General features: G+C 64.8%; 93 protein-coding genes and 2 tRNA genes (2 of these 95 cut by a window edge). 58 read left to right on the top strand and 37 right to left on the bottom strand.

Features of this window, described 5'->3' with window-relative positions; genetic code table 11:
* The 5 genes from HBF24_RS04535 to HBF24_RS04555 all read left to right on the top strand — a co-directional run.
* Positions 1 to 674: the end of an NAD+ synthase gene (locus HBF24_RS04535; protein WP_167169609.1), read on the top strand. Its footprint begins 988 nt before the window's first position; only the last 674 of its 1,662 coding nucleotides appear in the window; its start codon lies off the left edge, out of view; its stop codon occupies positions 672 to 674.
* 165 nt (positions 675 to 839) lie between these two features.
* On the top strand, positions 840 to 2,249 hold the full coding sequence (ppnN, locus tag HBF24_RS04540; protein WP_167169612.1) for a nucleotide 5'-monophosphate nucleosidase PpnN: 1,410 nt from the start codon (positions 840 to 842) through the stop codon (positions 2,247 to 2,249).
* Between the two features lie 61 nt (positions 2,250 to 2,310).
* Positions 2,311 to 2,387: transfer RNA gene (locus tag HBF24_RS04545), tRNA-Asn, on the top strand.
* Positions 2,388 to 2,711: 324 nt separating this feature from the next.
* Entirely contained in the window at positions 2,712 to 2,933 is a 222-nt protein-coding gene (locus HBF24_RS04550) for a hypothetical protein (RefSeq protein ID WP_167169615.1), read from the top strand.
* 141 nt (positions 2,934 to 3,074) lie between these two features.
* Positions 3,075 to 3,410: a hypothetical protein gene (locus HBF24_RS04555; RefSeq protein ID WP_167169617.1), complete on the top strand. Its 336-nt coding sequence runs from the start codon at positions 3,075 to 3,077 to the stop codon at positions 3,408 to 3,410.
* A gap of 105 nt (positions 3,411 to 3,515) precedes the next feature.
* Here the strand turns inward: HBF24_RS04555 and HBF24_RS04560 are convergent, their stop codons facing one another.
* On the bottom strand, positions 3,516 to 4,331 hold the full coding sequence (locus tag HBF24_RS04560) for an outer membrane protein assembly factor BamD (protein WP_167169620.1): 816 nt from the start codon (positions 4,329 to 4,331) through the stop codon (positions 3,516 to 3,518).
* A gap of 69 nt (positions 4,332 to 4,400) precedes the next feature.
* On the opposite strand from HBF24_RS04560, the gene rluD reads away from it, so the two are divergent.
* The 3 genes from rluD to HBF24_RS04575 all read left to right on the top strand — a co-directional run bounded on the left by rluD (position 4,401) and on the right by HBF24_RS04575 (position 7,404).
* A complete protein-coding gene (gene rluD / locus HBF24_RS04565; RefSeq protein ID WP_167169623.1) occupies positions 4,401 to 5,363 on the top strand; it encodes a 23S rRNA pseudouridine(1911/1915/1917) synthase RluD in 963 nt (320 codons plus the stop codon).
* A complete protein-coding gene (pgeF, locus tag HBF24_RS04570; RefSeq protein WP_167169626.1) occupies positions 5,360 to 6,115 on the top strand; it encodes a peptidoglycan editing factor PgeF in 756 nt (251 codons plus the stop codon). The genes rluD and pgeF overlap by 4 nt, the downstream gene beginning before the upstream one ends.
* Positions 6,116 to 6,204: 89 nt before the next feature.
* Positions 6,205 to 7,404: an MFS transporter gene (locus HBF24_RS04575; protein WP_167169629.1), complete on the top strand. Its 1,200-nt coding sequence runs from the start codon at positions 6,205 to 6,207 to the stop codon at positions 7,402 to 7,404.
* Between the two features lie 11 nt (positions 7,405 to 7,415).
* Here the strand turns inward: HBF24_RS04575 and HBF24_RS04580 are convergent, their stop codons facing one another.
* Positions 7,416 to 8,705, bottom strand: a complete 1,290-nt coding sequence (locus tag HBF24_RS04580) for a phospholipase D-like domain-containing protein (protein WP_167169632.1) — start codon at positions 8,703 to 8,705, stop codon at positions 7,416 to 7,418.
* 242 nt (positions 8,706 to 8,947) lie between these two features.
* Here HBF24_RS04580 and clpB point away from each other — a divergent pair, with 242 nt between their 5' ends.
* Positions 8,948 to 11,533, top strand: coding sequence for an ATP-dependent chaperone ClpB (gene clpB, locus HBF24_RS04585; RefSeq protein WP_167169635.1), 2,586 nt, complete (start codon positions 8,948 to 8,950; stop codon positions 11,531 to 11,533).
* A 59-nt stretch (positions 11,534 to 11,592) separates the two neighbouring features.
* On the opposite strand, the gene HBF24_RS04590 is transcribed toward clpB, so the two are convergent.
* The 4 genes from HBF24_RS04590 to HBF24_RS04605 all read right to left on the bottom strand — a co-directional run bounded on the left by HBF24_RS04590 (position 11,593) and on the right by HBF24_RS04605 (position 19,372).
* Complete coding sequence (locus tag HBF24_RS04590) at positions 11,593 to 12,693, bottom strand: NADH:flavin oxidoreductase/NADH oxidase (RefSeq protein ID WP_167169638.1); 1,101 nt, start codon at positions 12,691 to 12,693, stop codon at positions 11,593 to 11,595.
* Positions 12,694 to 12,799: 106 nt separating this feature from the next.
* A complete protein-coding gene (locus tag HBF24_RS04595) occupies positions 12,800 to 14,164 on the bottom strand; it encodes an MFS transporter (protein WP_167170073.1) in 1,365 nt (454 codons plus the stop codon).
* Positions 14,165 to 14,287: 123 nt separating this feature from the next.
* Positions 14,288 to 16,612 (bottom strand): glucosylglycerol-phosphate synthase, encoded by a 2,325-nt coding sequence (gene ggpS / locus HBF24_RS04600; protein ID WP_240922191.1) that lies wholly within the window; start codon positions 16,610 to 16,612, stop codon positions 14,288 to 14,290.
* A 369-nt stretch (positions 16,613 to 16,981) separates the two neighbouring features.
* Entirely contained in the window at positions 16,982 to 19,372 is a 2,391-nt protein-coding gene (locus tag HBF24_RS04605) for a TonB-dependent receptor (protein ID WP_167169643.1), read from the bottom strand.
* Between the two features lie 241 nt (positions 19,373 to 19,613).
* On the opposite strand from HBF24_RS04605, the gene HBF24_RS04610 reads away from it, so the two are divergent.
* The gene (locus tag HBF24_RS04610) at positions 19,614 to 19,916 is read left to right on the top strand and encodes a zinc ribbon domain-containing protein (protein ID WP_167169646.1); all 303 of its coding nucleotides are present in this window, start codon (positions 19,614 to 19,616) and stop codon (positions 19,914 to 19,916) included.
* 111 nt (positions 19,917 to 20,027) lie between these two features.
* Entirely contained in the window at positions 20,028 to 20,594 is a 567-nt protein-coding gene (locus HBF24_RS04615; RefSeq protein ID WP_240922193.1) for a DUF3011 domain-containing protein, read from the top strand.
* A gap of 22 nt (positions 20,595 to 20,616) precedes the next feature.
* Here HBF24_RS04615 and HBF24_RS04620 read toward each other — a convergent pair whose 3' ends face one another.
* Positions 20,617 to 22,176: a sodium/solute symporter gene (locus HBF24_RS04620; RefSeq protein ID WP_167169649.1), complete on the bottom strand. Its 1,560-nt coding sequence runs from the start codon at positions 22,174 to 22,176 to the stop codon at positions 20,617 to 20,619.
* 169 nt (positions 22,177 to 22,345) lie between these two features.
* Here HBF24_RS04620 and aspS point away from each other — a divergent pair, with 169 nt between their 5' ends.
* The 19 genes from aspS (at position 22,346) to HBF24_RS04715 (ending at position 38,708) form a co-directional block, all read left to right on the top strand.
* Entirely contained in the window at positions 22,346 to 24,115 is a 1,770-nt protein-coding gene (aspS, locus tag HBF24_RS04625; protein WP_167169652.1) for an aspartate--tRNA ligase, read from the top strand.
* Positions 24,116 to 24,237: 122 nt separating this feature from the next.
* Positions 24,238 to 24,912 carry an alpha/beta hydrolase gene (locus tag HBF24_RS04630; RefSeq protein ID WP_167169654.1) on the top strand — a complete coding sequence of 225 codons (675 nt, stop codon included), beginning with the start codon at positions 24,238 to 24,240 and terminating at the stop codon, positions 24,910 to 24,912.
* Positions 24,913 to 24,965: 53 nt separating this feature from the next.
* Positions 24,966 to 25,706, top strand: a complete 741-nt coding sequence (locus tag HBF24_RS04635; RefSeq protein ID WP_167169657.1) for a YebC/PmpR family DNA-binding transcriptional regulator — start codon at positions 24,966 to 24,968, stop codon at positions 25,704 to 25,706.
* A gap of 61 nt (positions 25,707 to 25,767) precedes the next feature.
* A complete protein-coding gene (gene ruvC / locus HBF24_RS04640; RefSeq protein ID WP_206064179.1) occupies positions 25,768 to 26,328 on the top strand; it encodes a crossover junction endodeoxyribonuclease RuvC in 561 nt (186 codons plus the stop codon).
* A gap of 55 nt (positions 26,329 to 26,383) precedes the next feature.
* Positions 26,384 to 26,986 (top strand): Holliday junction branch migration protein RuvA, encoded by a 603-nt coding sequence (gene ruvA, locus HBF24_RS04645; protein WP_167169660.1) that lies wholly within the window; start codon positions 26,384 to 26,386, stop codon positions 26,984 to 26,986.
* 78 nt (positions 26,987 to 27,064) lie between these two features.
* Positions 27,065 to 28,918 (top strand): potassium transporter Kup, encoded by a 1,854-nt coding sequence (locus tag HBF24_RS04650; protein ID WP_240922243.1) that lies wholly within the window; start codon positions 27,065 to 27,067, stop codon positions 28,916 to 28,918.
* 121 nt (positions 28,919 to 29,039) lie between these two features.
* The gene (ruvB, locus tag HBF24_RS04655; protein ID WP_167169664.1) at positions 29,040 to 30,083 is read left to right on the top strand and encodes a Holliday junction branch migration DNA helicase RuvB; all 1,044 of its coding nucleotides are present in this window, start codon (positions 29,040 to 29,042) and stop codon (positions 30,081 to 30,083) included.
* Between the two features lie 89 nt (positions 30,084 to 30,172).
* The gene (ybgC, locus tag HBF24_RS04660) at positions 30,173 to 30,595 is read left to right on the top strand and encodes a tol-pal system-associated acyl-CoA thioesterase (protein WP_167169667.1); all 423 of its coding nucleotides are present in this window, start codon (positions 30,173 to 30,175) and stop codon (positions 30,593 to 30,595) included.
* Between the two features lie 7 nt (positions 30,596 to 30,602).
* Entirely contained in the window at positions 30,603 to 31,289 is a 687-nt protein-coding gene (gene tolQ / locus HBF24_RS04665) for a protein TolQ (protein ID WP_167169670.1), read from the top strand.
* Positions 31,290 to 31,305: 16 nt separating this feature from the next.
* Positions 31,306 to 31,773, top strand: a complete 468-nt coding sequence (gene tolR, locus HBF24_RS04670) for a protein TolR (RefSeq protein ID WP_167169672.1) — start codon at positions 31,306 to 31,308, stop codon at positions 31,771 to 31,773.
* Entirely contained in the window at positions 31,760 to 32,713 is a 954-nt protein-coding gene (locus tag HBF24_RS04675) for a cell envelope integrity protein TolA (protein ID WP_167169674.1), read from the top strand. The genes tolR and HBF24_RS04675 overlap by 14 nt, the downstream gene beginning before the upstream one ends.
* A 20-nt stretch (positions 32,714 to 32,733) precedes the next feature.
* Positions 32,734 to 34,035 carry a Tol-Pal system beta propeller repeat protein TolB gene (gene tolB, locus HBF24_RS04680; protein WP_240922244.1) on the top strand — a complete coding sequence of 434 codons (1,302 nt, stop codon included), beginning with the start codon at positions 32,734 to 32,736 and terminating at the stop codon, positions 34,033 to 34,035.
* An 84-nt stretch (positions 34,036 to 34,119) separates the two neighbouring features.
* Entirely contained in the window at positions 34,120 to 34,638 is a 519-nt protein-coding gene (gene pal, locus HBF24_RS04685; RefSeq protein WP_167169678.1) for a peptidoglycan-associated lipoprotein Pal, read from the top strand.
* A 5-nt stretch (positions 34,639 to 34,643) separates the two neighbouring features.
* Positions 34,644 to 35,543, top strand: a complete 900-nt coding sequence (gene ybgF, locus HBF24_RS04690; RefSeq protein ID WP_343162713.1) for a tol-pal system protein YbgF — start codon at positions 34,644 to 34,646, stop codon at positions 35,541 to 35,543.
* On the top strand, positions 35,543 to 36,232 hold the full coding sequence (queE, locus tag HBF24_RS04695; protein ID WP_167169682.1) for a 7-carboxy-7-deazaguanine synthase QueE: 690 nt from the start codon (positions 35,543 to 35,545) through the stop codon (positions 36,230 to 36,232). Before ybgF ends, queE begins: the two co-directional genes overlap by 1 nt.
* Before the next feature lie 45 nt (positions 36,233 to 36,277).
* Positions 36,278 to 36,958, top strand: a complete 681-nt coding sequence (gene queC / locus HBF24_RS04700; RefSeq protein WP_167169685.1) for a 7-cyano-7-deazaguanine synthase QueC — start codon at positions 36,278 to 36,280, stop codon at positions 36,956 to 36,958.
* Between the two features lie 102 nt (positions 36,959 to 37,060).
* A tRNA-Lys gene (locus tag HBF24_RS04705) sits at positions 37,061 to 37,136 on the top strand.
* A gap of 338 nt (positions 37,137 to 37,474) precedes the next feature.
* Complete coding sequence (locus tag HBF24_RS04710) at positions 37,475 to 38,377, top strand: sensor histidine kinase (RefSeq protein WP_167169688.1); 903 nt, start codon at positions 37,475 to 37,477, stop codon at positions 38,375 to 38,377.
* Complete coding sequence (locus tag HBF24_RS04715) at positions 38,361 to 38,708, top strand: STAS-like domain-containing protein (RefSeq protein WP_167169690.1); 348 nt, start codon at positions 38,361 to 38,363, stop codon at positions 38,706 to 38,708. Before HBF24_RS04710 ends, HBF24_RS04715 begins: the two co-directional genes overlap by 17 nt.
* A gap of 876 nt (positions 38,709 to 39,584) precedes the next feature.
* Here HBF24_RS04715 and HBF24_RS04720 read toward each other — a convergent pair.
* The 4 genes from HBF24_RS04720 to HBF24_RS04735 form a co-directional block, all read right to left on the bottom strand.
* Positions 39,585 to 39,764, bottom strand: a complete 180-nt coding sequence (locus tag HBF24_RS04720) for a hypothetical protein (protein ID WP_167169693.1) — start codon at positions 39,762 to 39,764, stop codon at positions 39,585 to 39,587.
* Between the two features lie 112 nt (positions 39,765 to 39,876).
* Positions 39,877 to 40,587: a VTT domain-containing protein gene (locus HBF24_RS04725; protein ID WP_167169696.1), complete on the bottom strand. Its 711-nt coding sequence runs from the start codon at positions 40,585 to 40,587 to the stop codon at positions 39,877 to 39,879.
* A 37-nt stretch (positions 40,588 to 40,624) separates the two neighbouring features.
* On the bottom strand, positions 40,625 to 41,686 hold the full coding sequence (gene rlmM, locus HBF24_RS04730) for a 23S rRNA (cytidine(2498)-2'-O)-methyltransferase RlmM (RefSeq protein ID WP_167170082.1): 1,062 nt from the start codon (positions 41,684 to 41,686) through the stop codon (positions 40,625 to 40,627).
* 78 nt (positions 41,687 to 41,764) lie between these two features.
* Complete coding sequence (locus HBF24_RS04735) at positions 41,765 to 43,492, bottom strand: glutamine--tRNA ligase/YqeY domain fusion protein (protein ID WP_167169699.1); 1,728 nt, start codon at positions 43,490 to 43,492, stop codon at positions 41,765 to 41,767.
* Between the two features lie 118 nt (positions 43,493 to 43,610).
* On the opposite strand from HBF24_RS04735, the gene HBF24_RS04740 reads away from it, so the two are divergent.
* The 3 genes from HBF24_RS04740 (at position 43,611) to msrA (ending at position 45,244) form a co-directional block, all read left to right on the top strand.
* A complete protein-coding gene (locus HBF24_RS04740; protein WP_167169701.1) occupies positions 43,611 to 43,901 on the top strand; it encodes a DUF2007 domain-containing protein in 291 nt (96 codons plus the stop codon).
* 73 nt (positions 43,902 to 43,974) lie between these two features.
* The gene (locus HBF24_RS04745; protein ID WP_167169703.1) at positions 43,975 to 44,496 is read left to right on the top strand and encodes an adenine phosphoribosyltransferase; all 522 of its coding nucleotides are present in this window, start codon (positions 43,975 to 43,977) and stop codon (positions 44,494 to 44,496) included.
* Between the two features lie 91 nt (positions 44,497 to 44,587).
* Positions 44,588 to 45,244 carry a peptide-methionine (S)-S-oxide reductase MsrA gene (gene msrA, locus HBF24_RS04750; protein WP_167169706.1) on the top strand — a complete coding sequence of 219 codons (657 nt, stop codon included), beginning with the start codon at positions 44,588 to 44,590 and terminating at the stop codon, positions 45,242 to 45,244.
* On the opposite strand, the gene HBF24_RS04755 is transcribed toward msrA, so the two are convergent.
* Positions 45,245 to 45,835, bottom strand: a complete 591-nt coding sequence (locus HBF24_RS04755; protein WP_167169709.1) for a hypothetical protein — start codon at positions 45,833 to 45,835, stop codon at positions 45,245 to 45,247. It abuts the gene before it with no gap.
* A 10-nt stretch (positions 45,836 to 45,845) separates the two neighbouring features.
* The gene (oxyR, locus tag HBF24_RS04760; RefSeq protein WP_167169712.1) at positions 45,846 to 46,823 is read right to left on the bottom strand and encodes a DNA-binding transcriptional regulator OxyR; all 978 of its coding nucleotides are present in this window, start codon (positions 46,821 to 46,823) and stop codon (positions 45,846 to 45,848) included.
* A 163-nt stretch (positions 46,824 to 46,986) separates the two neighbouring features.
* Between oxyR and HBF24_RS04765 the strand changes: the two genes are divergently transcribed.
* Together HBF24_RS04765 and HBF24_RS04770 are read left to right on the top strand one after the other, a co-directional pair.
* On the top strand, positions 46,987 to 49,665 hold the full coding sequence (locus tag HBF24_RS04765; protein ID WP_167169715.1) for a M1 family metallopeptidase: 2,679 nt from the start codon (positions 46,987 to 46,989) through the stop codon (positions 49,663 to 49,665).
* Between the two features lie 651 nt (positions 49,666 to 50,316).
* Complete coding sequence (locus HBF24_RS04770) at positions 50,317 to 50,997, top strand: hypothetical protein (protein ID WP_167169717.1); 681 nt, start codon at positions 50,317 to 50,319, stop codon at positions 50,995 to 50,997.
* Between the two features lie 18 nt (positions 50,998 to 51,015).
* Here HBF24_RS04770 and HBF24_RS04775 read toward each other — a convergent pair whose 3' ends face one another.
* Positions 51,016 to 51,945, bottom strand: a complete 930-nt coding sequence (locus HBF24_RS04775) for an alpha/beta hydrolase (RefSeq protein WP_167169720.1) — start codon at positions 51,943 to 51,945, stop codon at positions 51,016 to 51,018.
* An 86-nt stretch (positions 51,946 to 52,031) separates the two neighbouring features.
* Here HBF24_RS04775 and prmC point away from each other — a divergent pair, with 86 nt between their 5' ends.
* On the top strand, positions 52,032 to 52,862 hold the full coding sequence (gene prmC / locus HBF24_RS04780) for a peptide chain release factor N(5)-glutamine methyltransferase (RefSeq protein ID WP_167169723.1): 831 nt from the start codon (positions 52,032 to 52,034) through the stop codon (positions 52,860 to 52,862).
* 10 nt (positions 52,863 to 52,872) lie between these two features.
* Here the strand turns inward: prmC and HBF24_RS04785 are convergent, their stop codons facing one another.
* From HBF24_RS04785 to HBF24_RS04795, 3 genes are all read right to left on the bottom strand, one after another.
* Positions 52,873 to 53,892, bottom strand: a complete 1,020-nt coding sequence (locus HBF24_RS04785) for a glycoside hydrolase family 43 protein (protein WP_167169726.1) — start codon at positions 53,890 to 53,892, stop codon at positions 52,873 to 52,875.
* A 151-nt stretch (positions 53,893 to 54,043) separates the two neighbouring features.
* Entirely contained in the window at positions 54,044 to 55,927 is a 1,884-nt protein-coding gene (gene dxs / locus HBF24_RS04790) for a 1-deoxy-D-xylulose-5-phosphate synthase (protein WP_167169729.1), read from the bottom strand.
* A 137-nt stretch (positions 55,928 to 56,064) separates the two neighbouring features.
* Entirely contained in the window at positions 56,065 to 56,661 is a 597-nt protein-coding gene (locus tag HBF24_RS04795) for an HNH endonuclease (protein ID WP_167169732.1), read from the bottom strand.
* Positions 56,662 to 56,911: 250 nt separating this feature from the next.
* On the opposite strand from HBF24_RS04795, the gene HBF24_RS04800 reads away from it, so the two are divergent.
* Entirely contained in the window at positions 56,912 to 57,697 is a 786-nt protein-coding gene (locus HBF24_RS04800; protein WP_167169735.1) for a SapC family protein, read from the top strand.
* Positions 57,698 to 57,785: 88 nt separating this feature from the next.
* Here the strand turns inward: HBF24_RS04800 and HBF24_RS04805 are convergent, their stop codons facing one another.
* From HBF24_RS04805 to HBF24_RS04815, 3 genes are all read right to left on the bottom strand, one after another.
* Entirely contained in the window at positions 57,786 to 58,265 is a 480-nt protein-coding gene (locus HBF24_RS04805) for a GNAT family N-acetyltransferase (RefSeq protein WP_167169737.1), read from the bottom strand.
* Positions 58,266 to 58,361: 96 nt separating this feature from the next.
* The gene (locus HBF24_RS04810) at positions 58,362 to 60,137 is read right to left on the bottom strand and encodes an acyl-CoA dehydrogenase C-terminal domain-containing protein (protein ID WP_167169740.1); all 1,776 of its coding nucleotides are present in this window, start codon (positions 60,135 to 60,137) and stop codon (positions 58,362 to 58,364) included.
* Between the two features lie 49 nt (positions 60,138 to 60,186).
* Positions 60,187 to 60,669: an LEA type 2 family protein gene (locus tag HBF24_RS04815; protein ID WP_167169742.1), complete on the bottom strand. Its 483-nt coding sequence runs from the start codon at positions 60,667 to 60,669 to the stop codon at positions 60,187 to 60,189.
* Positions 60,670 to 60,814: 145 nt separating this feature from the next.
* On the opposite strand from HBF24_RS04815, the gene HBF24_RS04820 reads away from it, so the two are divergent.
* Positions 60,815 to 61,282, top strand: coding sequence for an SET domain-containing protein-lysine N-methyltransferase (locus HBF24_RS04820; protein WP_167169745.1), 468 nt, complete (start codon positions 60,815 to 60,817; stop codon positions 61,280 to 61,282).
* A gap of 4 nt (positions 61,283 to 61,286) precedes the next feature.
* Here HBF24_RS04820 and HBF24_RS04825 read toward each other — a convergent pair whose 3' ends face one another.
* Together HBF24_RS04825 and HBF24_RS04830 are read right to left on the bottom strand one after the other, a co-directional pair.
* Complete coding sequence (locus HBF24_RS04825) at positions 61,287 to 61,865, bottom strand: NAD(P)H-dependent oxidoreductase (RefSeq protein ID WP_167169748.1); 579 nt, start codon at positions 61,863 to 61,865, stop codon at positions 61,287 to 61,289.
* 168 nt (positions 61,866 to 62,033) lie between these two features.
* Positions 62,034 to 62,339 (bottom strand): hypothetical protein, encoded by a 306-nt coding sequence (locus tag HBF24_RS04830; RefSeq protein ID WP_167169751.1) that lies wholly within the window; start codon positions 62,337 to 62,339, stop codon positions 62,034 to 62,036.
* 199 nt (positions 62,340 to 62,538) lie between these two features.
* Between HBF24_RS04830 and HBF24_RS04835 the strand changes: the two genes are divergently transcribed.
* Entirely contained in the window at positions 62,539 to 63,543 is a 1,005-nt protein-coding gene (locus tag HBF24_RS04835) for a hypothetical protein (protein WP_167169754.1), read from the top strand.
* Between the two features lie 206 nt (positions 63,544 to 63,749).
* Positions 63,750 to 65,465, top strand: coding sequence for a hypothetical protein (locus HBF24_RS04840; protein ID WP_167169757.1), 1,716 nt, complete (start codon positions 63,750 to 63,752; stop codon positions 65,463 to 65,465).
* Between the two features lie 22 nt (positions 65,466 to 65,487).
* On the opposite strand, the gene HBF24_RS04845 is transcribed toward HBF24_RS04840, so the two are convergent.
* The 4 genes from HBF24_RS04845 to HBF24_RS04860 all read right to left on the bottom strand — a co-directional run bounded on the left by HBF24_RS04845 (position 65,488) and on the right by HBF24_RS04860 (position 70,619).
* Positions 65,488 to 67,758 (bottom strand): molybdopterin cofactor-binding domain-containing protein, encoded by a 2,271-nt coding sequence (locus tag HBF24_RS04845; protein ID WP_167169760.1) that lies wholly within the window; start codon positions 67,756 to 67,758, stop codon positions 65,488 to 65,490.
* Positions 67,755 to 68,276, bottom strand: coding sequence for a (2Fe-2S)-binding protein (locus HBF24_RS04850; RefSeq protein ID WP_167169763.1), 522 nt, complete (start codon positions 68,274 to 68,276; stop codon positions 67,755 to 67,757). Before HBF24_RS04850 ends, HBF24_RS04845 begins: the two co-directional genes overlap by 4 nt.
* 66 nt (positions 68,277 to 68,342) lie before the next feature.
* Positions 68,343 to 69,674, bottom strand: a complete 1,332-nt coding sequence (locus HBF24_RS04855; protein WP_167169766.1) for an amino acid permease — start codon at positions 69,672 to 69,674, stop codon at positions 68,343 to 68,345.
* A 78-nt stretch (positions 69,675 to 69,752) separates the two neighbouring features.
* Complete coding sequence (locus HBF24_RS04860; protein WP_167169769.1) at positions 69,753 to 70,619, bottom strand: PhzF family phenazine biosynthesis protein; 867 nt, start codon at positions 70,617 to 70,619, stop codon at positions 69,753 to 69,755.
* Positions 70,620 to 70,867: 248 nt separating this feature from the next.
* Between HBF24_RS04860 and HBF24_RS04865 the strand changes: the two genes are divergently transcribed.
* The 4 genes from HBF24_RS04865 to HBF24_RS04880 all read left to right on the top strand — a co-directional run bounded on the left by HBF24_RS04865 (position 70,868) and on the right by HBF24_RS04880 (position 76,677).
* A complete protein-coding gene (locus tag HBF24_RS04865) occupies positions 70,868 to 73,423 on the top strand; it encodes a bifunctional aspartate kinase/diaminopimelate decarboxylase (RefSeq protein ID WP_167170083.1) in 2,556 nt (851 codons plus the stop codon).
* Positions 73,420 to 74,772: a UDP-N-acetyl-alpha-D-muramoyl-L-alanyl-L-glutamate epimerase gene (gene murL, locus HBF24_RS04870; RefSeq protein WP_167169772.1), complete on the top strand. Its 1,353-nt coding sequence runs from the start codon at positions 73,420 to 73,422 to the stop codon at positions 74,770 to 74,772. The genes HBF24_RS04865 and murL overlap by 4 nt, the downstream gene beginning before the upstream one ends.
* Positions 74,762 to 76,123 carry a UDP-N-acetylmuramoyl-L-alanine--D-glutamate ligase gene (murD, locus tag HBF24_RS04875; RefSeq protein ID WP_343162714.1) on the top strand — a complete coding sequence of 454 codons (1,362 nt, stop codon included), beginning with the start codon at positions 74,762 to 74,764 and terminating at the stop codon, positions 76,121 to 76,123. The genes murL and murD overlap by 11 nt, the downstream gene beginning before the upstream one ends.
* Before the next feature lie 122 nt (positions 76,124 to 76,245).
* Positions 76,246 to 76,677, top strand: a complete 432-nt coding sequence (locus HBF24_RS04880) for a GNAT family N-acetyltransferase (RefSeq protein WP_167169774.1) — start codon at positions 76,246 to 76,248, stop codon at positions 76,675 to 76,677.
* Between the two features lie 187 nt (positions 76,678 to 76,864).
* On the opposite strand, the gene HBF24_RS04885 is transcribed toward HBF24_RS04880, so the two are convergent.
* Positions 76,865 to 78,988, bottom strand: a complete 2,124-nt coding sequence (locus tag HBF24_RS04885) for a M13 family metallopeptidase (protein ID WP_167169777.1) — start codon at positions 78,986 to 78,988, stop codon at positions 76,865 to 76,867.
* Positions 78,989 to 79,131: 143 nt separating this feature from the next.
* Between HBF24_RS04885 and HBF24_RS04890 the strand changes: the two genes are divergently transcribed.
* Entirely contained in the window at positions 79,132 to 79,800 is a 669-nt protein-coding gene (locus HBF24_RS04890) for a cytochrome b/b6 domain-containing protein (RefSeq protein WP_167169781.1), read from the top strand.
* Between the two features lie 14 nt (positions 79,801 to 79,814).
* Here HBF24_RS04890 and HBF24_RS04895 read toward each other — a convergent pair whose 3' ends face one another.
* Complete coding sequence (locus HBF24_RS04895; protein ID WP_167169784.1) at positions 79,815 to 82,490, bottom strand: cation-translocating P-type ATPase; 2,676 nt, start codon at positions 82,488 to 82,490, stop codon at positions 79,815 to 79,817.
* Positions 82,491 to 82,494: 4 nt separating this feature from the next.
* On the bottom strand, positions 82,495 to 83,499 hold the full coding sequence (locus HBF24_RS04900; protein WP_167169785.1) for a sodium:calcium antiporter: 1,005 nt from the start codon (positions 83,497 to 83,499) through the stop codon (positions 82,495 to 82,497).
* A 468-nt stretch (positions 83,500 to 83,967) separates the two neighbouring features.
* Between HBF24_RS04900 and HBF24_RS04905 the strand changes: the two genes are divergently transcribed.
* Positions 83,968 to 84,867 (top strand): TraB/GumN family protein, encoded by a 900-nt coding sequence (locus HBF24_RS04905; RefSeq protein WP_167169788.1) that lies wholly within the window; start codon positions 83,968 to 83,970, stop codon positions 84,865 to 84,867.
* Between the two features lie 116 nt (positions 84,868 to 84,983).
* Here HBF24_RS04905 and HBF24_RS04910 read toward each other — a convergent pair whose 3' ends face one another.
* From HBF24_RS04910 to HBF24_RS04920, 3 genes are all read right to left on the bottom strand, one after another.
* Entirely contained in the window at positions 84,984 to 88,775 is a 3,792-nt protein-coding gene (locus tag HBF24_RS04910; protein WP_343162715.1) for a translocation/assembly module TamB domain-containing protein, read from the bottom strand.
* Positions 88,772 to 90,469: an autotransporter assembly complex family protein gene (locus HBF24_RS04915; protein ID WP_240922194.1), complete on the bottom strand. Its 1,698-nt coding sequence runs from the start codon at positions 90,467 to 90,469 to the stop codon at positions 88,772 to 88,774. The genes HBF24_RS04910 and HBF24_RS04915 overlap by 4 nt, the downstream gene beginning before the upstream one ends.
* A gap of 207 nt (positions 90,470 to 90,676) precedes the next feature.
* Positions 90,677 to 93,280: a glycosyltransferase gene (locus HBF24_RS04920; protein WP_167169794.1), complete on the bottom strand. Its 2,604-nt coding sequence runs from the start codon at positions 93,278 to 93,280 to the stop codon at positions 90,677 to 90,679.
* A gap of 172 nt (positions 93,281 to 93,452) precedes the next feature.
* Between HBF24_RS04920 and HBF24_RS04925 the strand changes: the two genes are divergently transcribed.
* On the top strand, positions 93,453 to 95,177 hold the full coding sequence (locus tag HBF24_RS04925; RefSeq protein ID WP_167169796.1) for a glycosyltransferase family 39 protein: 1,725 nt from the start codon (positions 93,453 to 93,455) through the stop codon (positions 95,175 to 95,177).
* 4 nt (positions 95,178 to 95,181) lie between these two features.
* On the opposite strand, the gene HBF24_RS04930 is transcribed toward HBF24_RS04925, so the two are convergent.
* On the bottom strand, positions 95,182 to 95,832 hold the full coding sequence (locus tag HBF24_RS04930; protein ID WP_167169799.1) for a YrbL family protein: 651 nt from the start codon (positions 95,830 to 95,832) through the stop codon (positions 95,182 to 95,184).
* Between the two features lie 260 nt (positions 95,833 to 96,092).
* Between HBF24_RS04930 and HBF24_RS04935 the strand changes: the two genes are divergently transcribed.
* The 8 genes from HBF24_RS04935 (at position 96,093) to HBF24_RS04970 (ending at position 103,651) form a co-directional block, all read left to right on the top strand.
* Complete coding sequence (locus HBF24_RS04935) at positions 96,093 to 96,491, top strand: hypothetical protein (RefSeq protein WP_167169802.1); 399 nt, start codon at positions 96,093 to 96,095, stop codon at positions 96,489 to 96,491.
* A 39-nt stretch (positions 96,492 to 96,530) separates the two neighbouring features.
* Complete coding sequence (locus tag HBF24_RS04940) at positions 96,531 to 97,037, top strand: shikimate kinase (RefSeq protein WP_167169804.1); 507 nt, start codon at positions 96,531 to 96,533, stop codon at positions 97,035 to 97,037.
* On the top strand, positions 97,034 to 97,501 hold the full coding sequence (locus HBF24_RS04945) for an isoprenylcysteine carboxylmethyltransferase family protein (RefSeq protein WP_240922198.1): 468 nt from the start codon (positions 97,034 to 97,036) through the stop codon (positions 97,499 to 97,501). The genes HBF24_RS04940 and HBF24_RS04945 overlap by 4 nt, the downstream gene beginning before the upstream one ends.
* A 490-nt stretch (positions 97,502 to 97,991) precedes the next feature.
* Entirely contained in the window at positions 97,992 to 99,092 is a 1,101-nt protein-coding gene (locus tag HBF24_RS04950) for a retropepsin-like aspartic protease (RefSeq protein ID WP_167169807.1), read from the top strand.
* A 362-nt stretch (positions 99,093 to 99,454) separates the two neighbouring features.
* Positions 99,455 to 102,121, top strand: a complete 2,667-nt coding sequence (locus tag HBF24_RS04955; protein ID WP_167169810.1) for a pitrilysin family protein — start codon at positions 99,455 to 99,457, stop codon at positions 102,119 to 102,121.
* A gap of 125 nt (positions 102,122 to 102,246) precedes the next feature.
* Positions 102,247 to 102,798: a hypothetical protein gene (locus tag HBF24_RS04960; protein WP_167169812.1), complete on the top strand. Its 552-nt coding sequence runs from the start codon at positions 102,247 to 102,249 to the stop codon at positions 102,796 to 102,798.
* On the top strand, positions 102,795 to 103,235 hold the full coding sequence (locus HBF24_RS04965; protein ID WP_167169815.1) for a hypothetical protein: 441 nt from the start codon (positions 102,795 to 102,797) through the stop codon (positions 103,233 to 103,235). The genes HBF24_RS04960 and HBF24_RS04965 overlap by 4 nt, the downstream gene beginning before the upstream one ends.
* 95 nt (positions 103,236 to 103,330) lie before the next feature.
* A complete protein-coding gene (locus tag HBF24_RS04970) occupies positions 103,331 to 103,651 on the top strand; it encodes a hypothetical protein (protein ID WP_167169818.1) in 321 nt (106 codons plus the stop codon).
* A gap of 145 nt (positions 103,652 to 103,796) precedes the next feature.
* Here HBF24_RS04970 and HBF24_RS04975 read toward each other — a convergent pair whose 3' ends face one another.
* Positions 103,797 to 104,264, bottom strand: coding sequence for a Dps family protein (locus HBF24_RS04975; RefSeq protein WP_167169821.1), 468 nt, complete (start codon positions 104,262 to 104,264; stop codon positions 103,797 to 103,799).
* 116 nt (positions 104,265 to 104,380) lie between these two features.
* Between HBF24_RS04975 and hrpA the strand changes: the two genes are divergently transcribed.
* Positions 104,381 to 108,670, top strand: coding sequence for an ATP-dependent RNA helicase HrpA (gene hrpA / locus HBF24_RS04980; protein WP_167169823.1), 4,290 nt, complete (start codon positions 104,381 to 104,383; stop codon positions 108,668 to 108,670).
* Here the strand turns inward: hrpA and HBF24_RS04985 are convergent.
* Both HBF24_RS04985 and HBF24_RS04990 read right to left on the bottom strand, forming a co-directional pair.
* On the bottom strand, positions 108,667 to 108,918 hold the full coding sequence (locus HBF24_RS04985) for a hypothetical protein (RefSeq protein ID WP_167169824.1): 252 nt from the start codon (positions 108,916 to 108,918) through the stop codon (positions 108,667 to 108,669). The two genes, hrpA and HBF24_RS04985, sit on opposite strands and share 4 nt — an antisense overlap.
* A gap of 71 nt (positions 108,919 to 108,989) precedes the next feature.
* Complete coding sequence (locus HBF24_RS04990) at positions 108,990 to 109,295, bottom strand: hypothetical protein (protein ID WP_167169826.1); 306 nt, start codon at positions 109,293 to 109,295, stop codon at positions 108,990 to 108,992.
* Between the two features lie 271 nt (positions 109,296 to 109,566).
* Here HBF24_RS04990 and HBF24_RS04995 point away from each other — a divergent pair, with 271 nt between their 5' ends.
* Both HBF24_RS04995 and HBF24_RS05000 read left to right on the top strand, forming a co-directional pair.
* The gene (locus HBF24_RS04995; RefSeq protein ID WP_167169828.1) at positions 109,567 to 111,687 is read left to right on the top strand and encodes a bifunctional (p)ppGpp synthetase/guanosine-3',5'-bis(diphosphate) 3'-pyrophosphohydrolase; all 2,121 of its coding nucleotides are present in this window, start codon (positions 109,567 to 109,569) and stop codon (positions 111,685 to 111,687) included.
* Between the two features lie 118 nt (positions 111,688 to 111,805).
* On the top strand, positions 111,806 to 113,599 hold the full coding sequence (locus HBF24_RS05000) for a hypothetical protein (protein WP_167169830.1): 1,794 nt from the start codon (positions 111,806 to 111,808) through the stop codon (positions 113,597 to 113,599).
* An 85-nt stretch (positions 113,600 to 113,684) separates the two neighbouring features.
* Here the strand turns inward: HBF24_RS05000 and HBF24_RS05005 are convergent, their stop codons facing one another.
* Positions 113,685 to 115,343 carry the 3' portion of a glycosyltransferase gene (locus HBF24_RS05005; protein ID WP_167169832.1) on the bottom strand. It continues 471 nt past the right edge of the window, so 1,659 of the gene's 2,130 nt are visible here — the last part of the coding sequence; the start codon falls outside the window, past its right edge; the stop codon is at positions 113,685 to 113,687.

Consider the following 115,343-nt stretch of genomic DNA (forward strand, 5'->3'; position numbering starts at 1 on the left):
TGCCCTCGCGCTACACCTCGCAACTGTCGCTCGATGGCGCACGCCTGCAGGCCGAGGCCGCGGGCGTGGAATATCACGTGCTGTCAATCGAAAGCGGTTTTGCCGCGCTGGCCCAGACCCTGGCACCGGCCTTCGCCGGCAAGGGGCCGGATATCACCGAGGAGAACCTGCAGTCGCGGTTGCGTGGCGCCATGCTGATGGCGTTGTCCAACAAGCACGGACGGCTGCTGCTGGCCACCGGCAACAAGAGCGAGATGGCGGTGGGCTACGCCACGCTCTATGGCGATATGTGTGGCGCCTACGCGCCGCTCAAGGATGTCTACAAAACCCAGGTCTACGCGCTCTCGCGCTGGCGCAATACGCAAGGTCCGGCCATTCCCGAGGCGGTGATCGAGCGCCCGCCCTCGGCCGAGTTGCGCGAGGATCAGACCGATCAGGATTCGCTGCCCGATTACGACCAGCTCGATGCCATCCTGGCACGCTTCATCGAGGGCGAGCAGTCGCAGGCCGATATCGTCGCCGCCGGCTTCGAGGCCGAGACCGTGCGTCGCGTGTTGCGTCTGGTGTTGATCAACGAGTTCAAGCGTCGCCAGTCGGCGCCGGGGCCGCGCGTGACGCGGCGTGCCTTTGGCCGTGAGCGCCGTTACCCGATCACCTCGGGCTGGCGCCCGTAAAGCTTTGGCAACGCGCCGTGCCGATACTGGTCGGTCCATGGTGCACGGGTGGCGGCATGCTTGACCGCCCGTGCGCCTGCCACGATGCTACAAGGTCGCCCGCCGGAGAGGGCTCCGGCATTCGGGTGTGATGCCGCCGCGGGGCGGTCAGGAGAAAAGCTTCAGATGAACGATTCACCCAAGAACAAGAACATCACGCTGCCGCCCACGGTCAGCGCCCGCATCACGCCGGCCGGTGGCCTGGACGTGCTTTCGCGCAACGAAGTGACCCGCTTGCGCGACGCCAGCGGTTCGGGTCTGCACGCCCTGCTGCGCCGCTGCGCGCTGGCGGTGCTGACCTCCGGCCACATGAGCGACGATCCGCGCTCGATTTTCGAGCAGTATCCGGACTTCGACATCCAGGTGTTGCAGCAGGATCGCGGCATCAAGCTGGAACTGACCCACGCGCCGGCGCAGGCCTTTGTCGACGGCCAGATCATCCGCGGCATCAACGAGCTGCTGGTAGCGGTGGTACGCGACATTATCTATGTGGCCACGCAGGCCGAACAGGGCAGCTTCAACCTTGACGACAGCGTTGGCCTGACGCACTCCGTGTTCGAGATCCTGCGCAATGCGCGCATCCTGCGCCCGCAAGTGGATCCGAACCTGGTGGTGTGCTGGGGCGGTCACTCCATCGCCCGCGACGAATACGAATACACCAAGCAGGTCGGCTATCAGCTGGGCCTGCGCAGCATCGACATCTGTACCGGCTGCGGTCCTGGCGCCATGAAGGGCCCGATGAAGGGGGCCACCATCGGGCATGCCAAGCAGCGTCGTCGGCACAACCGCTATATCGGTGTCACCGAGCCGGGCATCATCGCCGCCGAATCGCCGAATCCGATCGTCAATCACCTGGTGATCATGCCCGATATCGAGAAGCGCCTGGAGGCCTTCGTGCGTATCGGTCACGGCATCATCGTGTTTCCGGGTGGGGTCGGCACGGCTGAGGAAATCCTCTACCTGCTGGGCATTCTCACCCATCCAGACAATGCGGGTGTGCCGTTCCCGCTGATTTTCTCCGGTCCGCGCGAGGCGGCGCCTTACTTCGAGCAGATCGACCGTTTCCTGCGTCTGGCACTGGGCGAGTCGGTGGCCGAGCACTACGAGATCATCATTGATGATCCGGCCGCCGTCGCGCGCAGCATGGTGCGTGGCATCGATCGGGTGCGCAATCACCGTCTGGACAACAAGGACGCGTTCTTCTTCAACTGGACGCTCAATATTCCGTACCAGTTCCAGCAGCCGTTCCCGCCCACGCACGAGGCCATGGCGAATCTCCGTATCCGTCATGACGCGCCGCGTCACGAGCTGGCGGCCGATCTGCGCCGCGCGTTCTCCGGCATCGTCGCAGGCAACGTCAAGGAGGAAGGCATCCGCGCCATCGAGACGAGCGGCCCGTTCCTGATCGACGGTGACGCCGATATCATGGAGGCGCTGGATGAGCTGCTGCAGGCCTTCGTGGTTCAGCACCGCATGAAGCTGCCGGGTGGCAGCGACTACGAGCCTTGCTATCGCGTGGTGCGCGAAGGCGCGTAAAAAAGTTGCACGCAGGGGCTTGACGAAAAGTCTCTGCGTGCAGACAATAGAGAACTCGGTTGCCCGAATAGCTCAGCTGGTTAGAGCACTTGACTGTTAATCAGGGGGTCGTAGGTTCGAGTCCTACTTCGGGCGCCACTTCCATCCATAGGCGTTGACGCGTTTATGAAGCAAAAAACCCGCGCTTGTCGCGGGTTTTTTTGTGCCCGACTTTTTATGCCCTCGTCGTGTTGTTTTGCGGACCAGTACGCAGTTCGAAAATGCGCCTGACGTCAATTTGCAACATCGCCAGTGACAGTGCGTGTGTCTGTTTACCTTGACCAGTCGCGTGCCTGTCACGGTTATTTTGGGGAAAGGTGGGGCATGCCGATGGGCCCTGCCCTGATTGCGCGACGCTTCCCGGGAAGCGCATCTGTCGCGTGGCATCTAGATCATGTGTCGATGGCAGACAAGGAGCCAGTCATGATGAGAGCGTTTCGCTTCAATGATCCTAAGGGCAATACAGTGACGGCCAAGTACGAAACCCGCGAGGACATGGGGGTGGTGCTGTGGGACGTGGTGTTCACCGATGACAGTGGTGCCGTGGTGGGAATGGCCAAGTCCAGCTCGCCCGATATGGCGCATCTGGAAGCCGATATCCGGGCAGCCGCGCAACGGCACGGGGTTGGCGTCGGCGCGGCCTGAGATGCCACTGCACGTGCTGCAGTGTGAACCGGATCGCGGTTGCGGGAGCCATCACACCTGTGATGTGCACTAGTACCTTGCTCGGTGGATGGTGCTCGTACCATCATCGATGCAGGTCAGATTTTTTGAGGTTTGTCGCGCATGATTCCGTACCGGCCTGGCGATCAGATTACCCGCAAGAGCCGCCATCGTGGCGTCGAGTTCGTGGTCAAGATGGGCCTGGAGCAGCAGCAATGGCGGGTCCATCGCATCGACATTCCCAGCATTGGTGACATCCAGCCGGACAACATGGTCGCGGGCGACTTGTTTGGCGCCTTCGATGAAGCCGAGCTTTCGGCCTGCATGCGTATTGCCGAGGCCCTGGACGCAAGCGCCCAGCAGGCACCCTTGCCGGATGTGAGCATGGAAGGCGCTGCTGCCTCGTGCGCACGTCCCGGCCTAAGTGCGCCACGCCGCATGCTTACGCCGCGACGCTGAATTGCGGTGCTCCATAGCCTGAGGCCACTCTCCAAGACATAAAAAAGCCGGCCTTCAAGGCCGGCTTTTTTTCTTGGGTGCCCCGTCGCCGGGGCGACCGTAGCCTTAATGATGCCCGGAGAACGGGATCATGCGACGCAAGATGGACGGGTGATGCGGCCAACCCTTGTCCTTCAGATACGGATGCTGCGGGTAGTTGGCTGCCAATACCTTGTCGGTCTGTGCGGCCAGCTTGTCGCGACCCAGCTTGCTGTAGGCATTGGCCAGGATGGCCAGCGCATCGCCGGCCTGAGGCGCCTGCTGATAGTGCTCGATCACGTACTTGGCGCGATGCGCGGCGGCCACGTAGGCCTTGGTGCGCAGGTAGAATTCGGCCACGTTGATCTCGAACTGGGCCAGGCCGTTGCGCAGGAAGATCATGCGCTGACGTGCATCCGGGGCGTACTTGCTGCCCGGGAAGCGACGGGTGAGCTGGCTGAAGTCGTCAAACGCCTTCAGGCGGAAGCCCTGGTCACGTCGCGACTTGTCACGCGAGACGAAGCGCTCGACGAAGCCGGAGGTGCGATCAAAGTTGATCAGACCGCGCAGATAATAGGCATAGTCGATATGCTTGTTGGTCGGATAGGTGCGGATAAAGCGGTCGATGGTCGAGTAGGCGTCGTCCGGCTTGTTGTCCTTGTACTGGGCATAGGCCAGATCAATCTGCGACTGCTCGTTGTACTTGCCTGACGGGAAGCGCGCGATGAGGCGCTGGAACTCCTGTTCGGCCGCACCATAGTTGTGGTTGCGCAATGACTGGGTGCCCTTGGCGTAGAGCTTGGCCACCGGCAGCGTGTCCAGTTGGTTGCGCGAATTGAAGCTGGCGCACGCCGAGAGAACGGCGGCCAGGGCGATGAGAAATAGCAGCTTGGCAACACGCATGTGAGAATTTTAGATGCTTGAGCGAACAGTCATGATAGCCCAAACCGGCATGGTGCCGGGGAGGGAGCGATGAACGAGATACACCACCGGGTCGAAGTACCCCTGGAAGCGGCCGGTCGCAGGTTGGACCAGGCCCTGGCAGCGATGTTCCCCGATTACTCGCGATCGCGCCTGACGGCGTGGATCCGCGACGGCCTTGTGACCCTGGATGAGGCCACGGTCGCGCCCAAACACCTGCTGCATGGCGGCGAGGTGGTGGAGATTCGCGTGCAGCCTGAGCCTGAGGTCGAGATGCTGCCCCAGGCCATCGAGCTGGATGTGCGCTACCGCGACGAACACCTGCTGGTGATCAACAAGCCGGCCGGGCTGGTGGTGCATCCGGGCGCCGGCAATGCCTCGGGTACGCTGCAGAACGCCTTGCTGCATCTGGATCCGGAGCTGGCGCACCTGCCGCGCGCAGGGATCGTGCATCGCCTGGACAAGGATACTTCCGGCCTGATGGTGATCGCCCGCTCGCTGGCCGCACACACCAAGTTGGTGGACATGCTGTCGCGCCACGACGTGCATCGCCAGTACGAGGCGGTGGTGCGTGCGCCGATGGTGGCCGGCGGCACGGTGGATGCACCGTTGGGGCGGCATCCGGTCGATCGCCTTCGTCAGGCCGTGCGTGACGAGCGCAACGGCAAGCGTGCAGTCACGCATTACCGCCTGCGCGAGCGCTTTCGCGCCCACACCGTGGTGCAGTGCCAGCTGGAAACCGGGCGCACGCATCAGATTCGCGTGCACATGGCGCATATCGGCCATCCGCTGGTCGGCGATCCGTTGTACGGCGGCCATTTGCGCCTGCCGCGCTCGGCGACGCCGGCACTGGTCGACACCCTGCAAGGATTCAGGCGTCAGGCGCTGCATGCCGAACAGCTGGCCTTCGAGCATCCGGTCAGTGGCGAGGCGATGCATTTCGAGGTCCAGCGGCCCGATGACATGAGCGCGTTGATCAACGCCCTGCGTGCCGATCACGAGCAGCACGCATGAGCCAGCTCGAGCCGTGGCTGATCCCCGACTGGTCGGCGCCGCGTGGCGTCGGTGCCGCCGTGACCACGCGTCACGGGCCGGGCTCGTCGGCGCCACCGTTCGAGCGCTTCAACCTGGGCACGAGTGCCGGCGATCATGCCGATACCGTGCAGGCCAACCGCGAGGCGCTGGCGCAGGGCTTGGGCCTGCCCTCGGCGCCGCGCTGGTTGCGCCAGGTGCATGGCACCCGGGTGGCCCAGCTGGGCCCGCTGGCGGGCGAGGTGGTGCCCGAAGCCGATGCCGCGGTCAGCCATGTGCCGGGCACCGTGCTGGCCATCCTTACCGCCGATTGCCTGCCGGTGCTGTTGTGCGCCGAAGACGGCTCGGAAATCGGCGCCGCGCACGCCGGCTGGCGCGGGTTGGCCGGCGGCGTGCTGGAAGCGACGCTGGCGGCCATGCATACGCCGGCATCGCGGGTGCGGGCCTGGCTGGGCCCGTGCATCGGGGCGGCCTCGTATGAAATTGGTGCCGAGGTGCGCGAGGCGTTCGTGCGCGATCGGCCCGACGCCGCCTGCGCATTCACGCCAAGCCGCCCCGGACACTGGCTGGCCGACTTGCCGCTGCTGGCTCGCCAGCGCCTGCAAATGGCGGGTGTGACCCACATTTCCGGCGCCCAGATCGACACCTTCATCGACACGCGCTTTTACTCCTACCGGCGCGATGGCACGCGCAGTGGCCGTTTTGCCAGCCTAATCTGGTTGTCTGCGACTTAAGTGGCAGCTACGTCACGGGCCGCCGATGGCATGCGGGGGTGATGCCCCGCATCGTCCGGTGCGGCCGCTTCCGTTCCAAGGTTTATTGCATGAGCGAACATTCGCATTCGGCGCGGCTTTCGCGCTCCATCGTTGCCGTCATGGCCACGGCGACCGGTTTGGCCGTGGCGTCCAACTATTACGCCCAGCCTCTGCTGGATACCATCGCCCGTCAGTTTGACATGTCCAGCACCGCGGCTGGCACGCTGATCACCGCCGGTCAGGCCGGCTACGCCATTGGCCTGATGTTGCTGGTACCGCTGGGCGACCTGTTCGAAAAGCGCCGGTTGATCGTGCTGATGACGGTGCTGTCGGCCATCGGCTTGGTGATCAGTGGCGCGGCACCAACGGTCTGGGTGCTGTTTGCCGGCACCGCGCTGACCGGCCTGTTCGTGGTGGTGGCGCAACTGCTGGTGCCCTTTGCGGCGACGCTGGCCGCCGACCACGAGCGTGGCCGCGTGGTCGGTACGGTCATGAGCGGACTGCTGATCGGCATCCTGTTGGCACGCACCGCCGCCGGCGCGCTGGCGCTGGTGGGCGGCTGGCGCACCATCTACTTTGTCGCCGCCGGCCTGATGCTGATCTGTGCGCTGGTGCTGTGGCGCATGTTGCCGCGCCATCATTCGCATGCCGGTATGCGCTATCCGCGCCTGCTGCTGTCGGTGCTCAAGCTGTTTGTCGAGGAGCCGCTGCTGCGTGCGCGGGCGGCGATCGGCGGCCTGCTGTTCGCCGCTTTCAGTGTGCTTTGGACCTCCCTGGCCTTCCTGCTGGCACGCCCGCCCTACCATTATCACGACAGCGTGATCGGCCTGTTCGGTCTGGTCGGTGCTGCCGGCGCGCTGGCCGCCAGCGCCGCCGGGCGTCTGGCCGATCACGGCCGCACCCGCTGGAGTACGCTGATCGGCTTGGCACTGCTGGCGTTGTCATGGGTGGCCATCGACATGGGCAGTCATAGTCTTGCCGCACTGATCATCGGCATTGTGGTGCTGGACCTGGCCGTGCAGGGCGTGCACGTGACCAATCAGGGCCTGATCTATAGTCTGGACGCGCGGGCACGCAATCGCCTGACCTCGGCCTACATGACCTGCTACTTCCTGGGTGGTGCATTCGGCTCGCTGGTCTCGGGCATGGCCTTCAGCTGGGCGGGCTGGCGGGGCGTGTGCCTGACCGGCGGCGCGATCAGCGTGGCGGCCCTGGTGCTGGGCCTGTTGTTCGGACAGAGCGGCGCGCCAAAGAAGGATGGCCACTGAGCGCTGTCCGGCTACAGCAGCGGGTCGGTCAACGCGGCCAGGCGGTCGTAAAGCTTGGTGTGCCAGGGGCGGGCCTTCCAGTCGGCCAGCGTGTAGCGGCGCGCGTGGGCAATGTCCTGATCGACCACCTGCGTCATGTGCCGGGCGAAGCCGGCGTTGTAGACGTTGAGATTGACCTCGTCGTTGAGCTTGAACGAGCGGTTGTCGAAATTGGCCGAGCCGACGATGGTCAGGTAGTGATCGACGATCATCATCTTGCAGTGAAACTTGGACGGCTGATACCGATACAGCTGAGCGCCGGCCTTCAGCATCGGGCCCCATGAGTGCTTGGAGGCACCCAGCACGAAGCCGGCGTCGTCCTTGCCGGGCAGCACGATGCGCACCTTCACGCCGCGGGCGATGGCCCGCTTGAGCGCGCGAATGGTCAGCCGGTCGGGCACAAAGTAGGCCGCCTCCAGGTCGATCGACTGACGCGCACCGTCAATCGCCATCAGGTACATCAGCTGCATGTTCTCGCTGCCACCTTCAGGCGAGCTGGAGAACACCTGCGCATCCATATCGCCCCGCCGCTTGAGCAGCGGATAGTCGTGTGGGCCCAGCAGTACGTGGCCGGTGGTGGTGATCCAGTTGTCTTCGAACACCGCCTGTAGTTGCGCGGCGGCAGGCCCGGTGACGCGGAACTGCATGTCGCGCCAGTGCCCCTTGCTGCGCGCCTCACCACCCCAAGAGTCGGCGATACCTACCCCGCCGGTGAAGGCCACTTTGCCGTCAACAATCAGCAGGCGCCGGTGTGTACGGTTGTTGAGGCGGTCGATGTCGTACCAGTGCAATGGGTGGAAGTATTCGAATTTGACACCGCCAGCACGCAGTTGGCGAACTACCTTGTCATCCAGGTTGCGCGCGCCGATCCAATCGGCCAGCACATGTACCTTTACGCCAGCGCGGGCGCGCGAGGTCAGTGCATCGACAAACTTGTGCATCACGTGACCGGACCAGAAGATGTAGGCCTCCATGTTGATGCTGTACTGCGCGTGGTCGATGGCATCGAGCATGGCCGGGAAAATGTGCTTGCCATTTTGCAGGTCGGTCACCTGATTGCCCGAGTGCACCGCCTCGCCCAGCACGCTGGCCACCTCGTGGCGAAACTGCGTGCTGTGCACGGCGTCGATGCCTTGCAGGGGGCGCGAAAGCTGTTTTTCCTGGGGCAGCAGGTTCATTACCAGCAGCGTGATCACCAGCGTCAGGATAATGCCGGCCAGCAGGTAGCCTGAGCGGATGAGCAGACGGTGGCGGACACGCATATTCGAAAGCACAAAATATGGCGGGCCTCAAAGAGCCCTCGAGTCCGGCAGCATGCCAGTGTGCGGGTCCATGTCTCGTGATCGGGTGTCTTGCGCTTGTGGACGTGCCGCATACGCCAGGCACTTGCCAAGCGCAGCCATATATGTTTGACCATTGCTTGAATCCGCGTGCCGGGGACCGCACATCGCAGTGCAGCGGCGGCAACTGACCGCCATGTGAATCCAAGTGGGGAATCATCATCATGCGAATGGACAAACTCACTTCGCGCTTCCAGCAGGCGCTGGCCGACGCACAGTCGCTGGCGGTGGGGCGCGACAACAACATGTTGGAACCGGTGCACGTGCTGGTTGCGCTGCTCGATCAGCAGGGTGGCTCGGCCGGCCCCTTGCTGTCGCACGCCGGCGTCAACGTGCCGGCACTGCGCCAGCGCCTGGGCGAAATCCTGGAGCGCCTGCCTACGGTGAAGGGTCAGGAAGGCACCATCAACATGGGCAGCGAGCTGGGCCGCGTGCTCAACCTCACCGACAAACTGGCCCAGCAGCGCGGCGATCAGTTCATCGCCAGCGAGCTGTTCGTGCGTGCCTGTGTCGAGGAAAAGGGCGAGGTCGGCAACGCGCTGGCCAAGGCCGGCGCCACCAAGGCCAATATCGACGCGGCCATCGAAGCCATGCGCGGTGGCGAGTCGGTGCAGAGCGAAGGCGCCGAGGATCAGCGCCAGGCGTTGTCCAAATACACCATCGACCTGACCGAGCGTGCCGAGAGCGGCAAGCTTGATCCGGTGATCGGCCGCGACGAGGAAATTCGCCGCACCATCCAGGTGTTGCAGCGACGTACCAAGAACAACCCGGTGCTGATCGGCGAGCCGGGCGTGGGCAAGACCGCCATTGTCGAAGGCCTGGCCCAGCGCATCATCAACGGCGAAGTGCCCGAGGGTCTGCGCGACCGGCGTGTGCTCAGCCTGGACATGGGCGCATTGATCGCCGGCGCCAAGTTCCGTGGCGAATTCGAAGAGCGCCTCAAAGCCGTGCTCAAGGATCTGTCCAAGCAGGAAGGCCGCGTCATCCTGTTCATCGACGAGCTTCACACCATGGTCGGCGCCGGCAAGGGCGACGGTGCCATGGATGCCGGCAACATGTTGAAGCCGGCGCTGGCGCGCGGCGAACTGCATTGCATCGGCGCCACCACCCTGGACGAATATCGCCAGTATGTGGAAAAGGACGCCGCGCTGGAGCGCCGCTTCCAGAAGGTGTTCGTTGGCGAGCCCAGCGTGGAGGACACCATTGCCATCCTGCGCGGCCTCAAGGAGCGCTACGCCGTGCATCACGGCGTGGAGATCACCGACCCGGCCATCGTCGCCGCGGCCACGCTGTCCAATCGCTACATCACCGACCGCCAGCTGCCGGACAAGGCCATCGACCTGATGGACGAAGCGGCCAGCCGCATCCGCATGGAGATCGACTCCAAGCCGGAAGAGCTCGATCGCCTGGAGCGCCGGCTGATCCAGCAGAAGATCCAGCGCGAGATGCTGAAGAAGGAAAAGGACGATGCCTCGCGGCAGCGTCTGGCCGATCTGGAAGCGGAAATCGCCACGCAGGAGCGTGAGTTCGCCGATCTGAACGAGGTCTGGAAATCAGAGAAGGCCGCGCTGCAAGGGGCGACCAAGATCAAGGAGCAGATCGAACGCGCACGTCTGGAGCTGGAGTCGGCGCAGCGCCATCAGGACTACGGCAAGATGAGCGAGATCCAGTACGGTCGTCTGCCGGAACTGGAAAAGCAGCTGGCCGCCGCGCAGGCCGCCGAACAGCAGGACTTCAAGCTGGTGCAGGACCGCGTCACCGAGGAGGAGATTGCCGAGGTGGTCAGCCGCTGGACCGGCATTCCGGTATCCAAGATGCTCGAAGGCGAGCGCGAGAAACTGCTGCACATGGAGCAGGCGCTGCATGAGCGCGTGGTTGGCCAGGACGAGGCGGTGACCGCCGTGTCCGATGCCATCCGCCGCGCGCGTGCCGGACTTTCCGACCCCAATCGCCCGTACGGTTCGTTCCTGTTCCTGGGGCCTACGGGCGTTGGCAAGACCGAGCTGTGCAAGGCGCTGGCCGGCTTCCTGTTCGATACCGAGGAAGCGATGGTGCGCATCGACATGAGCGAGTTCATGGAGAAGCACTCCGTGGCGCGCCTGATCGGTGCCCCGCCGGGCTATGTCGGCTACGAGGAAGGCGGCTATCTGACCGAGGCGGTGCGTCGGCGCCCCTACAGCGTGATCCTGCTCGATGAGGTCGAGAAGGCGCATCCGGATGTGTTCAACATCCTGCTACAGGTGCTCGACGACGGCCGCCTGACCGACGGCCAGGGCCGTACGGTGGACTTCCGCAATACGGTCATCGTGATGACATCGAACCTGGGCTCGCAGCTTATCCAGGAAATGGACGGTGATGATTCGGAGCAGGCCTACACGCAGATGAAGGCCTCGGTGATGGGTGTGGTGCAAGGGCATTTCCGGCCCGAGTTCATCAACCGCCTGGACGAACTGGTGGTGTTCCGCCCACTGCAGAAGGCCCAGATCCGCGCCATCGCGCGTATCCAGCTGGCCTATCTGGACAAGCGTCTGGCCGAGCGTCAGCTCAAGCTGGAGGTCAGTGATGCGGCGTTGGACATGCTGGCCTCGGTGGGCTTTGATCCGGTCTACGGCGCGCGGCCGTTGAAGCGTGCGATCCAGCAGCAGTTGGAGAATCCGCTGGCCCAGCGCATTCTGGCTGGAACCTTCAGCGCAGGCGAAACCATCGAGGTCGATGCCCATGGCAGCCAGCTGAATTTTCGCAGCGTCTGACCCACCTGGCATTAAAAAAGCCCCGGCGCACGCGTCGGGGCTTTCTTGTGCTGAGGTGGTCAAGGCGCCTGAAACAGGGCCTTGGCGCCATGCGGTGCGCTGCGCAGATACTGAGGCGGTGCCGTCACCGTATCGCCCAGCTCGGCGGCCGCGTGCCAGGGCCAGCGCGGGTTGTAGAGCATGGCGCGGGCCAGGGCAACGGCATCGGCGCAACCCTCGGCCAGAATCTGCTCGGCTTGTGCAGGCTCGGTGATAAGGCCGACGGCGATCACCGGCATCGCCACCTCGGTCTTGATGGCCTGGGCAAACGGCACCTGGTAGTTGGGGCCGGCGGCGATCTGCTGCTGCGGGGTCAGGCCGCCGCTGGAAACATGGATAAAGTGACAACCGCGCGCATCCAGCGCCTTGGCCAGCGCGATGCTCTGTTCCAGATCCCAGCCGCCTTCGGCCCAGTCGGTGGCCGAGATGCGCATGCCGACGCTGACACGCTCGGACACGGCTTCGCGGGTGGCATCGAACACGCGCAGCGCCAGCCGCATGCGATTGGCCAGGCTGCCACCGTAGGCGTCGCGACGCGCGTTGCTCAGCGGTGACAAAAACTGGTGCAGCAGATAGCCGTGGGCGCCGTGGATCTCGATCAGATCCAGGCCCAGGCGATCGGCACGTCGCGCGGCCTGCGCAAAGGCATCGACCACCGCATCGATATCCGCCTCGCTCATGGCCACCGGGGCGGGCGTGCCCGGCTCGAAGGGCTGGTCACTGGCGCTGATGGTCTGCCAGCCATCAGGGTGACTTGATGCGATCACACCGCCGCCATCCCAGGGGCGCTGCGTGGACGCCTTGCGTCCGGCGTGGGCCAGCTGAATGCCCAGCGGGATATCGGCCATGCCGCGCACCGAGGTCAGTACCTTGGCCAGTGCGCGTTCGTTGGCATCGCGGTAAAGGCCAAGGTCGGCGAAGGTGATGCGCCCGCGCGATTCCACCGCGGTCGCCTCCAGTATCAGCAATCCGGCGCCGGAGATGGCCAGCTGCCCCAGATGCATCAGATGCCAGTCGCTGGCGTTGCTGTCGTCGGCCGAATACTGGCACATCGGCGCGACCACGATGCGGTTGCGAAGATCAAGCGGCCCCAGCGACAGGGGCGAGAACAGCTGGCTCACAGGCGAATTTCCTTGGCATCAAAGGGTGACGACAGACCCCTTCAGGTGCGGACACCGCCGCGGCGATGCAAGCACGCCGCGACCTTGGTCGGAGTGCCGCGGGGGGCTAGAGGCGCGTGCCGGTGTGCGGGTGGTGGCCGGCGTGATCGTCTTCATCGCTGTCGTCATCGGCCATGGCAGTGGTCGCTTCCATGTCGTCTTCGGCAAAGGCGCCTTCGCCGCCGTCCCCGGCCCAGGCCGCTTCGGCGCCTTGTTCCTCGTGCTCGCCTTCCAGACCAGGCAGCATTTCGAACGCGGCCGGCGTGGTGCGCATCATCGGCATGAACTGGCTATCCTCGTTGAGCTCGCGGTGACGGACCTGGTAGCGGTAGCCGGCATACAGCGCCAGCAGGCCCTCGGTCACGGCAAACCAGGCGAACAGCGCCCACGGCGCGATCGTCGACATCAGCACGCCGGCGATCAGCGGACCGATCGCCGAGCCCAGCCCGTTGAGCAGCAGCACCGAGCTGGAGGCCGAGACCAGGTCCTCTGGAGGCAGGTGGTCGAGCAGATGTGCGACCACGATGGGATAGATGGCAAAGGACATGCCACCGAAAACGAAAATGGCAAGATAGGGCCCAAACGGCACGTAGGTCAGCAGCGGCGCCATCGCGGCGATGCCCGCCGCCAGCCCACAGGTGACCATCAGTGCCAGGCGCCGGTCGTGGCGGTCGGAAAGACGCCCCAGCGGCCACTGCATCACCGCGCCGCCCAGAATCGCCACACTCATGTAGGTACCGACCTGGTCGGCCGCAAAGCCCTGCCGTGTGACGTAGACCGGCGCCAGGCCCCAGAACGCGCCCATCGTCAGACCGGACAGCAGCGCGCCGGCCCCGGCGCTGGGCGCGGCACGGAACAGTCGGCGCAGTTCCAGGCGTGGCCGTGGTTGCAGCACCGGCTGGATCATGCGCGTCAGCAGCACTGGCATGGTCGCCGCGCAGATCAATAGCGCGACCACGGTAAACAGCACGAACGCCTTGGGGCTATCCAGATGCAGCAACTGCTGCGCGGCGGCCAAGGCGCCCAGATTCACCACCATGTAGGTGGCAAATACGGTGCCGCGCTGCTCCGGTGAGGCGGTGGCATTGAGCCAGCTCTCTATCACCGTATACAGAATCACCAGTGCCATGCCGGCCAACAGCCGCAGCACCACCCACAACCATGGGTTGGCGTCGATGGCGTGCAGCAGCACCACGCAGGCGCAGCAGGCCGCGCAAAAGGCAAAGGCACGGATGTGGCCAATGCGGCGGATCAGCGGCGTGGCGGCATAAGTGCCAAGGAAAAAGCCGATGAAGTAGGCCGACGTCAGCGTGCCGAGCAGGGTATCGGAGAAGCCCAGTGTGCTGCCACGCAGGGGAATCAGCGTGTTGAGCAGGCCGGCGCCCAGCAGAAGCAGGGCGACACCGGCCAGCAGCGAGGCAATGGGTCGGATCGTTCGGACCATGAGCGTCGAAATACGGGCGCGAGCGGCGGGCCGCGCGGGGTGGAGATGAAAAGGGCATGACCAAGCCAGGACAGGGGCGCCGATGCCGGGCGCCCCGATCACACTCTATGCTCAGCCGGCGGTTTCGCCAATGGCGGAAGAATCACCTTCCGTGGCTTCGACGGCATCGAGGAAGTCCTGACCCCAACGAGCCACATCGTAGTGCTGCACGATATCGAACAGCCCGCGCAGACGTCGGCAGGCCTCCTGCTTTTCCAGACTCAGTGCGTGCAGGCACACCTCGACCAGATCCTCGATATCGTGTGGATTGGTCAGCAGCGCGCCCTTCATCTCCGCGGCGGCGCCGGCAAACTCGGACAGCACCAGTACGCCACAGCCACCGGTGCTGCCCTGTACGGCGACAAATTCCTTGGCCACCAGATTCAGGCCATCGCGCAGCGGCGTGATCCACATCACGTCGGTCAGCGCGTAATAGGCCAGCAGCTCCTCGAACGGCAGCGGGCGGAAGAAGAATTGCAGTGGCGTCCAGCCCAGCCGCGAATAGCGGCCGTTGATGCGTCCAACCACTTGTTCGATCTGCGTCTGCAGCTGGCGATAGATGGTCATCTCCTTGGCTGCCGGCACGCAGATGCAGACCAGCGTTATTTCGCCATGCAGCTCCGGGGATCGCTCCAGCAGGCGCTCGAAGGCCTGCAGCTTCTGCAGCGTGCCCTTGGTGTAATCCAGGCGCTCGACCGACAGCAGCAGTTTCTGGCCGTTGAGTTCGTTGCGCAGGCGTTCGATGCGGCGCTTGGATTCATCCGTGTTGACCAGGCGCTCGGCGCGGCCCACATCCAGGCCCACCGGGTGGGCGCCCAGATGCACGCGGCGTCCACCAACATCAATGGCGGTGCTCATCTGGTCCAGGCCCACGGCGCAGCCGTAGCTTAAGAAGCGCGGCGCGCAGCTTTCCGATTCGAGCACTTCCACCGGTGCCACACCGCGTACCACGTCGACGAAGTTCTCCACCTGGCGCGGGATGTGAAAGCCCACATAGTCACATTGCAGCAGACTACCGATGATGGCGCGGCGCCACGGTACTACATTGAATACGTCGGCCGACGGGAAGTGCGTGTGATGGAAGAAGGCGATGCGCACATCCGGGCGCAGCTCGCGCAGGTACGCCGGCACCATCCACAGGTTGTAGTCGTGGATCCATACCGTGGCGCCTTCGGCGGCCTCCGCGGCGGCGCGCTCGGCGAAGGTGCGATTGACCTTGCAGAACACCTGCCAGTGATCCTCGCGGAATCGCGCGCGCTCCCAGAAGGTGTGCAGCAGCGGCCAGAACGCCTCCTTGGAAAAGCTCTTGTAGAAGATATCCACATCCTGCTTGCGCAGCGCCACGCGGGCGGCGGTCAGGTTGGGATATTGCTCGGCGTCGACCACCGTGTGGGTTTCAAAGTCACCCAGCTTGGGATCATGGATCGACCAGGCTACCCACGAACCCTTGCGGCCATCGGCGAAGAATGACAACAGGGTCGGAATGATGCCGTTGGGCGAGCGCGGCCGGCGGCGCTTGATAGTGCCTTTCTCCACCACCTCCTCGTAGGGCAGGCGGTGGTAGACCATGACCAGTTCGGCCTTGCCGGTTTCGTGGGCATCGGCGCTGGTGTCGAGTTGGGCCTCTTCCATCAGATTGAAGTGGCCCAGCGCCTCCAGGATGCCGCCGCAACCATGGCGGCTGGCATGCAGTACATCCTTGAAGTCGCGCGTGTGGTCGAGCAGGCGTTTTTCGGCGCGCCCCACACATACGCCGCGATAGCCTCGTCCGTACAGCGACTGATCGTTCATGGTGTCGCCGGAGACCAGCACCCGTTCATCGGGCAGGCCCAGATGGTTGATCAGCGCCTGCAGTGTGCTGCCCTTGTTGACGCCTTTGGGCAGAATATCCAGGTAGCGGTTGGCCGAATACAGAAGCTCGCAGCCCAGTTCCTCGACGGCCTCTTCCAGCGTCGGCGTGATCGCCTCCTCGTCGCAATAGAACGAGACGCGGCGTTCCTGCGGCACATCCTGCAGCAACAGTCCGTCGGCGTCGCCAATCGCCTGCAACACGGCCTGGTCGCCGGGCCAGCGCTCGACAATCTGGCCCTGCAGAGGTTCGACCGGATGGCAACTGTCGCCATAGACCACCGTCGCACCGACATCGCAGATGATGTAGTCCGGTTGTGGCAGGGTGGGGTCGGCCAGCAGCGGCAGCACCGCTTCCAGACCACGGCCGGTCACGTAGACCAGGGCAATGTCCTTGTTGCGGCTGAGCAGCTGATACAGCCGCATGCGATCTTCCGGCGCACCCGCCAGGAAGGTGCCGTCCAGATCGGTGGCCAACAAAAAGCGCGTATCGTTGGCAGCGCGCGCCTGATCTTTGGTGGTGCCGGCGGTGTCGGTGGTGACAGTCAAGAACAGCTCCTCGGTGCCTGTATGCACATGGGCGCCAGCCTGCCTCGCACGACGTGAGCGCAATGTGGCCGTGACCGGAGTCGGAGGCGACATGCCGAAGCATGTTGCAATGCCACACTACCTCGGTTGCCAAGCATGCCGAGCAGATATGCACGGCGACCGGGCGATGTCCCCAACTCCATTCAACATGGCGGTATGTGCTTGCTCCGACACGCCCCACGCGTGCGATACGGTCCAGCGGCCGTGGCGGAACGTCAGCGACACCCATACGATTATGGAATGGTGCTATGCAAGATAGCATACGGGGCCGAATGGATCGGCCCCGTATCCGTTGGGCGTTTGCCCAGGGTTTAGGTTGTGTGTCAGCGCTTACCAGTGCAGTGCTGCGGTCACGTAGTAATACGCGCCGGAGAAGCCGAACGGCGACGAGCTGGGGTAGGGCAGGATGCCGTGATAGTTGTTGGCGTCGCTGGATTTTTCCGGGTAGGCATTGTTGATGTCGTTGCCGCCCACGGTGAAGGTCCAGTCGTCCATGTGGTAGGCCACCGAGGCATCGAGCAGATAGCGCGCAGCGTAGGTCTGGTCGCTGGCCGAGGTGGAGCCGTAACTGGTCCACTGCCCGTAACGGGTGGCCTGACCATGGATCTGCCAGTTGCCCACGCTCCAGTTGGCCGAGAGGAAGGTCTTGGACTTGGGCGAGCCATCGGTGACGCGGCCCTGCTCGGTGCGGTCGATGATCGGCAGGGTCAGTCCGTTCAGGCCCAGCTGCGGCGGGTTGGCGGCGATCTTCTGGATGCTGGTTGCGTTGTGGTTGAAGCCGCCGGTCAGTTTCAGCGTCGAGCCGGTGAAGTGGATCGGGTAGCTGGCCACCAGGTCGACCCCGTCGGTGCGCGTGTCGATGGCGTTGGTGAAGAAGCGCCCGCCGCTGACAAACGGAATGCCGACCGAGGTCAGGTAGTTCTGCACATCGGTGCCGACCAGGTTGCCGGACAGGATGATGCGGTTGTCGATGTCGATGCGGTAGAAGTCCAGCGTCGCGTACAGCCCGTTGAGCGGCGTGAACACCAGGCCGGCACTGTAGTTGTGGGATTTCTCCGGCTTCAGCGCCTGTGCGCCCAGCGCCTGCGCGGCCGGATCGTCTACCGGGAAGGTGCGCACGGTGTAAGGCACCAGCTGGCCATCGGCGCCGGAGACGAAGTTGATGGCGGTGCTGGAGTAGTACTCCTGCTGCAGCGATGGCGCGCGGAAGCCGGTCGACACCGTGCCACGCAGCGCCAGCGTGTCGTTGAAGGCGTAGCGGCCCGAGGCCTTCCAGGAGGTGGTGTTGCCAAAATCGCTGTAGCGCTCGTGACGCACCGCCAGGCCGGCCGAGAAGTTGTAGGTGACATCGCCTTCCAGATCCACGTACTCGGCGGTGTCGTGGCGGTTGTGCGTGCCGGCATCCTCCGGCGTGTAACCGGGATAGACCTGCGCGCCGGCACCGGCGTACGAGGCCGCATCACCCTGCTTGATGGTGAACGACTGGTGGCGGTATTCCAGCCCCCAGGCCACAGTCACCGGGCTGGACAGGCCCATGTCCACGTTCTTGCTGAAGTCGGCGTTGAGCAGCTTGTCGCGATTGGTCAGCGTGCCGATGTAGAAGCCGGTCGGCGAATCGGGGTCCAGCGAATAGTTGTAGGTGTTGGAGGTATTGAGCTTCCAGTGGTTGCCGCCGGTATTGGCGCTGACATCGTAATGCCAGCCACTGGCCTCGCCACGGATGCCCAGCACTTCCGAATCGTCGCGGATGGAGCTGTTCTCGATCGGCAGGTAGCCGTTCGGATAGGTGGCCGCGGCACCGGGGTAGCTGTCGGCGTAGGTGGACAGCGAGCGGAAGAAGCCACCGGCGTGCACATCACGCTTGTTGAACAGACTGAAGCCGTACAACTGAGCGTGGTCGGTCAGGTCGTACTGGAAGTTGATCGCACCCTGCTTGGCCTTGGTTTCAGGCAGGCCGTAGTGGAAGGTCACCTGACCATAGGTGGGATCGCCCGGATAGCGCGTGTCGGGGCCGGCACGGTTGGTCGGGTCCTGCTTGGTGTAGTTGGCGCTCAAGTGTACCCAGCCCTTGCTGCCCAGGTTGAAGCCGCCGTCGGCGCCGCCCTGCCAGGTATCGCCGTCACCGCCGTCCCACTGGCCGCGGGTGACGTTCACCGAGCCATGCTCGGCGCCGCCCTTGAGGATGATGTTGATGACGCCGGCGATGGCGTCGGAGCCGTATTGCGCGGCCGCGCCATCGCGCAATACCTCAATGTGATCGATAGCATTTATGGGTATGGCATTGATGTCGACCGGCGATGAGCCGCGACCCAGCGAGCCGTTGACGTTGACGATGGAGGTGGTGTGCTGGCGCTTGCCGTTGATCAGCACCAGTGTTTCGTCCGGCGAGAGACCGCGCAGCTGGGCCGGTTGGGTAGCGTCGGTGGCATCGGTCACCGACGGCTGAGGAAAGTTGAACGACGGCAGCAGGGTGCGCAGCGCCGTGGCCAGGTTGGCCGCGCCGGTGTCCTTGAGGTCGGTCGGCGTCAGCACGTCGATCGGCGCCATGGAGTCGGCCTCGGTGCGGTTGAAGGCGCGCGTGCCGGTCACCACCACGGTCTTGATGGCGGTGGCATCCTTGGTGTCCTTGCTGCCGCTGTCCTGACCAAACGCCGGTGCGGCCAGCGCGGCGGTCAAGGCCGCGGCGAGGGCGGTACGGGTGATCCCGTTGTAATGGCTCATTGGTTTGCTCCCCAAAAGGCCGCGCCAGTGCGGCGGAAAAACCGGTGTGGTGACCGGGGTTTAACGAAATCCAAACTAGAGCCGCGCAGCCAGGCAGTCAACGAATGGAAACATGACCATTGGCGATATACTTCTCAGGAATAGTTCACAGCCGCGCTCTTGCTGCTTGACATTCGTGGCCCAGGCGCCATATTTCGCAGCCCGCTGCGCGCCATGGCGGCGCCCTCTGGAGAGAAGACCAATGCCCATCTACGCCTTCCAGTGCGAGGCCTGCGGCCACGCGTTCGATCGACTGCAGAAAATGTCCGATCCGGACCCGGCGGCCTGCCCTGAATGCGGCAAGGCCACGGTGCGCCGGCAGGTCACCGCACCTTCCTTTCGTCTGGCCGGCAGCGGCTGGTACGAGACCGATTTCAAGAAGGATGGCGACAAGAAGCGCAACCTGGCCGACAAGGGCGACGCGCCCAAGAGCGGCGGCAGTGACGCCGGTGCAGGCTCCACCGCCGCGTCAAGCGCGAGCAAGAGCGATTCCAGCGCCGCCTGAGGCGTGTGTGGGTTCGCCGGGCGCAGATTCATCGCCGGTTCGGCTGATGCCGGTTACCAAGGCTTCGCACATGACAAGCGCGGCGCACTGGGGCGCCTGGGGAGCTTTTGCATGAAAACCTCGTTGGCGGTATCAGCGATGCTTGCCTGTATGTTCGGTTTCGCCGTGAGCGTGCCAGTAGCCCATGCCAACCACGACCGGCCCGACGGCGGCGGCGAGCGGGTCGGCGGCACTGTGCGTTGCGGTAGCGTCGATCGCCACTACAACAGTTGCCGCGTGCGCTGGCCCGACGCGCGTCTGGTACGCCAGGAGTCCGATACGCGTTGCGTGCGTGGGCGCAACTGGGGGTTCCGTCGTGGTGAAATCTGGGTCGATCGCGGTTGCCGCGGACTGTTCGCGCCGGTTGCCACAGGTCGCGGCAGTTATGGCCGACCAAGTCACCGCCGCCCTGGGTCGCGATACGATCGTCCCGGCTGGCGCCGTGATATTCATCTAAGCTGTGGCAGCACCGATTATCGCTACGCTTTCTGCCGCGTTGATGTCGGTCGCGGCGATGTGAGGCTGGTGCGGCAGGAGTCCGATACGCGCTGCGTGCGCGGCCGCAACTGGGGTTGGAATCGCGCCGGTGTTTGGACCGACAACGGTTGCCGCGCGCGCTTTGTGATCCATCGCCGTTGAGTGGCGTGGCGTCAGGCGGTGCTCACCAGAAGCCGATGATGATGGCGGCGGTGAGCACCAGCACCACACCGGCCCAGGCCAGCACATCGCGCGGCACGCGCTTCAAACCATCACGCGCCAGCAGCGCAATGCGTGCGTCGTCGGCCGGCGGCTGATCGGACGCGCCCAGCACCTGCATCCAGCCCCAGGTGAAAAGCGCTGTCGCGGCGCAGACAATGCCGGCGATGATGGTGAAGTGGATGGCTATCCAGTTGGCTTCGCGCGCGATGAAGAAAAGCGCGCTGAACACGTGGCCGCAGATCAGCCCGCGCAAAGCGGCGCGGGCGCCCAGGCGGCGTGACCACAGTCCGAACAGGAACGTGGCCACCAGCGGCGAGGCGACGAACGCGAACACTTGCTGCAAGTAAGCCCACAGCCCTTGGAAGTGCTGGATCATCGGCGCCCACAGCGCGGCCAGCACGGTCACGATCATGGTGATGATGCGCCCGGTCCAGGCCAGTTTGGCCGGGCTCATGTCCGGTCGCCTGGGCTGCACGAAGTCGACCGTAATCAGCGTCGCCGCCGAATTGAGCGTGGCCGAACAGGTCGACATCAGCGCGGCGATCAGGCCGGCCAGAATCAGCCCGGTCAGTCCCGCCGGGGTGAACTTGGCGACCATGGTCGGGAATACCTGGTCGGCGTGATCGAGCCCGGGCAGCAGCACGCTGGCCATGGCGCCGGGCAGCGTCATCAAGAACAAGGGCAGCAACTTCAGGCCGGCGGCGATCACCGACGCGCGCCCGGCCGAGTTGATGTCGCGGGCGCCCAGGATGCGCTGCACCACGTACTGGTTCATGGTCCAGTAGTAGAAGCCGACGATTGGCAGCCCGGTCAAAAGCCCCAGCCACGGCACGCCCGGGTCATCGATGGGGCGGATCAGCGAGAGCTTGTCCGGGTGCACCGCGTGCACCACGTTGGCCCAGGAGTAATCGAACTTGCCGAACACGATGAAGGCCAGCGACGCCGAGCCGACCAGCAGCACGATGGCCTGCATCACATCGGTGTAGACCACTGCACGCAGGCCACCGGCAGCGGTGTACAGGCCGGTGAAGATGGCCACGATCAGGGTGGTTTCCCACAGCGTGAGGCCGGGGATGAAGGTGGTGATGATCAGCGCGCCGGCGTACAGGCTGCCGGCGGTGTCCAGCACAATGGAAAGAAACAGCGTCACCGCCGACAGATACTTGCGCAGGCGCGCATCGAAGCGCCGCTCCATCAGCTCGGGCATGGTGGTGACGCGGGCGCGCATCAGCACCGGCAACACGCATACGGCAGCGAAAATCAGCACCACGCCGGCCATCCATTCGTAGTTGGCCGCCGAGATGCCCGAGCGGTACGCCGCGCCGGGCAGGCCAATCAGCGTGTCGGAGGATACATTGGCGGCAAACAGCGAGAAGCCCACGGCCAGCGGGCCCAGCGTGCGCCCGGCCAGAAACAGGTCTTCGGAGGTGGTTTTGCCGCGCGCCACCCACAGACCGATGGCTGCAGTGATGGCGAAATACACGCCAATGGCGAGGTAATCGAACAGCTGCAGATGAACCATGATCCCCGGTCGGCATCGTCCTTGTCCGAGGATCGAGATAAGCATGCCTTGGGGCCGCGGTGCAAACCGGCGTCAGTGCGTCTGCGGCTCGCCCGACGGCCAGTCGTGGTAGCATTTCCGGTCTTTTCCAATGCCTTTCCCGCCCCGTGCGGTCCGGAGTTTCTAGCGCATGCGCACCCATCTTTGCGGCCTTATCGATGAATCCCTGGTCGACCAGACCGTCACCCTGTGCGGCTGGGTCAACACGCTTCGCCTGCAAAGCCACGTCGCCTTCGTGGACCTGCGCGACCACGAGGGCGTGGCGCAGGTGGTGATCGAGCGCGACAACGCCGAGGCGTTCGCGGTGGCCGGCGAGCTGGGCTACGAATACTGCGTGCGCGTCACCGGCCAGGTGCGCAAGCGTCTGTCGGCCAACGACAAGCTCAAGACCGGTACGGTCGAGCTTCTGGCCGAGAAGGTGGAGATTCTCAATGCCGCGAAGGATCTTCCGTTCGCGTTGCACGAGAATCCCAACGAGGAAATGCGCCTGACCTATCGTTATCTGGACCTGCGCCGTCCGCAGATGCAGCACATGATGCGCACGCGTACCAAGCTGGTGCGCGCGCTGCGCCGCTACCTGGACGAGGCGGAGTTTCAGGATATCGAAACGCCGATTCTGACCAAGGCCACGCCGGAAGGCGCGCGCGATTATCTGGTGCCCAGCCGCGTGCACGCTGGCGAGTTCTACGCGCTGCCGCAGTCGCCGCAGCTGTTCAAGCAGATCCTGATGATGGCCGGTTTCGACCGCTACTATCAGATTGCCCGCTGCTTCCGCGACGAAGACCTGCGCGCCGATCGCCAGCCGGAATTCACCCAGCTGGACATGGAGTTCGCCTTCGTCGAAGAGCGCGACGTGCAGGACTTTGTCGAAACCATGATCCGCAAGGTGTTCAAGGATGTGGTCGACGTCGAACTGGCCGAGCCGTTCCCGCGCATGACCTGGGACGAGGCCATGCGCCGCTTTGGTTCGGACAAGCCGGACCTGCGCCTGGATCTGGAGCTGGTCGATGTCGCCGAGGCGCTCAAGCAGGTGGAGTTCAAGGTATTTGCCGAGCCGGCCAACGACCCGCACGGCCGTGTCGCCGCACTGCGGGCGCCGGGCGGGGCGCGCTTCAGCCGCAAGGACATCGACGGACTGACCCAGTTCGTGGCCAAGTACGGTGCCAAGGGTCTGGCCTGGTTGCGTGTGGACGACATCAGCAAGGGCCGCGAGGGCATCAATTCGCCGATCGCCAAGTTCCTGGATGACACCGCGCTCAATGCGGTGCTGGCCGCCACAGGCGCGCAGAGCGGCGACATGGTGTTCATCGGTGCCGGTCGCTGGAACGTGGTCAGCGATTTCATGGGCGCGCTGCGCCTGAAGGTCGGCAAGGATCTGGAGCTGTTCGCCGACGGCTGGAAGCCGCTGTGGGTGACCGATTTCCCGATGTTCGAGTTCGACGAGGACGCGGGCCGCTACGTGGCCCTGCATCATCCGTTCACCGCGCCGAAGGTGGACGATGTGGAGCAGCTGGCAGCCGATCCCGGTCACGCGGTCAGCCGCGGCTACGACATGGTGCTCAATGGCGCCGAGATCGGCGGTGGCTCGATTCGTATCCATCGCCCGGACATGCAGAGCCAGGTGTTCGAGCTGTTGGGCATTGGCGCCGAGGAGGCCGAGGCCAAGTTCGGCTTCCTGCTGAAGGCGCTGAAGCTGGGCGCGCCGCCGCATGGTGGCATCGCCTTTGGTATCGACCGCATCGCCGCGCTGATGGCCGGTACCGAGTCGATCCGCGATGTGATCGCCTTCCCCAAGACCACCAGCGCTCAGGACCTGATGACCGACGCGCCGTCGCCAGTGATCGAGGAAACCCTGGCCGAGCTTCACGTGCGGGTGCGCGAGCAGGATACCCAGGCCTGATCCGGGCCGATGCTGACGGGGCGCCTTGAGCGCCCCGTTTGCGTTGGGCGGCCGGTTCAGCGCGAGTTTGGCAGTATCGATCCCTTGTTGTGCATGCCAAGAGAAACCGCCGGCGCCGACCGATGAGCCGACCGCCCGAATTGCCAGTCCCCGAACATGTGATCCTGCTGCACGGCCTGTGGATGCGCCGCATCGTGCTGGCGCCGCTGCGTGCGCGCTTGCGCGAGGCCGGCTTTGCCGCCAGCAGCTTCGATTACCAGAGCACCAGCCAGACCTCGACCGAGATCATGACCCGTTTGCGCCGGCATATGCAGGCGCTGGCCGGCACCGTGCACGTGGTGGCGCACAGTCTGGGCGGCCTGCTGGCGCTGCAGGCCTGTCGCGACGAGCACGGATTGCCGCCGGGACGGCTGGTGTGTCTGGGCTCGCCGCTATGCGGCAGCGCCGGCGCGCGCGGGCTGTCGCGTTGGGGCGCTTCGTGGTTGCTGGGCGAAAGCCGTGACATGCTCGAAGGCGGCGTGGCGCCGTGGTGCGGGCAGCGCGAGGTGGGCGTGATTGCCGGCACCACGCCAATTGGCCTGGGCGCGTTGTCGGAGGAGCTGGGAGCGCAGCACGACGGCTCGGTGGCGGTGGCCGAAACCCGCCTGGAGGGCATCACCGACCACTGCGTGGTCGAGGCCAATCACACCGGCCTTTTGTTTTCCACGGAGGTCGCCGAGCAGGTGGTCTCGTTCCTGCATGAAGGCCATTTCACCGCGGCACGCGCGGGAGGGGTCCGACGACCGCCGGCTTCTTGATAGAATCGCCCACTTATCTTCACCTCCATGTACTTTAAGAAGCGAAGCAGATCATGGCCGGTCATTCCAAGTGGGCGAACATCCAACACCGCAAAGGCAAGCAGGACGCCGCGCGCGGCAAGGTCTTCACCAAGCTGGTGCGCGAGATCACCGTGGCCGCGCGCATGGGCGGCGGCGATCCGTCGGCCAATCCACGCCTGCGCCTGGCCATGGACAAGGCGGTGGCCGCGTCCATGCCCAAGGACAACATCGAGCGCGCGGTAAAGAAGGCCACCGGTGAGCTGGAAGGCGTCAGCTACGAGGAAGTGCGCTACGAAGGCTACGCGCCGGGCGGCGTGGCAGTGATCGTCGAGTGCATGACCGACAACCGCAACCGCACCGTGGCCGAAGTGCGTCATGCCTTCACCAAGCTGGGTGGCAACATGGGCACCGACGGCTCGGTGGCCTACATGTTCAACCGCGTGGGTGTGCTCTCGTTCGCGCCCGGTGCCGACGAGGAAAAGATCACCGAGGTGGCCATCGAGGCCGGCGCCGAGGACGTGCGCGTGTTCGAGGACGATGGTTCCATCGAAGTGCTGACCGATGCCGATGACTTCCAGGCGGTGAGGGACGCCATGATCGCCGCCGGCGTCACCCCGGACGAGTCGGAGGTGACCATGCGCGCCGACAACGACATTGCCGTCGAGGGCGATACCGCCAAGAGCGTGGCCAAACTGCTGGACTGGCTGGACGAGCTGGATGACACCCAGAACGTCTATTCCAACGCCGACCTGCCGGCCGACGCCTACGAGTAAGCCGCGGATGCGGCGGCCTGCCGGGTCGTCACGCCGTGCCTTGCATCCATCGCCTGCCGCCATGACCGACACCGTCAGCCTTACCAGCGCGCCGGCCGCCGTGCGCATCCTGGGCATTGATCCGGGCAGCCAGCGTACCGGCGTGGGCATCGTCGATGTCGACGCGCGCGGACGCATCACGCATGTGCACCATCAGGCGCTGGCCGTGTCCACGGGCGGCGCCGACTTCCCCGAGCGCCTGAAACGCATCTTCGAGGGCCTGTGTGCGATCATGGACGAATACGCCCCGGCCGAGACCTCGGTCGAGCGCGTGTTCATGGCGCGCAATGCCGACTCGGCACTGAAACTGGGTCAGGCACGTGGCGCGGCCATCTGTGCCGCGGTGGTTCGGGGGATGATCGTGCACGAGTATTCGCCATCGGAGGTCAAGCAGGCCGTGGTCGGCAGCGGCCGCGCCGACAAGACCCAGGTGCAACACATGGTGGCTGCCATGCTGGGCCTGAAGGGCCCGTTGCAGGCCGATGCCGCCGATGCGCTGGCGATGGCCATCACCCACGCCCATACCCGCGCCAGCACGGCGCGCGTGGGTATTCCGCGGGCCGCCTGGAGGCGGCGCCGATGATCGATTTCACCGGGCGCAGCGCGATGCGCCTCACCCTATTGATGGAGCACGCAGCATGATCGGTCGCCTGCGCGGCACGCTCGCCTCCAAGCAGCCCCCGTGGCTGCTGATCGACGTCAACGGCATCGGCTACGAGGTCGAGGCGCCGATGTCGACCATCTACGAACTGCCAGCCACCGGCAAGGACGTCACCCTGCTCACCCATTACGCGGTGAAGGAAGACGCCGTGGCGCTGTACGGGTTCATTCACGAGTCCGAGCGCAGCCTGTTCCGCAGTCTGCTCAAGGTCAGCGGCATCGGCGCCAAGATCGCGCTGGCGGTGCTGTCGGGTGTCTCGACGCAGGAATTTGCGCGCCTGGTGCAGAGCGGTGACATCGCCGCGCTGACCAAGATACCGGGCATCGGCAAGAAAACCGCCGAGCGCATCGTGCTGGAGCTGCGCGATCGCGTCGACGGCCTGGGCACGGCGCTGCCGGGCATGGCCGCTGGTGGCGGCGATGCCATGCCCGCCGACGCGGCCGGCGAAGCCACCGTGGCGCTGCAGCAGCTCGGTTACAAGCCGCCCGAGGCGGCGCGACTGGTCAAGAAAGTGGCCGACGAAGGCGACTCGGCCGAGTCCATCATTCGCAAGGCGCTGCGCGCCGCCCTGGGCGGCTGAGCGCGTCGGAGAACGTTCATGAGCCAAGACAACGCCTCTGCAAACGAGTCATCCCAGGAACACGCGCTGCACGGCAGCATGATGGCGCTGATTCTGGGCGCCATCGGTGTGGTGTTCGGCGATATCGGCACCAGCCCGCTGTACACCATGCAGGAAGTGTTTCTGCCCGAGTACGGCCTGAAACCCATGCACAGCACGGTGCTGGGCGTGCTGTCGCTGATCACCTGGGGTCTTATCACCGTGGTCGCGGTGAAGTACGTCTCGCTGGTGATGCGCGCGGACAACCGCGGCGAGGGCGGCATCATGGCGCTGATGACCATGGCCCAGCGCGCAGTCGGAAGTTCGGTACGCATGCGCCGGCTGGTGATGCTGATGGCGCTGCTGGGCGCGGCGCTGTTCTTTGGCGATGGCGTGATCACGCCATCGATCTCGGTGCTGTCGGCGGTCGAGGGTCTGGAAGTGGTGGCGCCGCATCTGGAGCACTTCGTGGTGCCGATTGCGGTGGTTGTGCTGCTGGGCCTGTTCTGGCTGCAACGCCACGGCACGGCCAAGGTCGGTGCGCTGTTCGGGCCGGTCTGTGTGGTCTGGTTCACCGCGCTGGCGGCGATCGGCGTATGGAACATCATGCAGGCGCCGGAGGTGCTCAAAGCCCTCAACCCGGTCTACGCGGTGCACTTTTTCTTCGTGCACGGACCAATCGCCTTCATCGCGCTGGGCGCGGTAGTGCTGTGCGTGACCGGTGCCGAGGCGCTGTACACCGACATGGGCCACTTCGGTCGTGCGCCGATCCGCAGGGCCTGGTTCTTCTTCGTGATGCCGGCGCTGTTGCTCAATTACTACGGCCAGGGTGGCTTGCTGCTGCATCATCCGGAAGCCATTGCCAATCCGTTCTATCACGCGGTGCCGGATTGGGCGCGTTATCCGATGATCGCGCTGGCCACGGCGGCGGCGGTGATTGCCTCGCAGGCGGTGATTTCCGGCGCCTTCTCGGTGACCCGCCAGGCCATCCAGCTGGGGTTCGTGCCGCGCATGCAGGTGGTGCACACCTCGCGCGAGGCCATCGGCCACATCTTTCTGCCGTGGGTCAATCGCATGCTGATGGTGGCGGTGCTGGCCACGGTCATCAGCTTCGGCTCGTCCAAGGCACTGGGCGGCGCCTACGGCATTGCCGTGACCGGCACCATGGCCATCGACACGCTGCTGGTGATGACCGTCGCCAAGCGGCTGTGGAACTGGCACTGGCTGGTGGTGCTTCCGGCCGGCGCGGTGCTGCTGACGGTGGACCTGGCCTTCTTCGGCGCCAACTCGCTGAAGATTCCCGACGGCGGCTGGTTCCCGCTGGTGCTGGGCCTGTGCCTGTTCACGGTGATGACCACCTGGCGCCGCGGCCGCGAGCTGGTGGTGCGCGAGATCAAGCAGGGCGGCCTGGCGCTGCAGCCGTTCATCGAGAACATTACCGAGCATCCGCCGGTGCGCGTGCCGGGCACGGCGGTGTTCCTTACCGCCAACCAGTCGGCGGTGCCGCACGCCATGCTGCACAACCTCAAGCACAACAAGGTGCTGCACGAGCGCAATGTGCTGCTGACCGCCGAGACGCTGGAAACGCCGGTGGCCGACGACGAGGAGCGCATCGAGATCAACGATCTGGGCGGCGAGTTCTATTCGCTGACCCTGCGCTTTGGTTTTGCCGAAGATCCGAACATCCCGGTGGCGCTGTCGCAGTGCGGCGCGCGCGGTCTGGACTTCGACCTGATGGACACCACGTTCTTCCTCTCGCGCGAGACCATCGTCGCCGACGCGCGCCGCCCCGGCATGCCGCTGTGGCGCGACAAGCTGTTCGCCTTCCTCTCGCGCAACGCACTGCCGGCCACCGCCTTCTTCGAGATTCCCGGCAACCGCCTGATCGAACTCGGCGCGCAGGTGGAAATTTAGGAGTGAGAAGTGAGTGTAGAGGAGTGAGAAGTGAGAGAAAGCCCCGACCAGCGATACGTAACGGTCTTGCCACTCTCACTTCTCACACCACGCTCCTCACTTCTCGCCCCATAATGACGGTATGAACGAATCGCGAGTCATCGGCGGCGACGCCACCATCGAGGACGAGGCGCTGGAAGCCTCGATCCGGCCGCAGCGGCTGGATGAGTACCTGGGCCAGAAGCCGGTCCGCGAGCAGCTGGGCATTTATATCGAGGCGGCCAAGCGTCGTGGCGGGGCACTCGATCATGTGCTGATCTTCGGCCCGCCGGGCCTGGGCAAGACCACGCTCAGCCATGTGATTGCCAACGAGCTGGGCGTGAACCTGCGCACGACCTCGGGGCCGGTGCTCGAGCGCGCCGGTGATCTGGCCGCGCTGCTGACCAACCTCGAAGCCAACGATGTACTGTTCGTCGACGAGATTCATCGCCTGTCGCCGGTGGTCGAGGAAGTGCTGTACCCGGCGATGGAAGACTTCCAGATCGACATCATGATCGGCGAGGGCCCGGCCGCGCGCTCGATCAAGCTGGATCTGCCGCCGTTCACGCTGATCGGCGCCACCACCCGCGCCGGCCTATTGACCGGCCCCTTGCGCGATCGCTTCGGCATTGTGCAGCGCCTGCAGTTCTACGATCACGCCGAGCTGACCGCCATCGTGCGCCGTGCCGCACGCATCCTGGATATCGAGTGCGACAGCGAGGGCGCGGCCGAGATCGCACGTCGCTCGCGCGGTACGCCGCGTATCGCCAATCGCCTGCTGCGGCGCGTGCGCGATTACGCCGAAGTGCGCGCTGACGGCGTGATCACCGCCGATGCCGCGCGTGCGGCCATGGACATGCTGGCCGTCGATGCCGAAGGTTTCGACGATCTGGACCGGCGCCTGCTGCGCACCATTGTCGATCACTTCGACGGTGGTCCGGTCGGTGTGGAGTCGCTGGCCGCCGCCTTGTCGGAAGATCGCGGCACGCTGGAGGATGTGGTCGAGCCGTACCTGATCCAGCAGGGGTTTCTGGTGCGCACCGCGCGCGGTCGCATGGTCACCTCGCGTACCTGGCGCCACCTTGGACTGAAACCGCCGCAACAGCCGCAAGCGGCCGACCTTTTCGGTTCCGACGACTCCCCCTGAACGCTGGCCGCATGGGTGCCACAAGCCCCTTCGCCAGTTTTGTTCAGGTCCGGTAAGCTAGGGGTTTGTTCGCAAGGTTTTTACCTTTCATGTCGCAAGCGGTGGCAACCGGCAAACCGTTCAGTTGGCGGATAAGAGTCTACTGGGAAGATACCGACGCCGGTGGCGTGGTGTATCACGCCGGCTACCTTCGCTTCCTGGAGCGCGCGCGGACCGAGTGGTTGCGTTCGCTGGGCGTGGACCAGGTGGAACTTCGCCAGCGCACCGGTTTGGCCTTCATGGTGCGCGACATGCACATCGACTTTCTGGGTCCAGCGGTGCTGGACGACGAAGTGGACGTGTCTGTCTGTATCCAGTCGCAACGCTCGGCCAGCATGGTCTTCGAACAGATCGTGCGCCGGGTCAGCGATGGCCGCGAACTGATCCGTGCCACCGTGCGCGCTGCCTGCGTCAATCTGCAGGCCATGCGACCGGCGGCCATTCCCGATGACTTGATCGCAAGGATGTCTTAAGAACGCGATGAACGGTGATCTCAATATTCTCGCCCTGGTCCTGCACGCCAGCATTCCCGTCAAGCTGGTCATGCTGCTGCTGCTGGGCTTCTCGTTCTTCTCCTGGGTGATCATCATCCGCAAATACAAGCTGCTCAAGGAGGCCAAGGAAAACGCCGATGCCTTCGAAGAGCGCTTCTGGTCCGGTGCGGACCTGGCTGCCCTGTTTCGCGAGGTCAACGGCCGCGACGAGCAGGTGCATGGCTTGGAGAACGTGTTCGAGGCCGGCTTTCGCGAATTTGCCCGCCAGCGCCAGCGTCGCACCCGCGATGCGCGCAGCGTGATGGAAGGCACCGAGCGCGCCATGCGCGTCTCGGGCACGCGCGAGGTTGAGCATCTGGAGCACAACCTGGAGTTTCTGGCCAACGTCGGCTCGATCAGCCCGTATGTGGGTCTGTTCGGCACGGTGTGGGGCATCATGGCCGCGTTCCAGGGCCTGGGCGACGTGAAGTCGGCCACCATCGCCATGGTCGCGCCGGGTATTTCCGAAGCACTGGTGGCTACGGCCATGGGTCTGTTCGCCGCCATTCCGGCGGTGTGGGCCTACAACCGCTACGCCAACAAGGTCGATCGCATCGCCACGCGCTACGAGACCTTCCAGGAAGAATTCTCCTCGATCCTGCAGCGCCAGCTGCAAAACGACGAGCCGGCCTGACGGAGCAGTTCGCGTTATGGCCATTACTCCGCGTCGACACAAGCGCCGCAAGCTGAAGGCGGAAATCAACGTCGTTCCCTATATCGACGTGATGCTGGTGCTGCTGATCATCTTCATGGTGACGGCGCCCTTGTTGAATCTGGGCGTGGACATCCAGCTGCCGCAGTCGGCGGCCAAGTCCATCGACAACAACCAGGAGCCGGTGCTGGTCAGCGTCGATGACCAGGGCAACCTCTACCTGACCCTGGGCGCGGCCAAGCGTGAGCCGGTCAGCGAGCAGGAACTGCAGACCAAGGTGGCCGCATTCGTGCGCCAGAACCCCAAGGTGTCGGTGCTGATCGGTGGCGACAAGCGCGTCGACTATGGCCGCATCTATCAGGCCATGGTGCTGTTGCAGCAGGCCGGGGTGCCGCACGTGGGCCTGATGAGCCAGCCGACCGACCAGTCGTCCTCGGGCAAGAGCGCCGCCCATGGACGATCGTAAGGCGACCCGTGTCGCCGTCATTCTGGCGGCGCTGTTGCACGTTGGCCTGATCGCCTTCCTCTGGCTGGCCACGCTCTCGTGCACCACCTGGGAAAACCTGTTCGGCGGCTTGAATCTGCCTGACGGCTGGAATCCGGTGCAGTGCTCCAAACCGCTGACCATGTCCGGGCCGGTGATTGAAGCGACGCTGATGGGGCCTGCCGGTGCGCCACCGCCCAAGCCGACCAGGCACACCAGCCCGAAGCCGAAAGTGGCACCGCCGCCGCCGCCCAAGCAGCAGGTGCACGACGAGAAGCCCAAGCCGCAACCTGTGAAGACACTTCCGCCGCCGCCCAAGCAGCCGGACGTGAAAGATCAACAGAAGGTGGTCGAGCAGGCCAAGCAGAAGGCCGAGCAGGCCAAACGCAAGCAGGCCGAGCGCGAAAAGCAGCACATGTCCGAGCTTCAGGCCCAGCAGCAACAGGACGACATCGACAAGATCTTCAAGCAGCTCAATCAGGCCAAGAAAGCCAGCCAGCAGGCCGAGCACCAGAGCAAGCTGGCGCAGCAAAAACTGGCCCAGTTGAAGGATCTCAAGAAGAACGCAGCCAAGGACAGTCCGGCTTCGGAAAACACGCCCGTGGCCAAGAAGGCGCAGACAGGCACGAACGGCCCCGATCAGGGCCTCAAAGCGCAATATCTTGCTGCCATTCAGAGCGCGGTCACGCAGGCATGGTTAAGGCCGGATAACATCCCTCCTCATGTCGTGTGCAAAGTGCACATTACGCAGATTCCGGGGGGACAGGTCATCAATGCCCAGGTCGATAGCAGCTGTCCGTACGATGATATTGCCCGGCGCTCGATCGAAAATGCCGTGATGCGTGCCCAGCCATTGCCGTATCACGGTTTCGAAAAAGTGTTTTCGCGTGATTTGACTCTCAATTTCAAGGTTCAGAACTGATGCGCAAAACGTTACACGCCATGTTCGGGCTGCTGCTGGCGGCCACGCTTTTTGCCATTGCCGGACAGGTTGATGCGCAAGGACTGAATGTCGACATCGTCAACGGTACCAAATCGGCTATTCCCATTACGGTGGTGCCGTTCGCCAGTGACAACAGCGCCAATCCGCCCAGCACCAAGGTCGGCGACGTGATCCGCCTGGATCTGGCGCGCAGTGGAAAATTCCGCACCCTGGACAAGAAAGACATCGTCGAATATCCCAGCCGTGGCGATCAGATCAAGTTCGCCACCTGGCATATGCTCAAGCAGGACTACATTGTCGTCGGCCACGTTGATGATGCCGGCGACGGTGCATACAAGGTCAGTTTCGAGCTGTGGAACGTGAACAAGCAGCAGAGCCTGCTGAACCTTTCCTACAACGCCAAGCCCGGCGACCTGCGCGGCGTGGCGCACCAGATTGCCGACAAGATCTTCGAGACGATCACCGGTATTCCCGGTGCGTTCTGGACGCGCATTGCCTACGTCACCGCCGTGGGTACCGGCAAGAACATCACCTATTCGCTGATCGTCGCCGACTCGGATGGCTACAATCCGCAGGTGGTGGTGCGCTCCAAGGAAGCACTGCTTTCGCCGACATGGTCGCCTGATGGCAGCAAGCTGGCTTATGTGTCGTTCGAGAACGGCAACTCGGCCATCTACATCCAGGATATTGCCACCGGTTCGCGTCAGCTGATCTCCGGACGTGCCAAGGGAATCAATGGCGCGCCGGCATTCTCGCCCGATGGGACCAAGCTGGCGGTGTCGCTTTCGTATGTAGGCAACCCGGAAATCTTCATCATCAACCTGGCCGACCACCACGAAACACGCCTGACCCACAATTTCAGTATCGATACGGAACCGACCTGGACGCCGGACGGCAAAAATATCGTTTTCACGTCCGACCGTTCCGGAAAACCGCAGCTTTATCAAATGCCCGCCACCGGTGGTACGCCCAGCCGAATCACCTTCCAGGGCAACTACAATGCCAATGCCTCAATCGGCCCCGATGGCAAGAAAATCGCCATGGTGCAGGGCAGCGGTAACGTGTATCGTATTGCGATCATGGATCGCAGCCTGGGCGATCAGGAGCATTTTGTCTCGCCGGGCAATTTTGACGATGCGCCCAGTTTTGCCCCGAATGGGTGCATGCTTTTGTACGCCGCTTCGCAAGGTACTCGCGGCGTGTTGTATGAAGTGTCGGAGGACGGAAAGGTCAGGCAGCGCCTCGTGCTATCCAATGGCGATGTGCGCGAACCGGCCTGGGGTCCTTATCGGCACCACTGAATTACAACAAGCCGGACCACCGGCGTTTTTCAACAAAGCTGAAAAAACTACTGTCGGATAACCACCTGTTTGAAGGATAGTCCCATGAACAAGAGCGTTCGCGTCACCCTGGCCGCGCTGGCGTGTGTCGTCGGCCTCGCCGCCTGCTCCAAAAAGCAGGAAGTCAAGCCCACCCCGCCGCCGCAGCAGCCCGAGCAGCAGCAGACCGAGACCGCCCCGGCGCAGTCCAACGGTTACACGCCGGCCGATCTGCAGACCGATCCGTGCCTGCGTCAGCGTGTGGTTTACTTCGATTTCGACAAGAGCGAGATCAAGCCGGAGTTCCAGAAGATCATCGCCTGCCACGCCAAGTACCTGCAGGACCGTCCGTCCGCGCAGATGCGTCTGGAAGGCAACACCGACGAGCGCGGTACGCGTGAGTACAACCTCGGCCTGGGTGAGCGTCGCGGCAATGCTGTCGCTTCGGCCCTGGAAGCCGATGGCGCCTCGGCCAGCCAGATCAACGTGGTCAGCTACGGCGAAGAGCGCCCGACCTGCCGCGAGCACAATGAGTCGTGCTGGTCGAAGAACCGCCGTGTCGAGATCGTCTATACTTCCAAGTAATGACGATGTTCACGGTCAAGCGCAATCTTGCCCGTACGGGCGTGGCGGCTGCATTTGCGGCCGCCACGCTTTTGGGTGCCTGTCTGCCGGCGCATGCGCAGCGCCTTAGCCTGGCCGAGCGTGTCTCGCGGCTGGAACAGCAGATGCAGAACAAGGACCAGGGCGGTTTCAGCCTGTCCAATCAGATTCAGGCGTTGAAGTCGCAGAATCAGCAGCTTCAGGGCCAGGTCGAGGAATTACAGCACCAGCTCAAGCAGTTGCAGCAGAGCGCCAAGGACCAGTACGTGGACCTGGATAGCCGTCTGCGCAAGCTCGAGAGCGGTGGCGCAGGGGCGGGCGGCCAGGGTAATGCACCGGCTGATGCCGCCTCCAGCGCGAGTGCCTCGGACGCGGGTACGCCAGCTGCCGCCGGCAGTGCGCCGTCGGCGCCTTCCGGCCAGCCTTCCTCGGCCGCAAGCAGCGCCGATAGCGCCGCGCCCGCCAGTGCGGCCAGCGCCGGTGCGCCGGCCGACCCGAAGGCGGCCCAGGCCGCTTACGATGCGGCCTTCCAGTCGCTGCGCAACAACGATTTCGTCAAGTCCTCGCGGGCGTTCCGGCAGTTCATCCAGACCTATCCGGACAGCTCGCTGACGCCCAATGCCTATTACTGGCTGGGCGAATCGTACTATGTGACGCAGAACTATCAGGTGGCCTTGAGCACGTTTCAGAAGCTCATCGCCAAGTTCCCGGACAGTGACAAGACCGCCGGCGCCATGCTGAAGGTCGGTTATTGCCAGGATGCGCTCAATCAGAGTGATCAGGCGCAGGCCACCCTCAAGGCGGTGATCGCCAAGTATCCGGACAGCGACGTCGCGCACCTGGCGCAAAGCCGGTTGCATGACATCCAGGTCCAATCGGTGAATTGATGAGCGAGCCGGGCAGCCAGCCGGTGAGCGCACCGGCGGCCTCCCGTCCGCCGCGGTTGCGCATCACCGAAATTTTCCACTCCATCCAGGGCGAAGCCGATGCCGTTGGCTGGCCCACGGTGTTCGTGCGCCTGACCGGTTGTCCGCTGCGCTGCGTGTGGTGCGATACCGAATACGCCTTCCACGGTGGTGACTGGCGTGACATCGACGACATTGTCGATGAGGTCATCGGCTACGGCGCGCACCACGTGTGCGTCAGCGGTGGCGAGCCATTGGCGCAGAAGCGCTGCCTGCTGTTGCTGGAGAAGCTGTGCGACCAGGGGCTGGAGGTGTCGCTGGAAACCTCCGGTGCGCTGGACGTGGCCGAGGTCGACAAGCGCGTGCGCAAGGTGCTGGATTTGAAGGCACCCGATTCGGGTGAGAGCGGGCGCAATCTGTGGTCCAACCTTGAGCACCTGACGGCCCACGACCAGATCAAGATGGTGCTGGCCGGCCGCGAGGATTTTGACTGGGCCTGCCGCATGCTCGCCGAGCACGAGCTGAGCTCGCGCTGCCAGGTGCTGCTGTCGCCCGTGCATGGCAAGCTTGCGCCACGCCAGCTGGCCGAATGGATTCTCGAGCAGCGCCTGCCGGTACGCATGCAGATGCAGCTGCACAAACTTCTCTGGGGCGATGTGCCCGGCCACTGAGCCCGGCTGCTTCGCACCGCTTTCAAGACAAGGTTTCAACAACGCATGTCCAAGCCAACCCAAGCCCGTGCCGTGGTGCTGCTGTCCGGCGGCATGGATTCGGCTGTGACCGTCGCCATGGCGCAAGAGCAGGGCTACGCCGTGCACGCGCTGAGCGTGGCCTATGGCCAGCGCCATAGCGCCGAGCTGGCCGCTTCGAATCGCGTCTGCCAGATGCTGGGCGTGGCCGAGCACAAGACCGTGGATATTGATCTACGCAGCATCGGTGGCTCGGCACTCACCGCCGATATCGACGTGCCGGAAGAGGGCGGCGACGGCATCCCGGTCACCTATGTGCCGGCGCGCAACACCATCATGCTGTCGGTGGCCATGGGCTGGGCCGAGGTGCTGGATGCCGAGGCGATCTACTGCGGCGTCAACGCCGTCGACTACTCCGGTTACCCCGACTGCCGTCCGGCCTTCATCGAGGCCTTCGACCGTCTGGCACAGGTGGCCACCAAGGCGGGTGTGGAAGGCCACGGCCCGCAGGTGCGCGCGCCGCTGATGCACATGAGCAAGGCCGACATCGTGCGTGAAGGCGTGCGTCTGGGCGTGGATTTTGCGCAGACGGTCAGCTGCTACCAGGCCGATGACCACGGCCGCGCGTGCGGCCATTGCGATGCCTGCCGTTTGCGTGCGCAGGGTTTTGCCGAGGCCGGCGTGGACGATCCCACGCGCTACGCCTGAGCCATTCGCCACGCCGCGCCACGCCGCAGGCAGATGTGGTGCAGCAAACCTTGTGCTGGGGCGCCGCGCCCCGTAAACTTCGCGGTTCGCCGTCCACGGCATGGGTCGTTAGCTCAGTTGGTAGAGCACCGGACTTTTAATCCGATGGTCGTGAGTTCGAGTCTCACACGACCCACCATATAAATCAGTTCCTTGCATCGTGTCTCTGCATCTCGTAAGCGGATAACCGTAAAAAGACCCGTAAAATTAAGGTCCATGACTAGGAACGCCTGAGAGCACTCGGAGCGCCGATTGAGGAACCAGCACGACAAGGCTGTCCGGCTGGAGTGGCAACGCCGCAGGTACGAGTTTCGGCGACGATCATTACGTCGCCGTCGGCGTCGCGTTATGCAGATGAGGATCGATGGCATTTCGGCCATCGCTCCCATTGTGCCCAATCCAACCGGGAGAGGCCCGAAGTCGCGTAGGCTGCGCGCGCCCCCCAGGGTCAACCTATCTGAGGACTTTGAGTCCACCATGCAGTTCCTCGAGAACGTGAGGACCTGTGTATCGGTCACTGGCGGTAAGCTATATGTTGACTTCACGACCTTGGAAACGCTCACCCCCGCGGGCGCGCTTCTTTTGGTCGCGGAGTTCGACCGCTGGCGAGAGATCGTTGAGTATCAGCGGTTGCAGCCGATAAAGCTGGATAGATGGGATCCTACGGTGAAGGCTAGGTTGACCGAGATGGGCTTCTTCACACTTCTGAACTCGACTGAGCCGGTGGAGTCCGAGGAACGCTGCGATCCCGAGACCGGGGATAGGTTTGTGCCATTTCTATCGGGTCACCGTTCCGAAGGTGAAAAGGCGAGGGAGCTCCGTCTTTCGATCGAGCGCCTGGGGCACCGTCTTGCTGAACCAAACGCCTTGTTTCAAGGTCTGACGGAAGCCATGACGAACGTACAGCAGCACGCCTATGACGGCTCGGCGGCAGTGAAACGTTGGTGGATGTCTGCTTCCGTTAATAGTTCCGGTCGCAAACTTCGAGTCATGTTCGTTGATCATGGTCTAGGTATCCCCAAGACGCTTCACCCTGACTTAATCGAATCCGTCCGTGCGGCCGCTGCACGAGTGAGCGAAAGTTGGGTGAAGAACGATGCACGCCTTATAGAGGCGGCGGTAAAGCAAGGAAGGTCCAGCACTCGCGATAGTCACCGGGGCAATGGCCTACACCAAGATATTCAAGGCTATATTGAAAATCATGACACATCGGGCACCCTAAGGATTGTCAGTGGGCGCGGCAAATACACGTATAACAAGCAGCATGGTGTACCTGGCAGGGCCTCCACTCACTCCTTGCCCGTCACGTTCAAAGGTACGTTCATCGAGTGGATCATAGAAGACTTCGCTGAAGGTGATCGAAATGACCAGCAAAATTAAGATCGCTGCTGACTTCTCCGACGTGCCAAGTGGGCGTTACCCAAGTGATGGTGATTACAACGGGGAGCGCTTTCGAGATGAAATTCTCGTGCCTAAGTTAAAAGCGGGCGAAGTGATAGATGTTGAATTGGATGGCGTTGAGGGTTACGGGTCTTCGTTTTTGGAGGAGGCGTTTGGAGGGTTGGTGCGGGTGCATAAGTTTGATCCCGAATTTTTGACCAAGCATTTACATTTAATCGCTCATTCTGGAGCCGCCCAAAGGTATAAAGGTCTGGCGGAAAGTTTTATTAGATCTGCCATGGCCGCCAACTTGCGTCGACGATTAAGGTAACGCCATCTGGCCAAGGGGGTGGGATGTCTTGGGGTCAACATCTGATAAATGCGATTATAAGCGCAGGCGTAGCATATACTGTTACTCTTGCTCATCGACGTGGCGATGAAAGTCGTGGAGAGCAACAACTTCGCAGGAGGAGTATATGCACCACAATCCGCGACATTCGAGGCACGTCTTCTATATATTGGCGTTCTGAAGGGCTAAGGCCTGACCTAGAAGAGGATTTAAAGCGAAAAATTGATTCGCTTTACCACGAAATAGATGCTTTTTTTCAGCATTCAGCGGAATGTAAAAAAAATGATTCCGTGGACATGTGGTCTGTTCGACTAGGTGCTGTTTGCACCGGTGGAGAATTTGAGACCGCTGCGAGGTCGTCTGATCAGCGGCGAGCGAGAGTTGTAGCTAAAATTTGTTCTAAATTACATGAGAAAGTTTCTACATTAAACCTTCGAACTAAAGATGCGGTTATTCAAAATTCGGCTCGCTGCGCATGCGCGTATGTGGTGACTGTTTTTGGGGATTTTTTTAACCGCCCCGATTAATCAAATATAGGTACCTTCTTTCGTTACCTCATCCTTCACGAGTCAGCTGGGTCGACTAAAAGTACGCTTAGGTCGTATATATGTTGCGCGCCCGATGCCTCCTTGCTTCGCTGCCGTCATTCTTCTAGGATTTGTCGCGCCACATCGCCTCAAGTCACGCAGGGCGAAGTTTCGCTCAGCGGTAATGTTCTTGGCTCTCATGAGCACTATTTATATTTTGGGCCTTATCCGCCGCCGCGGCTTGCGGGTCGGCCGGCCGAAACTCCTTCCAGACGCCAGACAGCCCATGCGCGCATAGTCCGCACGGGGCACGTGGTCGCGCGCGTGCCGCTCAGGCTGCCTGGTCGCCGGCTGGCGTCTTGCGCAGGCGGGCTTCATAGCGCCGCGCCATGGATTCGGCCTCGTCGGCCATACGCCGGTCACCATGCTCTCGGCATTGCTGTGCCAGCCGGCGCCACATGCGGGCCTGCTGCTGGTCGGTGCTGGGGCTGTCAGATGTGCGGGCGTTCATTGCGTTTTCTCCATGTCACGTCGGGCCCTTCATGGGCGAGCCGCACTGTGCCGATGATCGATGTCAGTCAGGCGAGCGTGCGGTGACGTCGGTGTGACGATAAGGCGCCGATTCAGTGTTTGCGCTGGCGCCGGCGCCGTCGTTCACGGTGCTGGAAGGCCAGCGGCACCAGCGCGAGGATGGCCAGGGCGCCCAGCGGCCACAGCAACCGTGGCTCGATCAGCAGCGACAGGCCAAAGCCGTGATGCAGCGCCACCGCCTTGCCCAGGCCCGCACCAAGCGCGGACTCGAACATCAATATGATACCGCCTCCAAGTGCGGTGGCGCCGATAAACAGCCACAGCGGGCAGCGCAGCCAGGCCAGGGCGACCGTGACCGCGCCGAACGGGAATACCGGCACGAAGCGCAGGAACAGCGTGTAGTTGGCCGGGTGCGCGGCAAAGCCATGGCGCAGGCGTTCGACCAGTCGCGGCGCGGCGCGTCGGCCGGCGCCAAAGGCATAGCGGCTGGCCAGAAACAGCAACAGCGAACCCAGCACCTGTCCGATCGAAGACAAGATCGTGCCCTCGACCACGCCAAACAGGAAGCCGCCGGTCAGGTTGACCAGCACGCTGCCGGGAATGCCGGTGGACACCACCACGGTCAGCAGGCCGATATAGGCCAGCCGGGTCAGCCACGGGTGGGCCAGAACGTCGGCACGCCAGCTGGCCTGCTCGGCCAGCAGGTGCACCGGATGGAAGCGATCCAGTGCACCGGAGGCAAACAGCACCACGCCGGTGATGATCAGCAGCAGCAACGGCAGCATGGCGCGCAGGCGGCTCATCGCGAGCCACCTGTGTGGCGTGACCGGAGCGCCGTGCTCATGCGCGGTCCAGGCGCGCGAACACGGTGATCTCCTCGCGGTCGTGATACAGCTGGTGCGCGCGAAGCTCCAGCGTGCCGCCCTCGGCGGTGGCGATATCGCGGATCTCGGCCAGGCAGCGCATCACTTCGTCGTAGCGCTTTTTCATCGGCAGCTTGAGGTTGAACACGCACTGCCGGCACCAGCCTCGCGCCAGCCATTCGGCCATGCGGGCGGCGACGCGGATCGGCTGCTCGACCATGTCGCAGACCATCCAGTCCACCGGCTTGGCCGGCTGAAAGCGAAAGCCATCCTCACGCCGATGCTCGACCAGACCCGATTCCATCAGTGCGCGATCCATCGGCCCGTTGTCGACGGCGATGACGCGCATCGAGCGGTTGACCAGCTGCCAGGTCCAGCCACCCGGCGCCGCGCCAAGATCCACGCCGCGCATGCCTGGCGCCAGCCACTTTTCGCGTTCCTTGGCGCTGAGCAGGGTGAGAAACGCCTCTTCCAGCTTCAGTGTCGAGCGGCTGGGGGCCTGACGCGGGAAGCGCAGGCGCGGAATACCGCCGGGCCAGGGCGTGGTGCGTCGCGTGTCGGTGACGGCGACCACGGCATGATCGTTGGCCAGCAGGCACACGTGCAGTTGCATGTGCGCCTTGGCATCCAGGCGCCGTTCGCGCTTCAGGCGCGCGACCAGGGCCGAGGTCAGTGCCCGGCACAGCGGCGCCAGGGCGCGACCGTCATCGCTGTCGGGCGCTTCCACGCGCACGTCGCGAAGCCGCGCCGGGGCCGCGTCCACGACGCGGGCCAGCGCGCCCAGGCGATCCTCGCGCGGCAGCGCTTCGACGTGGGCGATCACCGCCAGCAACTGGCGCGCGAAAATCAGCTGCGCTTCGTCGCCGAGCAGTCGCGCCGCCGCCTCAGCATCGAGCGCGACAAATTCCACGAACCCTGTGCCGGGCTTGGCGCGGGCATAGCCACCGCCGCCGTGCGTGGCGTCCAGCGCGCCCAGCTCGGCCGCGCATTCGCCCTCGAAGCCGGGGCGGCAATAGGCCAGCAGGCGCGGGCCGTGCACGCCACCGGGCAAGGGTCCGGGCGGAGGGTCCGGCGTGATGCGCGCGGATGCGGAATCGATCACGATGCGGGTTCCGTGTCAGCCGCCCTTGCGGGCCCACACGTCGCGCAGCGTCACGGTGCGGTTGAACACCGGGCGTTCGGCCTGGTGATCGATGCGGTCGGTGACGAAGTAACCCTGGCGTTCGAACTGGAAGCGCGTTTCCGGCGCAGCTTCGGCCGCGGCCGGTTCCACGTAGCCGGTGACCACGCGCTTGGACTCGGGGTTGATGTGTTCCTGGTAGGTCTTGCCGTCGCTTTCATCATCCGGCGCCGGCACCGCGAACAGGCGGTCGTACAGGCGGATTTCCGCGGGCACGCCGTGCTTGGCGCTGACCCAGTGGATGGTGCCCTTGACCTTGCGATCGGTGGCGTTGCCGCCGGGGCGCGTTTCCGGATCGAGCGTGCAGCGCAGCTCAATCACCTCACCGGCCTCGTTCTTGATCACATCCTCGCACTTGACGATGCCGATGCCGCGCAGGCGCACTTCGCCTTCCGGGCGCAGGCGCTTGAAGCCCTTTGGCGGCACCTCGGCAAAGTCGCCGGCCTCGATCCACACCTGGCTGGCGAACGGCACTTCGCGCTGGCCGAAGCTTTCATCCTTGGGATGGTTCGGCATGGCGACGGTTTCTTCGTGCTCGGCCGGCAGGTTGGTGATGGTCAGCTTCAGCGGTTCGAGCACGGCCAGGCGACGTGGCGCGTGGGCGTCCAGGTCCTCGCGCACGCAACCTTCGAACACGCTGTAGTCGATGATCGAGTTCTGCTTGGACACGCCCACGCGTTCGATCAGCAGGCGGATGCCGGCTGGCGTGAAGCCGCGGCGGCGCAGGCCGCGCAGCGTGTTCATGCGCGGATCGTCCCAACCGTCGACCAGGCCCTCGTTGACCAGCGCGGCGAGCTTGCGCTTGGAGGTGATATTGAACGACAGGTTCAGGCGCGAGAACTCGATCTGGCGCGGCTTGGAGGGCGTCGTCGGCAGACCCGCCTCGACCAGCGGCCGCCACAGCTCGGGATCGTTCTTCAAATCCACCTGATCGACAAACCAGTCGTACAGCGGACGATGGTCCTCGAACTCCAGCGTGCACAGCGAATGGGTGATGCCTTCCAGCGCATCGGACAGGCAGTGCGCGTAGTCGTACATCGGGTAGATCGGCCAGGTGTCGCCGGTGTTCTGGTGCGTCACTTTGCGGATGCGATAGATCGCCGGATCGCGCATGTTCATGTTGCCGGCGGCCATGTCGATCTTGGCGCGCAGGGTCTTTTCGCCATCGCCGAACTCGCCCGCGCGCATGCGCCGGAACAGGTCCAGGTTCTCCTCGATGCTGCGCTCGCGGTGCGGCGAATTGCGGCCCGGTTCGGTCAGCGTGCCGCGGTATTCGCGCATCTGTTCGGCGGAAAGGTCGTCGACATAGGCCACGCCCTTGGCGATCAGCTTCTCGGCGGCGCGATAGAACACCTCGAAGTAGTCCGAAGCGTGGCGCAGCTCAACCCATTCAAAGCCCAGCCAGTGCACGTCATCCTTGATGCCCTGCACGAACTCGGGCAGCTCCTTGCCCGGGTTGGTGTCATCCAGGCGCAGGTTGCACACGCCGCCGTTCTCGGCCGCCATGCCGAAGTTCAGGCAGATCGCCTTGGCGTGGCCAATGTGCAGGTAGCCATTGGGCTCGGGCGGGAAGCGGGTATGGATGGTGCTGTGCTTGCCCGAGGCCAGATCCTCGCTGATGATCTGGCGGATGAAATGCTGCACAACGCTGGGTTCGCTCGCCATGGGCTTGGGACTCGTCAATCTGAAACCGTAAAGCAGGCAAGTTTAACCGCTTCCAGGGCCCGCGCGCAGAGGGGCGGCGCACTTGTCGCCCGCGCGTGGTGCGAGTAGCGTTCGAGCCATGCGCATCGTCTATCTGGCCGAGACCATGATCGACGCCCACCTGGTCAAGAACGCACTTGAACAGGCCGGGCTGCCCGCCTTCGTGCTGGGCGAGTATCTCACCGGCGCCGTCGGCGATCTGCCGGCGCGCGACTACGTGCGTGTGGCCGTGCCCGACTCATGCGAGGAAGCGGCCACGCCGATCGTGCAGGAAGTGGAGCGTTCGCTGGTCGAGGCGCGTGAGGCCGTGCGCGAAGACGACGACCGCGCCGGCGAGGGCTTCGATGGCGCCACGCCGTTTCCGGCGTAAGCGTAAAGGTGGTCCAGAATCGATGGCGCGTTATGCTGCGTGGCCCATTGATAGCGCACGCGCCGGTTGAGCCATGCCTGATTTCGATCATCTGATTCGCGACATTCCCGATTTCCCCAAGCCTGGCATTGTGTTCAAGGACATTTCGCCGTTGTTGGGTGATGCCGAGGGTTTCGCCGCCTGCGTGCGGACGCTGGGCGAGGCCTGGCGCGAGTCGAGGATCAGCCATGTGGCCGGCATTGAATCGCGAGGTTTCATCTTTGGCGCGGCCTTGGCCACCGAGCTGGGCGCCGGCTTCGTGCCGCTGCGCAAGCCCGGCAAGCTGCCGGCCGACACCATTGCGGTCGACTACGCGCTGGAGTACGGCCACGATCGTCTGGAAGCGCATGCCGATGCGTTGCCGCCAGGCGCCCGCGTGTTGCTGATCGACGATGTGCTGGCCACCGGCGGCACCCTGCGCGCGGCGGCCGAACTGATCGGGCAATTGGGGGCGACGCTGGCGGGTGCGGCGGTGGTGGTGGAACTGGTCTTTCTCGGTGGGCGTGAACGCTGGCGCGAGTCGGCGCCGCTGACCGCACTGCTGCGCTACGAATAAAGCGGGCGGTGACATCGCCCAGGCCATATTGAAAGCGGCGCGCGACGCAGCCACTTAAGGTTCATCTTCCCGCTTATGTTGGAGTGGCCACATGCTCGGTATCGGTGCCTACAAGCAACGCATGGTTCGTCCCGAGGACGCGCTGCCCGGTCGCGATACGCCGATGCCGGTGGCGCCGCGCCATCTGGTGCTTGATGCGCCGCTGGCCGGCGACTTGCCCGAAACCGAGGTCATCGTGGTCGGCATGGGCTGCTTCTGGGGCGCCGAGCGCCTGTTCTGGCAGTTGCCGGGCGTGGTCAGCACCGCGGTGGGCTACGCCGGTGGCTATACGCCCAACCCCACCTACAGCGAAGTGTGCTCGGGGCAAACCGGGCATACCGAGGCGGTACGCGTGGTGTTCGACCCGGCCAAGGTGAGTCTGGCCAAGGTGCTGAAAACCTTCTGGGAGGGGCACGATCCGACCCAGGGCATGCGCCAGGGCAACGATCGCGGCACGCAATATCGCTCGGCCATCTACATCACCAATCCGGCGCAGCGCGAAGCGGTCGAGTCCAGCCGTGAGGCCTATCAGCGCGCGCTGGAAGCCGATGGCCACGGCGCCATTACCACCGAGATAGCGCCGGCCGGCCCGTTCTATTACGCCGAGGACGCGCACCAGCAGTATCTGGCCAAGTATCCGGGCGGTTACTGCGGGCTCGGCGGCACCGGCGTCAGCTGCCCGTTGGGGCTGGGTACCAGCGCCGGCTGATCAGCGTTCGATACGCAGGGCGCGCACGTAGATCACTTCACAGGCACCGGCGCCGGTGTCGTTGCGGCTGAGCGAGGTGCGCAGCAGGCCGCCATCGATGCGCGCATCGACCAGCTCGCCTTCGATGTGCACCACTTGCCCCACGCGCACGTCGGCCAGTTCCTTGGCGACGTCCTCACTGGCCGGGATCAGGTGCATGTTGGCGCTATGGGTCTCGATGGCGCGGCGGGAAATGGGAAAGTGCGCCACGCGCCAGTGGTAGAAACGGTGCGATTGCGAAATGTTGATCTGCTTGAGCACCGCCGAATCGGACATCGGCCCCCAGCCCAGCGCCAGGTCGGTAGGCACCAGGCGGGCCAGGCGATCGAAGTGATAATCCTCGCGCGCCAGCACGCGTGCGCTCAGTTCAAATTGGGCGCGTGGCATCAGCATGACCTTGCCGTGTGCAAAGGCCCGCGCGTCGCTCAGAGGGTGCTGCTGCGGGGCGTCGGCCACCAGCACCCCGGGTGGCCAGTGCTCGGCGCGTTCGTGCCACATCGAGACCAGCCCGAAGGCCAGAAGCAGCAGCGCCAGTCCGATCCAGAGGCGCATGTCGACGCGCTTATTCGGCGCTGACCGGTGGGGGCGTGCGCCGGGCCTTGTGGCCCAGTGCGTGCGGCGCCAGCGCGGCCAGTGTGTGCGGGTCCAGTAGCTCAGGTGGCAGCGAGGCGATCACCTCGGCCAGGCGCTTGAAGAAGCCGCCCATGGCCGAGCTTTTGCGCCAGACCATGGCAATGCGGCGGCTGGGCGCCTGGCCGCGGAACTCGATCAGGTGCACGTTTTCCGCTTGCGCCACCGGCGGCTTCACGGCCAGTGTCGGCAGCAGCGTGATGCCGACATCGGCGGCCACCATCTGGCGCAGGGTTTCCAGGCTGGTGGCGCGAAAGCCGGATTTTTCACCGGCCCCGGCCAGCTGACACACTTCCAGCGCCTGGTCGCGCAGACAGTGGCCATCCTCCAGCAGCAGCAGGCTTTGGTCAGCCAACTCGTCCATCTTCAGCCACTCGCGCTTGGCTAATGGATGATGGCGCGGCACGGCCAGCAGGAACGGTTCCTCGAACAGGAACTCGGTATGCAGACTGTCCTCGTGGATGGGCAGGGCCAGAATGCCGGCATCCAGCCGCCCTTCGCGCAGGCGCTGCAGCACTACCTCGGTCTTTTCCTCCACCAGCAGCAGTTCCAGCTTGGGGAACGCCCGGCGGATCAGCGGCACCGCGTGCGGCAGAAGATAAGGCCCCAGTGTGGGAAAAATTCCCAGTCGCACGGTGCCCGATTCGGGGTCGCGCGTGCGCCGCGCGATGGATTTGATCTGGTCCACTTCGTTGATGACGTCACGTGCGCGGTCGGCGATTTCGCGGCCCACTTCCGTCAGCAGCACCTTGCGTGGCGCACGCTCGACCAGGGCCACGCCCAGCTCCTCTTCCAGCTTCTTGATCTGGGTGGACAGGGTCGGCTGGCTGACAAAGCAGGCTTCGGCGGCGCGGCCGAAGTGACGGTGCTCGGCCAACGCCACCAGGTAGTGCAGGTCACGCAGATTCATGGCGGGTGTTCCTATTGGCGCACGCTATGGAAGTCAAATGTAGCATTTGTGCTGTCGATGTAAGTGTCCGTGCCCTGTGGACTGTGCCTTTCGGCACGTGCTGGCATGTTCGCGCGCGTGGAAAGGTGCTTGGCTGGTTATATGTCCCTGGGGAACCCGTTCCATGCATCGCATGATCCGTCCGCTTGTTCTGACCGCGCTGGCTGCCTGTTGCAGCGCCTCGTTTGCCGCCACCGACCACGCGCCACTGGAAAAGCTGCCGCGCTGGGCCGTGCCGGAAGGTTATTCGCTGGCGCTGCGTATCGATCCGACTCGCGCCAGTTACAGCGGCAGTACCGTGATCAAGGTGGATCTCAAGAAGGCCACCGATCACATCTGGCTGCACGGCAAGGAGCTGAAGGTATCCAAGGTCAGCTTCACCACCGCCGACGGCAAGGTGCACGCGGCCAAGTACGTCAACGCCGCGCCGAAGGAAGGCGTGGTGCGCGTGGATCTGGGCCAGACCGTCAAGCCGCAGACGCTGACGCTGACGTTCGCCTTCAGCGCGCCGTTCAACCAGCAGCTGCAGGGCCTGTACAAGGTGACCCACGCCGGGCGTCCGTACACCATGACGCAGATGGAGCCGGTGAGCGCGCGCTACGCCTTCCCCAGTTTCGACGAGCCGGACTTCAAGACGCCTTACTCGATCAGCCTGACCATTCCCGATGATGAAGTGGGCGTGGCCAACACCAAGCAGGTCAGCAAGGTCGAGAATGGCCATGGCTGGAAGACGTTGACCTTCGCTCCCACCAAGCCGCTGCCGACCTACCTGGTCGCCTTTGCCGTGGGGCCGTGGGATGTGGTCGACGGCCCGACCATCCCCGCCGACAAATACCGCAGCGAACCGATCCGCCTGCGCGGCATCGCCGCCAAGGGCGAAGGCCCGCGCATGAAGCGCTCGCTGGCGCAGACGCCGAAGATCATCCAGACGCTGGAAAACTACTACGGCTTCGGCTATCCGTTCGGCAAGCTGGACCTGCTGGCGGCGCCGGATTTCTCTGCCGGCGCGATGGAGAACGCCGGCCTGGTCACCTTCCGAGACTGGTATCTGTTGCTGGACAAGGATTCCTCGCCGCGTTACGTGCAAGGCTCGTTCAATGTGCAGGCGCATGAGCTGGCGCACCAGTGGACCGGCGACACCGTGACCATGGCCTGGTGGAACGATCTGTGGCTGAACGAGTCGTTCGCCACCTGGATGCAGCAGAAGGTGGCCATGAAGCTGCATCCTTCCTACCGCACCGATCTGGATCGCATCACCGGCGCGCAGCACGCCATGAGCAACGACAGCCTGGTCAGCGCGCGCAAGATCCGTCAGCCGATCACCGGCAATGGTGACATCGAAACCGCCTTCGACGGCATCACCTATCAGAAGGGTGCTGCAGTGCTTGGCATGTTCGAAGGCTACGTCGGCGACAAGACCTTCCAGAAGGGCATGCGCGCCTATATCCAGCAGCACAAGTTCGGCAACGCCACCGCCGATGACCTGGTCGATGCCATCGCCGAGGCCGCCGGCAAGGGCAAAACCTTCAAGCATGCCTTCAACAGCTTCCTGGATCAGTCCGGCGTGCCGGTGGTCGAAACCAAGCTCGATTGCAGTGGCCATAAGGCCGTGCTGCACCTGAAGCAGAGCCGCTACCTGCCGCTGGGTTCCAAGGGCAGCCCGGATCGCACCTGGGGCGTGCCGGTATGCGTGCGCACCGGTGCCGGCAAGAATGCGGTCCAGTGTGACCTGCTCAGCGCCGCTACCGGCAGCATGACGCTGGCTACCGGTGGCAGTTGCCCGGCGTTCTATATGCCCAATGCCGAGGCGCGTGGTTATTACCGTTTCGCCATGGATCGCGCCGATCTGGCCAAGCTGACGGCGCACGTGAAGCAGCTCGATGACCGCGAGCAGCTGGCCTATGCCGATGCCATCGATGCCGGTTTCCACCGCGGTGACCTCAACGCGGCTGACGCCCTGGCGGCGATGAAGCAGCTGGCGTCCTCCAGCCAGCGCAAGGTGGCACTGGCGCCGCTGGATACGGTGGGCTGGATCTGGCGCCACGAGGCGACCACGCCGGCGCAGCGCAAGGTGCTGGCCGATGCGGTGAGCGCGGCCTATCTGCCGCGTCTTGAGAAGCTGGGCTACCAGCGTCGTGACGGCGAATCGGCCGATGATGCGCTGATGCGTGGCTCGCTGGCCGGTTTCCTGGGCCTGCAAATCAAGGTGCCCAGCGTGCGTCAGCATTTGTTGAGCCTGGGCGAAAAGGCGCTTGAGCGCACCCACGACGGCCATTTGAACCTGGATGCGGTCAACCCGGACCTGCTGGCCTCGGCGCTGGGCGTGGCCGCGCAGGAGAAGGGCAAGCCGGTGGTGATGGCACTGGAAACCGAGATTGGCCGCGCCACCGATCCGTCCAAGCGCAATGCCATGTTGTCGGCGCTGGCCGACGTGCATGATGTGGCGCTGACCGACCGGATACGCGACTTCGCCCTGGGCAAGCAGGTGAAGGTGGGCGAGATGGCCATGGTGCTGCGCGGCGGCCGCGACACGCCGGCCGAGCGCGATGCGGCGTGGACCTGGTTCACCGGGCACTACGACCAGATCGTCAAGCGCACCGGCACCTTTGCCACCGGCTACCTGCCCAACCTGTTTGGCGGTGGCGGCTGCTCGCTGGCCGAAGCCAACCGTCTTGAGGCCTACTTCAAGCCCAAGCTGGCCGACTTGTCCGGCGCCGATCGTGGCCTGGCTCAGACCACCGAGTCGATCCATCTGTGCGCCGCACTCAAGGCCAAGCAGGGTGGCTTCGACCTGACGCACTGAGCGCCCCAGGCTCTCTTGTGTCACCGGCAAGCCGGGTCGCCTTCGCGGGTGCCCGGCTTGCTTTTTAACCCCCGTCCATGTGGCCTGGGTTAGGCTTGCGGGCATCTCATGTGCCTTGGAGGGCCAAGCATGATCAAGCGAGGGATGCTGATGGGGGCCGCGAGCGGCGCGGTCATGCTGGCTGCCGCCTTGATGCCGGCGGCCGCGCAATCGCGGAGCCATGGCAGGCTCGATGTTGGGCAGGCGCCAGTGTATGCGCTGCAAACGTCCTCGGCGGCCTCCTGGTCGCCGCCCATTGCCGGGCTGGATACGCGTGTGTCATTGCCGGCACAGGTCGCCCCTGCGCGTGGGGGCTTGGGGGCGCAGGCGACTCATGTTGCCTGGGTGGGCCATTCGGCTGGGAAATCGCCGTGGCCTTGTTCGCGGCGCCCGGTGATGTCCTCGCATACCAACTCCGCGCGCACGGCGGCCCTGACTATGCTGGCGCTGGCGGTCACCGGCCGTTCGGTAAGCGATGATTCCGCGGGTTCGGCTATCTGCCAGCCTGCGGGGCGTTGAACAGGCGCGGCTGAAGTGCCGCCCGCGCGGTTTTACGTTGTGCTAACCGAGGGCTGGCTAAGTTGAAGGCGGAACGACTACGAGGGCCCACGGATGAAGCGCTCCATGATGTTCGCCACGCTGCTCGCCGCCACGCTGACCTGCTCGTCGGCGCTGGCATCGGATACGGCCCACGCCCAGGACTGGGCGCACCGGCGGGCGACTTCTCCATCGACGACGCCCGGGGCGATGCCAACCATCGCAGGGCTGGATACGCGGCTGGCGCTGACTACCACCGCGGCCGAGCGCACGGGCGCCGTGACCGGTCTGTCGTTGCCCACGGTGCGGCCGGTGCTGCAGTTTGGCCTGTCCCAGGTGTTGGGGAGTCCTGCCTGGCAGCTTGGCCTGGGTCCGTCGTATGCCACGCATATGTCTTTGGACCCGCAACCGTTTGGGCCGGTCACGCCGCTGCCGGTGCTGGTGCGTGACGACCTGGTCCAGCTTGGACACGACGGTCCGTACGCTTACGGCAGTCAGTGTCAGGCCGGTCCAGGGCACCCGTTGGCCTGTCGCTGGCTGACACGCGGTGAGGCCGAGGCCGCGCGTACCCGTATCGGCTCACCGGTGAGCGCCGAACTGTTCGACGGCGCTCCTCCCGGTCTTTCGGCTCGCGGTCAGCGCCACTACAAAGACCTGATGAATGCCCGTCGCCGCGCGCATCATCACCATCACGACGACCGGCCGCCGTCTCACCCGGCCAAAGACAAGCACTTGAGCGACGACCGCCGCCACTGAACCACGCCCATCTTCGGGCTAACGCTTGTTCGACACCGGCTGACGGTGCCCGCCATGCGCATCGATAAAGGCCATGGCATCGCGCATGGACGGAATCTTGTGTTCGAACTTCGGTGACATCGACAGCAGCAGTCCGGCATGGCCAATGCCCGGATAGATATGCATGGTGACCGGTTCGTCGTGGGCGCGAAGTGCGGTGGCCAGTGAAATGGCGTTGCTCGGCCAGACGGTCTGATCGGCCTGGCCCTGTTCCAGCAGCATGGGCGGCTCATTGCCGTTGACGAAGTGCACCGGCTGCGATTTTTCCTGTTCGGCGTGGGTAGTGCCGAACAGATCGATATAGACCTGCTGCTTCAACGGCAGAAAATCGTACGGGCCGGCCAGGCCGATGAAGCCGCTCAGATCACGCGGTTTCATGTCGACGCTTTTCAGCCAGCTGGCGTGGGTGGCCAGCAGCGCGCCGATATGTGCGCCGGCCGAGTGTCCCATCACGAACAGCTCCTCCGGGTTGCCGCCAAATTCGCCCGCGTGTTGGCGTGCCCAGGCAACGGCTTCAGCGCCATCGTGCATGAAGCCATCCAGATGCACCTTGGGGTATTTGCGATAGTCGGGCACCACCGCCACCACGCCGTGGCGCGCCAGCGCGCGACCGGCCCAGGCGTACTGGCCGCGTTTGCCGTCCTGCCAGGCACCGCCATAAAAGAACACCACCACTGGCGCGTTTTGCGCGTTTGCCGGGCGGTATACATCCAGTTTCAGCTGGTGCCGGGCATCGAACACAATACCCGTCCGGCTGCTGAGGCCATGCGTGCCACTGGTGGCGTTCATGGCGCCGAACAGCGCCGCCGAGCAGCCGCTGACCAGTAGTGTCAGCGCCGCGGTGGCCAGTCGCGCGCTCCAGCGCGCGAGTGTGCGTCGTTGGAAGGATCGATCGCTGGATGGGCTCATGTGGGGCAGGCTAAAGCGGGCCGCGTGTGCGAAACGTGCGCGCTGGGTACACTGGTGGGGCGACTTAACTGCCATCAGGTGCCCGCATGACCGACGTACGCGCATGGATTCGCGCCGCCGCGACCCGCCTGGGTGATCGCCTGGAGGCCGAACTTCTGGTTCTGCACGTGCTGCGCCAGCAGCGCGCGTGGCTGTTCGCGCATGATGACCACCCGCTTTCCGCACCGCAGGTACGCCAGCTCGAAGCGATGGTGGAACGGCGTCGCCAGGGCGAGCCGATTGCCTACATTCTGGGTCGTCGCGGTTTCTGGTCGCTGGATCTGGAAGTGACGCCAGCCACGTTGATTCCGCGCCCTGAAACCGAGCTGCTGGTGGAATGGGCCTTGACCAAGCTGCCATTCGAAGCGGCATCACGGGTAGCCGATCTTGGCACTGGATCGGGCGCCATTGCGCTGGCGCTGGCCAGCGAGCGCCCCAGTGCGCAGATTGTGGCCACCGATGTCAGCGATGCGGCACTGCGCGTGGCACGCCACAATGCTCGTCGGCTGGGGCTGGCCAATGTGCGTTTTGCCGAGGGCAGCTGGTGCACGGCATTACAGCCGCCGGCGTTCGACCTGATCGTTTCCAACCCGCCTTACATCGAGAGCGGCGATGCGCATCTTGAGCAGGGCGATCTGCGGTTCGAGCCGGCCTCAGCCCTGGCTTCCGGGCAGGACGGTCTGGACGATATCCGCGCGATTCTCGCCGATGCCCGGTCGCATCTGAAGGCGGATGGCTGGCTGGCCTTCGAGCATGGCTGGAATCAGGGCGCAGCGGTGCGTCAGCTGCTCGCCGATGCCGGCTACCGCGAGGTGTTCACCGCGCAGGATCTGGAAAGTCGCGATCGCATCAGTGGCGGGCGTTGCCCGTCGGCCTGAGCACTGTCCGTCACGATCCCTTCGACGGCGCCGGGTGCGGCACGCCATCGCGGATTGGCTGGCCGAAGTCCGGTGTGCCATCGGCGTTCCAGTGGAACGGTTGCATGCGAGGCGCGCGGCGGTCGGTGCACTTCCAGTTCGGGCCGCCATTGGCGTGATAGAGAATCCAGTCCTGGCTGCCATCGGGTGACTTGAAGAAGGCGTTGTGACCGGTGGCGTAAACGCCGTGGGCCGGGTCCTGCTGGAACACCGGTTGTGCCGATTTGTGCCAGGCGCTGGCGTGCGTCAGGTCGGCGCCGGCCTTGGCGCTGAGCATGCCCAGCGCGTAGTGGTCGGACCAGCAGGCGCTGGCCGAGTAGGTGAGAAACACCTTGTCGCCCGGGCCTTTGAGAAATTCCGGCGCTTCCATGATCTTGCGCCCGCCGTACATTTCCCACGGTTTGGTCGGGTGGGCAATGTCCACCTGCGGCCCGGTCAGCGTCCAGGGGTTTTTCATGCGCGCCAGGATCAGGTCGCTGTGGTCGTCGACATAGGCCGAGTACACGAAGTACCAGCGCCGATGCAGCTGGAACACCGTGGCATCGATGCCCGGCAGGGTAGCGTTGACCTGGCCCTTGGATACCCAGTGCCCGCGCGTGGGATCGGCGGCGGTGTTCTCCAGCACATAAATGTGCCGATGCGCATCATCGTCGTGACCCTTCTCGGCGCCGGTGTAATACAGATACCAGGCGCCATCGATGTAATGCAGCTCCGGCGCCCAGATCGAGGTCGAGCCCGGACCGCTCGCCGGCGGGCGCCACACCACCACCGGCTTGGCCTGGCCGAGCCTGGCCATGTCGGCGGTCTTCCACAGTGCAATGCGATTGCCCAGCGTGTTGGTGTAGTAGTAGAAGCCGTCGTGCCGGATGACCCACGGGTCGGCACCCGACGGCAGCAATGGATTGGTATAGGTCTCGGTGCCGGCCAGCGCCTGCGTGGCGCAGAGGGTGGCCAGGGTGGCGGCAAGAGTGGTGGCCAGGCGTGAGGACATCAGACGGTTTCCCGATATGGATGCGTAAAAACATACCATACGATCTATATGCTTGCGGGCGCTTGTCAGCCAACGTGCTGGGCACAAGAAACGCCGCCCGTGGGCGGCGTTTTGATCAGGTGGGAAACAACCCCCGGCCGGCGACGGCAGCTCAGCCGTGGGCGGCTTTGATACCCGCCTTGGGGAAGCGCGCGGCGATGGCGCGGCGCATGCTGGGAAGATCCAGCCCGGCCATGCTCAGCACTTCCTCGCGGCTGCCGTGTTCCAGGTACACATCGGGCAGACCCAGGTGCAGTACCGGCAGGCTGACGCCATGCGCAGCCAGGCATTCGGCCACGCCGGCGCCGGCGCCGCCAGCGATCACATTGTCTTCCAGTGTGACGAAACCCTGGTGGCTTTCGGCCAGCTCCAGGATCAGCGCCTCATCCAGCGGTTTGACGAAGCGCATGTTGACCAGCGTGGCATCCAGTTCGGCAGCCAGCTCCGCTGCCGGGCCGAGCATGGCGCCGAAAGCGAGCAGCGCCAGCCCATGGCCACGACGGCGCAGTTCCGCCTTGCCGATGGGCAGCGACTCCAGCTCTTCGTGGATCGCCACCCCCGGACCGGTGCCGCGCGGATAGCGCACCGCGGCCGGACCGCGATGGCGGAAACCCGTGGTCAGCATGGCGCGGCATTCGTTCTCGTCGGCCGGGGCCATCACCACCATGTTGGGCAGGCAGCGCAGGTAGGAAAGATCGAAGCTGCCCGAGTGAGTATCGCCATCCGGGCCGACCACGCCGGCGCGGTCGATGGCAAACAGCACGTCCAGATTCTGCAGGTCCACATCGTGGATGGCCTGGTCGAAGGCGCGCTGCAGGAAGGTGGAGTAGATCGCCACCACCGGTTTGGCGCCTTCGCAGGCCATGCCGGCGGCCAGCGTCACCGCGTGCTGTTCGGCAATGGCGACATCGAAATAGCGCTCCGGGTACTCACGCGAGAAACGCACCAGACCGGAGCCTTCGCGCATGGCCGGGGTGATGCCCAGCAGCGATTCATCAGCGGCAGCCATGTCGCACAGCCAGTCGCTGAACACGTCGGTATAGGTCTGCTTGCCCTTGGCCTTCTTGGCCAGGCCCGCGCTGGGATCGAACGGCCCCACCGCATGGTATTCGATCTGCGCGCTCTCGGCCGGCGCGTAACCCTTGCCCTTGGTGGTGACCACGTGCAGCAGTTGCGGACCGGGCAGGTCTTTCACCGTGCGCAGCGCGGTGACCAGCTTGTCCATGTCGTGGCCGTCGATGGGGCCGGTGTAGTGAAAGCCCAGTTCCTCGAACAGCGTCGAGGGTACGAACATGCCCTTGGCGTGTTCTTCCCAGCGCTTGAAGAAGCGTCCGGCCACCGATTGCTTGGGGATCGCCCGCTTGGCGCGCTCGCGCCAGCTGTTGAGCGTACCGCTGGCCAGCATGCGCGCCAGCATCTTGGTCAGTGCGCCGACGTTCTCGCTGATCGACATGCCGTTGTCGTTGAGGATCACCAGCATGTTCGGCTCGACGTCACCGGCGTGGTTCATGGCCTCAAAGGCCATGCCGGCGGTCATCGCGCCATCGCCGATCACCGCCACCACCTTGCGCGGGTCGCCGCGGCGCTGGTTGGCGATGGCCATGCCCAGCGCGGCCGAGATCGAGGTCGAGGAATGGCCGACGCCAAAGGTGTCGTACTCGCTCTCGCCACGACGCGGGAACGGCGCCAGGCCGTCCTTTTTCTTGATCGTGGTGATGCGGTCGCGACGCCCGGTCAGGATCTTGTGCGGATAGCACTGGTGGCCGACATCCCACACCAGCCGGTCGTTGGGCGTATCGAACAGCCAGTGCAGGGCGACGGTCAATTCGACCACGCCCAGGCCCGCGCCGAAATGGCCGCCGGAGCTGGCAACCGATTCGATGAGGAAGGCTCGCAGCTCGTCGGCCACGGTCTGCAGCGACTCTTCGGAGATATGCCGAAGGTCGGCCGGCGACTCGATACGGGAAAGGTGAGGATAGCGGCTGGCGTCGATCATGTCGGGTATTTTCGCACTACCGGGCCGCGCTGTCCCAGTGGCGGCGCCAACCCGTTCATGACGCCTATTGTTGGATGCCGCGGCGGGCACGGCAAGGGCCCTCGGATGGCCGTTGGCGGGCAGCGCTGCGAAAGGCGCTAGATCGGGCGCGGCGGCTTTTTCGGCATGCGCGCCTGCAGGAAGTCCATCTGGTCGGCCAGAATATTGCGATTGGACAGGATCAGATGCTCTACCCAGCTGGGGCGATAGGGCACCGCCAGCAGCGGCATATGCGCTTCCTGCGGCGTGCGATTGCGCTTTTTCAGATTGCAGCGCACGCAGGCGCAGACCACGTTTTCCCAGATATCCTGGCCGCCGCGCGAGCTGGGCACCACGTGGTCACGGGTCAGCGCCTGACGCGAGAAATGCTCGCCGCAGTACAGGCACAGCTGCTTGTCACGGGCGAACAGCGCTGCGTTGGTGAGCGCGGGTGAGGGGTCGATGGCGCGATGGTGGCAATGTCCGGTGCTGGCCACGATAGGGTGCAGATCCAGCGTGCTGCGCAGGCCGCTGGCGCGGTGCGTGCCGCCGTGGATGGTCAGGCACGGATCGCCCAGCGTCCAGGCCACGACACCCCTTACATATAGGCAAACCGCGTCCTGCCAGCTGATCCAGTCGAGGATGCGGCCGGCGGCGTCCAGCGACAGCACCCGGGTCGAGTGCAGGTCGCCCCTGCGTCTAGGCTCATGCAGCATGGTGACCCTTCACACCGTGGCGATAAGGATGTTCCGTACTACTTGCGTGTGTTGCAGTGGCTTTCGGCTGCCAGCATAACCGAAAAAGATGACATTTCATGCACTTTGCATGCCGGCAATGGCAACGGCGACAGGCTCTTACGGTGTCCTTCAGGCGCTGTTATAGTGGCCGACCTAGAGCCATCGCCGCCGTGGATGATGTCGGGTGCCGGAGGGGCTGCCCGGACGGTGGCAAAAGAGGATAAGAAACGTGAGTGAAGTGCTTTTCTATGAACGCCCCGTGCCGCTGAACCGCAGCGAGCATCGTGACCTGCGCATCCGTCCGCTGCCGGGCATCGGCTTTGCCTCCAAGGCGCACTCGGTGCCGTTGACCGGCGTCGAGTTCGTGCCCGCCGCGCGTGACGTGCCGATCCTGTTTGGCGGCACCAGCAAGGACGATGCCGGTCCGATGGCCCTGCTTGGCCTGCGCCAGAACGAGAACCTGTTCGTCGGCGAGGACAACCGTTGGGTGGAAGGCGCTTACGTGCCCGCCTTCGTGCGCCGGTATCCGTTCGTGCTGGCCGAAAAGCCGGAAGGCGCCGAGGGCGATGACTTCACCGTGTTCCTGGACGAGGCCTATGAAGGCTTCAGCAAGGACGAGGGCGAACGCCTGTTCAACGAGGACGGCACCGACACCGAAACCCTGCAGAACGCCGTGCGCTTCCTGGGCGAGTTCCAGGAGCAGGTCAAGCACACCCAGGCGCTGATGGCCACGCTGCGCGAGCATGACCTGCTCGAGCCGCGTTCGATCCGCGTCGAGAACAAGAACGGCAAGGGCCTGGTGCTCAACGGCCTGTTCGTGGTCAACGAAGAAAAGCTGCGTCAGCTGCCGGCCGAAGTGGTCCACGGCATGATGCAGAACGGCCAGCTGGGCTGGATCTTCGCGCACCTGATCTCGCTGGCCAACGTCGACCGACTGATCGCGCGCCTGAACGAGCGCGTGCCGGAAGGCGATCTGGCGCCGGAAGGCGAGGGTGAGAAGCCGACGGTCAACTGATCGTCCGCACTCGCCGGATCGGTTCGACCAGAAAACCCCGTCGCGTCAGCGGCGGGGTTTTTTTAATGGCATCACCGTCAGTGATGTCTCAGCGTATCGGCTTGGCCAGGCGCAGCAGGTCGGTATCGTAGCCGGCCGCGGCGTAGATGCGACGCGCGCGTTCGTTGCCGGGAAACACCGCCAGCGTGACCAGGTGGCAGCCGTGTTCACGGGCCCAGTCCTCGGCGTGCTCCAGCAGCGCGCGACCAGCGCCCTTGCCGTCCCAGACCGGCGCCACCGCCAGGTCGGAAATGTGGCAGTTGGTGCGGCCGTTGAAGAAATCCTGCACTTTTTGCAGATGGGCGAAGCCCACGCTCTTGCCGGTATCGGCATCCTCCAGCACGAACAGAAAGCTGTTGGCCGGCTCATCCTGCAGGTGGTGATTGAGGTCCTCGCGGATGCCCTCGATGCACTCGTTGCGGCGGCGCCAGACGGGCAGCGGAAAGTCGACGAAGCGTGGCGCAAGGCCAAGGATGAAGCGGTCATCGTTGGCGTCGGCCAGACGAATGCGAAACGGCGAATCGCTCATGGGAGTTCGGCGTGCGGGTCAGCGGGAGTGGTGGCTGTCTTTCTACACCCACCGGCGGCGCACGCATAGCCCTGCAGGCACCACCGGTGGTCCCGTTCAGTGCACGTCGGGCAGCGCGTCCAGGCCACTTTGCATCGCCGCCAGGTGCGTGTGCACGCGCGGCAGGATGCGCGCGAAGTAAAAGCGCGCCGTATCACGCTTGTCGCGCGCAGCATCCGGAGCAAGGCCGCTGTCCGGCAAGGCCACTACGGCGCGGGCCCAGAAATAGCCCAGCGCGATGTAGCCGGCATAGAACAGGTAATCGACGGCCGCCGCGCCCAGTTCATCGGGGTTTTTCGTGGTGCGCGCGCCCAGCTCCTGGGTCAGTTCGCTCCAGGTCTTGGCATGTACCGCCAATGGGCCGACGAAGGCGGCCAGCGACTCATTGCTGGCATGTTGCTGGCAGAAGCCGGCGATCTCTTCCAGGAACAGGCGCAGGCCCGCGCCCTTGAGCTGCATCACCTTGCGGCCGAGCAGGTCCAGCGCCTGGATCTGCGTCGTGCCTTCGTACAACGTCGTGATGCGCGCGTCGCGGGCAAATTGTTCAATGCCGTGCTCGGCGATATAGCCATGGCCGCCGTAGGTTTGCAGCGCGTGGTAGGTGCACTCCACAGCCGCTTCAGTCAGCAAGCCCTTGCAGATGGGAATCAGGAAACCCAGCAGTTGGCCGGCGCGCTCGCGCTCGGCCTGATCGGTGCTGCGCTCCTCGATATCGGCCTGCAGCGCGGCGTACAGCACCAGTGCGCGACCGCCCTCGGCAAAGGCGCGTTGGGTCAGCAGCATGCGTCGCACGTCCGGGTGCACGATGATCGGATCGGCCGCCTTGTCGGTGGCCACCGCGCCGGACAGCGCGCGCATCTGCAGACGCTCGCGGCAGTAGGCCAGGCTGTTCTGGTAGGCGCGCTCGATCAGCGACAGGCCCTGGATGCCGACCGCCAGACGCGCGGCATTCATCATGGTGAACATGGCCATCAGGCCCTTGTGCGGGGCGCCGATGAGATAGCCCTCGGCGGCGTCGAAATTCATCACGCACGTAGCCGAGCCCTTCAGGCCCATCTTGTGCTCGATGGCACCGGCGGCCACGGTGTTGCGCTGCCCCAGACTGCCGTCGGCGCCGAGCTTGAACTTGGGCACGATGAACATGGAAATGCCGCGGCTGCCGGCCGGTGCGTCGGGCAGGCGGGCCAGCACCAGGTGCACGATGTTTTCGGCAAAGTCATGCTCGCCGGCGGTGATGAAAATCTTCGTTCCGCTGATGCGGTAGCTGCCATCATCGGCCGGCTCGGCGCGTGTCTTGAGCAGGCCCAGATCGGAGCCGGCCTGCGGCTCGGTCAGGCACATCGAGCCGGTCCAGCGACCTTCCACGATGGGCACCAGATAGCGCCGGCGCTGTTCCTCGGTGCCGTGCATTTTCAGCGCATCTACCGCGCCCTGCGAGAGCAGCGGATAGGTGCCCCAGGCCAGGTTGGCCGAGTCGATCATTTCCTTCACTGCTGCGCCGATGGTTTCGGGCAGGCCCTGACCACCGTAGGTCTCCGGTGCGGTGAGCCCGGCCCAGCCGCCGTCCACGTATTGTGCGTAAGCCTCCTTGAAGCCGGCCGGTGTGGTCACGGTCTGACTGGCCTTGTCGTAATGGCAGCCTTCGGTATCACCCACCTGGTTCAGCGGTGCCAGCACCTGCTCGTTGAAGCGTGCCGCCTCGCCCAGCACGGCATCGATCAGCTCGCGGTTCAGCGCCTGGCCACCGGGAAGGGCAGCCAGCGCGGTATCGGCGCCCAGCAGGTCATAGAGCGCAAAGCGCATGTCATCGACGGGAGCGGAGTAGAGCGTCATGCGGCAGTCCTTTGTAATGCGTGGGCCAGCGAGTGGGGTGTGAAAGCCTTTAGCGGAAGGTGTTGTCGATGCCGGGCACGGGCGAGAGCCAGTTCTTGCCGCTGACATCGAAGGTGCGTGGCTTTTTGGCCTTTTCGGCGATGGCCGTGACCTGGCCCTTCAGCTGATAGGTGGCCGACACCGAGCTGCCCTTGTTGGCCAGCTTGGCCAGCGCCTGGCCGGCGGCGCTTTGCGGGGCCAGGTCGATGTGCGTGACATCGGCGGCAAACTCGGGGATGGAGAGATTCAGCGCCTGCTTGAGCTGACCGGCGGGCTTCTGCTGCACCGTCAGCGCCATGTCCAGCGCGGTGAACTTCATGCCCACGTAACTGTTGTTCTGGATGCGCAGGGTGATGTCCCAGTGGCCGTTGGCCGCAAGGTGCAACTCCTGGATGGAGACAATCGGCGGAAAGATCGGTTTTTTCGGCTTGCCGCAGGCCACCAGGCCCATTGCAAGCAACGACAACGCCAGCCAGCGCATGGAACCTCGCATACCGTCTCTCCAAACGATCGTTTAAATGCCGCCCCGATTCTAACGCGAAGTGGGCGTGCGCCAAGTGTGCGTGTCCCACCGGTTCCGTCGGCGGCCGCAACGCGGCATCATCAGCGATTCTTTCGTCTTTCCCGCCAGGTCCGTCATGACCCGTCGCATCGTTGCCCGCCGTTCGCCCATCCACGGTAACGGCGTTTTCGCCGTCGCGCCCATCAAGGCCGGCGAGGACGTGATCGAATACAAGGGCAAGCGCATCAGCCACGAGCAGGCTGACGACCTTTATGGCGATGGCGCCGAGTCCGGGCACACCTTCCTGTTCACGCTCAACCAGGACTGGATCATCGACGCCAACCAGAGTGGCAACAGCGCGCGCTGGATCAACCACAGCTGCGCACCGAACTGCCAGGCTTACGTGGAGGAGTCCGAAACGGGTGACACGCGCCGCGACCGCGTGGTCATCGAAGCCCTGCGCGACATCGCTCCTGGCGAGGAGCTGACCTACAACTACGGCATTCGCCTGGACGTGCCGCACACCGCGCGCATGAAAAAGCTCTGGGCCTGCCGCTGTGGCGCGGCCGCATGCACCGGCACGCTGCTGCAACCCAAACGCTGAGCTTTCAGCGCCGCGCGAAGGGTTTGGCCGCGGCCAGCGCGTGCATCATGCGCGCCACGTTGAGGCCATGGCGCGCGGCCAGTTTCAGTGCCGCCGGGCTGGGGGCGCGCTCACGCATGGCGGTGGTTTCGGTGCGAATCCATGGCCCCCAGGGTGTGCCGCCGTGCGCGTAGCCGGGCATGGACTTGGGTAGCGGCACCGGCACCATGCCCATGGCGGCGAAGGCCGACAGCACGCCCAGCAGGGCCTGATCGCAACCGCCGCCGGCATTGCCGTAGCCACCGCCGGTAGCAAACGCGCCGACCGGTTTGCCTTCCAGGTGATCGTCCATCCACACCGGATTGCAGCCGTCGATAAAGCGCTTCAGCCGCCAGTCCATGCCGGCCATGTGCACCGGCGTGCCGGCGAGCAGACCATCGCAACGGGCCAGGTCCTTGCCGCTGGCGCGGCTGGCCTGGCGCAGCACCACATGCGTGTCGGCGTGCCCGCGGGCGCCCTCGGCGACGTGTTCGGCCATGTCTCGGGTGTGCCCATCTTCGCTGGCATAGACCACCAGCAGGCGCAGGCGGGGTGACGAACTCATGCGCAGGCTCCATGAAGATCCGGGCGCCGATGCTGGTCAAATCCGGCGCCGGCCACAAGCGGCGGTGCAGCACCGCTGCCGATACAACAAGGCCGCGGACGCCTTCGATGGCGTGCCGCGGCCTTTCAAGAACACCGGCGGACATGGCCGGTGTTCTGGCCGTCGCGCTTACTTGCCGCGCGCGCTGTAGGAGAGGCTGACGGCGATCTTGTCGCCCTTTTTCACCTTGGAGATGGACGAAGCCGACAGCGGAATGCGCAGCTTCTTGCCGTCCTTGGTCTTGACCGCGACCACGTCGGTGCCACTGTCGACCGAGGTGATGGTGCCGGTCACGCTGTCCGAGCCGGAGGTCGGCTTGCTGGCCTGCGACTGGCCGGCTGCGGCGCCGGATGCCTGCGGTGCAGCGAAAGCCATCGGTGCGGCGGCGAGCAGGGCCACGGCCAGGGCAGTGCGGATGCGGGTCGGCTTGATCATGGTGTCCTCCTTCCTTTATGAGCGTTGGAGCCATCTACCCTGCAACAGATTGCGTGTAGTGTCCCTAAATGCATTCATCTTCATTCATCTAGATGAATGCGCCGGTGAAACTTGTACGCGTGCTGCGGCATCCAATACGGATTGTTCCACCGTGGGGCGCTGGCGCGCGGTGGTGATTCGTGTTCCCCTCGGCTGCTGCATGAGTGCAAACGACCCCAACCGCGACCACCGTCAGGACCCGCATCGCTGGCATCTGAGTGATGACCACGTCGCCGTGGCGGCCGACGTGCAGGGCCAGCGCCAGGCGCTGCGTTCCCTGCGAGCGCTGCGTGACCGGCCGATGCCGCGAGAGCGCGCGCTGCGTGTGCTGGCCGTGGCCGTCACCGTACTGCTGCACGTGGTGCTGATACTGGGCATGATGCGCGCCATGCATCCGCGCCCCTGGGTTTTTCCCGCGCCGCTGAAGCAAAACAATGATGTGCTCATGGTGCGTCTGATCAGCCATCGGGCGACACGGACCAAGGCACCGCCTGCCCTCAAGGTTCTGCCCGAGCGCGAGCGCACCGCCATGTCCACGCCGCCACCGAAGAAAAAGCCCGTGACTAAGCGCCCGCCGCCGGCAGATACCGCCGCGCCAGCGGGCGACCAAAAGGCGCCGCCGGCGGACCAGACGGCCCTGAAAATCTACGGCCGTGATGGTCAGCTGCACGTCAGCAAGAGCGCCCTTGAGCACCTGCACGGGAAGGAAAAGGCGCCGGCGTACGTGGCCCATTCGCTCAAGGGCAACAGCGACGTGATGACGCGCCAGACCAGCCGCGTCAAATACAAGGCCACGCGCTTTTCCAAGGACTGGAAGCCGGACAACGAAACCATTGTTGGCGCCGCCGTGCGGCACGTGATCGAAGCGACCAGCGAGAAGGCCACGGTCAATCTGCCCGGTCACACGCATCTGCACTGCAAGACGGTATTGTTCGTGTTGCCGACCGGTTGTGGCATTCCACCGGACAAGGCGCCGCCGGAGAGTGACGACAGCCGCCTGAACATGGCGCCGGCAGCGTTGGTAAAAGGTGTGGGCCCCAAGCAGCACATCAGCGCCAAGGAGTGCGCGCGCATCCGCAAGGCGGGCCAACCGCTGCCCGAAAGCTGCAAGAAGTCCAAGGAGGCCGCGCAGCGTTTCCACGTCGACGATGGCCGTGGATCGTGACCGGCTGACACACGCTTGATGGGTGCGCATGTCTATACTCATGCACATTCCAGGGGGAGGCAGGGCATGCGGCAACACCGGCGCGGGCACATTGTCCGCAGCGATCAGGCGATGACCATGCGGGCAACACGCTGATGCAATCGGCAGGCACGGTGCACACACCGCGCGTGGGCCACCATCGGTGGCAGCGTCATCGTTTTCGCTCCATGAGCCTGGGGCCGGGGCCGTTCAACCGCACCGCGCGGTTGATGCTGTACCAGATGCGCTGGCGCCAATCACCGCCCGAATACGGGCTGCGCGCCAGTGCCGTGTGTCTGTCGATCCTGATTCACTTCGCCGTGCTGGTGGCCATGCTGCTGCGGCCTGTGCCCGGCGTTGAGCCGGCGCCGAACCATGCCGATGACGCCATCGAGGTGCGCCTGGTCAAGGGCCAGCCGCCGCCGCCCCCGCCGCCTCCGAAGCTGCGCCTGCCGCGTCGCGTGCAGCAGGCAGCGCAGACGCACCGCGCCCGCGCTCCGAAACACGGCGCCATGACCCTGCCGCCGCTGCCGAAAGTGACGCTGGCGGCGCCGGAAACCCGCCCCAGCGCCGAGCGCCCGACACCGCCGGCCACACCGCGACTGGCCGCCGCGCGCCCGCAACCGGCACCACAGCAAGCGCCGCCAGCCGAGCAGGATAGCCCGGTGCCTAAGGCACGCCCGGCGCCGCCGCGCGTGGTACTGGAACACTCGCCGATGGCGCTGACGCCGCCCAAGGTGGCGCTGGAGCAGGTCAGCGTGGCGGCCACGCCGGCGCCCGACGCCATGGACACGCCCATCGATGTCAGTGGCGACGCGCCCGTGGTCGCCGCGCCCAGCCAGGCGCCGGCCTCGGCCGCCGATCTCACCTCGGCACGGGCCACACCGTTGCCGTCCGTGCCGCAGGTGCCACCGGCGCCGGCCATCGAGGCAGTGCCGGTCGATCAGCCCGCACCGCCGCAGGCGGACCTGAGTATGCCTGCCAGCCCACCGCAGGTGAGCCAGGAGCCGGTACAGGCGCCCCGCATCGCCGCACCCAGCGTGCCGCAGCCGAGCCTGCCCGCCACGCCGCAGATGGCCGCACCGCGAGCAGCGTTGCAGGCGGCCGATGTGCCTCGTGGCGCGCCGGCGCTACCTGATGCGACCCCAGGCTCGTTGCAGCTGCCGACGGTCAGCGTGACCATGCCCAGTCCCGCGCCGTCCCGGGCGCCGGGCGAAATGGCATTACCGGCCCGCGAGGCGGCAGCTGCAGACGTCGCAGGAAGCGCTGCCAGCGACAGCAAAAATTGGGCGCAAAGCTCGGCCAGCGATCGCTTTGCCATCCGCACGCCCGGCCAGGGATTGAAGGGTCTGCCAGGGCAGGGCGGTGATGCCAGCCGTTCCAGTGGTCACCGCGAAGGCAAGGCCGACTACGTACAGCTGCAGCCCCAGGGCAACAGCGACGTGATGAGCCGACGCACCAGCCGGGTGCATTATCGCCCCACGCGCTTTGAGCAATATTGGGTGCCGTACGGGCAAAGCGCGCTGGATACCGCGCTGGGTCGATTGCTCGACAAGCTCACCGTGGTCAAGGAAATCCGCCTGCCGCGTGGCTATCGCGTGCGCTGCGCGCTCGGCGTGAGTATTGCCCTGCTGATGAGCTGTGGTGGCGAGCCACCGGCGGCAGCGCCTGCCGAGAGCGACGATCCCCGACTCAACATGGCGCCGGCCGCCCTGGTCAAGGGCATGGCCGCGCCAGCATCCAGCGCGCCGCCAGCGCCATTGCCGAAGGTCAACACGGTGCCCTGCGAAGTGGCGCGTGTGGCCGGTGGCCCGCCGCCGCCGGGCTGCCCGGATGTGAAAACCGTGGCGCCGGACCAGTCGGACGTCTGGACGTCCAAGTCCAACGCGACCGATTCACAGTGAGGGGCCGCCTGCTGCTGCCGGCCTACAGCAGGCGCATCAGCTCGGGCAGCAGCGGCAGACGGTGGATGCGTACCGTGGTGGCGGCGTACACCGCGTTGGCCAGCGCCGGTCCGGCCGAGGGCATGGCAATGCCGGTAGCGCCCATCGGGGCGGCTTCGGAGGGCACAACGATCACTTGCATGTCGCGCGGTGAATGGGCCATGCGCGACATCGGGTAATCCTTGAAGTTGTGCTGTTGCACCTGCCCCTGGTCGACGCTGATGGCCTGCCCCAGTGTGGTCGAAATGCCATCCATGGTGGCGCCGATGACCTGCGCCTCCAGGCCGGTCGGGTTGACCGCGCGGCCCACATCCACGGCACAGACAACGCGGTGGATCACCAGCTTGGCGCTGCGCACGGATACCTCGAAGGCGTGCGCGCAGTAGGCGCCGTAGATGTAGGCATAGGCGATGCCCAGCCCGTGGCCATTGGTACGGTGTTTCTTCCAGTCGATGGCATCGGCGGCCAGGGTCAGCACCTTGCGCAGGCGAGCGGTGTCGATGGCGCCGCCGCGGCCGGAGTAGGGCAGGCTGCGATCGCTGTCTCCCAGCAGTTTCAGGCGCAGGTCCAGTGGATCCTGGCGCGTGGCCTTGGCAATCTCGTCGAGAAAGGCCTGCTCGGCGAAGGTATTGACCGTGTGCGCATCGGCGCGGGTCTCGCCGCGCGGCAGACCCGAATCCAGGCCCCACCAGCTGCTCTGGTAGTTTTCCACCAGCCCAGCCGGCAGCGCATCGCGCTCCATTTCCGAGGTCCACAAGCGATCGGCGCTGACACCGCGTCCGGTCAACATCGAGGGACTGGCCTTGTGCATGCGCCAGCCGATGATGCGGTGATGGCGATCCAGTGCCGCGCTCAGCTTGTGTACCGCGGCCGGGCGATAAGGGTCGTTGCGCAGATCCTGTTCTCGGCTCCAGTAGAGCTTGACCGGCTGGCCGGCAGCCTTGGCCAGCATCACCGCCTCGGCGACGAAGTCCTGATCGATGCGGCGGCCGAATCCGCCGCCCACGCGCGGCACCTCGATGGTGATCTGCTGTGGCGTGAGTCCGGTCAGGCGCTGCACCAGGCTCAGGGCCTGTTGCGGAGCCTGGGTGGGGATCACCAGGTGCGCCTGGTCGTTTTCCACCCGCGCGATGCAGGTCATGGTCTCGGCCAGCGCATGGGCCACGAAAGGCTGCACGTATACCTGTTCGATCTTGGTGCGCGCATGCTTAAAGGCGGCATCGATATCGCCGTCGCTGCGGACATGCGTGGTCGGCTCGGCATCGCTGTCCAGCAGCGCGTGCGCCTGCTTGAACAGGGCTTCGGTACTCTCGTCCTCGCGGCCGGTCTGTTTCCACATCACCTTGAGCGCATCGCGCCCGCGCAGCGCTGACCATGTGTCGACAGCCAGCACGGCCACGGACGGCGCCAGCGGCGTGTTGCCCAGCGTCTGATGGGGTTCGGGTTCCAGCGGCAGCACCTGCTTGACGCCAGGCACCTTGAGCGCAGCCTCGGTGTCGATGCGATCGAGCTTGCCTTGCACGTAGGGACAGTGCAGCACCACTGCGATCAGTGGATCGCCGTCAAAACGGTCGCTGCTGTAACGCTGCTGACCGGTGACGATGGCGTGCGCGTCGACATCGCCGGCGCCATGGCCGATGTAGCGATAGTCGGCCGGTACCTTCAGTGGCGGTGGGGTTTGCGGCGGCGCTTGTTGTGCGGCGTCCTTGACCAACTCACCGTAGCTGTAGCTCTTGCCATTGGGGGCGCTGATGCGCCCGTCGCGGCAGCGCAGCTGCGAGGCTGCGACACCGCTGCGCCGCACGGCCGCCTGCAGCAGCAGCCAGCGGGCCAGCGCACCGGCCTGGCGAAGATCGTTCCAGGCCGCGGGGATGCTGGCCGATTCACCGCTTAGCTGACGGCCGTAGCGCCAGCGCGCGTTGCCATTTTCGTTGACCACCTTCGGTCCCAATGGCAGCACGATCACTTGGCGCCAGTCGGCATCCAGTTCGTCGGCGATGATGCGAGGCAGCGAGGTGCGCGTGCCTTCACCACAGTCCGGATCGCGCGCGCCAATGAGAGTGCGGCCATCGGGCTCGATACGCAGAAACGGGCCCAGTGCGGTGACATCATCGCCGAGCATGGCCAGCGGCACATCGGCGCTGGGTGCATCCTGGGCGCGCACTTCGCCAATGCCGATCACCAGCGCGCCGGCGGTGCCGGCCATCACCTGGAGAAAGCGTCGGCGCGACAGCCTGAGAATCGAATCGCTCACGCGTCCCCCTGCATGGCCTTGGCAGCTCGCTTGATGGCGCGGCGCACGCGCACGTAGCTACCGCAGCGGCAAATATTGGGCAGGCTCTCGATGTCGGCGTCGCTGGGGTTGGGCTTGATCTTCAATAGCGCTGCCGCGGCCATCAGCTGGCCGGGCTGGCAATAGCCGCAAAGGATGGCGTCCTCGTCGATCCACGCCTGCTGCAAGGGGTGCAGGCCGCCGTTCTCGCCAGCCAGGCCTTCCACGGTGGTCACCTCACTGCCGGCGAGTTTGGCCATCGGTGTTTCGCAGGCCAGCGCGCGCTTGCCGTCGATCATCACCGTGCAGGCGCCGCACTGGTCGCTGTCGCAACCGTACTTGGTGCCGGTCAGGTGCAGCACGTCGCGCAGGTACCACAGCAGCGTCATCTTCGGATCGCCGGTATGACGAAAGTGCTCGCCGTTCAAGGTCAGGTCGATGCCCTTGCGCGGGGCTTCTGGCGTAATGGACTCAGGTGGCGTCTGCTTGGCTTGCAGCATGAAGGTTCCGGTGCGATGGGCGCAGGTTCCTACCCATTCTGTCAGACCGCGCGCAGGCGTGTTAGCTCACTGGCTGAACAGGCGTTGCCAAAGCGCGTATACCGGCACACCGGCGACAATGATGGCCACGCCCATGCCGACGTTGAACGGGCTGGAAATCAGCATGATCACGGTGACCAGCGCCACCGTCGCAATGAAGGTCAGCGGCAGCAGCGGAAACACCGGCGCACGATAGCCGGGCGTGGTTTCGATGTGGTGGCGCCGGTACCAGAACAGCGTGGCCACCGCGGCGGCGTAGCCCAGCCAGTCGCCGACGGTGGCGTAGTTGAGCAACTGGTTGTAGCTGCCCGACAGCGTCAGCAGCACGGCCCAGGCCGACACGCCCAGCAGCGCGCGATTGGGCGTGTGCCAGCGTGGATGCAGGCGCGACATGGAGTGGAAGAACACGCCGTCCTCGCCCATCACCTGCAACACGCGCGCCGCGCAGATCAGCGCGATGTTGCAGTAGCCGAAGGTAGAAATGGCGATGCCGATGGCAATCACGCGGCGTCCGGCATCGCCGAACATGTGCGCCATCACGTCGGCGGCGGGCGTGGCGCTGGCGGCCAGGCCGCCGTGGCCCAGCACCGCCAGGTAGGCGATATTCACCAGCACGTAGCAGCCCAGCACCAAGAGCATGCCCAAGCCCAGCGCGCGCGGAATATTGCGCTGCGGCTGGCGGATTTCGCCGGCAATATTGTTGACGTAGGCAAAGCCGCCGTAGGAGAACAGCACCGGCAGCAGCGCGCCGACCAGGGCCCAGGCCGGCAAATGCGCGCGGGCCGGATCGGCGGCAAAGGCGCTGCTGGTGCCATCGACCCCGGCCAGCGCCAAGCCTGTGACCACCAGCGCGGCGACGGCCAGCAGCTTGAGCACGGTAAACAGGTTCTGCACGAAGGCACCGGCGCGGATGCCAAACCAGTTCACCCCGGCCAGAAACACGATGGCGCCCACGCCCAACGGTTTGACGTAGGTGTCCGGCAACGCCATCGCGGCGCAGGCGTAGCGCGCGAAGATCATGCCGACCGCGGCGATGGAGCCGGAGTAGTTGACCAGCAGCATGGTCCAGCCGAACAGGAATGCCGGCAGTCCGCCGAAAGCCTCGCGCAGATAGATGTAGGCGCCACCGGCCTGCGGGCGCCGTGCGCCCAGTTCGGCAAAGCACAGCGCGCCCGCCAGCGTCAGCGCGCCGCCGATCACCCACAGCAGCAACAGACTGACGCCGGAACCGGTGCGCGCGGCCACCGCCGACGGGTTGACGAAAATGCCCCCGCCAATCACGCCGCCGACCACCATCATGGCGGCCGACCAGGCTCCGAGTCGGCGGACGTATCCGGGGTGCGCGGCGGTGTCAGTCATGGGGATGAGAGGCGGGCTAAAGGGCAAAGAGCGCGCGAGCATGACCCGCGCGCCGGGGCGGCGCAAGCCAGCACGAGGTCAGATGCGAATCTTGCCTTCGACCACGATCACGCAGTCGCCACCGATGGAGACATGGCCGGTGGCGTCCACCGCCACGTCCACATAACCATCGCGACCCACTTCACGGCCCTGACTGGCGCGGTACTGGCGGCCATAGCGGTCCAGTTCGCCGACATGTTGCAGATACGCGGCGATGGCGGCGTTGGCACTGCCGGTGACCGGGTCTTCCGGAATGCCATCGGCCGGGCAGAACGCGCGCACGGCCATCGCCGCGTCGCCCTCATCGGCGCCGAACACGCACACGCCCACCGCGTCCAGCGCCAGGCACAGTTCGGCGATGGCTCCCATGTCCGGCACCAGGCCACGCACGGTGCCGGCCTGCTCCAGATCCAGCGTGATCCACACCGGGCCGTTGCACACCGCCAGCGGCGTGCCGCGCGAGGTCGCGCCCAGCGCCTTGTGCAATGCCTCGATATCGTGACGGTCGACGCCATCGAAACTGGCCCGCGGCGCCTGCACGCGAATACGCCGCGTGGCATCGGTGCCGTCCACGCTGACCGGCAGCAGGCCGGCGGCGCATTCCTGCACCAGTGCGCTTTTGCCAACGTCGACCAGGCCACAGGTGATGGCCGCGTAGGCGCTGCCGACGCTGGGGTGGCCGGCGAATGGCAGCTCCTGGCGCGGCGTGAAGATGCGCACGCGGTAATCGGCGCCAGGCTGCGTCGGCGGCAGCAGGAAGGTGGTTTCGGAAAGGTTGGTCCAGGTGGCGATGCGTTGCATGGTCGCCGCATCCAGCCCCTCGGCATCGACGATCACGCCCAGCGGATTGCCGGCCAGCGCGCGCGTGGTAAATACGTCCACTTCCAGATAGCGGCGGGGTGTCATGTGGCAGAGGCTCCGGGGCGATCAAAGCGGCCATGATACGGCGCGCGCCGCCCGCGGTCCGCTTTCGGCCAGCGCAAGGCCCGCGCAAAGTCATGCCTAATAGGCATAACCTTGCCAATTGCCTTTTGCTGTCGTGCAGGCACACTGGGCGGCCATACGGGCCTGTTCGGCCTTGTCTTATCCCACCGTCAAACGAGTTCCAAGTGAGCGATTTCTCCCCTCTTGCTGCCGACGCCCCCTGGGTGGTCATGAAGTTCGGCGGCACCAGCGTGGCCACGGCCGAACGCTGGCAGACCATTGGCAAGCTGGCCGCTTCGCGTCGCGCCGAAGGCGTACGCGTGCTGGTCGTGGTGTCGGCCCTGGCCGGTGTCACCGATGCGCTGAAAGCGCTGAGTGCCGAGATGGACGGGGGGAAACGAAAACACGCCGCTGCCGCCATTGCCGAGCGCCATCACGCGCTGGCCATAGACATGGGCATCGAGCTTCCAGCGCGTGTGGCCGAGCGGCTTGAGTCGCTGGCCCATCTGGCCGCCGACGGCCCGGCCGCCGGGCAGGAGCTGGCCTGGCAGGCGCAGGTGCAGGCGCACGGTGAGTTGCTTTCGAGCGCGATGGGCGCGGCGTTTCTGAGCGCCCAGCACCTGCCCACCACCTGGGTCGATTCGCGCGATTGCCTGAAAGCGGTGGCGCTGCCGAACCAGAACGAGCGCACGCGGCTGCTCTCGGCGATGGTCGAGGCCACGCCCGATGCCGCGCTGCAGGCGCGCCTGGCCGGGCAGGGCGAGGTGTTCATCGCGCAAGGTTTCATTGCGCGTGACGATGCCGAGCGCACGGTGCTCCTGGGACGCGGCGGCTCGGATACCTCGGCGGCGTATTTCGGTGCGTTGCTGAAGGCGGCACGTGTGGAAATCTGGACCGACGTGGCCGGCATGTTCAGCGCCAATCCGCGCCAGGTGCCAGGCGCGCGTCTGCTCAAGCGCCTGGACTATCTGGAAGCGCAGGAAATTGCCTCCACTGGCGCCAAGGTGCTGCATCCGCGTTGCCTGTCGCCGCTGCGCGAGCCGCGCGTGCCGCTGCTGATCAAGGACACCAATCGGCCCGAGCTGGACGGCACCGAGATTGGCCCGCATCTTCGCGAGGCGGTGACCAGCGTCAAGGCCATCAGCACGCGCAAGGGCATCACCCTGGTGTCGATGGAATCGGTGGGTATGTGGCAGCAGGTCGGCTTCCTGTCCGACGTGTTCAACCAGTTCACCAAGCACGGTCTGTCGGTGGACCTGATCGGTTCGGCCGAAACCAACGTGACGGTGTCGCTGGACCCTACCGAAAACCTGCTCGATTCCGATGCCGTGGCGGCGCTGGCGGCCGATCTTGCCAAGGTGTGCCGGGTCAAGGTGATCGCGCCGTGCGCGGCGGTCACGCTGGTTGGCCGCGGCATGCGCTCGATGCTGCATGAGCTGTCCTCGGTGCTGGCCGAGTTCGGGCAGCTGCGCGTGCACCTGATTTCGCAGTCGTCCAACAACCTCAACCTTACCTTCGTGGTCGACGAGGATGTGGTCGACGAGCTGTTGCCGCGCCTGCACGAGTTGCTGCTGCGTTCGGGCAGCCTGCGCAGTGACGACGATGTGCAGTTCGGGCCAACCTGGCAGGCGCTGTACGGTCGTGGCGAGGCGCAGATGGTGCCCGGCTGGTGGCGTGGTGAGCGCCAGCGGCTGATGAACCTGGCCGCCGAGCGCAGCCCGCGCTACGTCTACCACCTGCCGACCATCCTGGAACGCGCGCGCTCGTTGAAGACGCTGGACGCGGTCGACCAGTGCTACTACGCGGTGAAGGCCAACACCCATCCGCAGATTCTCAAGGCGCTGGCCGCCGAAGGGCTGGGGCTGGAGTCGGTGTCGCCGGGCGAATTGCAGGCTATCGATCAGGCTGTGCCGGCCGACACGCCGCGCCTGTTCACGCCCAACTTCGCGCGCCGCGAGGATTACGTCACGGCGCTGGCCACTTCGGCCTCGGTGACGCTCGATGCGCTGCACCCCATCGAGCAGTGGGGCGAAGTGTTTGCCGGCCACGCCATCATGCTGCGCGTGGATCTGGGTCGTGGCCTGGGCCATCACGAGAAGGTGCGCACTGGCGGCAGCTCGTCCAAGTTCGGTTTGCCGATCGAGCATCTGGGCCGCTTCATCGAATGCGCCGAGCGCCACAACGTGCGCATCAAGGGCCTGCATGCGCACCTGGGCTCGGGCATCCTGGATGCCGCGCACTGGGGCGAGGTCTACGGCCAGCTTGCGGCGTTGGCCGACCGCATCGGCAGCGTGGAAATCCTCAATATCGGCGGTGGCCTGGGCGTGCCTTCGCATCCGGGCGAGCAACCGCTGGACATGATCGAGCTCAACCGCGTGCTCAGTGAGGTCAAGGCCACCTATCCGCAGTACAAGTTGTGGATGGAACCGGGCCGCTACCTGGTGGCCGAGTCGGGCGTGTTGCTGTCGCGCGTGACTCAGCTCAAGGCCAAGGGCGAGGTGCGCTATCTGGGCACCGATGCGGGCATGCACAACCTGATTCGCCCGGCGCTGTACGACGCCTGGCACGAGATCGTGAACCTGTCGCGGCTGGATGATGCCGGCACCACGCTGTACCAGGTGGTGGGTCCGATCTGCGAATCGGGCGACGTGCTGGGCAACGATCGCCGCCTGCCCGAAACCCACGAAGGTGACGTCATGCTGATTGCCCAGGCCGGCGCTTACGGTGCGGTCATGGCTTCGCATTACAATCTGCGTGATGCTGCCGATGAAATTGTGATCGAATGACTGCCTTGACCGACCCGCGCGACGCGCAGGTATTCCACTTTGTCCGCCACAGCTACGCCAATGGCGTGGCCGAACTGGTCTACGCCTTCGATGGCGGGCCGGAGCTGATCGAGCGTATCCGTTTTCCGGATGCGCCGGCGCTGCCGGCCGAGCGTCAGGCCGCCTTTGAAGCCGCGCTGCGCCTGCTTCACCTAGTGGCTGGCGTCAGCTACTACAAGGCAGGCGCCACCACGCAGATCCAGGTCGACGACGGCGAGCCGGACACGGCTACCGCCGAGTTGCTGGATGCGCTGTACCAGCACGGTCTGGCCGAGTTTGGCTACCGCAACGGCCTGGAAATGCACGAGCGCGTGCGTTTTCCGCGTCATGAGGAGACCATCGATGCCGCGCCGGCACTGGGCTTGCCCCAGCGCACGCTGGTGCCTATCGGTGGCGGCAAGGATTCGCTGGTGGCGGTCGAATCGCTCAAGCGCATAGGCGCCGAGGCCACCGCCGTTTGGGTGGGCAACTCGCCACTGATTGCCGCCTGTGCCGAGCGCACCGGCTTGCCGCGGCTCAATATCGGCCGTGAGCTGTCGCCGCTGTTGTTCGAGCTGAACCGGCTGGGTGCCTACAATGGCCACATCCCGGTGACGGCGGTGAACTCGGCCATTCTGGCCGTCGCCGCCGTGCTCTACGGCTTTGACTCGATCACCTTCGCCAACGAGCGTTCGGCCTCGGCCGCCACGCTGGAATACGAAGGCCGGCAGGTCAATCACCAGTGGAGCAAGGGCTTCACCTTCGAGCACACGCTGCATCATTACCTGCATCAGCGCGTGGCCGCCGATCTGCATTACTGCTCGCTGCTGCGCCCGTATTCGGAGCTGGCCATCACCCGCGCCTTCGCGCGTCTGGGCAACGACTACGGCGATGTGTTTTCCAGCTGCAATCGCAATTTCCGCATCCTCGGGCCGCGCCCGGCCGATCGCTGGTGCGGGCAGTGCCCGAAGTGCCATTTCGTGTTCCTGGCACTGGCGCCGTTCATGCCCAAGCCGCGGCTGTTGTCGATCTTCGGCCGCAACCTGCTCGATGACGAAACGCAGGCAGCCGGCTTCGACGCCTTGATGGAATACGAGGACCACAAGCCGTTCGAGTGCGTTGGCGAAGGCGCCGAGGCGCGCGCGGCGATGGCCACGCTGGCGCAGCGTCCGGAGTGGGCCGAGGATGCGCTGGTCAAGCGTTTCGCGCGCGATATCGCGCCGCAGCTGAGCGGCCAGAACCTGGATCTTGCGCCGTGGCTGCAAGCCTCGCCGCATCATCTGGTGCCGCCGCGACTGGTCGCCGCGCTGGATATTGTGGGTGGCGAATAAGCGCGCCCCGCTGGCGGTCTGGGGTTTCGGGCGCGAAGGCCGTGCAGCGCTCCATTTTCTGCTCGCGCGGCGCGGTGTCGATGCCGCGCCGCTGACGCTGTTCTGCCGCGCCGACGAAGCGGCCGCTGCGCGTGAGATGGCGCCGCCCGAGCGGCTGCTGATCGAAACCGAAACACCCGACGCGGGCACGCTGGCCGGTTTCGATATCGTGCTCAAGTCGCCAGGCATTTCCGCCTACACGCCGGCATTGCTTGAAGCCAGGGCGCGCGGCACGCAGGTCAGTTCCGGCACCGCATTGTGGTTCGCGCAGCGCCCGGATGCACGCGTGATTGCCGTCACCGGCACCAAGGGCAAGAGCACCACCAGCGCCCTGATCGCGCATCTGGCGCGCGCGCTGGGTGTGCGCACCGCGCTGGCCGGCAACATTGGCTTGCCGCTGCTGGAACTGGTACAGGCGCAGGCCGACCTTTGGGTGATCGAGCTTTCCAGCTTCCAAACCCGCGAGGCCGGCGCGCTGGAACTGGGCGTGATCACTTCGCTGTACACCGAGCATCTGGACTGGCACGGCTCGGCGGAAAACTACATGGCCGACAAGCTGGCGCTGGCCGACGTCAGCCAGGCGCTGCTGGTCAACGGCACGCAACCGGATCTGCTGGAGCGCACCGCTTCGCATCCCGGGCGCCAGCTGTTCGGTGGGCAAGGGCGCTGGCATCTGGCTGATGGTTTTATCTGCCGCGATGCGGACCGCCTGTTTGCCATCGCCGAGCTGCCGTTGCCCGGTGCGCACAACGCACTCAATGCCTGCGCCGCGCTGGCGGCATTGGAGCACATGGGGCTGGACGCACGCACGGCGGTGCCGGCGTTGGCCCGCTTTCAGGCCTTGCCGCATCGTCAGCAGTCGCTGGGCGAGCGCGATGGACGGACCTGGATCAACGATTCCATTTCGACCACGCCGCAAGCCACCCTGGCGGCGCTGCGCAGCTTTGCCGAGGATGCCAAGGTCACGGTGATCGTCGGCGGCCACGATCGCGGCCTGGACTGGAGCGAGTTTGCCCGCGCCATGGCCGAGCACGCACCGCACGCCATTCTCTGCCAGGGCGCCAACGGCCAGCGTATCGCCCGCGCCTTGCGCGCGGCGGGCGTCGCCTGTGGGGAAGTGGCCGATCTTGCCGCCGCCGTCGATGCCGCACGCCAGCACACACCGGCCGGCGGCACGGTGCTGATGTCCCCCGGTGCACCCAGCTTCGACCAGTTCCGCGACTACACCGCGCGCGGCCTGCGCTTTGCCGAACTGGCCGGCTTCGACACCGCGCCGATCCGCGCTATCGATGGCTTGGGCGTGAGTGGTTAAGTGGTCGCCTTACGCCAAGCGTCAAGTTCAAGTTTTCGCATGCGCCGACGAAGGACGGTCACCGGGCGGCGGGCCCGACGCTCGCATGGAATGCTGGTCCATGACCGGCGAGGAGGATGGGCATGAACAGGCAACCCGAGCTGGTACTCACCGATGCGCCGAGCTCTGCCGAGATAGCGCGCATCAGCGACGACCTGGACCAATTCAATGTCGACGCTGCAGCCATCCAGGATCGTCGGCCATTGGCCGTTCTGGTCAGGGACGCCGATTCGGGTGAGGTGCGCGGTGGCCTGACCGGGCGCACCTCGCTTGGCCTGATGTTCGTGGACCTGTTCCATCTGCCGGCGTCGTTGCGTGGGCAGGGGCTGGGTAGCCGTATTCTGCAAATGGCCGAGCAGGAAGGGCGTCGCCGAGGCTGCAAGGCGGCCGTGCTGTACACCATCAGTTTCCAGGCGCCCGGTTTTTACCAGCGCCACGGTTGGGAGGCGTTCGGGGAAATTGCCTGTGATCCGCCCGGGACCCGCCGCATCTTCATGACCAAGAAGCTGGCTTGATAGCCAGCCAGCGCTCGCCGCCCTGTCATTCCGGCGCATTGGTAGCGTTGGGCGCTCACCTCAAGCGATTGGCTGATATAGCCATGAAGAACGCCCGGTCCCAAACGGACCGGGCGTTCTTCATGTGCGAAGGTGGTGCAAGGAGCCCATCTCCCACTCCTCACTTCTCACCACTCGCTCCTCGCCGTTACCAGATATGCACACGCTTGGTCGGCGGCAGGTACAGCTTGGCATCGGGCTGCACGTTGAAGGCCTTGTACCAGGCATCGAGGTTGCGCACGGTTTCGGCACGGAACTGCGGCGGCGCGTGCACGTCGGTGTTCAGACGCTGACGCAGCGCGGCTTCGCGCATCTTCGACTGCCAGTTCTGGGCGAAGGACAGGAAGAAGCGCTGGTCACCGGTAAGGCCGTCGATGGTCGGAGCCGGCTTGCCGTTGAGCGAGTCGTGATAGGCCACATAGGCGGCGGTCAGGCCGGACAGGTCGGCAATGTCCTCGCCCAGCGTCTGCTTGCCGCTCACGTACACGCCCGGCAGCGCCTCGTAGCCGTCAAACTGCTTGGCCAGCGCCGAGGTGGCGGCCTGGAAGTGCTTGGCGTCGGCCGGCGTCCACCAGTTCTCCAGGTTGCCCTGGGCATCGAACTCGGCACCGGTGTTGTCGAAGCTGTGGCTGATCTCGTGGCCGATGATGGCGCCGATGCCACCGTAGTTGGCGGCCGGGTCGGCGTTCGGATCGAAGAACGGTGCCTGCAGAATGGCTGCCGGGAAGTTGAGCGCGTTCTGCAGCGGCAGGTTCACCGCGTTCACCGTCTGCGGCGTCATCCACCATTCGCCACGGTCGACCTCGGTGCCGATCTTGGACTTCTGGTGCTCGTACTCGTGCTTCTCGGCGGCCAGGTGGTTGGCCAGTGGATCGGTGGCACTGATGGCAAGGTTGCTGTAATCACGCCAGTGCTCGGGATAACCCACGCTCACGCGCAGCGTGGCGATCTTTTCCTTGGCCTTGGCCTTGGTGGCCGGCGTCATCCAGTCCAGCGTGTCGATACGCGAATCGAACGCGGCCAGAATGTTCTTCACCAGCTGTTGCACCTGCTTCTTGGACGAAGCGGGGAAGTATTTCTTCACGTAGATCTGGCCGACGGCATCGCCCAGGTCCGTGCTGGTGGCGTCGATGGCACGCTTGGCACGCGGTTGCTGCTGCGGCACGCCCTGCAGGGTGTGGCCGTGGAACTCGAACGCCAGCTCTTCGTACGGCTTGGGCAGCAGCGAGGCGTAGCGGTCCAGGGTGTGGAAGGTCAGCAGGGTTTTCCAGGCGCTCAGCGGCTGGCTGGCCACCAGCTTCGACAAACCGGTTACCGCATGCGGCTGCCACACGTCGATCTGCTTCACATCGGCAAGGCCGGCGGCCTTGAAGAAGTCGTTCCAGTCGATGCCCGGTGCCTTGGTCTTGAAGGCATCGGCGGGCCACAGGTTGGCGGCCTTGTGCACGTCCTGGCTGTCGACCAGGCTGGTCTGCGCGTTGGCGATCCTGGTTTCCAGCGCGATGACGGTTTGCGCAGCCTTGGCCGGGGCCTTCACGCCCGCCTGCTTGAGCATGGCGGTGACGTAGTCGCGGTACTTGTCGCGGAAGCCTGCCATGGCCTTGTCGCTGGACAGGTAATAGTCGCGGCTGGGCATGGAAAGGCCGCCCTGCATCAGGTAGGCCACGTTCTTCGACGAGGTGTTCAGGCCCTTGGTGACAAACAGGCCGAACAGGTGGTCGGTGTGGAAATGCGTGGCGTTGATCGGGTCCACATCGGCACGCAGGCGGCTGCCCAGCACGCGCGAAAGATCGGCGCGGTTCTTGATGCCCTTGATCGCATCCAGCTGTGAGGAAAGCGGCTTCAGGCCGGCCTTCTGGATGGCGCTGGTGTCCATGTAGGCGGCGTAGTAATCGGCGATCTTGGCCTGATTGCTGCCCGCGGCCGGCTGCGCCTTGCCGGCATCCTGGATGATCTGGTCGACGCGCTTTTGGGTCTTGTTGTAGATGGTCAGGAAGGCGCCGATGCTGGAGCGGTCATCGGGAATGGTGGCCTTCTTCAGCCAGTCGCCATTGGCGTACTGGAAAAAATTGTTGCCCGGCTTGACCGAGTGGTCGATTGCCGACAGGTCGATACCGATGGTGGACGCGCTGGCCGGGGCCGCGGCGGCGGTCTTGGGCGTGCTGGCCGGCGTGGCCGGGGCTTTGTTGGCTGCCTGCTCGTGGCCTGATTGGCTGCAGGCGACGCAGCCGACGCTGAACGCGGCGGCGAATATCCATCGCATGGAGTGCATGAGAATGCTCCGGTTGAAAAAGTGCCGACCACCATAGCCCTTCGCGCGGCGAACGCGAGCATGACTTATGGCCTAGGTGGTTGGCGTGCATCGCGCGCCGGGCCGGCTACACTGCGGGCAGTGCCCTAGCTGCTGTCGTGTCCATGTCGCGCTCATCGTCATTGATCTGGGATCTGCCCACACGCGCATTCCACTGGCTGCTGGCCACGCTGGTGCTGATGCAATACGGCACGGCCGAGTGGGGCTGGCTGAGCATGCGCTGGCACTTCTGGTGTGGTTACGCCACGTTGGCGCTGATTGCGTTTCGCATCGGCTGGGGCATCTACGGTTCGGGCACCAGCCGCTTTGCCGATTTTGTGCGCGGTCCGCGCGCGGTGATCGCTTATTTGCGCAAATCATCGCGCGGTCAAGGCAAGGCGACGCCGGGCCACAATCCGCTGGGTGGCTGGTCGGTGCTGGCCATGCTCGCCAGTTTGCTGGTGCAGGCGATAAGCGGCTTGTTCTCCAGCGACGAGATTCTCAACTTCGGTCCGCTGAGCGGCCGCGTCAGCGATCGTGTGGTGTCGGTGATGACCTCCATCCATGTGGTCAATCAGACCATTGTGCTGGTGCTGATTGGCCTGCATCTGGCCGCCGTGCTGTTCTACGCTCTGGTGCTGCGCCGCAAGCTGATTGCACCGATGCTCAACGGCGGTCGCGCGTCGGTTGGCACGCGCCTTAGTTCCCCGTGGTGGGCGCTGCTGACCGTGCTGGTGTGTGCTGCGCTGGTCTGGGCGCTGGTCAGCTGGGGCCAGCAGGCGCAAAGCTGGTGAATCCTCTCCCGCGCCTATTCGGTCGCGGGCGCTGACGAACGCCGCATCGTTCGCAGGCTTTTGATCAGCTCGATCAGCGCCGAGGGCAGCAACGCCACCACGATGCACAGCACCATCTCGCTGGCCGAAAGTGGCGCGGTGTGCAGCAGCCGGTTGCCGATTGGCAGGTAGATGGCCAGCAGTTGCAACGCCACGGTCACGGCCAGCGCCAGCAGCATCGGGCGGTTGGAGGTGAAACCGTGCGCAAACAGCGAGCTGTGTTCGCTGCGCACCACCATCGCTTGCCCCAGCTGGGCCAGCGCCAGCACCGTGAAGGTCATGGTCTGCCAGTGCGCGACATCGTAGGTGACCGCGCCGGCTTGCGTCAGCAGCGTGGCCACCGCCATGGCCAGCCCGGCCCACACAATGTGCTGCCAGGTGCCGCCGGCGAACAGACTTTCGCGGGGCGGCCGCGGCGGGCGGCGCATGATGCCGCGTTCGGCCGGTTCGGTGGCCAGCGCCAGTCCCGGCAGACCATCGGTCACCAGATTGATCCAGAGAATGTGGCTGGGCAGCAGCGGCGTGGGCAGACCCAGCAGCGGCGCCAGCAAGATCACCAGAATCTCCGCCGAGTTGCAGCCCAGCACGTAACGCACGAATTTGCGCACGTTGTCGAAGATGCGCCGGCCTTCCTCCACGGCGGCGACAATGGTGGCGAAGTTGTCGTCCAGCAGCACCAGGCTGGCCGCCTCGCGCGCCACATCGGTGCCACCGCGACCCATGGCCACACCAATATCGGCGGCCGCCAGTGCCGGTGCGTCGTTGACGCCATCGCCGGTCATCGCCACGTAACGGCCGTGGCCGGCAATGGCGCGCACAATGCGGATTTTCTGTGCCGGGTCCACCCGCGCGTAAATGCGCACGCTGTCGACCATGGCGGCCAGCCGTTCATCGGAAAGCGCGCCCAGGTCGCGCCCGGTCAGCACCCGTTCGCCGGGATTGAACATGCCAAGCTGCTGGGCGATGGCCTTGGCCGTGGCCGGGTGATCGCCGGTAATCATCACCGGCTCGATGCCGGCCGTGCGGCAGGTTGCCACCGCGGCGCCGGCTTCGGGGCGCGGCGGGTCTTGCAGACCGACCAGGCCCAGCAGCTCCATGTCGCGTTCCACTTCGTCGGCCTGCACCTGGGGCAGCGCCGGCCAGGCGCGTTGCGCCAGCGCCATCACGCGCAGACCGTCGGCGGCCATTTCTCCGGCCAGCGTCAGCAACGCCTCGCGGGTGGGCGCGTCCAACGGCTGGCCGCCGGCACGGGTGCAGCGCTCCAGCATGCTTTCGGGCGCGCCCTTGGTGTAGGCCATGTAGCCGTGATGCGGCACGTGGTGAACGGTGGTCATGCGCTTGCGGTCGGCATCGAACGGCAATTCGCGGCTGCGCGGCGCGTGATGTTCCAGCGCTGTCTTGTGCAATCCGGCGTTGTCGGCGGCCCGCCACAAGGCCACTTCGGTAGGGTCGCCGGTAACATCGCCATCGGCGGCGGCGTGGGCGTCATTGCACAACGCGGCGGCGCGCAGCAGCGCTTTGGCGGCAGCCGGGAAACCATCCGCTTGCGCCAGCCGATCGGTGGCCGCGCCCAGGGTCAGTTCGGCCAGCTGCATCACGTTGCAGGTGAGCGTGCCGGTCTTGTCGGTGCAGATGCAGCTGACCGAGCCCAGCGTCTCCACCGCCGGCAGCCGCCGCACCAGCGCGTGGCGCGCGGCCATGCTGCGCGTGCCCAGCGCCAGCATCATGGTCACCACCGCCGGCAGCGCTTCGGGAATGGCCGCCACCGCCAGGCTGAGCGCGGTCAGCAGCATCAGCACTGGCGGCTCGCCGCGCAGCAGGCCGGTGGCGAACACCAGCAGGCAGATGCCCAGCACGGCCAGCGCCAGTTGCCGGCCAAAGCGTGCCAGGCGCCGTTGCAGTGGCGTGGGTGCCGGCGGCACGGCGGCCAGCAGGCTGGCAATGTGCCCCAGTTCGGTGTGCATGCCAGTGGCGACCACCACGCCGCGGCCGCGTCCGTGGCTGACGGCCGAGCCCTTGAACACCATGCAGGTGCGTTCGGCCAGCGGCTGGGCCGGGTCGTGCAGCGCGGCCGTGGTCTTGTCCACCGGCACCGATTCACCGGTCAGCGCCGACTCGTCGATGCGCAACTGATGCGCCGACAGCAGCCGGATATCGGCCGGTACCGCGGCGCCGGCCTCCAGCACCACAAGGTCGCCCGGCACCAGCTGGGCGGCGGCGATATCCTGCGTCTCCCCGCCGCGCACCACCTGCGCGTGCAGCGCGGCCAGCCGGCGCAGTTCCTCGATGGCGCGCTCGGCGCGTACCGACTGCAGCCAGCCGATACCGGCGTTGAGCACCACAATCGCCAGAATCACGCTGGCGTCCAGCGTATCGCCGGCCAGCGCCGCCACGCCCGCCGCCGCCAGCAGAATCAGCACCATCAGGTCGGTGAACTGCGCCAGCGCCAAACGCAAGACACCGCGCCGGCTGGCCTGGCGAATCTGGTTGACGCCATGGCTGGCCAGTCGCGCTTGTGCGTCCTGCGGCGTCAGGCCGTGGCTGGCATGCGATTCCAGCCGGTGCACGGCTTCCTGCGCGTCCAGCGTGTGCCAGGCAGGCTCGGTGGTGGCTGGCGTGGTCGGCGCGGCCTGTCGCCTTGTGCGTCGCATGGCGTCAGGTATCCCGGTACAGCGCGAAAAGGTTCAGCACATAGCCGCCGATCAGGCCGACATCGATCCATCCCACGCGCAGCAGGCGCCCGCCGGGACGGCTGACCAGGCCAAGCATCACCAGCGCCGTCATCCCCATGGCGATGACCGCCGACAGCGCATGCGCGGGCGCCACGTGGCGCAGCACCGGACCATCCATGAACAGCAGGTCGTCAATGGCGACAATGACCATATCGAACAGGTTGCTGCCCAGCAGGTTGGCCATCGCCATGTCCAGCGCGCCCATGCGCACCGCCGCCAGCGTCACCACCAGCTCCGGCATGGAGGTGGCGCCGGCCACGAACAGCGAGCCCATGAAGCTCATCTGCCAGCCCATCAGCTCGGCCACGCGCTCGGCCGCCAGCGACAAACCAATGCCGGAGCCCACGATCACCACCGCGCCACCCACGTAGCGAGCAATGGCGCCATGCAGGCGCGAGCGGCTTCTGGGTGTCGGTGCGCTGGCCGGGTGCCGGTCCTGGCCGCCATGTCGAAACAGACTGCGCATGGCCACCGCATACAGCAGCAACAACAGCGGGCTGATCAGCCCCACATGGCCCAACGTCGGGCCCGTCGCCCCGGATGGCAGCAGCAGGGCCACCGCCACCACGCCGATCAGCAACACGCCGAACGCGGCCGACAGCAGATGGCGACGACTGGCCACCTGAAACAGTCCCGGCCCACGCAACGCCATATCCAGCACGGCCACCAGCGCAAGATTGAACACGCAGCTGCCCAGCGCATCGCCAATGGCAATGTCCGGCCGGTGCGCCAAGCCAATTGCGCTGGCGCCCAGCACCAGCTCCGGCAACGAGGTCACCGAGGCCAGCACCACCAAACCTATCCAACTGCCGGAAACGCCGGTCTCCTCGGCAATCACATCGGCGTTGCGCGACAACACCGGACCTGCCGCACCGATCAGCGCCACACACAACGCAAACAGCAGCCAAGACAGTGTCAGTGCATTCATGGCGCACCCGGATGTCGAGCCGAGGCTTGGTGCACGGAGCGCCTTGTCCGTGCTGTATCAATGCGCTCTGACAGGTGCGTGTTGGATGCAGGGAAGGGCGCTGCGTAAACCTGTGAGGCGGGATTCCATGCCCCCGACGACTTGGCTACTGCTGGTGCGCCCTCCTGCTCAGAGAAACGCCGGCAAGCCCGAATCCCGATGTCCGCCTGCATGTCCCGACTCCGCTACCACACGGCGTTCGTTGTCACGCATTAGGCCGCTTGGAGTGTTGATCGGTATCAAGCCCTGGCTTTGGGAGGGCTACCAACGGCGGGATTCGACCCAGAGCGGTCTCCCGATGACTAAATGAGATCCCATCGGAAACCCGAGGCATGACGTCCGACACAGTATCTTCCAGCACTGTCGAGCCAAATGAGGGCGGCCTAGCATTCCTCTGACGTACCTTGGCTGCGGGAATGAGGTGCGAACATGGATATCGTCAACATTCGTCGCCGCAAGTTCGTCCGCATGCTGGCTGGAACAACCTCTCTTGGCATCGGCGGCTTGCAGCCGTTTGCCTTGCTGGCAAAACCTATCGTGCATCACTGGCCACTCTGGTCGATCCGGCGTGGCGGCAGAAGCATCTATCTCACCGCTGAAACGCCGCCGCAGGCGACGGACTGGCATGACGCGCGTATCGAGCGATTGCTGCCGCGTTGCTCCTCTATCTGGACCGAGACCAACAATGTCTACAGGCAGTCTCAGGCTACGCTCATTCAGCGCTATGGCATCGACGTCAAGCGGCCACTCAAGGCCTGGCTGGACGTGCGGGACAACGCCCGTTTGGCCAGGGCCGCTGCCGACTGCAAGGTGAAGCTTGAGGAGCTCGCTCCATATGAACCATGGATTGTTGGCTCACTGCTCCAGGAAAGCTTCTACCGAGTGTCGGGCTGGAAAGGAAAATCCGCTCGCGAGGTGCTCACCAAGCGTGCGGTGCGCGCGGGCATGCCCTGGCATTGCGAGTTCAAGGATAAGGATGATGTCTTTGCCTGGTTCGGTGCGATGACACCATTGCAGAACACGCAATTCTTGCGCTACGTGCTAGACGAGGTGCTCGCGGGTCCGGCAGCCGATGCCCGCATTTTCAAGGCCTGGGGCGCGGGCCAACGCGCGCCGGCAGAGGCAGAAGTGGCGAAGTACGAACTTGCCTACCCGGAGTTGGCGAGGCGGCTCACTTTCGCGCGAAACCGCGCCTGGCTGCCTCGCCTTGAAATGATGCTCGACACTCCGGGCACACCTCTGATTGTCGTTGGCCTTTATCACATGGTTGGTGCGTCAGGCCTACTCGCTCTCGCCAGGCAACGGGGCTGGTCGGTGGAAGTCATTTAGGGTCAGTTTGATCATCTTGCGGGCGGAAATTTGAATTTTCAGGATAATTGCCGAGCTTCCGCTCCTAGCTGATTCCCGCCCCAAGCGCATTACCAGATATCCACGCCACTTGCCGTCTACTTCTCCAACCGATAATTCAAACTCGCCCGATTGAAGTCGGTGGCGTTTTCGATCTCGATGTTCCAGCGGTGGCTCAGTCGGTAGCGCATGGTGATGACCTGGCCGGGTTCGAACAGGCCGACGCCGTAGCTCAGGTACAGGCGGGGCGAGAGGTATTTGCCGACGGTGAAGGCCGAGGCGCCGCCCAGGGCGTCGTTGTTGGAGACGCCGATCTGGTCGATGCCGATACGCGAGCCGACGCGTTTGGCGAGCAGGTCGCCAGCGGCTGAGCCCAGTGCCTGGGCGGCGCCGGTGACCATGCTGCCTTCGCCGCCGCGCACCTGTGACAGCGGCTTGCCGGTGATCATGTAGGACAGCGCGTCGGACTGTTCCATGGCCGGGTTGGAGAACACGGTCATGATCGGGCGTTGCGCGGTGCCGCGAATCTGCAGACCCACTTCCTGGCCCTGGTCGATGGTGGCGTTGGGGTTGAGCTTGCGTACCGCGCGAATATCCAGGCCGGGGTTGTTGATGGGCGTGCCGGCAAACAGCAGGCGGCCCTGGCTGATGGTAAGGTCCTGCCCGTAGGCACGGTAGGTGCCGTCCACCTGCACCTGGCCCTGGCCGGTGGTGGCGTGGCCCGGTGCCTCGTTGACGCGCAGCGCACCGTAAAGGCGGCCGTTGAGGCCAAAGCCTTTCAGGTGGGTGTGATCGCCCAGCTGCACCATCACTTTGGCGCTGATCGGCATGGACTGCGCGCGCTGGGCCTGTTGTTTCTCGTCGACCACCACCACGTCCGGCGAGCTTTGCGCGGCACCGGCGCCGGGCAGCTTGTTGAGGTCGACATTGGCGCTATCGATATGCAGCGTGCCGGTGACATCCAGGCCGCTCTTGTCCTGGCTGAGTTTCAGGTCGGGCGAGATGATCACGCGCGCGGCCGGGATGTCGGCCGCGGTGACCTGCTCGCCGCTGACATGCAGGGTGGCGGTGGAACCGGGCGCGAGGCCGGCCTGGCCGTCGACTTTCAGCTGGCCCTTGCCGGAGGTGATGTGACCCTGCACGGTCAGTTGCTGCTGGTCGCCGGTGGCAACACGGAACTGACCATCGGCCAGGGTGATGCCGGCGGCGGGGATTTCCATGCCCAGCCCCTGCACCTGGGCGTGGCCGCCCAGCACCGGCTTGGCCAGGGTGCCGGCCAGCTTCAGGTCGGCATCGAGCTGGCCTTTCACGTTGGCCACTTCGGCGCTGAGCAGCTCGACGAAGGCCAGGTGCTTCAAGTCGAGCTGCACCTCGCCGTTGAGCGCGTTGTTCTTGCCCTGCAAGGTGACCTGGCCGGCCAGATGGCCGCCATCGTTGAGGTTGGCGCTGACGCGCAGCTGCTGGCCCTGCGCGTTGAGGTCGGCATGGGCCTTGAACTGCGAATAGCGCAGCAGCGGTTGGCCGGGGTGATCGATGTAGGCGACGCTGCCCTTGTCCGAGTCGATCTCGGCCTGGCCGCCGAGCACGCCCTTGGCACTGCGGGTGATGTGGCCCTGGCCGTTGAGCGTGCCTTCGGCGCGCACCGGCAGGTCGTCGCCGGCCAATGTGGTGAGCAGCGCCAGCGGCAGCGCGCGCAGTCGGTAGCTGGCTTTCAGGCTGCCATCGGGTTGGCTGTCGGCGGCCAGGCACAGCTGCGGCGAGCCGGCCGAAAGGCAGGCCTGATCCAGTGAGAAACCCTTGCCGTTCCAGCTCATCGCCGCCGGCTGCGTCAGGCGCCAGGTGGGCAGGCCCTGCGCATCCAGCGTCAAGGTCTGCAGGCGGCCATGCCACTGCTTGGCCTGCTGCGAGCCGCTGAGCGCCAGGTGCAGCGTCAGCGGCTGGCCCTTGGCGTCCAGCTTGAGCGAATGTTGCGACGGGTTGCCGTGGCCGCTGATGGCGACGGTGTCAAAGTGCAGGCCGCCGACATAGGCATCGGCGGCGCGAAGGTCGATGTCGCCGCCAGGTTTTTGCGTGTTGGGCATGTGTGCATCCAGGTGCAGCGACTTGATGCGCTGGTCGGCATAGACCAGACCGTTGCCGCTCAGCTGCGCGCGCACGGCCAGCGATGGCCACAAGCCGCTCACATCGATGTGGCCGTCGATATGGCCTTGCGCATCGGGCAGCCAATCGCCCAGCGAGGCCACCTGCAACTGCATGCGCACACGATTGCGTGCACCCTTGGCGGCGTTCACATGCACCCGGCTGCGGCCCGAATTCAGCGCCAGCTCGCCGCTGACCACGCCCTGGTTGTCCAGCGTCAGCGTGCCGTGACCGGCCAGTTTGCGCTGGCGCAGCGTGCCGTCGAGCTTCTTGAGTTCCAGCACGCCCTGGCGGGTGTCGGGGCCCAGCTTGCCGTGGGTGCGAAGGTCGGCATTGAGCGCGCCGCTCCAGCCGGCAAACAGCTGGCCGGGGTTGAACTGGTGCGCGGTGGCCGTGAGCTGCCAGCCGAACGGCGTGCCCAGGTCCAGCGCGCCATGGGCGGAAAGCTCGCCCTTGGGCTGCTTGACCTGCAGCGTGGTGATGTCGATGTGCGAGGGCGAGCCGCTGATATCCAGCGCCACCTGCGCCAGCTGCTTGGGCGGACCGATGGCGATATCGCCCTTGGCGGCAAACTGAGCCGGCGTGCCGTGCACCTGGAGCTTGCCGTGGGTATCCAGACGCTGGCCGGCCAGCGTGGCCGGCAGCTGCACGCCCTGCCAGTCCAGCGCCAGTTGCGCGCTGATGGGGCTGGTATCCAGGTGTACCTGACCGCGCGCGGTCAGCTGGCCGGGTACCTGTGGCGAGCGCACGGTGAGCGGGTCCAGGCTGAGCGTGTTGCCTTGCTTGTCCAGCGCCAGGTCCATCGGCGTCAGATCGATGCGTGTGCCGTTGATGGTGATCTGGCCGTTGAACTGGCCGCGGCGGCCATCGCCATGGCCGTGCAGTGATAGCGCCAAGTGCTGGATGTCGCCAGGCCCCAGCAACTGGGACGGATCAAAACGCGGTACCTCCAGCGCGGCGGTCCAGGTGTCGCCCGCGGCCTGGTTCAATCTCAGGCTCAGGGTGGTGCGGGTCGGCTGGGTGAGCGCCATGTCCAGCGTGGCGGTACGCCGGTCGCTGCGCACGGTCAGCGTGCCGTCCAGCGTGTTCTTGCCGGTTTTCCAGCGGAAATCGCCGTTCAGCTGACCGGGGTAGCCGCTGTCGAAGCCCATCTGCCCGTGCAGGCTGACGTGGCCTTGCGGGGTGACCAGTTTCAGCGTGCGCACCTGTGCAGTTTGCGCCGTCCATTTGCCGGCAAGATCCAGCGAGTTGGCCACGAACAGGCTTTGCCCGGCCTGGGTGACCTCGGTGTGGCCGATGTGCGCGCTGTCGATCTGGATGTTCAGTGGCGCACGCAACGAGAAACGGGTGCTTTTCTGTTCCGGCTTGGGCGGCGCAGCCTTGGGCAGTGCCACGCGGATGTCGCCGGCTTGCAGGCGCTGCACGTGAACATGCTCGGCCAGCAGCGACCAGATGCCGATATCGACACGCGCATGGTCCACGCGCACATCCAGCCCATCGGCAGTGCGGTAACGCAGGCCCTTGAGTTCGGTGGGGCCGGCCAGGCTGCCGCTGGCCTGTTTCACGCTTAGCGCACCATCGGTCAGGCGCGTGGCCTGCCCCAGCGCAAAACGCAGCCCGCTGCCGGTGCCCAGCAGCCAGAACAGCGCCGCGGCCAGCAGCGCCAATACGGCGAGCACACCCACTCCCAACCAGCGCGGCCAGCGGCGGCGCAGCGTGGCGGCTTGCTTGTCGGTATTGGGCGTACTCACAAATCCGGACCTATCACCAGGTGCAACTGGATGCCGTGTTCGCGGCTGTTGTGGATGGGCGTGCCCAGGTCGACGCGGATCATGCCCACCGGCGAGCGCCAGCGTACCCCCAGGCCGGCGCCAACGGCCGGGCGAAAGTCAGTGCCATTGAAGGCATTGCCGGCATCGACGAAGGCGGCGATGCCCCAGGCCTTGGTGAAGTAGTGCTCGACCGTGGCGCCGCCGACCAGCAGGTTGCGCCCGCCGATGACGCGATCGTAGCGATTGCTCGGTCCCAGGCTCTGGTAGCCGTAGCCGCGCACGGAACGATCACCACCGCCAAAGAAGCGAAGCTGCGGCGGCAGCTGCGAGAAGTCGCCGACCCAGGTGGTGCCGGCGCTGCCATGCAGGATCAGCCGGTTGCGCGCAGTGAAGGCGTCAATCCATTTGGCATCGGCCAGTAGTTGCGAGAAGCGCGTGTCCGATAGCAGGGTGCCGGCCGTGGAGCGGGCAGTCAGGCTGATCGACCAACCATGGCGCACGAAGTTGGGGTTGGCGCCGTGCTTTTTCTGCAGCGAGACCTCCGGATACACCAGGGTACTGGTGCCACGCTCCACGCCCAGCGTGTTGTCAGTTTCGCCCCCCTTCTTGCCGACAGTGAAGGTGCCCGAAAGCGCATGCACGCCCACCGTGCGCAGCCAGCCGTGCCACTGGCGGGTTTCATTGCCGACCAGTTCCAGCGTGCGTGACTTGGAGGTGTCGGTATTGGCATCGCGGAAATTGGCGCCGAAGTTGAGCGCGCGCGCATTCACGCCGGGCAGTGGAATGGTGTACTGCGTTGACAGCGTCTTCAGGCGCTGCGCGGCGACCAGTTCGTTCTTCCACTTGTGGCCGCGATCATTGACCCAGCGCCGCTCCAGTCCCAGCCGGATGCCGGCACCGGTGTCGGTCCCGATGAACGGGCCGCCAGTGTAGACACTGCGCTTGGCCGGTTTCAGCTGAACATCCACATTCACCACGCCGCCGTGAGCGTCCTGCACATCCGGGTTGACGTTGACCACGGCGAAATAATCGGCGCCGATCAGTGCCTGCTGCAGTTCAAGCAGCTGGTCCTGGTCGAAATAGTCACCCCGCTTGAACGGCACGTAGCGCTGCAGGAAGCCATCCTTGAACTGTGAGCCCTCAAAGCTGACCTTGCCGAAGCGGTAGCGCTTGCCGACCTTCCAGTGCAGATGCACCACCGCGCTGTGGTTGGCGCGGGTGACCAGCACCTTGTGCTCGGTGAGCTTGGCATCCAGGAAACCGGTGGCGGTCAGCGCGCTGGAAATGGTCTCGCGCGAGGCGGTGTACTGCGATTGGTTGAGCACCGCTCCCTTGCCGGGGCTGAAGTTGTGGATGGCCTGACACACCGCGGGCAGGTGGCGGGCGCGCTTGTCCATCTGAATGTCGATGTCGGTGACCTTGACCGGCTCGCCGGCATCGACTTTCAGCGTGATGGTCCAGTCCTTGTCGCCGGTCTGCTTGAGATCGCCATCGACGTGGGCTTCGAAGTAACCGTAGGGGCGCAGCGCGCTCTGCACCTGGCCGGGCGCGCGCTCATACAGGCGCCGCGCCTGTGCTGCGCTGACGTCGCGGCCGGTGTATTGGCTGGCCGACAGGCTGTTGACCACCACGGCCTTCAAATCATCGGGCAGCCCCTGTACCTGCACCTTCATGGCAGCCTGCGCCAAAGCCGGCATAAGCACCAGCAGCAGGCAGAGTATCGGGCGTAGGCGTCGGTGGGATCGGCGCATGCGTCACAGGTGATGGGTGAATGTGGGTGGTGGAGGGGTCGGTCGGTATCGAGCCAGACCGGCGACCGGGCCATCAGTATGCCCGGTCGCATGTGCGCGGCAGGTTAACGCCGGTGGCACGGGGCTTGGTTACTCGCCGCTGGCATCACCGGAGGTGTGCGCCACCCAGGCGCCGACCAGGGCCGACACGTACGGAATGGACTGCGCCGCCAGGATGCACATCCACAGCTTGCCCTCGATGTAGCTGCTGCCCGAGGTCAGGCCCATGCCGATGATCGCCAGCAGTAGCGCGATGGCCATGAAGCCTTCCTCGCGCACCGGCGCGAAGGCGGCCATGGCCGACTCGCTCATGCGCCGGCTCTTGGCGGTGACGATGAAGGCGGTCTTCTTGCGCGTCAAGCCGTGCAGGATGCCGCGCGCGATCGCATGCGACAGGCCCATGCTGGCAATCGATGCGGTGATGGTGTCGCGCCAGCTGCATGGCACGCGGGCGCGATACAGCACGATGCCGAAGATGGCCTTGGCGAAGAAGAAGCCGATCACCGGAATCAGGAACAGCTGCATCGGCAGGCTGAAATACTGCGGCAGCCCGACCATGCCAGCGGTCCAGAACAGCGCCATCATGGTGAAGATCAGGTGCAGCGCATCGGCAAACCAGCTGAACCAGCCGGTCAGGAAGTGGAAGCGCTGACCGCCCGACAGCGGGCCGCGCTTGGTCATCCAGTCCCAGCGGCCTTTCAGAATCTGCATCGCGCCGAAGGCCCAGCGATAGCGCTGGCTCTTGTAGGCCTTGAAGTCGGCCGGGGTCAGGCCCTTGCCCATCAGCTCGTCCACGTAGACCAGCTGGTAGCCGGCGTGCATCAGGCGCAGGCCCAGTTCGGCATCTTCGCAGATGGTCCATTCCGACCAGCCGCCGGTGCCTTCCAGCGCCGAGCGGCGCACCATGGTCATGGTGCCGTGCTGGATGATGGCGTTGCGCTCGTTGCGATGATGCATGCCGATGCGGAAGAAGCCGTCGTACTCCCAGGCGGTCCAGCGCCGGAACGTGTTCTTGTTGAAGTCGCGATGGGCTTGCGGGCACTGCACCACGGCCACCTCGTCATCGTGGAAGTAGCCGGTCAGGCCCGACAGCCAGTCCTTGCGCACCACGTAGTCGGCGTCGATCACGGCGATGACGTCGGCCTCGGGCGCGGTTTCTTTCAGGCCGAAATTGAGCGCGCCGGCCTTGTAGCCGGGCCACGGTTCCAGATGGAAAAAGCGGAAGCGCGGGCCCAGCTTCTCGCAGTAGGCCTCCACCGGTTTCCAGACATTCGGGTCCTTGGTGTTGTTGTCGATCACCAGCACTTCGAAGTTGTCGTACTCCAGCGCGGCCAGCGAATCGAGTGTGACCTGCACCATTTCCGGCGGCTCGTTGTAGCAGGCCAGGTGGATGGACACGAAGGGCTGACGCGCAGCCGGATCGGGCTCCAGCAGGCCGGCATGGCGAATCCAGCGCCGCCGCCACAGCACCTCGGTGAACTCGAAACCATTGATCAGCAAAATGGCCAGAATGGCGATCTGCGCCGGGAACAGCAGCACCAGCATGGCCCAGTCGAAGGGGCTCAGGTAGAAGTTGAAAGGCAAGGTGGCCGACCAAACAATCAGCCCGGCCGCCAGCTGGATCAGCGCGCAGAAGAACAGCCGTCCCATCAGCTTGAAGCGCGCAAAGCGCAAGGCGAACCAGAGCATCGGCGCGAACGCCAGCAGCACCGCGGCCAGCGCCTTCCACGGCCAGGCGGTGTCTTCGGTCACCGGGCCGGTGAACGGGAACTTCAGCTGGCGATCGGCGTTGAACATGCCCCAGTAGGCGCCGGTGCGGCCTTCGCCCAGGTTTTCCTTCCACGGCTGGTCGAACGCTTCCATCACGTAGTACTGGATGCCGCGCTCGCGCGCGACGTTGAACCAGGTGCGCAGGAAGATGGCTTCGTTAGAAATGGACGGATCGGCGTATTTGAAACGGTCGCCATTGGAGGGCCAGCCGATTTCGCCGACCACGATGGGCTTGTTCGGAAACAGCTGCTTCAAGTGGTAATAGCGCTGCAGCACGTCACCGATGGCCGCCTTGCGGTCGATGCCTTCCCAGTAGGGCAGCAGATGCACGGTGATGAAATCCACGTGCTGGGCCAGCTCCGGGTATTTCTCCCAGATGTGCCAGGGCTCGGCGGTGGACACCGGCTGGCGGATCGCAGCGCGCGCGCGGTCCAGGTACGTCATCAGCTCGGCCGGCTTAAGGTCGCCGCGCAGCAGCACCTCGTTGCCCACCAGCACGCGCGAGATGGTGTCCGGATAGCGCCGCGCCTGCGCGATCAGCGCGTTCAGTTCGGCGCTGTCGTGGGCCTTGCGCCGGTCAATCCAGGCGCCGCCCATCACGTCCAGCCCCTGTGCCTTGGCCAGACGATAGATCTGCGGATTCTGCAGCGACGAATAGGTGCGGATGCGGTGCGTGTACTTGGACAGCAGCTTCAGATCCGAGGCGATCTGCTTGTCGCTGGGAAACTTGTGCGCCAGCGGGCTCTGGTAGCGCTGGAACGCGCTGACGGCGAAACCGGAAATCTGGCCGTGCCAGTTTTCCGGACCATTGGGCCGGTTGGCCCACCACCACAACCCAAAGTTCAGGGTGGCAACGACGATGGCGATGATCAGCGCAGCGAGCAGGGGGTGCCGACTGTCCTTGCTGACTGGCTGTGTACTCAAAACCGGTATCCCCGAGGGTTACGCGAAAGACGCGAATCGTGAAAGATTAGCGAACGCCCGCAAAGGCCACAACGAAGCCGCGCCGCGGTGGTCAGGCCGGACTCAGGCAAATGACCAAGGTTTTATTGAGCATTTGCGCATAGCATGCGTGCTTGCACTGGATGAGAAGCTGATGTTCCGAGCCCTGACCGATGACACCGCCGCACGCCGTGCCCTTTACTGGTTCATGCTGATAGCCCTCGTGGTGCTGGCGGCGGGGCTTGGACTTCGCGGCCCGTGGCCGCCGGACGAGCCGCGTTTTGCGCTAGTCGCGCAGCAGATGGTGGATTCCGGTCACTGGCTGTTTCCGCACCGTGGCATCGAGCTGTACGCCGACAAGCCGCCGATGCTGATGTGGCTGGAGGCGGTGAGCTTCGAGTTGGTACGCAGCTGGCGCATTGCCTTCCTGTTGCCATCGCTGGTCGCCGGCATGGGCACGTTGGCACTGGTCTACGACCTGGGACGTCGACTGTGGAGTCCCCGCGTGGGCCTGGTTGCAGCCGCGCTGTTGCTGTGTGCACTGCAATTTACCAGCGAGGTGAAGCAGGCGCAGATCGATCCGCTGGAAATGTTCTGGATCACCCTGGGCAACTGGGGCTTGCTGGTGCATTTGCTGCGCGGGCCGCACTGGGGCGCGTTCTGGCTGGGCTGCTTTGCCGCCGGCTTGGGCGTGATCACCAAGGGCGTGGGCGTACTGGTGTTGCTGATGCTGCTGCCCTACGGACTGGCTCGCTGGCGTGGCTGGCGCGGGGTCGCCGTGATGATGCGCGGATCGTGGTGGCGCTGGGCGCTGGGCGCGCTGGCTTTCCTGCTGGCGATTGCCTTGTGGCTGGGGCCGATGTTGTGGGTGGCCTATCACTCCGGCCAGCCGGACTATCGGGCCTACGTCAACGACATCCTGTTCCACCAGACTGCTGATCGCTACGCGCATTCGTGGGCGCATGCCGAGCCGGTCTGGTTTTTCGCGCAAGTCATGCTGACCGAATGGTTTCCCTTGAGTCTGCTGGCGCTGGCCTGCGTGCCGTTGTGGCGCCAGGCAGTGCGCGAACGCGAGCCGCGCGTGCTGCTGCCGTTGCTGTGGTGGGCGCTGGTGTTGGTGTTTTTCTCCATTCCGCTGGGCAAGCGTTCGGTCTATGTTCTGCCGGTGCTGCCGATGGTGGCGCTGGCGCTGGCGCCTTACGCACAGCAGCTAATGGCCAGACGCTGGTTGCAGCGTCTGTGCATGGGGCTGCTGGTGGCCGCTGCGGTGATTTACATCGCGGGTGGCGCCTATGCCTGGCTGGTGTATCCGAAGGCGGCGCGGCGCCTGGCCGCCAGCTACGATCTGGCCGCGCAGGGCAAGCTGTTGTGGTGGATAGTGATGGCCGTGGGAGTGTCGCTGGCCGCCACTGCACTGGCCATGCGTCGGCGTGGCGGCATCGTTGCCCTGCTGGCGGGCATGTTGGTGGCGCGCGTGGTGTGGGTAATGGGCACTTACCCGCTGCTCGATGCCAACCAGAGCACACGCGCGATCATGCAAAGCGCCTTCCAGGCCATCGGGCCGCAGGGTCAGCTGGCGCTGGTGGGCTGGCGCGAGGAACTGCTGTTCCAGGCCCACCAGTTGCATCATCCGGTCGCTGAGTTTGGTTTTACCCGCGCACCCGCCGCGCAGCTGTCCGATGCCTTGCGCTGGCAGGCGAAAGCGCCGCACACCCGCTGGGTACTGATCGAAACACATGCGCTGGGCGCGTGCATCGATACCGGCAAGACGCGTCTCATCGGCACCGCCAACCGCACCACCTGGTGGTTGTTCGACCGCGACGCGGTAAAACCCGCCTGCCGCAATGCACGTGCACCGGAGCGGGCTTCGGCGCACTGACGCCTCAAATGTTCACGCTGGCGTGGCGCTTATCAACCCGCGTCGGCCCCATGGTACGCAGGCGCGCCATCACCTTGGCGAATTTATGGCGCGTGCGCGCGGCGTTGTGACGCTGGCTCATGGAGCAGTGCGGAATGAAGTTCTTCTCGCCGAAGCCATCGATCATCACCAGCCTGGGACCACCGGCCGAATCGGTGCCAAAGACCAGGTTCCAGGGGTGGAAATCGCCCAGAATCACGTTGTGCGTCAGCAGGCCCGTCAGAAGATCATCCAGGTAGGCTTGGATTTCCGGAGTAAGGCCGTCGCGCTGTACCCAGGCTGCTAGGGTGCAAGCTAGCGAGCCATTGGCATCGCGCACGGCTTCCACGACCTGGCCCACGCCCAGGTCGGTTTCGACGATGCCTACGACACGGGCGATCGGTGGCAGACGGTCGGGGGCGTGATGGCGCGCCGCCAGGTATTCCTTGAACTCGCGCACAAACCCCTGATACGGACCGGTCCGTGCCAGGCGCCGGTACCAGCGGCCGCGCCGCCAGCGGTCGGCGACGACATCGGCGCGGAAAACCTTGACCAGCAGGTCATCACGTTCGGGATGTTGATACACCAGTCTCAAGTGGCCTGATGCCACCGGCTGGCTGGAGCTCAATTCGATCATGCGTACGGCGTTACCAGGACGGCCAGCCGGGATGGCTGCCTAAGGCTACGCTAAGCATAATGAATCTGAACCGATCAGGTTACTAATTCTTTTGTCGCACCTGTGTCATGCGCCTGAAGCATATTGCGTGGACGCACGTGGGCGACCATAGTGGCTCTCAGAGTCCCCCATGGAGCCGTCAGGCTTGCCGCAGCGCGAAGGTGGCGGCCGGCACGACGGAGTGAGCACGTTCCCCCTTTCGCGAAGCGGAGGATGTCGGGATGTATCGCATCGTGTGTGGGTTTGTTGTCGCAGCACTCTGGCTGCCGGTGGTGCAGTGGCTGGTGGTGGATGGATACAACGGCTTCTGGTTTGCCTGCGTGGCTGCCGGAACGCTGGGTGTAAGCGTGATTTTCGGTGTGCCGTTGTTCTTGGCCCTGCGTCGTCATCTTGGTGCTGGATGTTGTCTGCTGGCCGGGATGGGGCTGGCCGCCGTGGGCGTGCTGGTGTTCGGTCTGGCTACCAACATGGCCGCGGCGATGCGCTGGGGCGGGGTATTTCTCATCGTCGGCCTGATCTCGGGCGCGTTGTTCTGGCTGGTCGCGGTGTGGCATAACCCCCGTGTGCAAAAGCTGGCGCGTGCCACGGTGACACCCATACGTCGGGCAAGGCCGGGCTAGAGGTCGGCACACCGATGGACTAGGGAAGGGGCAGCAAGGATGCCGGGACGCATCGTTATCTATGGCAATTCCGGGGCCGGAAAATCCACTCTGGCGCGGGCGCTGGCCGAGCGTCACCGGTTGGCCCACCTGGATCTGGACACGCTGGCCTGGCAACCCGGTGCCACGCCACCCCAGCGCATGCCATTGGCGCAAAGCCGCCAACATCTTTACGCCTTTCAGGCCCAGCATGCGCGTTGGGTCATGGAAGGCTGCTATGGCGACCTGGTGCGCGAGGTCGCCGATGCCGACACGCTGCTGGTGTTCCTCAATCCCGGCATCGAGGCGTGCCTGCAGCACTGCCGGCGGCGCCCGTGGGAGCCACACAAATACGCCAGCGCCGAGGCCCAGCAGGCCAATCTTGGCATGCTGCTCGATTGGGTGAGGGACTATCCGCTGCGTGAAGATGCCTGTGGCTTGCGCGCCCATCGCCAGGTATTCGATCAGCACCGTGGCCCACGACGGGAAATTCGCCACCCGGTTCAGGCCGACGAGGTTATCGCATGAGGCCTCGGTCATTCAGGCGCATCGCGTATCTGCCACCGCCGGTGATCATGTTGCTGGTGATGCTCGTCATGACGGCGCTGGCAGCCTTGTATCCGGGACCGGAGCTACCGTGGCCGGCGTGGCTCGGGTGGCCTGCGTTGGCGCTGGGGCTGGTGCTTAACCTGTGGCCCAAGCGCGCGTTCCGCCGCGCCGGCACCACCGTCAATCCGTTGCATCCCGAGCGCAGCCAGGCGCTGGTCACGGGTGAGCTGCACCGCATCTCGCGCAATCCCATGTACCTGGGCCACGCCGTGATCATCACCGCATGGGCGCTGGCCTTGGGTCACCTGCTGCCGTGGCTGGGTGTGCTGGTCTACGTGGTGTGGATCAGCTATTTCCAGATCCAACGCGAAGAGCGCCTGCTGGCGCGCCGCTTCGGTGCCGCCTATGCCAGCTACTGCACCCGAGTACGGCGCTGGGTTTGAATTGGTCAAGGAAAGTGCCTTTCTCCATGCCGCTGTCGGTCGTTTCCGTAAAGGCGTGCGTGCATATGCTGCCCGTCCAGAAATTTTATGTTCGCAGGGAGTTCGTGATGTTTGATGTCAGAAAGGAGCAGATTCTATGCATGGCCGTTTGGTGCACCATATGCGTGGTCCTCTATATCGCCATAAAATTCAACACCTACCTGTTTGTGGCTGTGGTGGGTGCAGGGACCGGCCTGGCTGGAAAACTTGGGTGGTATTGGTCCTCTCGCCGATCCCATGACCGGTATCGATGAACATCGATAGGTGGGTTTTCTTATTCTCCACGAAGAGAAGTCCTGGCTCTCCTCTCTCGCAACGCTAAGTTTTGACTTTAGGGCAAGGTGTCAGTGGGTTTAGGTCGTGTTATATAAAGGGTTTCGTGTGCATTTTATTTCGCGAATCCACTTAAGATGATGTTTTTTGATATTGACCATGGAGTGGTTGGGTGGTTATGGAAAAAATCCATTTTTCCTGTTTTTTCTTTTGTGTATTAGCGATCCTGCCGATGGGAAAGGCTTTGGGGTGGACGCGTCCGGGTGAGGTCGCAGCGTCAACACGCGTAGGCGAACATCCATTTATGGAGCATAGAGGTAAATCGACGCAAGAACCTAAAGGCAAGGCCTATGGCGTAGTCGGGGGTGCTCATCGATTTGCAATCGAAGGTGGAGTGAAGTCCTTGGAGGGCCGCTGTCCGCAAACGAACAAGCCATACAAAAATGGCGCCAAGGCCATTCCTTTTCGCTTTATAAACAATCTAATATATGTTAATGCCAAGGTTGATGGTCATGATCTTTTGATGTTGTTGGATACGGGAGGCGGGACCTCACTGACGCCGCGGGCTGCTGCCAAAGCCGGAATGATGGTCCATCATCGTTTATTTAAACCAAATCTGTCCACCCCGAAGCGGCGCATGGCTTACGTTAAGGTTAAACATTTTCGGCTTGGTAAAAATATAAAAATAAAAGAAAAAACAATGCCTGTCGTAGCCCCTTTTGGATACCCTGTCGTTGATGGTATTTTAGGTTCTAAAACCTTCCATAACTTTGTTGTGACCATTGATTATTACCATAAATTAATATCTTTCATCAGGAAGTCGTCATTCCTTCCCCAGTGTGCTGGTGAGCCGATTGATTTGAGCTTCTTCTACACGACGTCAGATGGGGCTGTTGCAAAGCTACCCGTAGTTGAGGGTGTTCTTGATGGACTCAAGAGTAAGTTCTGGATTGATACGGGAAGCTGGCTGCCAGTGATCATGTTGACTCCCTATGCTGAGAAGCATGATCTGTACACGCGCTACCATGCATCTGAAGTGGCCGATAGCGCCTTGCGCGCAGGAGGGATACTACGCGCTCGCCGTGCCACTGGCAGATATCTTAGGCTAGGTAATGTCACGATCAGGCGCCCGCATCTATATTTGAGTGTAGACAAGGATGGACCATTTGCATTTGGCCGATTTGGCGGCAATATAGGTAGTGGTCTTCTTAAGAATTATATCGTCACGTTCGATTTTTCACACAAGCGCATGTATCTTCGAAAGAGTGATCAGCCTTGAGCTCACTTCGTGCCGACTATGAAGCCAAGGCTTGACCTAGTTCTATTTGCACTGCGACACGTTTATCGTGAATAGTGTAGATATTGCATCCGCAAGGCTGGCGGAGTTGGTCTTGAGGTTTTGGCGCGGTAACCTTTTGCTATTCTTGGATCAGCCTGTATTCGCATGCCTTATTCAAGTGCAATGAGGCGCATTTATAAATATAACTTTTCTTGGCGATGGTGGACGATAAATCTTTATCTGGCTCCATGACTTTTGGCCTTGCGTGATCCATGCTGTGACAGCAATATGAGTACTTCATGGGCCGGGGCCATGGGTGGCGCCGGCTGATATTGGCAAGCCCATCGACAAAGGACGGTTTCATGAAGCAAGTGGTACGACTGGCTGGCGCCATTGCGCTGGCATTGGGCGCGGCCAGTGCGGCCGGCGCGGTTCAGGCGCACGATCAGGATGTGACACGCGCCACGCTGAAGAACGGTCTGCGCGTGGTCATCGTGCGCGATGACCTTGCGCCGGTGGTGACCACACAGATGAACTACCTCGCCGGTGGCAGTGAGACGCCGGCAGGTTTCCCGGGCACCGCGCACGCGGTCGAGCACATGATGTTTCGTGGCAGTCCGGGACTTAGCAAGGACCAGATTTCCGCGCTGGCGGCCAACATGGGCGGCAATTTCAACGCCCAGACCATGGACGACTCCACGCGCTACTACTTCACCGTGCCCAAGCAGGATCTTGACGTCGCGCTGCGCCTGCATGCGCTGCGCATGCGCGGCGTGGACATGAAGGCGGCCGAGTGGAACGACGAGCGCGGTGCCATTGAGCAGGAGGTCTCGCGCGATCTGTCCAGTCCGATGTTCAAGGCGCAGACGCAGATTCGCCAGGCGCTGTTTTCCGGCACGCCTTATGCGCATTCGCCACTGGGTACGCGCGACTCGTTCAACAAGACCACGGCCGCGGCGCTGAAGAAGTTCCACGACACCTGGTACACCCCCAACAACGCGGTGCTGGTGATCGCCGGAGACGTCAATCCGAGCAAGACACTGGATGAGGTCAAGCAGCTTTTTGGCAGCATTCCGTCGCGCGCGGTGCCCAAGCGTCCTGGCTTTGATTTCACAGACGTGAAGTCAAAGCAGATCTCGATGCCGACAGATACCCCCTACGGCTTCCAATTGCGGGCGTACCGCATGCCCGGGTTGACCTCGACGGACTACGCCACAGCCATGGTGATGAGCGCGGCGTTGGGCTCACAGCGCGGGGCCTTGTTCGGCATGGGCATGGACGGCACTGCCTTGGCCGGTGGGTTTGGCACCAACTTCCTGCCGCATGGCGGCATCGCGTTCGCCTATGGTGTGTTCCCGAAGGGCGCGCCGGTGAAGGGCATCAGCAAACGCATGGATGCCATCCTGCATGCAGCCGCGACCAAAGGTATTGATCCGGCGCTGGTGGAGGCGGCCAAGCGCAAGGCGCTGGCCGATCTGGAGTACGACAAGAACTCGGTGGCGGGTCTGGCCAATGCCTGGTCTGATGCCATTGTCGAGCAGGGCATGTCCTCGCCCGATCAGGTACGTCAGGCGATCGAGGCGGTCACGCCGGCCAAGGTCGATGCGTTGGCGGCGCGCGTGCTGAAGGAGAACCAGGCCGTGGTCGCCACGCTGAGCCCGGAAAGCTCGGGCAAGCCGGTTTCGAGCAAGGGCTTTGGCGGCGCGGAAAGCTTCGGCTCTGCACCGGACAAGCCAGTGGTGCTGCCTGAGTGGGCACAGCAGGCCTTTGCCAAGCTGCACGTGCCCGATTCGGCACTCAAGCCCAGCGATTTCCATCTGCCCAATGGTCTGCGTGTGATTGTGCAGCCGGAGACGGTGAGTGACACGGTGTATGTGGCCGGTCGCATCAAGACCAACGAACACCTGCAGGCGGACGAGGACAACGCCGGTGTGGCCAGTGTGCTGGAGCGCCTGTTCAGCTTCGGCACCAAAGACATGAACCGGCTCCAGTTTCAGCAGGCGCTGGATGCGATCGCCGCGCATGAGTCGGCCGGTTCGGGCTTCAGCCTGGCGGTGCCGGCGGCGCATTTCGATCAGGGCGTCAAACTGCTGGCCTCCAACGAGTTGAAGCCGGCGCTGCCGCCCAAGGCATTCCAGATCGTCAAGCGGCAGAGTGCCCGCGTAGTGGCCGGTCAGTTGCAGTCACCTGACTTCCTCAATTCGCTGCACATGCTCAAGGCGCTGTATCCGAAGAACGATCCGGCCACGCGCCATGCCACGCCGCACTCGGTGATGGGCCTGACGCTTGGTGACGTGAAGGATTACTACGCCAAGACCTTCCGTCCGGATATGACCACCATCGTGGTGGTGGGCAAGGTGACGCCCGAGCAGGCCAAGGCGGTGGTGGCCAAGTATTTCGGTGGCTGGAAGGCCAGTGGCGCCAAGCCCAACACTGATTACGCCGCCGTGCCGGCCAACAAGCCTGCGCAGTTCAATACGCCTGACAAGACGTCGGTGCAGGACAGCGTGCAAATGGCGCAGACGGTGGATGTGACCGAGAACAGTCCGCAGCGCTTTGCCCTGAATCTGGGTAACAAGGTGCTCGGTGGCGGCTTCTATGCCTCGCGCCTGTACAAGGATCTGCGCGAAAAGCACGGCCTGGTCTACACCGTGGGTTCCGGTTTCAGTCTGGACAAGAACCGTGGCATGTATTCGGTGCAGTTTGGCTGCGATCCGGACAAGGTATCGGCAGCGCGTTCGCTGGTGGTGAGCAACTTGAAGCGCATGCAGGATGAGCCGGTGAGTGCGTCGGAGCTCAAGCAGGCCAAGGGCATCATGCTGCGGCAGATTCCGCTGAGCGAATCGAGCTTCGGCTCCATCGCCGGTCAACTGCTCAGCCTGTCGCTGGAGGGCAAGCCGCTGGACGCCATGCACGTAGCGGCCGAGGCCTATTACGGACTGACCGCCAAACAGGTACAGGACGCCTACGCCAAGTACATCCGTCCCAATGACTTCGTCACCGCCGTGCAGGGACCTGCGCCGAAGTAAGTCCTGGTGCAAGCCGGCCCGTCGTGAGGCGGGTCGGCTTCGGTTTGGATCAGGCTTCGCACTTGTGCACGTTGCACAGCACAGGTTGCGCGGGGCGTGGGCATGAAACACGGAAGGTTTCGCGTATGAACGTCGATGACATCCATGTGTGGTGGGCCGTCGCTTTTGCCTTGGTCGGGCGATTGTTGGACCTCGGCTCGACCTGGCTGCAAACGCCTTCACTGCGGCTGGAAGGCAATGCGCTGGTGCGCCGGTTTGGCTGGCCGTGCGCCTGGGCCAGTGTGCTGTTGGCGCTGGCCGGCTTCATATCGCCAGGCCTGGGGATCGTGGTGGCTGTGATGTCCTGCTGCGCGGCCGCCAGCAATATCCAGGGTGCTCTCATCGTCAATTATCTGTGCGGAGAGCACGCGTTTTCTGCCTTGATGGCACAGCATGCCAAACCCCTGAATCTGCGTCGGTCCCTGCGCGATACCTTGCTGCTGGCCTTGCCGATGCTGCTGGTGGGCGTGGCGCTGATGGTGACCCGAGACCGGCCACTGGATACCGTGGCCGGGTGTATTGGCCTTGGCATCGTCACTTACGTGCTGGGCGTGTCGGTGCATCGCACGCTTGGCCTCGTTCGCCGCTATCGTCGCGAACGTGTACGAGGGCGGTTGATGGAGCGCCCGACGGCATGAAACGGATCGGCGCAACGCCATCGATTCGCTGGCTGCCTCTAGGTGCGCAACTGGCCGATCACTATCGGGTGGGGTGTTTCCTTCTGATGGCTGCGCTGGTACTTGGGTTGGGTTGGACCGTTCCTTCGGCGCATGCGCATGGCATGGCTTTGTCAGCCCTGGCGGGCATGCTGCCTTCGCTGCTGGGCGGCATGCGCGCTTGGATGCCGCTGGATGCTTCGCAGGGCATCAGCGCGTCCGCGGTACGCGCCCACATGGCAGGCACGCGCTGGTGCTGGGATGGCGCCGGCTGGCATCCGCCGGGGGCGCGTGCGCTCAGGTTCGACAGCCAACGTGTGTATCTGGAAGACGGGCGGGTTTACGGCTGTGCGCTCAGCCTCGCCGGCATGCGCCGCAAGTTACAGCGCGAACACGCGCCGCGCCGCAGCATGCAATGACGGTCTGTCGGACGTAGAGTGGCCCGATAAAGCGTTGAGGGGCGCTTTGTATCCAACGGGCAGGGTGGCCCGGCACTCGTGACGAGGGGTAACACATGAAGCGTGTGATGATGGGTGTGGTGTGGTTTGTGGTGCTGTACGTGGTGGGCGCGGCCTTGATTGGCATCGGTGTTGGCGTAACGCAAGGGTTTGCGGCCGGCTGGGCGCATGGCGGCTCGATGGCGCTCAACTTCCATGAAGGCGCGCAGCGCGGCGCAGCGATTGGCGCGGCTTTGCGGCCGTATCTGTTGGCCTTGGCTGCTTTGCTTGCATTGGCTGGCACCTGGTCGGGTCGGTTGCCCGGCACGCACAAGCGCGGCGCAGAGCCGGTCGATCACGACGACGCTTCGGCACGAGGCGATATCCGCCAGGCCTGACAGCCGCATGCTCGGGCTGGCGGCAGACGCTTAGGAAAGCGTCGCTGGTTTGGTTATTCTGATGGCATGAAAAAGCCCGATCCGCTGGCGGACCGGGCTTTTGTTTTGGCGCCGGCGCCGCCACATCTGGGCGGGCCGGTGATGCTTACTTCAGCATCGAGCGCAGCATCCAGGCGGTCTTCTCGTGCTCCTTCAGGCGCCCGGTGATCAGGTCGGCGGTGCCTTCGTCGCCGTCATCGGCGGCCACGCGGATGGCCTGGCGGGCGGTGGCGGCGGCCGCTTCGTGGCCTTCCACCAACTGTTCGATCATGTTCTTCCAATCCGGCACGCCGGTCTCTTCCTTGATCGAGGTGAGCTTGGCGAACTGACTGTACGAACCGGGTGCATACACATCCAGGGTGCGGATACGCTCGGCCACTTCATCGGCGGCGGTCCACAGTTCGTTGTACTGCTCCTCGAACATGGTGTGCAGGCTGCGGAAATGCGGGCCGGTCACGTTCCAGTGGAAGCTGTGCGTCTTCAGGTACAGCGAGTAGGTGTCGGCCAGCAGCTTGGACAGGTGCTCGGACACCGCAACGCGTTCCTTTTTGGCAATACCGATATCGATGGACATTTGCACGCTCCTTCTAGCTTTGAAGTCGATGGGTTCACCATACGGTGTTGCCCACCGCGGTTGAAATGAATCTTGCTGATCCTTTCGATAGAGGACAGCTATCATGCGCCCCGAACATGAACGATACACATACCAAGTCGACAAACCTGAATCCTGGCGTGCTGCGCAAGCGGCTGGACCAGGTTGGCACCCGTGATTTCGGCCGTCTGCTCGGTCGCTGGCTGAAGCTCAAGCGCAGCCGCGATGGCGCCTCCAGCGAGAAGATGGAGGCACTCTCGCGCGATATCGAGGCCTCCATATCGCGTGCCAAGGCGCGGTTGGCGTCGCAGCCGGCGGTGACGCTGGATGAGTCGCTGCCGATCGCCGCGCGCGGTGAGGACATCATCGCGCTGCTGCAAAAGCACCAGATCGTGGTGATTGCCGGCGAGACCGGTTCAGGCAAGACCACGCAGTTGCCCAAGCTGTGCCTGGCCGCCGGGCGCGGCGCGCGCGGCCTGATCGGCTGCACCCAGCCGCGGCGTCTGGCGGCACGCTCGGTGGCGCGCCGCGTGGCCGAAGAACTGGGCACGCGCATCGGCGAGCAGGTCGGCTTCCAGGTGCGCTTTACCGAACAGGTGGGCGACGACACGCGCATCAAGTTCATGACCGACGGCATTCTGCTGGCCGAGACGCAGTCCGATCCGTGGCTTAGCGGCTACGACACGCTGATCATCGACGAGGCCCACGAGCGCAGCCTCAACATCGACTTTTTGCTCGGCTACCTGAAACGTCTGGCGGTCAAACGGCCGGATCTGAAGATCATCGTCACCTCGGCGACCATCGATACCAAGCGTTTCGCCGAGCATTTTGACGGCGCGCCGGTGATCGAGGTGGAAGGGCGCACCTATCCGGTGGAGGTGCGCTGGCGCCCGGTCGATCATTACGCGGGCGATGACAGCACACGCGGCATGGCGCAGGGCAGCGCCGAACATATTGGCCGCGCCCTGGACGAAATCAGCCGGGAAGACCCGCGTGGCGATGTGCTGATCTTCCTGCCCGGCGAACGCGAGATTCGCGATGCGCACCGGCTGCTGGAACGGCGCGAATATCGCGACACCGAGATTCTGCCGCTGTACGCGCGGCTCTCGGCCGGTGATCAGGATCGTGTGTTCCGGCCGGGTCCGAAGCGGCGCGTGGTGCTGGCCACCAACGTGGCCGAAACTTCGCTGACGGTGCCGCGCATTCGCTACGTGATCGACACCGGCCAGGCTCGCGTCAAGCGCTACAGCCAGCGCAGCCAGATCGAGCGCCTGCATGTGGAGTCGGTTTCGCAAGCCGCTGCCGATCAGCGCAAGGGGCGTTGCGGGCGTGTCGGCCCCGGCATTTGCGTGCGGCTGTATGACGAAATCGATTTTGTCGGCCGCAGCCGGTTTACCGATCCCGAGCTGCTGCGCTCATCGCTGGCCAACGTGATCTTGCGCATGCTTAGCCTGAGGCTGGGCGAGGTCGAGGATTTCCCGTTTCTGGATGCGCCCGAGCCGCGCGCCATCGGCGACGGCTACCGGCGCCTGGCCGAGCTGTCGGCGATCGACGACAAGCGGCGACTGACCAGCATTGGTCACACCCTGGCGCGCCTGCCCATCGACGTGCAGCTGGCGCGCATGCTGGTGGAGGCCAACGACAAACAGGTGCTGGCCGAGCTGATCACGCTGGTGGCGTTTCTCTCCGTGCAGGACCCGCGCGAACGTCCGACGGAAGCGCGCGCCGCGGCCGACGCCGCGCACAAGGCGTTTGTCGATCCCAAGTCCGACTTCATCACCATCCTTAGGCTGTGGGAGGCCTATCGCCAGGCACACGAAGAGCTGACCCAGTCCAAGTTGCGTGACTGGTGCGGCCGGCACTTTCTTTCCTTCATGCGCATGCGCGAATGGCGCGAATTGCATCGCCAGTTGCTGCTGGTGGTTCGCGACCTGGGCTGGCGCACCGCCAAGCATGAGGATGCCGAGACACTTCCCGCTGCTGGCGGGGGGCGAAAGGGAAGAGGTAGAGAAGCCCGTGGCAAGGGCGCTACCCCTCCCCAACCCTCCCCTGCGAGCAGGGGAGGGAGCGCGCGCGGTGATGCCGCGACTGCGACTGGTGGTGCCGGATCTCCTCCCCCTGCCGGCAGGGGGAGGCAGGGAGAGGGTAGAGACGTTCGCGGCAAGGGCGCTACCCCTTCCCAGCCCTCCCCTGCGAGCGGGGGAGGGCGTCGGCATGAGGGCAAAGCGGAAAGGTCGCCGCGTGCGCTGGCCGCGGCGATGCGTTCGGCCAGCCGTGGCGACACCACGGCGCGCGATGACAAACGCCATTCGGCGCAGGCTGCTTCGGCCGTTGCCGAACCACTGGCTGCCGATTACGAGCTGATCCATCGCAGCCTGATGGCCGGCTTGCCGACCCAGGTGGGCCACAAGGACGAAAAGGGCATCTTCCGCGGCACGCGCGAGCGCAAGTTCCAGGTGTTCCCAGGTTCGGGTCTGGCCAAATCGCCGCCCAACTGGATTTTCTCGGCGCAAATTCTGGATGTGGGCGGCCGCGTCTGGGGCATGTTGTGCGCGCGTATCGAGCCGGCCTGGATCGAGCAACAGGCCGCGCATCTGCTCAAGCGCAACTGTTTTGATCCGCATTGGGCGCGCAAGCGCGGTCACGTGGTGGCCTTCGAGCAGGTCAGCCTGTTTGGTTTGACCCTGGTCGAGCGGCGGCCGGTGAATTTCCACGATCAGGATCCGCCGCTGGCCCACGCCATTTTCCTGCGCGAAGCACTGGCGCGTTGCGATATCGACCTGCGCGCCGATTTTGTGCGCGGCAACGCCAAGGTGATTGCCAAGGCCGAGGGGCTGGAGGCCAAGCAGCGCCGCGAGGGCTTGCTGAAGGGCGAGGAAGATCTGGCCGCGTTCTACAACGGCAAGCTGCCGCCGGATATGTCTTCGGCCAAGGCACTGGATGCGTGGTGGCGCAAGGCCTCGCCCGCCGCGCAGGCAGCGTTGCGCTGGTCGCTGGATGATGTGCTGGACGTGTCGCCAGACCTGGACGCCGGCGCGTTCCCGCCGGCGCTGGAGCTGGATGGTGTGCGCTATCGCCTGCAGTACCGTTTCGTGCCGGGTGACGAGGCCGATGGCGTGACCCTGCATTTGCCGCTGGCCATGCTCAACGCGCTGCCGCCGCGGCGCTGCGAGTGGCTGGTGCCGGGCCTTTTGGCCGACAAGGTGGCCGAATTGATTCGCGGCCTGCCCAAATCGCTGCGGCGCAATTTCGTGCCGGCGCCGGACTTTGCGCGCGCCTTCGTCGAGGCCGAGGCGGCGCGTGACGAGCCGTTGCGCGAGGTGCTGGCCGCGTTCCTGAAACGCGCCACCGGCGTGGATATCGACGCGGCGGCCTTTGCCGACATCGACTTGCCCGATCACTTGCGCATGCGTTTTCGCCTGCACGATGACCAAGGCAAAACGCTGGCCGTGTCGCGTGACCTGGAGGTGCTACGCAGCCGCTACGAGGATCGCGCGCGCGAGGCGTTCTCGCGCAAGGCTGATGCCGAGCTGATTCGCGAGGACGTGCACGGCTGGGATTTCGACGAGATTCCGCGCAAGGTGCGCTCGGAAGGGCGCATCGATGCCTACCCGGCACTGGTCGACTTGGGCGCCAGCGTGGCTCTGCGCGTGTTCGAGCGCGAGGACGAGGCGCTGGCCGAGCACCGTCGTGGTGTCGAGCGCCTGCTGCGGCTGGCGCTTACCAGCGAGTTCAAGCGCGCCCGACGTCAGTTGCCGATTGCCAATGCGCTAGCACTGAAATACACCCCGCTGGGCACCATCGACGGCCTTCGCGAAGACTTGGCGGAAGGCGGTTTTGATGACTTGCTCGGAGAGGCCGAACTGGACGTGCGCAAGCGTGCCGATTTCGAGGCCTTGCGCGCCGAGCTGGCGCGCGCGTTGTTCGGCGCGGCGATGGCGCGTCTGGAAAAGCTAGAGCCGATCATCGAGGCGCAAGCCGAGATGAAGCCGTGGCTGGAGCCGCCGCTGATGGGATACGCCACGGCCGCCTACGATGACCTGCACGAGCAGCTCGACGGGCTGCTGGAACCGGGCTTTGCGCGCACCTTGTCCCGCGATCGCCTGGGCCACTACCCGCGCTATCTGCGTGGTATGCGCCTGCGTGCCGAGCGCCTGCGGCAGGACGCGGCCAAGGACCAGCAGCGCATGTTGCAGGTATTGCCGTACTGGCGTGCGTATCTCAATCATCGCGCCGAAGATGCCGGCACGCCCGGTGACCGCGAGATGCTGCGCTGGCTTATCGAGGAGTGGCGCGTGTCGCTGTTCGCGCAGGAGCTGAAAACCGCCGAGCCGGTATCGCCCAAGCGCCTGGCGCGCGCGCTCAAGGCGCTGGAGGAAAACGCTTAAGCGTGCGTGGCGCGCAAGGCAACGCTGGCTATCGCCAGAAGCAGGGCGGTGATGGCAAGGCTGATGCGAGTGCGCGATCGCCACGTGCCGGCACTGAGTGGTTCATCCACTGCCATCGCACTCGCTGCGGCGAGCATACCTGCGGCCATAGTGAAGTTTTCGGGCCGAGGACCTGCCACCAGCATGCCCAGCGCGCTTAGCAGCATGCCAGCGGTTCGCTTGTGATGTGTCGCGAGCTTGTGCTTCATGGACGGCTTCCTAGCATATGTAGCGGATGGCGCAGTCGTCTGCCATGACGATGAACCGCTGTGGCGAAAACTTACGGATGCGTGATGTGCATCCATGTGGCCACAGTGATCAGCACCATGCCCAGGCGGCCGATCCAGCGCGCCGAAAGGCAAGGGCGTATGCCTTGCTCGCGGTACGCCTGGGCCAGCTCCTTGAGGGTGGCGGTGAAAAACTTGCCGCGCGGGCGCGGCTGGAAGGCTAGTGCGTAGGCCAGGCAAACGCCGCCGGCGGCGTCGATATAACGGCCTTGGGCGACCGTGTAGGTGTAGAAGTCCTGCACTGAAAAGGCCAGGCAACTCAGCGCCATCACGCGGGTTGAGGATAATCGCAGCTTCATGTCGAACAAGCCGGCGCGCTTCGGCGCCTGCCGCGCCGTAGACACTGGCCTACGGCGACCATGCCCTCATCCAGAACGCAAGTCTGTGAATGTACAGGCCGTGAATACATCCGCTGGTGGCTCCCTGCCTTTGAGATCCAGACAATTTGCGATTCAGGCTCACCTTAGCGCTGACCTCACGTGAAGGACAACTAAGCGGGTGGTGCCCAGGTCTTGTGGTATGCGCTTGCGTGCCTTCGCAGCCTGAGGCTTTCGTACTAGTCTGAGCGCCATGGTCTCCACCGTTTCCAGTGATATCGCCGCGCTGCACGCATGGCTCGATCGACGTCCGGCGCTCGCGGCGTCGCTGCAGGCGTGCGCGGTGCTGACGCCGGCGCAGGCCGAAGAGTGCCAGGTGGTGCTCGGGCTGCTCGATTCGCTGGGTTGTGATGACGACACCCTGGCAGCGGCGTTGTGGTTTGCGGTGGCGCAGGTCGATTCAGACGTATGGACGGCCAAGCGCGACGAGGTCAATGCCTCGGTGAAGCGGCTGGTGGAAGGGCAGCAGTCGGCCGAGCGCGTGTGGGTATTGCATGCCGAGCACGGTGGCGCCAGCGAGGGTCTGCGGCGCCTGCTGCTGGCGATCATCCGTGATTTGCGCGTGGTGTTCATTTTGCTGGCCCGGCAGCTGGCACGCATGCGTGGTGCCGCGCGGCTGCCGCCAGAGCAGGCCGTGTCGCTGGCGCGCCTGACGGCAGATATCCATGCGCCACTGGCCAATCGCCTGGGCATCTGGCAACTGAAATGGGAGCTGGAGGATCTGGCGTTCCGCCATTTGCAGCCCGATACCTACAAGCGCATCGCCAAGCTGCTGGACGAGCGTCGCGCCGATCGCGAGAGCTTCATCGCCCAGTGCATCGATGAGCTGGGTACTGCCATGTCGCGCAGCGGCATCCGCGCCGATCTGGCCGGCCGCCCCAAGCACATCTTCTCCATCTACAAGAAGATGCAGCGCAAGGAGCTGGCGTTTTCCGATCTGTATGACATCCGCGCGGTGCGCGTGCTGGTGGTGGATGTGGCCGCCTGTTACGCCGCGCTGGGCGTCGTGCACAGCCTGTGGCCGCATCTGCCGGGCGAGTTCGACGACTACATCGCCCGCCCCAAGGGCAACAACTACCAGTCCCTGCATACCGCGGTGATCGGTCCGCACGGCAAGACGCTGGAGGTGCAGATTCGCACCCACGCCATGCACCGCGCCGCCGAGCTGGGTGTGGCCGCGCACTGGCGCTACAAGGAGGGCGGCGGCGGCGACGCCGAGTTCGAAAAGCGCATCGCCTGGATGCGCAAGCTGCTGGAACAGCGTCAGGACGACGATGCTGGCCTGATGGACGATTTCCAGAGCGAGCTGATCGAGGATCGGGTGTATCTGCTGACCCCGCGCGGCGAGGTGATGGATCTGCCGCGCGGCGCCACGGTGCTGGATTTTGCCTATCACGTGCACACCGAGGTGGGGCATCGCTGCCGGGGCGCCAAGGTCAACGGGCGCATCGTGCCATTGAGTTTCCAGCCGGCCAGCGGCGATCGCGTCGAGATTCTTACCGGCAAGGTGTCCGATCCCAGTCGTGACTGGCTCTCGCCGCACCACGGATACCTGCACACCGGCCGCGCGCGCGAAAAGGTGCGCATCTGGTTCCGCCGCACCGCGCACGAGGCCAACCTGGCCGCCGGCCGCGCCATCTACGAGCGCGAGATGAAACGCCTGGCGCTCAGCACCACGCTGGCCGACAAGCTGCCGGCGCACTTTGGCCTCAAGAGCCAGGATGAGCTGCTGGTGGCGCTGGCCCTGGGCGAGGTGACCGCCGGGCAGATTGCGCGTGCGGTACAGGATCTGTCTCGCCCGGCGACCTCGGTCACGCAGTCGGCGCCGCCGGTGCAGCCCAGCCGCCACACCCAGGCCGATACCAGTGCGCTCAGCATCGAGGGCGTTGGTGACCTGATGACCACGCTGGCGCGTTGTTGTCAGCCCTTGCCGGGCGACGCCGTGCGCGGCTTCATCACGCGCGGGCGCGGCGTTTCCGTGCATCGCGCCGATTGCCCTTCGCTGGCGCGGCTGGCGCGGCGCGACCCCAAGCGCATCATCGAGGTCTCCTGGGGGCGCGCGCCCGAGCACGCCTATGCGGTGGATATCCAACTTACCGGCTACGATCGCAAGGGTCTGCAGAAAGACGTGACCGGTCTGATTACCAACGCCAGCACGCCGATCATTGCCTCCTCCAGCCGCGTGTTCACGCGCACCGGCGAGGTGGAGATGCACTTCACCTTGCGTGTGCGCGATTTCGAGGAGTTGTCCACGCTGCTGGCGCGCCTGGGCGCGCTGCCCAACGTGATCGACGTGCGTCGCATCACGGGCTGAGCGGCGTTTGAGCCCGGCCGGGTGGAATTTGCCGCGTCGCGTGTTGTCACATGTCAGTTAGGCCGCTTCAGCGATGCTAAGCTGCCGCGCTTTGAGTCTGTTCACCGGTTTAGTTCCGATGAGTCCCAACGACCGTTCCCGCGACCGAGGTCGCACCGAGCCCAGCCTGGGCGATATCGACCGTATCGACGAGCCGGCAGGCGCGCCTGCACCCGCGCCGCCGCCGCGCGTGGATGCCGACGCCCGCCGCACGCGTGAGCGTGTCGCGCACACCGATGACGATGTGGCCATGCCGCCGCCGGGGGGGGCGCGTGCGCGCCGTGAACGCGCCGCTGCCGCCGCCGCGCCGTCGCCGGAAAGACCGGCGTCGCGACGTCGCTCGTGGTTGCCGGCGATCATCATCCTGGTGGTGATCGTGGTCGGGGCGCTGGCCTGGATCAATCAGGACCGCCTGCGCGCGCTGTTTCCGCGCACCCAGTTGAACAGCATGCTCGATCGTGCCGACAAGGCCCTCAAGAGCGGCGACCTGGAAGGCCATGACGGCAACAGCGCGCGCGAGCTCTACGAGGCCGCCCGCGCCCTGGAGCCCGACAACGATCGCGCGCTCAACGGCCTGCAGAAAGTGGGACATGCCGAGTTGGATCGCGCACGTCAGGCGCTGGCCAAGGGCGATCGCCAGCAGGCCGAGGATGCGCTGTCCGATGCGCGCGAGCTGCTTGGTGGCGGTCAGGATGTGGATGCCGTGGCCGCCAAACTGGATGCCATTCGTCGCTCGCAGGCGCAGATCGAGGATCTGATCGTCAAGGCGCAGGACGCGCTGGCCGAGGGGCAGCTTACCGGCAACGACGGTGCCGCCGCGCTGTATCACCAGATTCTCGATGCCGATCCGGACAACGCCATCGCCCGGCATGGCCTGGACAAGATCGGCGATGTGCTGGCCGGACAGGCGCGTCAGCAGCTCAAGCAGAACGACCTGAAGGCCGCTGCCGACACCGTGGCGCAGATGAGCCAGTTGATGCCCAACTATGGCGACTTGCCATCGTTGCGGGCCAGCGTGGTGCAGGCGCAGAAGCAGGCCGATGCGCAGGTTCAGCAGCACCTGGACGCCGCCAAGCAGGCCATGTCGGCCGGCCATTTCACCGGGGATGGCGATGACAACGCGCTGGCGCAGTATCGCGCCGCGCTGGCGGTGGACGCCGACAATGCCGAAGCCAAGGCGGGCATCGGTCATGTCGCCCAGGCACTGGTGGTGCAGGCGCAAGCGGCGATCGAGGCCGGCTCTGCCGATCAGGCCGCTCAGTTGCTCGATCAGGCCGCCAAGCTGACCCCGAAGTCGGCTGATCTTGCCGCGGCACAATCGCAGTTGGCCGCGTTGAAGAAGCGCCAGGCCAGCCAGCCGGCCGCCGCCAGCAGCGCCAGTGCGGTGGCCAGTGACGACAGCGCGCCAGCGGCGCCGGCAAGCGATCTGAGTCCGACCGATCAGGCCAAGCTCGACAAGTTGCTGGTACGCGCCAAGGTCGCCGCGCAGGCCGGTGACATCATGAGCCCGCCTGGCGCCTGTGCGTATGATCTGTATCGCGCTGCGCTGGCTATCGATGGCAACAACGCCAAGGCGCTGAGCGGCCTGCAGTCACTGACCCATGTCAGCGAGCAGCTGTTTACCAAGGCCTTGCAGTCGGGCGACCTGGACAAGGCTGGCGAGGATCTTGAAACCATCGATCAGCTTGATCCGGGCGACAGCGCCACCGACGACCTGCGCCATCAGCTGGCAAACGCCTGGCTGGATCGTGCCGACAAGGCCATTGATCAAGGGCAGGATGGTCAGGCGCTGAAGGCGCTGGCGCAGGCGCGCAAGCTGTATCCGGATTCGCCACGCCTTAAGGCAATGTACGCGCGGCTGGGTGGCGCCTGATCCAAGGTGCGCGTGGCGGGCTTGCTGGGAAAACGGCGCGTCCTTTTGGGGCGCGCCGTTTTTGCGAGCACGATCGGTAGGGAACTCAGCCGGCTGAGGCGGGCGTTGCGTCGGCAATGGCCGGGTCGTGCAGCGCTTCGGCCAGCGTGGCCGCCGCCGCCGCTTCGGAGAAATGCGCCTGGATATTGGTCAGGCCACCCTCGGACAGGCGCTGCCACAAGGCGGCATCTTCATGCACGCGAACGATCGCCTCGGCCAGCGCGTCGGCATCGTCGGCCAGACATACGTCTTGCCCATCGATCAGCCCCATGCCTTCGGCAGCCATCGTGGTGGCCACGACCGGCAGCCCGTGGCTCATCGCGGTGTTGATCTTGCCTTTGACGCCGGCACCGAAACGCAGTGGTGCCACCGACAGTCGACAGGTGTCCAGCAGCGGGCGCAGGTCGTCGACGCGACCGTGCGCGATGACGTCATCGGCGGCCAGCGCCTTTCGGCGCGCCTCGGGCATGTCGCCGACCAGGTGCAGCACAATGCCGGCCTGGCGCCTGCGCAGCGCCGGCATCACCGCGGCCACCAGCCAGTCGATGGCATCGGTATTGGGCGGGTGCGCGTAGCCACCAATGAACAGCACGCCGGCGCGCGGCGCAAAATCCGGGCCGCGGCCTTGCACGCGATGGATGTTGGAAAGGCGCAGTACCTTGGCTTGCGGGCAGGCGTCGGCCAATAGCTGTTGTTCGTAGGCGCTGACCACAAAGCTGACATCGGCCTGTGCCAGCAGGCTCAGCTCACGCTGGCGTGAGCGTTCGGCCTGGCGTGCGAGCGCTTTCTGGCCGCTCAGTTCGGCGGCGCGGCCCTCGCGCAGAAAGTGCAGATCGACGGTATCGAACAGCACGCGGGCCTTCGGCGCGCGGCGGCGCAGCAGGTCGATGTACTGTGCGGCTACCGGTGCGCGGCACAGCATGGCCGCGCTTAGCGTGTCGCCATGGCGGGCCAGCCAGGCCGGCACGTTCTCGGCGCCGGCCGCGCCGACCACTTCCACACCGAGCGCGCCGAGCGCTGCCACGTGCCGGGCGTCCGCGTGGCCGTCGGCCGGCGCAAACGCCAAGCGCCAGCCGGCGCGCGCAAGCAGCTGGAAAATGGCCATCAGGCGCAGCGAGCCCGAATCACGGCGTGCGTCGGGCGTGGCTGCGTCGATCACCAGCAGATGTCGCGGTTCCAGCACGCTGTCGCGCTGCGCAAATGGTGTGTTGGGGGCCGGTTGTGTGGCCAGTTCGCGCGTCCACTTCTGCACGTAGCGAGCCTGGTTGGTGGCCTGGTAGCGCTTCATGCCCTGACCCAGATCGGTGCCGGCGCTGATGCCTTCGCAATGCACAATGCGGCTGGCGGGCACGTACAGCACCTTGCGCCCTTGCGCGCGCGCGGCGGTGCAAAGGTCGGCGTCCTCGTAGTAGGCCGGGGCGTAGCGTGCATCGAAGCCGCCCAGCGCCAGAAACTGCTCGCGCGCGATCATCAGCGCCGCCCCGGAGACGTAATCGACCGGACGCAGAAAGGCAAAACGCGGATCATGGCGCGATTCGAAGCGCCCGTAGTTCCACGCCGAGCCATCGCTGGCGATATAGGCGCCAGCTTCCTGCAGGCGGCCATCGGGATAGATCAGCTGGCTGCCGGCGATGGCCGCTTGCCGGTGCTGCTGCAGGGCCTCGTGCAGGGCATCCAGCCAACCTGGCAGAACCTGGGTGTCGTT

The organism is Oleiagrimonas sp. C23AA (assembly GCF_011759385.1).
GTDB lineage: Bacteria > Pseudomonadota > Gammaproteobacteria > Xanthomonadales > Rhodanobacteraceae > Oleiagrimonas.

What these genes read in the sequence shown, in the direction of transcription:
- tolB (WP_240922244.1), top strand. Translation starts at nt 32,734, where the DNA reads ATGTTCGGGCTGCTGCTGGCGGCCACGCTTTTTGCCATTGCCGGACAG.
- HBF24_RS04995 (WP_167169828.1), top strand. Translation starts at nt 109,567, where the DNA reads ATGGTCTCCACCGTTTCCAGTGATATCGCCGCGCTGCACGCATGGCTC.
- pgeF (WP_167169626.1), top strand. Translation starts at nt 5,360, where the DNA reads ATGAGCCAGCTCGAGCCGTGGCTGATCCCCGACTGGTCGGCGCCGCGT.
- HBF24_RS05000 (WP_167169830.1), top strand. Translation starts at nt 111,806, where the DNA reads ATGAGTCCCAACGACCGTTCCCGCGACCGAGGTCGCACCGAGCCCAGC.
- HBF24_RS04550 (WP_167169615.1), top strand. Translation starts at nt 2,712, where the DNA reads ATGATGAGAGCGTTTCGCTTCAATGATCCTAAGGGCAATACAGTGACG.
- HBF24_RS04820 (WP_167169745.1), top strand. Translation starts at nt 60,815, where the DNA reads ATGACCCGTCGCATCGTTGCCCGCCGTTCGCCCATCCACGGTAACGGC.
- queC (WP_167169685.1), top strand. Translation starts at nt 36,278, where the DNA reads ATGTCCAAGCCAACCCAAGCCCGTGCCGTGGTGCTGCTGTCCGGCGGC.
- HBF24_RS04715 (WP_167169690.1), top strand. Translation starts at nt 38,361, where the DNA reads ATGACCAGCAAAATTAAGATCGCTGCTGACTTCTCCGACGTGCCAAGT.
- HBF24_RS04810 (WP_167169740.1), bottom strand. Translation starts at nt 60,137, where the DNA reads ATGACGCTCTACTCCGCTCCCGTCGATGACATGCGCTTTGCGCTCTAT.
- HBF24_RS04900 (WP_167169785.1), bottom strand. Translation starts at nt 83,499, where the DNA reads ATGAATGCACTGACACTGTCTTGGCTGCTGTTTGCGTTGTGTGTGGCG.
- HBF24_RS04985 (WP_167169824.1), bottom strand. Translation starts at nt 108,918, where the DNA reads ATGAAGCACAAGCTCGCGACACATCACAAGCGAACCGCTGGCATGCTG.
- HBF24_RS04850 (WP_167169763.1), bottom strand. Translation starts at nt 68,276, where the DNA reads ATGCTGCAAGCCAAGCAGACGCCACCTGAGTCCATTACGCCAGAAGCC.
- HBF24_RS04825 (WP_167169748.1), bottom strand. Translation starts at nt 61,865, where the DNA reads ATGAGTTCGTCACCCCGCCTGCGCCTGCTGGTGGTCTATGCCAGCGAA.
- HBF24_RS04775 (WP_167169720.1), bottom strand. Translation starts at nt 51,945, where the DNA reads ATGAGCCCATCCAGCGATCGATCCTTCCAACGACGCACACTCGCGCGC.
- HBF24_RS04720 (WP_167169693.1), bottom strand. Translation starts at nt 39,764, where the DNA reads ATGAACGCCCGCACATCTGACAGCCCCAGCACCGACCAGCAGCAGGCC.
- murL (WP_167169772.1), top strand. Translation starts at nt 73,420, where the DNA reads ATGACTGCCTTGACCGACCCGCGCGACGCGCAGGTATTCCACTTTGTC.
- HBF24_RS04580 (WP_167169632.1), bottom strand. Translation starts at nt 8,705, where the DNA reads ATGCGTGTCCGCCACCGTCTGCTCATCCGCTCAGGCTACCTGCTGGCC.
- HBF24_RS04650 (WP_240922243.1), top strand. Translation starts at nt 27,065, where the DNA reads ATGATGGCGCTGATTCTGGGCGCCATCGGTGTGGTGTTCGGCGATATC.
- HBF24_RS04675 (WP_167169674.1), top strand. Translation starts at nt 31,760, where the DNA reads ATGGACGATCGTAAGGCGACCCGTGTCGCCGTCATTCTGGCGGCGCTG.
- HBF24_RS04895 (WP_167169784.1), bottom strand. Translation starts at nt 82,490, where the DNA reads ATGCGACGCACAAGGCGACAGGCCGCGCCGACCACGCCAGCCACCACC.
- rluD (WP_167169623.1), top strand. Translation starts at nt 4,401, where the DNA reads ATGAACGAGATACACCACCGGGTCGAAGTACCCCTGGAAGCGGCCGGT.
- HBF24_RS04615 (WP_240922193.1), top strand. Translation starts at nt 20,028, where the DNA reads ATGAAAACCTCGTTGGCGGTATCAGCGATGCTTGCCTGTATGTTCGGT.
- HBF24_RS04735 (WP_167169699.1), bottom strand. Translation starts at nt 43,492, where the DNA reads ATGGCGAGCGAACCCAGCGTTGTGCAGCATTTCATCCGCCAGATCATC.
- HBF24_RS04620 (WP_167169649.1), bottom strand. Translation starts at nt 22,176, where the DNA reads ATGGTTCATCTGCAGCTGTTCGATTACCTCGCCATTGGCGTGTATTTC.
- HBF24_RS04880 (WP_167169774.1), top strand. Translation starts at nt 76,246, where the DNA reads ATGAACAGGCAACCCGAGCTGGTACTCACCGATGCGCCGAGCTCTGCC.
- HBF24_RS04890 (WP_167169781.1), top strand. Translation starts at nt 79,132, where the DNA reads ATGTCGCGCTCATCGTCATTGATCTGGGATCTGCCCACACGCGCATTC.
- HBF24_RS04905 (WP_167169788.1), top strand. Translation starts at nt 83,968, where the DNA reads ATGGATATCGTCAACATTCGTCGCCGCAAGTTCGTCCGCATGCTGGCT.
- queE (WP_167169682.1), top strand. Translation starts at nt 35,543, where the DNA reads ATGAGCGAGCCGGGCAGCCAGCCGGTGAGCGCACCGGCGGCCTCCCGT.
- HBF24_RS04865 (WP_167170083.1), top strand. Translation starts at nt 70,868, where the DNA reads ATGAAGTTCGGCGGCACCAGCGTGGCCACGGCCGAACGCTGGCAGACC.
- HBF24_RS04765 (WP_167169715.1), top strand. Translation starts at nt 46,987, where the DNA reads ATGCATCGCATGATCCGTCCGCTTGTTCTGACCGCGCTGGCTGCCTGT.
- HBF24_RS04745 (WP_167169703.1), top strand. Translation starts at nt 43,975, where the DNA reads ATGCCTGATTTCGATCATCTGATTCGCGACATTCCCGATTTCCCCAAG.
- HBF24_RS04950 (WP_167169807.1), top strand. Translation starts at nt 97,992, where the DNA reads ATGGAAAAAATCCATTTTTCCTGTTTTTTCTTTTGTGTATTAGCGATC.
- ybgF (WP_343162713.1), top strand. Translation starts at nt 34,644, where the DNA reads ATGTTCACGGTCAAGCGCAATCTTGCCCGTACGGGCGTGGCGGCTGCA.
- HBF24_RS04975 (WP_167169821.1), bottom strand. Translation starts at nt 104,264, where the DNA reads ATGTCCATCGATATCGGTATTGCCAAAAAGGAACGCGTTGCGGTGTCC.
- HBF24_RS04605 (WP_167169643.1), bottom strand. Translation starts at nt 19,372, where the DNA reads ATGAGCCATTACAACGGGATCACCCGTACCGCCCTCGCCGCGGCCTTG.
- HBF24_RS04575 (WP_167169629.1), top strand. Translation starts at nt 6,205, where the DNA reads ATGAGCGAACATTCGCATTCGGCGCGGCTTTCGCGCTCCATCGTTGCC.
- dxs (WP_167169729.1), bottom strand. Translation starts at nt 55,927, where the DNA reads ATGATCGACGCCAGCCGCTATCCTCACCTTTCCCGTATCGAGTCGCCG.
- HBF24_RS04930 (WP_167169799.1), bottom strand. Translation starts at nt 95,832, where the DNA reads ATGATCGAATTGAGCTCCAGCCAGCCGGTGGCATCAGGCCACTTGAGA.
- HBF24_RS04940 (WP_167169804.1), top strand. Translation starts at nt 96,531, where the DNA reads ATGCCGGGACGCATCGTTATCTATGGCAATTCCGGGGCCGGAAAATCC.
- prmC (WP_167169723.1), top strand. Translation starts at nt 52,032, where the DNA reads ATGACCGACGTACGCGCATGGATTCGCGCCGCCGCGACCCGCCTGGGT.
- HBF24_RS04610 (WP_167169646.1), top strand. Translation starts at nt 19,614, where the DNA reads ATGCCCATCTACGCCTTCCAGTGCGAGGCCTGCGGCCACGCGTTCGAT.
- HBF24_RS04925 (WP_167169796.1), top strand. Translation starts at nt 93,453, where the DNA reads ATGTTCCGAGCCCTGACCGATGACACCGCCGCACGCCGTGCCCTTTAC.
- HBF24_RS04915 (WP_240922194.1), bottom strand. Translation starts at nt 90,469, where the DNA reads ATGAAGGTGCAGGTACAGGGGCTGCCCGATGATTTGAAGGCCGTGGTG.
- HBF24_RS04885 (WP_167169777.1), bottom strand. Translation starts at nt 78,988, where the DNA reads ATGCACTCCATGCGATGGATATTCGCCGCCGCGTTCAGCGTCGGCTGC.
- HBF24_RS04970 (WP_167169818.1), top strand. Translation starts at nt 103,331, where the DNA reads ATGAAGCGTGTGATGATGGGTGTGGTGTGGTTTGTGGTGCTGTACGTG.
- ybgC (WP_167169667.1), top strand. Translation starts at nt 30,173, where the DNA reads ATGTCGCAAGCGGTGGCAACCGGCAAACCGTTCAGTTGGCGGATAAGA.
- HBF24_RS04955 (WP_167169810.1), top strand. Translation starts at nt 99,455, where the DNA reads ATGAAGCAAGTGGTACGACTGGCTGGCGCCATTGCGCTGGCATTGGGC.
- HBF24_RS04710 (WP_167169688.1), top strand. Translation starts at nt 37,475, where the DNA reads ATGCAGTTCCTCGAGAACGTGAGGACCTGTGTATCGGTCACTGGCGGT.
- HBF24_RS04960 (WP_167169812.1), top strand. Translation starts at nt 102,247, where the DNA reads ATGAACGTCGATGACATCCATGTGTGGTGGGCCGTCGCTTTTGCCTTG.
- HBF24_RS04755 (WP_167169709.1), bottom strand. Translation starts at nt 45,835, where the DNA reads ATGCGCCTCTGGATCGGACTGGCGCTGCTGCTTCTGGCCTTCGGGCTG.
- HBF24_RS04560 (WP_167169620.1), bottom strand. Translation starts at nt 4,331, where the DNA reads ATGCGTGTTGCCAAGCTGCTATTTCTCATCGCCCTGGCCGCCGTTCTC.
- ruvA (WP_167169660.1), top strand. Translation starts at nt 26,384, where the DNA reads ATGATCGGTCGCCTGCGCGGCACGCTCGCCTCCAAGCAGCCCCCGTGG.
- HBF24_RS04555 (WP_167169617.1), top strand. Translation starts at nt 3,075, where the DNA reads ATGATTCCGTACCGGCCTGGCGATCAGATTACCCGCAAGAGCCGCCAT.
- HBF24_RS04935 (WP_167169802.1), top strand. Translation starts at nt 96,093, where the DNA reads ATGTATCGCATCGTGTGTGGGTTTGTTGTCGCAGCACTCTGGCTGCCG.
- pal (WP_167169678.1), top strand. Translation starts at nt 34,120, where the DNA reads ATGAACAAGAGCGTTCGCGTCACCCTGGCCGCGCTGGCGTGTGTCGTC.
- tolQ (WP_167169670.1), top strand. Translation starts at nt 30,603, where the DNA reads ATGAACGGTGATCTCAATATTCTCGCCCTGGTCCTGCACGCCAGCATT.
- HBF24_RS04785 (WP_167169726.1), bottom strand. Translation starts at nt 53,892, where the DNA reads ATGTCCTCACGCCTGGCCACCACTCTTGCCGCCACCCTGGCCACCCTC.
- HBF24_RS04795 (WP_167169732.1), bottom strand. Translation starts at nt 56,661, where the DNA reads ATGCTGCATGAGCCTAGACGCAGGGGCGACCTGCACTCGACCCGGGTG.
- aspS (WP_167169652.1), top strand. Translation starts at nt 22,346, where the DNA reads ATGCGCACCCATCTTTGCGGCCTTATCGATGAATCCCTGGTCGACCAG.
- ruvB (WP_167169664.1), top strand. Translation starts at nt 29,040, where the DNA reads ATGAACGAATCGCGAGTCATCGGCGGCGACGCCACCATCGAGGACGAG.
- HBF24_RS04770 (WP_167169717.1), top strand. Translation starts at nt 50,317, where the DNA reads ATGAAGCGCTCCATGATGTTCGCCACGCTGCTCGCCGCCACGCTGACC.
- HBF24_RS04840 (WP_167169757.1), top strand. Translation starts at nt 63,750, where the DNA reads ATGAGCCTGGGGCCGGGGCCGTTCAACCGCACCGCGCGGTTGATGCTG.
- HBF24_RS04630 (WP_167169654.1), top strand. Translation starts at nt 24,238, where the DNA reads ATGAGCCGACCGCCCGAATTGCCAGTCCCCGAACATGTGATCCTGCTG.
- ruvC (WP_206064179.1), top strand. Translation starts at nt 25,768, where the DNA reads ATGACCGACACCGTCAGCCTTACCAGCGCGCCGGCCGCCGTGCGCATC.
- HBF24_RS04990 (WP_167169826.1), bottom strand. Translation starts at nt 109,295, where the DNA reads ATGAAGCTGCGATTATCCTCAACCCGCGTGATGGCGCTGAGTTGCCTG.
- HBF24_RS04860 (WP_167169769.1), bottom strand. Translation starts at nt 70,619, where the DNA reads ATGACACCCCGCCGCTATCTGGAAGTGGACGTATTTACCACGCGCGCG.
- HBF24_RS04740 (WP_167169701.1), top strand. Translation starts at nt 43,611, where the DNA reads ATGCGCATCGTCTATCTGGCCGAGACCATGATCGACGCCCACCTGGTC.
- HBF24_RS04830 (WP_167169751.1), bottom strand. Translation starts at nt 62,339, where the DNA reads ATGATCAAGCCGACCCGCATCCGCACTGCCCTGGCCGTGGCCCTGCTC.
- HBF24_RS04945 (WP_240922198.1), top strand. Translation starts at nt 97,034, where the DNA reads ATGAGGCCTCGGTCATTCAGGCGCATCGCGTATCTGCCACCGCCGGTG.
- msrA (WP_167169706.1), top strand. Translation starts at nt 44,588, where the DNA reads ATGCTCGGTATCGGTGCCTACAAGCAACGCATGGTTCGTCCCGAGGAC.
- ppnN (WP_167169612.1), top strand. Translation starts at nt 840, where the DNA reads ATGAACGATTCACCCAAGAACAAGAACATCACGCTGCCGCCCACGGTC.
- oxyR (WP_167169712.1), bottom strand. Translation starts at nt 46,823, where the DNA reads ATGAATCTGCGTGACCTGCACTACCTGGTGGCGTTGGCCGAGCACCGT.
- HBF24_RS04815 (WP_167169742.1), bottom strand. Translation starts at nt 60,669, where the DNA reads ATGCGAGGTTCCATGCGCTGGCTGGCGTTGTCGTTGCTTGCAATGGGC.
- HBF24_RS04635 (WP_167169657.1), top strand. Translation starts at nt 24,966, where the DNA reads ATGGCCGGTCATTCCAAGTGGGCGAACATCCAACACCGCAAAGGCAAG.
- HBF24_RS04965 (WP_167169815.1), top strand. Translation starts at nt 102,795, where the DNA reads ATGAAACGGATCGGCGCAACGCCATCGATTCGCTGGCTGCCTCTAGGT.
- HBF24_RS04805 (WP_167169737.1), bottom strand. Translation starts at nt 58,265, where the DNA reads ATGAGCGATTCGCCGTTTCGCATTCGTCTGGCCGACGCCAACGATGAC.
- tolR (WP_167169672.1), top strand. Translation starts at nt 31,306, where the DNA reads ATGGCCATTACTCCGCGTCGACACAAGCGCCGCAAGCTGAAGGCGGAA.
- HBF24_RS04835 (WP_167169754.1), top strand. Translation starts at nt 62,539, where the DNA reads ATGAGTGCAAACGACCCCAACCGCGACCACCGTCAGGACCCGCATCGC.
- HBF24_RS04725 (WP_167169696.1), bottom strand. Translation starts at nt 40,587, where the DNA reads ATGAGCCGCCTGCGCGCCATGCTGCCGTTGCTGCTGCTGATCATCACC.
- clpB (WP_167169635.1), top strand. Translation starts at nt 8,948, where the DNA reads ATGCGAATGGACAAACTCACTTCGCGCTTCCAGCAGGCGCTGGCCGAC.
- HBF24_RS04855 (WP_167169766.1), bottom strand. Translation starts at nt 69,674, where the DNA reads ATGACTGACACCGCCGCGCACCCCGGATACGTCCGCCGACTCGGAGCC.
- hrpA (WP_167169823.1), top strand. Translation starts at nt 104,381, where the DNA reads ATGAACGATACACATACCAAGTCGACAAACCTGAATCCTGGCGTGCTG.